Genomic DNA, 107,435 nt, shown 5'->3' on the forward strand with positions numbered 1-107,435 from the left:
CGGGCTCGTCGACACTCTTGGCGGTGTTGTTTGTCCGGTTCCCGCAGACGATGGGCTCCGCGAGCCCAATGCGAGCCTGCGTCATCACCGTCGGTGCCGGGTCGTCTACGGTCTGCGCGTCCCGCCTGAAGTTCTGCTTCAGCAGGATCGGCTCGGCCAGCGCCATGTGGAGACCGTTTGCAGCAACGGTCGGCAGCGGCCGGTCGAGGCTCTGCCCGTCCATGTGGTTGCGGAGAACGACGAGGAACGGCTCCGGCCAGTTGAACTTGACCGCGCCGGCATAGATCCGGGCCAACGTCTTCGGCGCCAAGGGCTTCGAGCGGTTGAAGATCGACCGGCCCTTGAGCGACCAGTCGATGATCTCGCGTGCCGGCTTCCACGGCTTCATGCCCGGGAACAGCAACGTGTCGTCGGCTCGCTTGGCGTGGGTCAGCGGGGCCCAAGCAACGATCTTGCGGTCGTTGCGCGCCTTCAAGATGAAGCGCTGCCGAGTCGTGGCGTCGCCGTAGTTCGCGGCGTTGAGCTTCCGCCATTCCGGTTCGAAGCCGAGCCGGCGGATCGTGTCGATCCAGAGGGCGAAATACTCGCCCTTGCGGCTCTTGATCGGCTTGCCGGTCCGCGGATCGACCGGGCCCCATCCCACGAATTCCCAGACGTTCTCGATGATCAACCGCTTGACGCGCAGTTCGGTCAGCCAGGTGATGATGTGCCAAGGGTCGGAGCGCTGCTGGTCCGAGGTCGGCTTGCCCCCGCGTGCGACGGAGTGATGGGTGCACGTCGGCGACGCCATCAACAGGTCGAGGTAGCCTTCCGGAACGATGATGTGCGGCCGGACGGCGGCGATGTCTTCGCAGTAATGGCGGGCGAGCGGATGGTTCTTCTTGTGCGTCTCGATCGCGATGCCCCAATGATTGACGCAGACCAATTCCATCTCGAGCCCGAGCTCGGCGAGAGCCCGCGCGCAGCCGGTGGACGAGCCACCGGCGCCGCAGAGAAGGTCAGCAACGAGGATCTTGCGACGGCTCAACTCAGCGCCTCCAAGATATCCCGGACCAGCGTCGGCACCGCGACCGCCACCGAATTGGGCGGCGCGCCGGGCACGTAAGGACCGCCCTTGTCTCCGACCTGTCGGACGGAGATCAGTCCGATATGCTGAACACCCTCGATATTGAGCGCCGGCACGCCGTGGCTTTTAAAGATGCGCAAGAGCTCGGCTTCCAGCTTGCGCTCATCGTGCTTGATGACGGTCATCGGCTACACTCTCATCGGCATGAGGACGTAGAGGATCGACTCATCGCTACCGCGCAGCAGCGCTGGCGAGCCCGGGTCGCCGAGATCCAGCCTGACTGTTTCGCCCTGGATCTGCATGAAGATGTCGTGCAGGTACCGGCTGTTGAAACCGATATCCATCGCATCGCCGGCGTACTCGGCTTCCAGTTCGTCCGTCGCGGAGCCGGCGTCCGGGTTCGAGCAGCTCAGCGTGATCTTACCGGCGCCGAGCGTCATCTTCACGGCGCGGCCCTTCTCGCTGGAAATCGTCGCGACGCGATCAGTGGCGGCGAGCATGTCCTTGCAGACAACCGCGATCTTCTTCTCGTTGTTCTGCGGGATGACGCGGCCGTAGTCCGGAAACGTGCCGTCGATCAGCTTCGAGGTCAGCACCATGTCGCCGGCCGAGAAGCGGATCTTGCTGCCGGAGGCCTCGACAAGGATTTCGTTATCGCCGGCGTCGAAGAGACGCGTGATCTCGGCGACCGTTTTCCGGGGCACAATGATCCCCTTCAAGTCGGCGGCGCCCTCCGGCAGCGGGTATTCGACCTGGGCCAGGCGATGCCCGTCCGTGGCGACGGCGCGCAGCGTGGCGACGTTCCCCTGCTTCACGGCATGCAAATAAATGCCGTTGAGGTAATAGCGGGTCTCCTCGGTCGAGATGGCGAAGGCAGCCCGATCGACCAGCCGCCGCAGATCCTTTCCGGTCACGGTGAAGCTGACATTGAGGTCGTCGACCGAGAGGTTCGGGTAGTCGCTGACGGGCAACGTCTGAAGCGTGAACCGCGAACGCCCCGACTTGACGACGGCGGTGGAGTCGCCGGTCTGCTCCAGCGTCACCTGCGAACCGGCGGGCATCTTCCGGACGATCTCGTGGAAGAGCCGGGCCGGCACGGTTGTCGACCCCTTCTCGGCCACCTCGGCCCTGATCGAGTCGACCACCTCGAGGTCGAGGTCGGTGGCCCTGATCGTCAGCTTGTCCTGGCTGATGTCGACCAGGACGTTGCTCAGGATCGGGATCGTGTTGCGCTGCTCCACCGCACGCGAGATGCGGCCGAGCAGTTTCGCCAGCGCGGCCTGTTCCATTACGGCTTTCAAAACGGGGTCTCCTTTCGGGTTGGGGTAAGCGTCGGTTCAAAGAGATCGCCGCGCGGCGCTGCGAAGCGCGGATCCAGATGGCCACGGAGCCACCAGGCCACGCCGAGGCTCTCGGCGGCGTCGAGGGAAGTGATGTTTCGGTCGATCAGTTGGGCGTAACCGAGCGACGTTTCCTTGGTGGCGCGCCCGTTGCCGGTGAACGCCTTTCGCCACGTCCCCTGATTGACGTAGATGAACGGGACGTCATGGGCGGCAAAGACTTCTTCGGCGATCGCGCACAGCCCGTAGATCCGCTGAAACGTCTTCATCGGCGGGCGCGTCGTCGCAGGCTCCGGGTTTTCCTCGGTTGGCTTCCCCTTGAGCTCAATGTCGGTACGAAGCGGCTCTTCGGCGGCGCCGTGCCTGACCTGGTTGTCCTTGACAATCTGGAACAGCGTCTTCCGGAAATGCCGAAAGACTTGTCCCGAGTTCTTGCCCTCCCAATGGAAGGCCCGGGCCCAGACATAGCGATCGCCGTCGAGCAGCGTGATGCCCGTTGTCGTCGCGATATCTAAGCCCAGGATCTTCATCGCGATCAGGCGACCTGGATCGCGGTTTCGTCGAACCAGCTTTCGGTCTGCCTGCCGTCGCCGGCGCGATAGCGGACCAGATAGCTATTGACGTGATCCTGATACTCAGCGCGGCCGATCACCGTGCCTTTCTCGTTGCTCTCGATCATGCTGACGATCGTTTTCAGTTCGTACAGGAACGGCTTGCTCTTCACGGCTTCTCTCCATGGTTTCCGGCGGCGGTTGCTGCCGGTCATCTCGAACGGTCAGGCCTCGTCGCCGTCGTCGCCTTTCGGCTGCTCGCCGCCTTCGGGCGTCGGCTGCGGCATGGCCATGATGGCGTCGCGCTCCGAACGGGCCTGACGGAATGCCGACAGCCATGCCTGCCCCTTGATCGAGCCGACTTCGTACGGGTTGTCGGATTCCTTGGAGCCGGGCTCGGTATCGAGACGGAAGCCGGCGGCGCGACCCTCGCGCTTGGCGCGCTCGTCTTCCGGTGTCGGCCCCTGTCCGCGCATGCCGAAGAGCTCGTACTGGCGCGGGCTCAACGTCTTGCCGAGCAAGCCGAGATAAATGCCGGCTTTCTCAATCTCGGCGCAGTAGGCGTCGATTACTTCGTCGCCGCCCTCCAGCAGCCTGATCGCGAGCTTGGCGGCGTCATTGTTCATGCCCTGCTGCGAGGTGATCGCGAAAACGCCCCGGAGCCGGTTTTTGACGGAATTGTTGGACTCGTTGGCGACCTTCGCTTCGGCTTGAGCGGCCCGGATACGTGAGAGGTTGTAGGCATCGAGCGCGCTCTGTGTCGGCTCATTTGGTCTGTCGGCGGCAGGCGTTGTCATATGTTTCTCCAGGTTGATCAGTGGGTGATGAACGCGATCGGACGTTTCGATTGCCAGCAGAGGCCGCACGTCGCGCATGCCTCGGTGCGCCCGAGTTGTTGGGGGCAGACAATCGCTTCAGCCGGCGCCTGCAGCGGGGTCTCGATCGAGACGGTCGAGCACTCGTCAATCGGGGCGTCGGAGAATCGGATGGCGAAGCGGTCCCAGTTCGCCAGCACCAGGCGCACCAGCGCCGCGGCGATCGGATCTCGCTTCGCGTCCCAGCGAGCCGTGAATCCGTAGACATGCAGCTGCGGCACCTCGGCCAGCAGCCGCTGCCAGAGAGCGACGTAGGGGACCGAATAAAAATCGCCCAGCACGTGCAGGCGCACCACGAAGCCGCGGCGATGCTTGCGGCCGAGCGAGCGGACTTCCTGCTCCAGCCGGGCCTCCAGCGCCGCCCCTCGGTCGAGCCGGTGCGCGTGCTGCATCGAGTTGCCGTAGCAGGAGCGCCAATGCCGGCACCAGGTCGGGCATGTCGCGCGCTCCTCGAGCGTCAGGGTGTAGATCGGGAAGCCTTTCCAGCGTCCCTTGGTGACGGCCTTCCCAATCTTCGAACTGTTGAACCCGCTCTTGAGAACGTCGTGGCCGTAGGAACTCGGATCGACCACGGTCGAGCGGTAGACCGTCCGGCCTTCCACGATCGCAGGGTTATCAAACGCGGGGATCTTGGCCGGCCGGCCGGCCAGCGGGAGCGCCGACTGCCGCGAATGGCTATTCGGCTTGACGCCGACCTTTCCTTTGATGATGAGACGGAGATACGCGGGCGATCCGCCGACGCGCGCCTTGATCTGGGGGACGGTCAGGTTCGCGGCATGAAGCGCCCTCACCTGGTCGTGGTCGATGGTGCGTTCTCTCATGCCCCACCTTCAATGATGAGGACACGAACCGGCGACGTCTCGCGGCGCCATTCCGAGCGGCCGTCGATGGCGATCCAGCGGCGCTCAAGCCGAACGCCGAAAAGTCGCGGCGCCAGCCGATATTCGGCCGTCGGCGCCCATCCGCGATTATCCCAATCCGGCGGTGGCGGCAGATACACCTTCATGCCGGCACCTCGATCGCGTCGAAAAGCGGGGTCGCCGAGGCCTGCTTCTCCGTCTTGCGGCGTGGCGGCACCCTGGCGCCGACTTCGATGGTGCCAACCTCGTCCCCCCAGTGCGTGAAGCCCTCATGGTTCTCGCGGGAGAACAGACACAGCCTCTCCAGGCCGGGCGTCTTTTCCCGGAGATGCTCGTACCATTCGACCGGCTTCTGACTGTGTCCCCGAGCTTTGCCCTTGATCTCGCCGTAGAGCGCGTCGTGGATCTGGTGCTCATCACCGAACACGCCGAGCAAGACCGACTCGTGCATGCCGCGCGACCGATACCCGGTGCCCATGCGCCCCTTCGGCCATACCAGTTCCGTCTTGAAGCGCGCGCCCCACTGCTCCAGGAGCCACATCGACTTATTCAGCGTCGGCGGGCCTGCCCAAAGCGTGATGATGCCGTTGCCGCGGACGAGGTGACCGACAGGCAGATTGGCGAGATCCTCCCAGGACATGATCTTGTATTGGGCGGACGCGGATTTCTTGTTGCCGCTCTCCGACCGCAGCTTGAACTCGGTCGGCGGATCGATGTCGACGACATCGAAACCAAACATCGGCAGCGGCTCGAAGAACCAGCTCACAGCCCGCACATCCCTTCGCAATCGTTGTTGAAGAGATCCGGCTGGCCACGCTCTTCGCTCGTCGAGAAGTCGACCTGGTCGAGCGGCTTCATTGAACGGTGCAGGTACGGCTTCAGCCGTAAGTGCCGTGAATAGCCGGACTCCGGCGAGCGGATTGCGTGGTCGACCTCGACTGCCTGTTGCCATCCGGCTGGATCGCGGTTGCGCAAATCACGCCATTGATGGTCGCTGCGATACGGACAGAACGTACATGCGCTTTTCGGTGGTTCCGGATAACCGTTCCGGCGCAGCCACTGCAGGCAATCCCATCGGGACATGCGCTTTTCGATCAGCGGCCAGCGGTTCACCTGCCACGCATTGCGCGCAGGCTTCATCCGGACCGCCTCATCGGTTGAGATGCCGATCCAGACTTCCATGCTTGCCGCTGGAATGCGCTTGCGCGGGGCGAAGCCAAGCAACTCGCGCTGCTTCTTCAAAAGCGGCTCAATCTTGTATTCCTTGGTGCACTGTCGGCGGCCGAGCCCGTCCTCACCATTTCCTCGATCGAGGAAGGCCGGGATGGCCGCATACCGACGCTTTCCGCCGCCGTTGGTGCCCGCGAACAACGCCGTGTGCAGGGCCTCTGGCTTGCGCGTGGTGTGGACCGGAAAGGGCAGGACGTTAGGCGACATCAGCCAGCGGAGATGTTCATAAACGGGTGCTGGCTCGCTTCCGGTGTCCGCGAATATCGCGGCATCCGGCATCGGTCCGATTTCGCCATGCGCCGCCATCAGCGCCATAGTGGTGCTCTGGACGCCGGCACCGAGGGAGATGACGCGCATCATGGGGCGCCTCCCACGAAGTACGCGCGCAGGGCCTCCTCGGCCGCGGTCCGCTCCGAGATCCGATGTTCGTGGGCATAGGCGCGGATGGCGCGGCGGACCTCCGGCAGCGGGCGCACAACGATCCCATCCCCGACACCCGGCTCCGGGATACTCAGCGTCCGAGCCTTGCCCGGAACGCGCAGCAGCGCGCCGCGATAGACGAGACTGTCGATCAGGTGCGAGATCGTGCCACGCCCCCGGATCCCGAGATGGTCGGCGATCTCCCGATACGATGGCGATGCACCGTGCTGCTCGACGTGATGCCTGACGAATTGAACGCACTGCGCCTGGACGTTGGTGAGGCCCATCATGCTGGACCTCCCGCCGGCAACGTCGGCTTGATCACTTCGTCAGCAAATCGCGAGAAGACATCGTATGTCTTCTCCCGTCCGATCGATCCGACCAGGTAGGACGCGATGGCCTGGAGGTGTGCGTCGATCACAAGCGCCGCAACGTCCTTGCCGCCGGCGTGCTCGACCGTCATCAGGGAGGCGATGCACTCCTTGCGGGCGTAGTCTTTCATGATGGTCGAGGCGCCGGGGTTCATGACCATGACGTGGCCGCCCTCTGTGCCCGGTGATGATCCTGAATTCGGAGCGACCGCTGCTCCTGCGTCTCCCTGCCCCGACGGTTCTGCGTCGGCTGATACGCCAGCCGAGTGTGATGCGCGCAGTACGGCAGACCGGCGAGCGCGCGACCGCTGCAGAAATAGAAATCCGGCGTCGTGGGATCTCCGATCGGCCAGCGGCAGTCGCCGTCACGAAGGTCGAGAATTCCCTTCCGCTGATCTTGAGGGACGCCGGGATCGAAGTCGGTCGCGGACTGGTGCGGCTCAGCACTCTCCTCGAGGATAGGCTCCTGTGCCTGGGCAAACACCTGGCGGATTGCGGACTGCCGGCGAGACGGCGCGGCTGTACGCTTCCGTTTCGGCGCCTCGATTTCCCGGACCTGCTTGGGTCGGCTGTTGGCCATGCCCAGACGGTGAAGCTTCCCGATGACCGCGTTGCGTGTCACCTGGCCGAGTTCGGCGGCGATCTGCGAGCATGACAAACCTGCCGCGAACAGTTCCTTCAAACGCGTGATGCGATCGTCGCTCCAGGTTGACGGCTTCATCGGCGCGCCGCCTTTCGTCGGGCGGCACGGATCTCAGCGAACGGCTTCTCGCAGCGGCTATCCAGCCACTTCGAGACGTCGAACCACCAGCTTCCCAACTTGATCCAGCTTTCGCCGCACGATGTGCAGCAGGTGCTGATAGCGACGGCCTGATCGGCCAGGAATGCAAACACGCAGAAGCTCGCTTTAACAATGCGCCGCGAATTCGCGCGGCTCGTACTCAGACCGACCGCCCGTTCAGCGCCGGGTCAACTCCATGTGGATCTGCCGCTCATCGGCCTCGCGCCGCACGCGCTTCACCTCGGCCTCTGCCTCGGCGAGCCGGCGCTCGAGTATCCGGCGAGTCAGCCAACGCTCGCGTGTCTCTTCGGGGATGTGCGCCCAGAGCGCGTCGATGCACTCGAGGCCTTCCGGCCCCGCGCAGACGTTGAGGAAATGTTCGAGGTCGATGACGCGATTGCTGGCGGTCCAATTATCGACGGTGCTCAGAGAGCACTGCGCACGCGCAGCCATCGTTTTGCGGAAGCTACCGCCGGTCATCGCGTTGCGACAAACCCGAATGATTTCAGCGGTTATCTTCGCGGCTCTTACGTTCGTAGAAATCGGTTTGCACGAACGTAGGACGGGTTCGTTTGCATTGATCGAAGCGGCAAGCGATGCTGTTCCCATGATGAATGCTCCCTTTTTTCACAAACACAATTCGAGCGTCGCCGTGGTGTCGACGCCTGACAAAGATGACGACTGGGCGCGCGCCGCCCTGGCCGGAACACGAATGCTGATTGCGGAAGAGTGCTTCGATGCGATGTTGCAGATGCTGATCGATGCCGGCTTGGTGCCGAGGAGTTGTGCCGCGGTCATGCTCGACCGCCTTTCGGAGAAGCTGCTTCTGCACGCCTCGGGACGAACGGAAACGCACTGGGCGATCCGAGTGCCGGAATTGATCGACCAGGCGACGAGGTTGTCGACGAAAGCCGCGACGCTGAAAACTGTGATCGGCGGCGTGTCATGACGCCCTCACCGGCCAGCGGTGTCAGCGGGCGCCCGCGCAGCGACGTTGGCGGCGTAGAGTTCCTCGGCTGTGACGTCGCACAGCCCGCGGATCACGCCCCAATGTCGGTCGGGAATGCCGATCTTGGACCATTTGTAGACGGCCTCGATCGTGACCACCCCGTCAGAGGCCTTCGCGATCTCCGCAGCGCCGCCGGCGTACTTGATGATTTCGGGAACCGTCTTTGGACGATCGGCGGGCGGAGTGTCTGCGGAGGCATCTGTCATGGCCTCTGGAATTTACTGGAATTTAATTCCGGAAACAAGTCATCCGAATTCTATTCCGAAAATAATTCCAGTTCCTATGCTGGACCCGTGGAGAATCTGGAACCCGACAAAGGACTTACCTTGGAGACACCGCCCCTACTGTGGAACCACCGACTGCGCGCTGCTCGCAGGTCGAAGGGTGTTTCGGTACCCGATCTCGCGCGCGTCATCGTTGGCAGCAACGATGCCGATGCGATCGCCGCGATGGTCCAGAAAATTTATAGCTACGAGAAGATCTCGGCGAAGCAAAAGCCCGTCGAGCAACCGCGTGGCAAAACGATGGAGCAACTGGCAACTGCGCTCGGCGTGAGCGTCGAATGGTTGCGCGACGGTAAAGCAACCTCGGGTAACCATATCTCGGATGAGACGATTGTTGCCCTTGACGAAAATATGGTTACCCCAAACCTTACGGGCGAACAAAGAGAAACAAAATACTCGCGGAAAACTGTGCCTATCTACGGTCGAGCCGCGGGTGGTCGTGAGGGAAGGTTCATCTTGAACGGGGAAAAAGTTGGGGAGATCCTGCGCCCACCGAGCCTCGAAGCAGTCGCCGAAGGTTACGTCGTGGAGCAGAGCGGAGACTCGATGTCTCCAGCAATCAAGGATGGGTACAAGGTCTACGTCAATCCGAAGCGCCCATACCATCGCGGCTCGCTGGTGGTCGTGCAGATCAAGACCGGCGTCGAAAACGAATTCGACGGCTACGCGAAGGAGTTTGTCTCCTTCTCGCGGAAGGAACTGATACTCGAGCAGTACAATCCGCCGAAGCAACTCCGGTTTGCCGCGAACCTGGTCGAAAGCATCCACGCAATTGTGGGCGTGGAGTTTTGACAGCCACCACATCTGGTGGCGTCGACTCTGGCGCGGAAAGATTCAATGATGCCGGCATACATCGTCACGAGCGAGAACGATGCGGCGTCAAAACACTGCAAAAACCGTTATTTCCGCGGTCACTCCGTCGTCTGGACAAGCAATGATCTCCAGCACTTTCGGATCCATCCGGAGACTACGATCGATGAGCTCGGTCAGCACATCCACTGCTCCCGTTGCCGCGGCCAGGGTGGCTGGGGCTGGAACGTCGAGATCTACCCTCGCCGCGTTTATCCTGATCAGTCTTGGCGCCGGCGCGCGGGTTGAAGCCGCTCAGCCGTCTGAGGAGTCGATCCGCGCCGCTCGCGCCGAGATCACCCGCATGAGCGAGCCGGAGCTGCGATCGCTGCTAAATTACTTTGCGGAATGCACCGACCGAACGACGATGAACCAGGCGGTGAGGCAGGCTTGCAAAGCGGCGTTCGTCAAGTACCAGACCGAGTTCGGCGGGAAGCGAACCGTCGACAAGCTGATCGCGGAACAGGAAGAGCTCGGCGATATCCAGCGCACCTTCCGCGCCACTGGCCAGGCGACGGACTCGAGCTATGTCGAGACCGTTGATCGGCAGCTTCGCCAAGCTGTCGGCGACGCGCTAAAGGCCCATCGCTAGCGCGACAACCTCGCGGCGAGCGCGTTTCGGATCGTCGGTAGCCGCTCGACGAATTCGGCGATGCCGGCGAGCTCTTCGCGAGCCGCCCTTACCTCCACCATCATCTCGGCGATCGTCGGCAGGAACTTGGACTTCTGCCGCCAGCGCCGGCACGCCATTTCGACCGCGCCGAACGACGGATCCAGCGACATGACGTCGTCGCGGAGGAACTGGCCGAAGACCCCGGCATCTTGGCTGCCGGCGTTCGGGTACGCCTTCACCAGCAAGCCCAAATAGGCGACGGCGCCAGCGACAGGGATCGGCGCCAGCGCCTGTTCCAGCGCCGCTCGGTTCTCACGGTGAACCGCGATGGCCTTGTCCACCTGCCCCAGGAGTTCGACACTCGGTTCGTCGGCCAGCGCAGCTGCCTCGCGGGCTGCGGCAATTGCGCGTAGCGGCGGCTCGAGTCCTGAGAACGATGGCGGTGCCGGCGGCTTCCCGCGTTGCGGTTCAACGAGATCGCGCATGGAAATCCCCCTCTGTTAGTCCGGCCATCATGCCGTCAATCGCGGTGTCGGCGCGGCTCGGCGCCGGCGCGCCGCCACCTCGAGTTGATCGGCGGTCGTAGTCATTGCCAACCCAGGTCCGCCATGCGGCGTCCCAGTCGGCCATCAGGTTGCCCCTGCTGGTGTGGAAGTTCTTGAACTTCTCCGCCTGAAACCGGATGTGGTCGTCGTTCCAGCCGCGCTCGCGGGCGTACTTCCATCCCGCTTCAGGAAGCTGCCAGTCGTCAGGAATCTTCGTCCTGCGCCCGGTCGTCTGCCGCTTCTTGCGCTTTGGCTGCTGCTCATCGGCCGGAGCATCATCGCCAAAAAGGCCTTGGGCCGGGACCAGTTTGCGCCCGGCAACGGGCGCCATATGATCTTCCCCTTCTTCCTTTCTTAGATTTTTTATTTCTTCTGTATTGTGCTGGCCCTGTGCTGGCGCTGTGCTGGGACCTTGCTGACGCTGTGCTGGGACGTTGTCGTCCACTGTGTCATCAGCTTGATCGTCACCCTGATAATGATCGTAGTTGCAAACGGTTATGACGGTCACCCCCTTGTCGGACCGTGTGTTGATCATGCCCTCTCTCTCGAGACGACCCAGATAGCCCCTCACCGCTCCTACGCTCCATAGCCAGTTTTCCGCGAGAAACCGCAGCGAGCCGGCGAGCTCGCCGCGATCGAGATCGACGAAGAACTGACCGAACCGACGCTGCCGCGGCTTCCACGCCGCTTCCTTGATCATCCAGATGAAGGCCTCGCGCTCGGTCATCGCCGATGGCCTGAAAAACTCGTGCCCGTACAGCGAGCGAAAGAGCTTGATGTAGCCTCGGGAACTCACCCCATAGATCTCCGACCTGGCATTTCGACTGGATGGCGGCGGGCCCGTCGTGGCGGACCTCGGTCCAGTCGTCATAATCCGGTCTGGAATTTATTTCCAGTTTTTTATTGACATGTCCCCGCGTCTGGAATTATCTTCCAGATGCCACGGGAGACTTGCTTTTGACCATCACGACATCAATCGCCGATCCGGCCGCCCTCGAAGAAGGGCAACGCTGCCCGATCAAGGGCTGCGACGGCACTGTCGTGTTGGTCCGCGCAGGCGATTGCTCCTGCCACATCGCTCCGCCCTGCCCGGCCTGCACCGATGCTCACTTGGCCTGCGATGTCTGCGGTGAGGAGCGCCGCCCATGACGGTGATCGCTTACATCGCCACGGCAATCTTCTTCACCGGGGTCGGCTTTCTGGTCGCGGCCGTTTGGAGCCAGCGGGCAATCGACCGGCTCACCGAGCAGCGAAACCGCCTGATCGGCGGCTTGCAACATGCCGGAGCGCAGTTCCGCGCGATCGGACTCGACGCCGCCGCCGACAAGGCCTTCGCCGCAGCCGACGTGACGAAGGAGCCGGTCTAATGCTGATCCGTGTCTCCGGCAAAAGCGACTGGCGGAAGTTCTTTTTCGATGCACCTGCCATCACGGTCGACGGACGGACCGTGATCGACGTGATCGAGGCCGACGACGAGGCCGGATACGTCATCCGCTACATGCGCGGCGAGGACGGCCAGTTGATCGAGGACGGCTACCGCTACGCAACCATCCGCGAGGATGGCGTCGTCACGATCACCGGACGCCGCCGCTGGAGCCCGGACGATGCTCGGGCCGCGGCGCAGACCAAGCGCGATCGCCGCGCCGTCCGCAACCTCGATGTTCAACGTCGAGCCGGAAAGGACGTCACGGCATGACCGACCTTTCCTTCGATCCGACCGCCATCATCGACGACCTTTCGTTCCGCGCCGGGTATCTCGAGGCGGCGCAGATCCAGACCATTGAGCGACTGCGGGCGCTTGCCGCGCGCGGCGGCGCAACGGCGGACGAACTGCGCCTTGCGATCGCCGGGCTCGCCATCGACACGCACAAGGGTTTTGCCGCGCTCCAGGTCGGTGCGGCTGCGCGGATGGCTGCCCGCAATGCCGCCACTACTCCTGAGGTGTGCGCGAAGATCCTGCAATTTCCGCCGCGCGACGGCGAGACAAGGCCGGAGGCCTTCTCGTCATGACGCATGCGGCGAACACGAACGCGCGGTGGAGCAGCCCGGTAGCTCGTCAGGCTCATAAGCTGAAGGTCGGGGGTTCAAATCCCCCCTGCGCAACCATTCCCGTATCCGAGCGAGCGGAGGATGCATTGTCCGTACGCGCGAACTCGGTGCTGCATCTGGGCCAGTGCGCGCCGGCCGGCCAGGCAGATGCAAGTGTCGGGTGCGCCCAACTCCCTGTTCTCAATTCTCGCGGCGACACAAGGGGCCAGGTCAGCGACCCAGCGGACGCGGCTGGTGTGAGAGTCGGCACCGAACTTTTCATCGGGCATGACAAGCAACCGAAACCGGACTCGAAGTCAGGGCCTCGCAAGGCGTCCGGCTGCCCTGTGTTCTCCGGCCCCGCAATGTCGATTACAGCCGGGCAAGCGCCCGGCCCGCGAGATGCATTTTCAATTCCGACCACTGCACTGGGGTCATCGGGGCGGCCACTCGCCTTGATGACGGATCTATCGCCGGCTCACCTGACGTGGACGCGAAGCCGGCGATACCAAACCCTAGAAGGTCGAGGCCCTGCCGAGGACAGGACAGGCGGGTGCCTAGCAGCGAGGGCGGTCAAATACCCGGCACGGCGGGGAGCCTCGCCCCGTGTGCTCATTTCATCTGTGGAGGCGCCCCCGTGATCACGGCATCCCTCCCACCGACTTGGACCCGCCTCATCTTCGCGCCGGCCGCGGAACGCGCAGCGGCGACTCCAGAAGAGCGCGCCGCCTACGACAATTATGTCGAGCGGCTGATGGCTCGGCCGGAGGACTTCGGATTTCGGCACGAAACACCCGAGGACGTCGCGGCGGATGACCGCTTCGACACCGCCCTCGCCGCAGAAAATCAGGATTGGGGATAGCCCAATGGCACATCCAGGAATGACCCGGTGCACGCCGGACACCTTCGACCTCGACCTCACCGGCGCCTATGCCGTGATCCTTCGCGCCTACGGCATGACCTATGAGGGCACCGTCGACGAGATCGAAGCGCGCGCGTTCAAGATCCTGTGGAATCCGGGCGAAGCGCGCCCGTATTCCCAGGTCAAGCCGCGGCTGACGGCGGCGATCGCCTTGGCGCGCCGCGACGGCGCCATCGACCTGTCGGTGGCGGCATGACGCTCGAACGCGCCGTCATCGTGATCCTGCTGGCCTTCATCATTGCCCTGCTCGCCGGCGGCAACACGGTTGAGGGCTTCGGCATCGGGCTGCTGGTCGGCCTCGTGCTGGGTGCGCCTGTCGGCGCGGCCTTTGTCACCGATCGTCAACGTAAGGAGCCGACCCCGAGATGAATGCTGTCCGGACATTGACGCGTGAAGTTGCGGCGTTCCTCGCGATCGCGGCGATGATTTTTGGCTGCATCGTCACGGCGGCGTCAGCGATGGGAGTTGGCCATGGCTGAACAGCGGCGCATCGAACTCGATCCGACCGTGTTGCTACGGCTCGGCGCCAACATGGAAACCATCGGTCAGGCCTGGCAGGCCGACGTCGATGAATTGAACACGGCACGCGACCAGATCGCGATGCTGAGACGCGAGCTCGACCAGGCGGACGACCGCGCGGCCAACTATCAGGCGGACCTCACGGCGACACGGGCAGAAGTCCGGCAGTTGCTCGAGCGGAACGCCTTCCTCGAGGCGCACACCAAGCGCCTTTTCGACACGGCTCACGATGTCGGCGACAGCATGAAGTCGCTCGCCGAGTCTGCCGTTGACGTCGCGCGCCGAGCGCCGGCAGTGGCGCCGGCCGTCGCTCCGGTGCGTGCCGACGGCACCACGGCGCCGCGGCCCTCGGTGGTCGCGGCGCCGCCCGGACCCGCGCCGGTTCAGCGGCCGCGCACCTTGGACGATGTCCGCCGGGAGCAGCTGGCCGCGGCCGACGACGAGGAAGACGGCACCGGCCTGCCGCCGGGCAAACCGCAGTTCCTCAGAACCCCACTTCCAACCGTTGCACCGTAGGTTCGCATGTCCGAGCAAAGGCAAAATTATCGAATTCTCTCATTCCAGATCGAAGGCATCCTCCGTGTAGTTGCGGTTACGATCCGGCCCGATGGCCGCACGCTGGAGCTCACCGGGCCCAACCGCCAAGGTAAGAGTTCGATCATCGACGCCCTCTGGATGGCGCTGGGCGGCGAGAAGTTCATCCCACAGGACCCTATCCATGACGGAATGGACGAAGGCCGCGTGTTGGTCGACCTCGGGGACGACTCCGGCACGAAGCTGAAAGTTACAAGACGCATCAAGCGCAAGGATGATGGCTCGTTCAAGCCGAGCTTGACCGTCGAAGATGCGGACGGATCGAAGTTCTCCAATCCGCAGAAGATGCTGAACGACCTGATCGGATCACTCAGCTACGACCCGCTCGACTTCATCAACAAGAAGCCGAAGGAGCAGTTTGACCTCCTCAAGTCGTTCGTCTCCGGCATTGATTTTGATGCCATCGCGAAGGCCAATGACGCGGACTTCGACGCCCGGACCGTGGTCAACCGCGATGCCAAGGCACTGCGGACCCGAGCCGACGCCATTGTCATCGACCAAACCGCGCCGACCGAAGCGGTGGACGAGGCCGCGCTCGTGCAGGAGCTCGCCCAAGCCGCCGACAAGAACGGCGCCGTTCAGCGCTTCCGGTCCGATCAGGCGGCGCGCCGGCAGCGGGCGCAGGAGCGCGACCAGGCCGCCGAACTTGCGCGCCAGCGGATCGACCAACTGCAAGCCGAGATCGAGAAGCTGACCGCGGAGGCTGATGCCGCCGAGACCGCGGCCGGCGAGATCCGGCTCGAGATCAGCGACGCCGGCGACGAGCCGCCATCGGTCGACACGCAGGAACTGCAAGCCAAGATCACTGCGGCACGCGAGACGAATGCCAAGGTAGCCGCCGCTGCACGCGCACGCGTCGAGAAGGAGCGGCTCACCAGCGAAGCGGCGGAGCTCGAGGCCAAGTCCGAAGCCCTCAGCAAGGCGATCGTCGCCCGCGAGACCGAGAAGCAGGAAGCCATTGCCCGCGCCGACATGCCGATACCCGGCTTGTCCTTCGGGGACGGCGTCATCTTGCTCGACGGTCACCCCCTCGCCCAGGCCAGCCAGGCGCAGAAGCTCGGCCTTGCCGTCGCCATCGCGATGAAGCTGCAGCCGCGGCTCCGCTTCCTGACGACCAAGCACGCCGCACTGCTGGACGACGAGTCCTGGGCGTCCCTTGTCCGCTTGGCTGACGAGCAGGATCTGCTCGTCATCGCGGAGACCGTCAATTCAAACCGGCCAACCGCAGTGGTGATCGAAGACGGCCACGTCCGCGGCGCCAAGCAGCAAGCCGCGGAGTGATCGCCATGTTCGACACCATTCTCCGTTTCTTCCGCCCTCATCGCTCTTCGCCCTGGGACTCTGCTCCGCCTTGGGCGCTGGAACTGAAGCACATGCAGGAGCGAATTCTGAGAAAAGAGGACCAACAGATGTCTGCCCAAGACGATCTCAACAACGCGGTTGTCGCGCTGGCTGCCGGCTACGGCAGCCTGCACACCGCCATCCTGCCGGTTCTGCAGGTCATCGCCGACAATGCAAATGGCAACTCGGTCATCACGCAGGCGGTCGCCAACATCCAGGCGGTGACCGGCAAGATGGCCGACGATGCGGCCGCCCTCACCGCCGCCGTCCCGGCCGCGACGACCGTCTCGCCGCCGCCGGCGTCGCAGCCGGTCGTGCAGGACCCGCCGTCCATCACGCCGCCGTCGATCGATCCGCCGACTGTCACCGATCCCGCTGCGACTCCGCCGACCGGCGACGCTTCCGGCTCCTGACCGGAAGACGGCTCCTCCCCAACTTGCCGCGCGGGTCTCATCTCGCGCGGCACCTTTCCCGGGCAATCCGATTGCGAGATCCCAACGTGTCCCTCACCAAGGTCGAACTTCACGTCGAGACGAGGCCGTCAAATCGCGTCCTCAACCTGCTCTGCCAGATCCTCTTCTGGGTGCTTCTGATTGGAGCGATCGCGGTCTCGCGCCTTTATCTCGGCGGCTCGTTCATAGTTGAGGTGCTGGCCACGATCTTCGCGCTCGTCGTCCTGGTGCATATCGCCAAGAGGCATTCCGGTGCCGAGATCACGATGTCGGTTTCGGAGGTCGACGCATGGATCCGCGACGGCGCGCCGACCGACGTCAAGGAATGGCTCGCCGCCAGGTCGGCCAAGGTTGTGGGTGGTCGGCCATGAATGCCGTTGTCAGCCCCGACGTTGCCGCGAGCGAACCGGTGAAATTCGAGCCCGGCATCTACTTCGGCGTGCCCGAGGACAAATACCACCAGGACACCTCGCTCGGATCCACGAAGCTGAAGGAACTGGTGATCGACCCGATCGAGTACCAGCACGGCCGCCTGCACGGCGCCGAGCAGAAGGAAACGTTCCAGTTGAAGTGGGGCCGCGCGATCCACTGTCGCGCGCTCGAGGGAAAGCAGTTCTTGGCCGAGCGCTTCCCGATCGCGCCGGCGCTGGCCGACTATCCGAACGCGCTCGTGACGATGGATCACCTCCGCGAGCACGCCAAGAAGCTGGGCCTGACCAAGGTCGGTAACACCAAGGCATTGGTGGCCACCGCGATCCGCGAGTTCGACCAGAGCATCCCGATCTGGGACGAGATCATGGCTCGGTTCGAGACCGAGCACGCTGGCAAGACCATCATTCCGCGTGAGGCGATCGAGCACATCGAGCGCGCCGTGGAATGGATGCAGCGGGAGCCGAAGCTTGCACCCGTCATGGAAGACGGCACTTTCACCGCCGGTGCATCGGAGGTCTCGATCTTCTATGTCGAGAACGGCGTCCGGCTGAAAGCCCGCATCGACCACCTGCTGTCACATGCCGTGGTCGACCTGAAATCCTTCCGGCCGTTCCTGCAGGAGCGACTGAGGGAAGGTGCCAAGAAGGCGATCTCGCGCATGCGGTACGACCTGCAGGCCGCGGCATACATCCGCGCGCTGAAGGTCGCCGCCAAGCTGTACGCCGACGGCAAGGTCTTCGATTGCCCCTACTCGCCCGCCTTCCTCGAGTCCGTGTTTGCCGCCTTGTCCATCGCGGAGCGCGATCCGCACTCGGCCGAGGCTCTGAAATGGGTCTGGGTGCTGATCAAGGCCTCGGGCGCGCCGCAGCCAGTCGTCGCCGAATTCGATCTCGGCAGCATGATCTTCCGCCAGGCCGCCGTCGATATCGACGACGCCATCAAGAACTACCGCCTCTACGTCGAGAAGTTTGGCCTTGACCAGGACTGGGTGCCGGAGCTCCCGGCCGAGGTCTGGGGCGACACCGACTTCCCGTCTTGGGCTTTCACCTAAACCACTGAGGACTGACGATGAATATGATTGTCGACGAGCGCGACCAAGAACGTCAAACGTTGCCCGCCGTCGTTGTGGAAAGTGCGATGCCGGCGATGCTGCGCGCCGAGATCGACGGTCAGATCGCTACCGCCAAGATGTATCCGCGGAACGTCTCGCGCGCGATCGGCAACATCAAGAGCCTGGCGACACTCGACGAAGAGACGGCCGCGGAGTCGCTGTACGCGCTCGTCCGCAAGAAGAAGCAGCAGAACCGCGGCGGTGGTGACTCGACCGATACCGCCAACGCGGCGATCGAAGGACCGAGCATTCGCCTGGCCGAGATCGCGGCCCAATGCTGGGGCAACTGCCGGATCGAGGCTCACGTCGTCACGGTCAACAAGAAGGACAAGTACGTCGAGGCCGTCGGCACGTTCCACGATCTTGAGACGAACATGGCTTCGACCGCGACGGTGCGGCGCCGGATCTCGACCTCCAGCGGCAACCTCTTCTCCGAAGACATGATCACAGTCACCGGGAACGCTGCCTGCTCGATCGCGAAGCGTAACGCGATCCTCGCCGGCATTCCGCGCGGCGTCTATCGGCCCGCCTATCATGCGGCTCGCGAAGTCGTCGCCGGCACCACCGCGACGCTTTCTCAGAACCGCGACAAGGCCATCAAGGCATTCGCGACCTATGGCGTCACGCCCGATCAGATCTTCGAGGCTCTCGACGTCAATGGAGAGGCCGAAATCCGACTCGAGCACATCGCAACCCTGCGCGGCATGTTCATGTCGATCAAGAACGGCGAAGCCACGGTCGAGGAGATGTTCGCCAAGGAGAAGCCGTCCCAGGCCGATCCCGACTACAACCCGTTGGTGAAGAAGGACACCGGCGGTGCCGAACAGCAGGCCGGTGGCGCAGCCGATACGGCCGGCAACGAAGAACGCACCTCAGCTGCGCAGGAAGGCAGCCAGACCGGTGAGAAGCCGGCCACGGAATCCGCCGCGGCGGAGGCAGCGCATCCATCTGACCATGCGGCGGGACATCAACCCGCGGTCGGATCGGACAGCGCTGCCACCTCGGCGCAGACGTCGGCGAAGCCAGCCCCCGCCGATGAAGGGACGAGCCAGGAGCGCACCGCCAGCGGCTCGTCCCAACCTGATTTGCTGTCCGGCCCAACCTCCGCCCAGGACAGCAAACCGCAGTCGAGCGTTCCCCAAAGCTCGACTGCTGACGGAGCGGATGCGTCCCGTGGCCGTGGCGCGTCCGCTCCCGATCAGCTTCGCTCCTATCACAGGACCCTCTCCACCATCGAGAACGGCGGCCCGGCCAAGCTCGGGAAGATGTCGCTCGCTTGGTACAAGGCCAACGGAGAGGCGAACGCCTTCGACGACCTGAATCACCCGAAGGCTGAGAAGATCTTCGCCGCCCATACGGAGCGTCTGACCGGTTCGATCGATCTCGCGGCGTGCACCAAGAAGGTCGAGGAGATCATCGCGCGATGACCATCCTCGATCGCCCGCCGTCGGACTGGAAGCGGCCGGCTATGCCCGTCCGCACCAAGCTGGACGTCGTCATCCGACAGGAAGGCAAGTGCAAGCAGACCGGCGAGAAGCTCGGCACGCTCGAAAACACCCGGTTTGATCACCGCCCGGCCCTCTGGGAGCGACAGTTCGACACCGTGGCGGACGACACGATCCCGCCGGCGAACGACGCCGCATTCATTGATGCGTGCACGGTCGCCGGCCACGACGTCCGAACCCATGGGAACGGCGCCACGACCGTCGGCTCCGACTCCCATCGTCGCGCGAAGATCAAGCGGATGACCGATCCCAAGCCGGCAAAGCCGAAGCGGAAGATCCGCGGGCGGTCGACCTTCCCAAAACGAAAGGTCCGGAGGTTTGGATGAATTCGGCAGCATCAGCATCCCTTGAATTCAGCACGTTGGCTGAGTTGTCGGCCCACTATCGTCAGGTCCGAGCTCGGTTGCCGGTTGTGGTCCCGCAGTGGCAGCGCGACACGCTGGCGCTGCCCCCGGGTCTTCTCCGCCTGCCGGCGCCGGCCGCCTTCGCGACCGTCGAGGATATCGTTCCGTCGCAGTTGAGACGGGCGCCGGAGGAAGTTCGGAAGTTGAGCGGCGAAGCCGAGCGCGTGGCGATCCGCAGGTCGATCGCCGCATACCGCGCCCTGCTTTGCCAAATGCCGGCGAACCAGCGCCGGGTCAATTTGATCAAGGCTGCGGTCGGTCGCGCTTTCAAGGTCAGCCAGGACGGCTTCACGCACCATTCACGCCGACACGGCGTGACGCGCATCCGGCAGATCGCGATGTGCCTCTCGAAGCTGCTGACCACGACCAGCCACAACGAGATCGGCCGCAGTTTCGGCGGTCGCGACCACACCACGGTGCTGCACGCCTACCGCAAGTTTCTGCCGATCGTCGCCGAGGTCATGGCCGAGATGAACGACGGTCAACCCTGCCAGATCGGGGGCCAACTATGACGATGACCGACGGATATTTCGCCGATCAGCCGATCGTGCCTGGCGCCGACGTCATCTATCGGCCGAAGGGCAACGCCGGTGAGTACGCGCCGCTGGCGACGAACCCCTATCGAGGCTGCGGACACGGCTGCGCCTATTGCTACGTTCCGCCGGCGACGCATATCCCGCGGCTGACTTTCGACCAGGGCGCAGTACCGCGACCTGGGTTCATGCAGCGGCTCGACCGCGATATCCGACGCTATCAGGCCGCCGGCGTCTCCGACGGTCACCCCGCCGATCAGATCTTCATCACGTTCTCCAGCGACCCGTTCCACCGCGGCGACCTCTCCCTGACTCGGCAAACAATGCATGCTCTCAAGGAAGGCGGCATGTCGTTCTGCACTTTGTCCAAGGGTGGACGTCGTGCGCTATCGTTCCTGCCGGAATACCGCCGCGAGCGGGACGCTTACGCCTGCACGCTGACAACGTTGGACGATGAGTTCTCGCAGACATGGGAGCGCAATGCGGCGTTGCCCGGCGAGCGGATCGCCGTGCTGGAGACCTTCCACCAGGCCGGCATTTTCACTTGGGTGTCGCTCGAACCGACGCTCGATGCCGCAGCTTCGGTTGCGATCGTCCGGGCAACGTACAGGTTCGTGGATCTCTACAAGATCGGGCGCGCCAACTACGTCCCCAAGATCTCCAAGACGATCGATTGGGCGGCATACACCCGCGACGTGACTCAGGCGTGCCGCGAGGTCGGCGCGCGCCATTACGTGAAGCGCGACCTGCAAGCCCATTTGCCACCTGGTTATGACAACCCCCTGCGCGTTCCGCAGCATCATGGAGCCACGGCATGAAGCCCGAGTTCATCACCTTCACCGGTATCGACAACTGGACCGAGCTCCACGACATCCACGTCCTCTCGATCAAGTACCCTGTCGAGTTCGGTGTCTTGTTCAGCCCAAAGCGCCAGGGCACCGATCCGCGCTATCCCGACGGCGACGCGCTGTCCCGCTTCATGTGGAGCGGGCTCCGGCTGTCAGCGCACCTCTGCGGCGACTACAGCCGCCGGATCATGGCAGGCGAGTCCATCGTCGACACCATCCCGGTCGACCTCGGGTACCTGAACCGGGTTCAGGTGAACCACGCCGAGCCGGATCCGGCGAAGATCATCGAATTTCGCAACGGCTGGGGATCGATGCGCGCGATCGCGCAGACCCGCGCCGATGCGTTCCCGGCCGACACCTCCGTGGACTGGCTCTTTGATCGCAGCGGCGGCACCGGCGTCGCGCCGACGGCCTGGCCGATGCATCCCGGCGGCGATCGGCTGGTTGGTTACGCCGGCGGCATCTCGCCCGACAACATCCGCGGCGTCATGTCGGTGCTCGAGCAGATGCCAGGTCGATACTGGATCGACATGGAAAGCGGAGTCCGGACCGACGACCGGTTCGACATCGCAAAGTGCCGTGCCGTTTGCGAGGCGGTGTTCGGCAAATGAGGGACGTTCCGGTAATCTTTAGCGCCCCGATGGTGCAGTCCCTGCTTCGCGAAGTTGAAGCGCCGGGGACCGGCAAGACCATGACGCGGCGCCTCGCTTGGGGCGAGCCGTTCACCGTCTACGACGACGAAGACGGCGAACAGGCGGCGAAGCTCCGAAAGAAGGGCTGCAAGGTCAGCGGTCCGGACGATACTTCCGCGCGTATCGCTTGGCCCCCGTCACCGTGGCAGCGCGTGAAGGCTGGCGACCGCCTCTGGGTGCGCGAGTCCGTCAAGGGCGAACCGAACGCAGAGGGATGGGACGGCGTCCGCTACGCCGCCGACAATGCCTGGATCATGTCGACGGCGGCGAACGCCGAAGAGGCCGACGAATTCGTCGCTCTTTACCGTTACGGCGGCAAGCGCGGCGCGAGCGTTCCTTCGATCCATATGCCGCGTTGGGTCTCCCGTATCACGCTGATCGTCACCGCGACGAAGATCGAGCGGCTGACCACGATCACCGAGGCTGATGCCATCGCCGAAGGTGTCGAGCACCGCGGCGAGCGCGACTACTGGGCCGGGCTCAACCGCGGGACCGATGCCGTTGCTTGCTTCTCCGCGCTCTGGCGGTCGCTACACGGTATGGGCTCGTGGGACAAGAACCCCGAGGTCGTCGCCCTCACCTTCAAAGTCATCAAAGCCAACATCGATAAGCCGGAGGCTCGTGCAGCATGACAGACACCGCTCCCATCTGCTGCGGCATCGCCACCCGCCTGACGACCGGAAAAGAGATCTATCCGCATCGGCGCGACCTGCATTGGAAGCACTTCTACAAGTGCGACCGCTGCGGCAAATATTGCGGCTGCCATCCCGGCACCACGAAGAGCCTCGGCACGCCGGCAGATGCCGCCACCCGCGCAGCGCGATCGAACCTGCACGACAACGTCTTCGATCCGATCTGGAAGAGCGCGGTGACGACAGGCCAATACGATCCCGAGGACCACAAAGCGAAGACCAGGATCCTGAAGGCGGCTCGGTCCCGGCTCTACCGCTACCTGGCGCACCACCTCGGTATCGATCGCGATGCCTGCCACTTCGGCATGTTCACGCTCGAGCAGTGCAAGCGCGCGACCGAGATCCTGAGCGGACTGTCCTATCGGACGGTTCGGGATTGGCACTATGCGCGGGTCAAGCAGGAAGGCAAAGCGGCATGAGCATCGACGGCGCTATCTATCCCTGCCCGCTCTGTCTCGGCACGAACCTGAACTCCTTTAGCCATTGGGTTTCGCTCAACGACGGCATGAAGGAAATCCCCAAGGTCCAGTGCAGGGCCTGCCACTGCGAGGCGAGCGTTCAAGCCTGGTCGGCGCGGAAGCCTGTTCCGCCGGCAGCGTGGCTGCTCGTCGAGGCCCTGCGCGCGGATGAGGCCCACAGCGTCACGCTGTTTTGTGACAACCCCGATTTCAACATGGGGCCGGACAGCGCGGTCGAGGTCTGCGGCGATTACACCGACTGGAGCGAGCGCCGGTTCGAGGGCGACAATCTCACCGCCGCGCTGATGGCGGCGTATCTCGCCAAGACCGGCGGCACCGTGTCGCCCGAGATCGCGGAAGCCCTGAAGCGGGAGGCCGCCCATGGCTGACGTCACCGGTCCTATCTCGACGCTGCCGGGCTCCGGTCACCGTCTGCCGGACGGCACGATGTGTGACCGCCACCCCGATCGGCCGGCGGTAGCGCGCATCCAAGGCGAGACCGACTCCTTCGGCTCCGAGATGAATGATCTCTGCACGGAGTGTCTCGAGGCTCAGCGCGTCTATGCAAGATCTCCGGAGGCGCGAACTGGTCGATGCGACTGGTGCAAGACGAACGCCACGGACCTGAGCAACACCCGCGACATCGACGAGGGCTCGGCAGGACCGGTCTACCGCGTCTGCGGCGGCTGCAAGAAGAAGCAAGACGACGCAATTCGCGAAGAACTCGACCGTTACGATCGCGAGCACGGTCCGCTCGACGATGGCTACGATGACTACGACGATTGACCCAAACATCCCGCAGGAGGTGAACCAATGCGCAAGACCGTTAAAGCAGATCTCATCATCATCGACCCCCAGAACGACTTCATGGACCAGAAGGGGGCAGCGCTGCCGGTTGCCGGCGCCGTCGCCGACATGACGCGCGTCGCCGGTGTCGTGAAGCGGATCGGCCGGCGGCTGAATGACATCCACGTCACGCTGGACTCGCACCGCGTCATCGACGTTGCGCATCCTGGGTTCTGGCGCGGTGCCGACGGCAAGCACCCTGCCCCGTTCACCATGATCACCAACGCCGACATCAAGTCGGGCATGTGGGAGCCGCGCAACCACACGCTCCGCAGGCGCATGCTGGACTACACCGCCGCGCTCGAGGCGGCCGGCAAGTTCGTTCTCATGATCTGGCCGGAACACTGCATCATCGGCAGCTGGGGCCACAACGTCGTCGACGTCCTTCGCGACGAGCTCGCCGCCTGGGAGCGCGACAACTTCGCCACGATCGATTTCGTCACGAAGGGCACCAACACCTTCACGGAGCACTACGGAGCTCTGATGGCTGAGGTGCCGGATCCCGCCGATCCCTCGACCCAGTTGAACGGTGGCTTCCTCAGCGTGCTGCAGGAAGCCGACGTCATCGGCATCGCCGGCGAGGCATCCTCGCACTGCGTCGCCACCACGATCCGGCAGATCGTCGACAACATCGGCGACGACCACCTTCGCAAGATCCACATCTTGACGGACTGCATGTCGCCGGTCCCGCAGACGCCCGGCGGACCCGACTTCCCGGCGATCGCGCAGCAGTTCCTGAAGGACATGGAAGCGCGCGGGCTCGTCCTCACGACGTCCGACGCCTTCCTGGCCTGATTCCACGACACCACCCTCGAATTCCCGAAAGGAGCCACAATGCCCCGTCTCGACGGAACTGACATCGAAACCCACAACCTCGGCGGCAACTTCTCATTCACCGGTGCCCGTATCGCAGGGCTCGGCGCCACCGAGTACACCCTGGTCGATATCGAAGTCGACATGAGCGGATCGGTCTCGCCGTTCCTCAGCGACCTGATCGCCATGATCAAGGCGTCGGTCGAGGCCTGCCGGAAATCGCCACGGTCGGAAAACCTGCTGGTCCGCGTCGCGGCATTCAGCAGTTCGTATCCTGGCGGCATCAACGAGGTGCATGGTTTCATCCCGTTGGCCAGCGTCGACCAGACCGCATATGACCGGCTCAGCGCCGGCGGCGGAACGCCGCTCTTCGACGCCTGCTACGTCGGCGTCGGCGCCGCGAATGCCTATGCGAAGATGCTCTTCGACCAGGAATTCAACGCCAACGGCATCAGCTTCTTCATCACCGACGGCGAGGACACCGGCGGCGCCGCATCACCGGCCATGATCAAGGCCGAGATCGCGCGGGCGACGAAGGAAGAATTCCTCGAGAGCCACGTCAGCATCCTGATCGGGATCAATGCCGCCGCCTGCACCGCGGCGCTCGGCCGGTTCCAGAAGGAAGCCGGCATCACCCAGTACATCGACGCCGGCGACGTCACCAAAGGCAAGCTGGCCAAGTTGGCGGCCTTTGTCTCGCAGTCGGTTTCGAGCACGTCGCAGGCGCTCGGCACCGGCGGTCCCAGCCAAGCCATCGCGGCCACGATCTGATCCCAGCCGCCGCGGAGAACATCATGCGCTTCACAGTTGACCACTCCTTTCATATCGGATCGCAGCATCTCCGCGGCGGCATGCCGTGCCAGGACTACGCGCTGTCGCACACCGACAGCGACTTCTTTGCGGCCGCCATAATCTCTGACGGCTGCTCAAGCGGCGGAAAGACGGACGTTGGATCTCGCGTGGTCGCCCACTCGACGCTCACGGCCATCATAGAGAACCCGCATCTGGATGAGAGGTCGATCGATCGTCACTGCCACGACCGCGATCGTCGCGCGATGATGGCTCTTTGCCTCAAGCCCGAAGACATGCTGGCAACCAGCCTCTACATCGCGATCTGGGGTGACCGCGCCATCTCGCGCGTTGTCGGCGACGGCGTGATTGCTGCAGTCCATCGCGATGGGCGGCTGGTTATGAACAAGATCGACTGGGCAAACAACATGCCCGTCTATCGGGCCTACGAGCGGCGCGACAACTATCGGGATTTCATTTCCGCTCACGGTGGTCCGGACGCCCTTGGGTTCTCCCAGCATGTGGTCTCCTGGGACGGTGAGTTTAGCCTTCCACACCCGGTCGAGGCCGGGCTCGTCGGCACCAGCATTGATCATGATCTGCAGATGTTCAGGCTCATCGCCGTCTTCTCCGACGGCGTGACGCAGGTCGACGGCATGGACTGGCGCGAAGTCGTCACCCAGCTGATGTCCTTCAAGTCGACCGGTGGCGCCTTTGTGAAGCGCCGCATGCTGCGGTTCCTCAAGGACTGCCAGGCGCACGGCAAAGGCCCGATCGACGATATCGCCATGGCCTGCATCCACATCGACCACGAGGCCGAGTGATGGGCGCGACCTATTTCCAAGACTTTACCCGCGACAACGGTTACCCCGTGACGGTCGAGTACGGCTATTCGCCGGGCAGCGAAACGACCTATTCGCCGATGCACGGCGCCTGCGGTGGCGCCCCCTGCGAAATCCAGATCGTCTCGTCCATGCCCAACACGCCGGCATTCGAGCGCTTCAGCGGGATCTACAACCATCTTCGCTGGGGCCGGCGCCAGGCCTGGCAGCGCCCAGCGTTCGAGCTTGCTGCCGCCATTGTCCGCCTTTGCCGATGGATCTGGGAGTTTCGCGCCCGCCTTTCGACCGAGGAGCGAGAGCGCATGGAGGAATGGCTCGCCGAGCACCACGTCTACGAACCCTATGAGCCGGAGGACTGCAACTGATGGCGCGCAGGGGCACGATCAACGTCCACCTCGAGGGCCGCGGCGCGATGACGCTGCGCGAGGCCAATTACGTCACTTCCGGCGGCGAAGGCTCGATCTACCGGACCGGCAAGACCATCGTGAAGCTCTACACCGACGCCGACAAGATGGCGCGCGACGGCATGCCGGAGAAGGTGAAGGCGCTGGCCAGCCTGAAGCATGCCGGCATCGTGGCGCCGCAAGGACTGGTGCTGGATGACTCGAGGAAGCCGGTCGGCTTCTACATGCCGTTCGTCGACGGCGAGCCGATGTCGCGGGTATTCGTGTCGGATTACCGGGTGCGGACCGGTTTCGCGGATGGCGACGCCGTCGCGCTGACGCAGTCCATGTACGAGATCGTCGAATATGCCCACAGCCAGAAGGCAGTGCTGGTCGACGCGAACGAGCTCAATTGGCTGGTCGGCTTCCGGAAGGGTGCCGCGGCGACCGCCTCGGTGATCGACGTCGATTCCTGGGCGATCGGCCGCTGGGGCGCCTCGGTCATCATGCCGTCCATCCGCGACTGGCACGCCTCCTCGTTCGATGCTCAGACGGATTGGTTCGCGTGGGGCATCGTGGCGTTCCAAGTCTTCACCGGCATCCACCCCTACAAGGGTCGGATCGAAGGCTATAAGCCTGCCGATCTCGTCCAGAGGATGAAGGACAACGCGTCGGTCTTCGACAAGCGGGCCAAGATGCCGCTGTCGGTCCGCGACTTTGCCTGCATCCCTGGCCCGCTGCTGGACTGGTTCCAGACCACGTTCCAACTCGGCAAGCGCGGGACGCCGCCGGCGCCGACGGCAAAGGGCAAGCCGGCGAAGGCGGCGCAGATCATGCGGGCCGTCACGACGGCGACCGGCGGCGCGCTGGTGTTCGAGAAGGTGTTCGCGCGTGGCGGCTGGCATGTCACGCGGGTCTGGGCGAACGGCGCCGCCCGGCTGACGTCCGGCGAAGTCGTCGACCTCTCGACTGGCGGCGCGATCGCGCACCAGGTGCCGGCGGACGCCGAGGTCATCAAGGTCCCAGAGGGTTGGGTCATTTCGCTCCCGACCCAGAACGAGATCCTTTTCGCGCACATCCCGTTCGAGATGGTCGGCGGCGCCGGCGGCCGCAGGTTTGCCGATCAGCCGGTACCGCTCCGCCGCGTCTTCCGCGCCGGCGAGACGCTATTCGGCGTCACCGACCGCGAGTTGATTGAGCTCGAGCTCAACGATGTCGGCGGCCGGCCGCGCATGATCATGGATCGGCGCTGGAACATGCTGGTCGGCGCCACGACCTGGTTGGATGACGTCGCCGTTACCGACGCGCTCGGCAACGCCTTCGTGGTGCTCCCGCATGCCGGCGGCATCTCGCAGATCCGGGTGCCGGAGCTCGACGGCGGGACAATAGTCTCAGGCAAGGCCGCAGGTCGCTTCGCCGCCTTCGCTGTCATCAGCGGACAAGGAAACTTCTACCGCATCGAACTGACGTTCGATCGCACCTTCACGACCTATCAGGTGTGGACCGGGCCGGTCGACAGCGCCGAGCTCAACATGGCCATCCTGCCGCGTGGGGTCGCTGCCACCATCACCAATGACTTCGAGATCACGATCTTCGTCCCGACCACGGGCGTCATGAACAAGGTCCGCGACACCGGCGTCAGCACCGCGATGAAACTGGCGGCCTGGGGCGAGCGCATCGTCTACCTGATCGACGGCGCCGTCTGGCAGATGAGGATGGCACCATGACCGCCGGCCGCGCTTGGGTGAAAGACCGGCTCGCCGCGATCCGATCGCTGGACGAGACCACGTTTCAGAAGTTCATGACCAAGTGGAACATGCCGCAGCCGCGACAGTGGTTGCCGCAGGCCCGGCTCGTTCTCATGCACAAGATGCGGTGTGATGCCGGCATCGTCGGGTTGACCGAGGAAGAACGCCAAGCCTCTCGGGACTGGCTGAAGCAGAACGGCTACAGCGAGTCGACCGCTCAACCCGGCGGCTGTCCTGCCTGCGGACACATCGGCCCATCGTTCACCGACTGCCCGACCTGCGGAATGGGAGCGAAGCAATGACGGCACCGCTTTTCGCTGGCATGGGCGCCCATCAGACACCGCGGCGCAATCGCACCGACAACTGGCTGACGCCGCCCTGGCTGCTGCGCATGCTCGGCGGCTGGGAAGCGTACGACTTGGATCCGAGCGCGATGGTCGACCAGCCGTGGCCGACGGCCCGCCGGCACTACACCATCAACGACAACGGCCTGCTGCTGCCGTGGGAAGGCGACGTCTGGCTGAACCCGCCCTATCTCCGCGGGCTGCTCGGTCGCTTCATGGCGAGAATGGCCGCGCACGGTCGCGGCATCGCGCTGATCTTCGCCCGCACGGAGACGTCGACCTTTTTCCGCTACGTCTGGGAGCGCGCCACCGCGGTCTTGTTCCCGCGCGGTCGGATCGACTTCTGCACCCCGGACGGCGGCACCGCCGGCGACTCCGGCGCGCCCTCCGTTCTCTGCGCCTATGGCGATCGGCACGCCGAGGTGCTCGCCGCCGTCGATCCCGACTTCGGTCAATTCCTGCCGCTGCGGCTGCCGCGGAGCGTCGCGGTCCTGGCGCTGGCGACGACCTGGCGCGAGGCGATCGTCGATTGGCTGCGCGCGCAGCGCGGTCCCGTCGCCCTCGCCGAAATCTACCGCGCCTTCGCGTCTCACCCGAAGGCGGCCACCAACCCGAATTACCAGGCCAAGATCCGGCAGGTGCTCCAGCTGGGCGCCGGCGTTCGGGTCGGTCGCGGACAATGGAGCGCAGCTTGAGGCCCTCTCTGACAATCACAAAGGTGAATTCTGGAAATGGAGACGACCGGGTCCGCGTCACGATTAGATCCGGGCAACGGGTCATAGCTCAGACCGAGTGTAGTCTTGAGGATTACGCGAAGGCGCAGTTCGGGCTGTCAGAGGTGGCGGTCAATCTGGTTACTCGCGAAAGCAGTGCGGTGCCGGCAGACACGATCTCGGCGGGCATTACCGAGCAAGTCGCCATCCTCTACTCGGACGGATCGTTCAACGTCCTCGGGACGAAGCGCGATCGCGCGAGGATTCTGGCGGAAGCGCGGGATCAATGCGCCGACGCAAATCTCTACGAGAAACGCCCCTCCCACCTCGCGCGTGTCGTGTTGGTCGAAGTCTTGGTCAAACGCGACATCCCCGAAGACGAGAAGTGATCATGATCATTCGCCCGTGCGATGTTGAGACAACCGGTCTCGAGGCCTCCGACGAGGTAATCGAGATCGGCTTCACTGACCTCCGGAATGTCAGCGATATCTGGGGGCTGTCGACGGTCAGCAAGCAGACATTCATCCGTCCTGCCCGGCCGATCCCGCCCGAGTCGTCGGGCATTCACCACATCACGGATGACGACGTAAAGGACGCGCCGTCCTGGGCGGACGGATGGCGCATGCTAGTCGAGACACCGAACGACGACGGCAAGATCATCTTTGCCGCACATGCCGCGTACTACGAGCGGCAATATCTCGATCACCTGATCCAGGCCGATTGGATCTGCACCTGGAAGTGCAGTCTCCGGCAATGGCCGGAGCTCGCGAGCCACAAGCTGCAGGCGCTGCGCTATGCGCTGAACTTGCCGACCGACCCAGAGCGCGCCTCACCGCCGCACCGTGCCGCGCCGGACTCCTATGTCTGCGGTTTGGTGTTGCTCGAGCTGCTGGAGCATCAGACCGTTGAGACGCTCCTGCTGTGGTCCTCCGAGCCCGCCGTTTTCACGAAGTTCGATTTCGGTCAGTTCGACGGCAAGCCGCTGTCCGCCGCCGACGACGGCTATCTCGATTGGCTCGCCAACAAAGACCATAAGATGGGCGAGGACTGGCGCTGGAACGCGCGCCGCGAGATCGAACGGCGACTGATCGTAAAGCGCAAGCAGGCGCTGGATCTCCTGCTGCCCGCGATCGCCGGCGCAGCCACCGTCACGGACCTCGAGAATTGGTACCACGGGTCGGCGGAGTACCTGGCCAAGCACGGCATCATCATCGGATCGACCGACTATCAATCGCTGATCTCGGCCTGTGCGGCACGGAAGAAGGTGTTGATCGAGGGCGGCCAGCCGCAGTTCGGCGGCACGCAGTGAACGCCGCCCTCCACAATCCCGGCGGCAAGGTCAAGCTGCGGCTCGCCGACGGTGTCGGTGGCGACGCCATGTTCTGGGGCGAGAACGACTGCTACCGCCCGATCCTGACTCGCAAGTGGGTAAACCTGTTCACCGCCGAGACCAGGCTGCCGAACAATTTCGTGCTCTGGATCGGGATGAACCCGTCGACCGCCGACGCATCATTCGATGATCCGACCCTGAACAAGGTGATCGACTTCTCCATGGCGTGGGATTTCGACGGCCTCGCCATGATGAACGTCTGCGATTACCGGGCGACCGATCCGAAGCATTTACTGAAGGACGGCGTCGCGCCGCGGAGCAAAGGCAACCTGCCGCTGATACGCGATACCGCAAAGCAAGCCGCCAAGGTCGTCGCGGCTTGGGGCAACCTCGACCGTCGGCTGGCGCATTTCGCGGTGGATACCGAAGACGCATTGCGCCGGGACGGAATCGAAATGTGGTGCCTTGGCCTCAACAAAGGCGGCACGCCGAAACACCCGCTCTACGTCCGCGGCGACACCCCCCTCGTTCGATTTAAGGAGATTCCTGTATGACGTTCGCATTCCCGCGCGCCGTGTTGGAGCAGCACACCGCTTTCCTGGGTAAGACCGGCTCGGGCAAGACATCGACCGCGAAGCTAGCCGTCGAGCAGATCCTCGCCGCCAACCCGTCGGCTCGAGTCTGCGTCCTGGATCCGATCAAGTCGGACTGGTGGGGCCTCACCTCGAGTGGCGACGGCCGGCAGCCGGGCCTGCCGTTCTACATCCTCGGCGGCCCGCGCGGTCACGTCGCGCTCCACGAATCCGCCGGCAAGGCGATCGGCGAGCTCGTCGCCACCGGCGATCTGCCGCTGTCCATCATCGACATGGCGGACTTCAGCGCCGGCGGCCTCCAGAAATTCTTCAACGACTTCGCCCCTGCCCTCATGAAGCGGATGCGCGGCGTCGTCTATCTCGTCCTTGAGGAGGCGCACGAGTTCGCGCCGAAGGAGCGTGCCGGCATCGGCGCCGAAACCATGGCGATCCACAACGCCAAGAAGCTGGCCACCGCGGGCCGGTCGAAGGGCATCCGCCTGATGGTGGTGACCCAGCGCACCCAGGCGCTGCACAACGCCGTGCTCGGCAGTTGCGACACCATGATCGCGCACCGCCTCACGGCGCCGGCCGATCAGGATCCAGTCAAGAAGTGGCTGAAGGGCAATGTCGACAAGGCGGTCTTCGAGCGCGTGTCGTCATCCCTGGCTTCCCTGAAGACCGGCACCGGCTGGATGTGCTCCGGCGAGGCGCAGGTCGCCGACCTGGTGCAGTTTCCGAAGATCTCGACCTTCGACAATTCCGCGACGCCGACCGACGGCGACGCCGAATTTCAGGTCACCACTGCACCGGTCGATCGCGACCGGTTGCGCGCCATCATCGGCGACGTCGTGAAGCAGGCTGAGGAGAATGACGTCCCGCGGCTGCGGGCCGAGATCACGCGGCTGACCGCCGAGTTGGCGAAAGGCGCACCAGCGCCAGCCGCTGGCGCCGCCCGGGAGGAGATCGACGCCGCATATCAGGAAGGGCTGTGGGACGGTCTGCATCCCTTCCTCGACCTATTCGAGGACTTCAAGGTGATCGGCGCGGGCGTACAGAACCTGCTCGCCCGTGTCGGAGAGGTGCAAGCAAAACACAAAAGCGCTGTGGACCACGCTCCCGCGCATGCGCGCGAATTGCGCAACCACCGCTCTTTGCTGAAGCCGGCCTCGCCTTCCCTGGCGGCCCCTCCCCGCGCGGCGGCGCTGCCGGCGCCGCCTCCTCGGCCAACGACGGCGGCGAGCGGTGATGGGAGCCTCTCGCCTTCGCTGCAGAATGCCCTCAACGCGATCGCTTGGTGGCACAAGATCGGCCACGCCTCCATCGAACGCGCGCGGGCCTGCGTCGTCGCGGGATTGAGTCCAAAGGCTTCCACGTTTGGAGTCTATCTCGCCGAATTGGCAAAGCGCGGACTCGTCACGACCGCGGTGCCAGGGAAAGTGTCGCTGACCGATGCCGGGCGGCAAAAAGCAGTGTTCCCAGCGGCGACATCGGCCGCGGATCTGCGCGCGGCAGCGGACTCACTCCTCAGCGGCCAAGAACGCAGGGCCTTCGACGTCGTCTATCGCGCCTACCCAGGATCAATCGCGCGCAAGTCGGTCGCGGAAGCGATGGGCTTGTCGCCGAGCGCAAGTACCACAGGCGTCTACCTCGCCGCCGTCGCCGGGTACGGCATCATCGTGAACGCCGGACCCGGCGAGGTCCGCGCGGCAGACTGGCTGTTTACGACATAGGAGGCGCACATGAAGCTCGATCGAAATCTCAGCGGTGATGGTCGCGGCAAGTATGGGCTCATCCTGAACCGCGAACTCGCCCAGCGCGCTGCGGAAGCAGTCGTCGGCGCCAAGCCTGGCAATCAAGTGACCGAGAGCCAGTTGGAAGCGATGAAGATCGTCAACGCGGTGAGTTTCCTCGAGGCAATGGGGATCATCGACTGGGGAACAACGCCTGAGACGGAATTCTTCGTCATGCGCCTGAAAGACGAGCACGCCGGCGCGGCGCTCGCAGCCTATGCGACCGACGCGAAGGCGCACGGAGATCCCGAGTACGCAAACCAGATCTATTACGGCTTGGCGACCCGCGCAGGCCGGCTCCACCCGCACAGCAAGAAACCCGACTGATTATGCCGAAGCGCGAACTGATCGACATCGCCGCCGAAGTGATGGTCGAGACACAGAGGGCATTCAAGATCTTCGACGGCAAGACCACCGAGTGGGTGCCGAAGTCGCAGGTCGAGCGCAACGACGACGGGACGTTCACGATGCCCGAGTCGCTGGCGAAGGAGAAAGGCTTCATCTGATGAACGTGCCGTATAGCCAGGAGCAGTTGCTGGCCCGCGCCGAGACCACCGAGCGGATCGCCGAGCGATGGAAGGCGAACCCCGGTTATGCCGAAACCCTGCGGATGGAGGTGTGGGCGCTGCGCACCGCCGCGGCACTGTTCTCGCCCGAGATCCAGGACTGGTTTGAGGGCACGCGGCTCGAGGCCGGCCACCAGGTCATCCGCTTCGCCGCGGAACACGATGCCGGCAAGACTGCCTTCGATTGGTTCTGGCTGGTCGGCTACCTGGCCCAGAAGGCGGCCGCATCGGCGGTGGATGGCGACGTAGAAAAGGCCATGCACCACACAATTTCGACGGCGGCGGCGTTACTGAATTGGCATCGGCATCTCTCGGGCGCGAGCCGCCTGATGCGACCGGGCATCGACCCTGTCGCGCGCGGTGTCGACGTGGAGACGACGACGTGACCGAAGCACGGAACGAAAGCACCGAGGCGCTCCGCGGCGCCGATATCCGCTTCCGGGTCGACCCCGGCGACGTGCCGCCTGAGAAGGCCGCCCGCCGGCTGCACCTGACGCTCGACCGGTTCAACGAATTGCTGCCCAACCTGCTGAAGCGCGGCTTCCCTCCGGCCGATCCGGACACCGGCATGTATAGCCTTGAGGCGATCGACGAGTGGAGAAAGGTGCGGGATGGGCTCAAATCGCCATTGACGGGCGCCAGCCATCCTCCCCAGGCTAACCAGCCGGCGGACAAGCCGATGTCGATGGGAGAGCGCTTTGCGGCCAAGAAGCGGAGCAGGCATGGTTGATCTGCCCAAATACGTCCATGGCGAGAAAAAGGCCAGCGGCCGCAGGTACTTCGCCTACCAGCGGTTCCGCGGGACACCGAAGGCATGGCCGCGGGTACCCCTCCCGGCGGATCCGCTCAGCGTCGAATTTGTGACCCGCGCCAAGCTATGCGAGCGGCTGGTCGCTTCGAAGGATGAGACCGGCTGGACGTGGAAGTTCATGGACGATGCCGGCAGCCCCCACGTTCTTCCGTCTCCCGACGATCCGAACACGTTCTGGGCAGCTGTAGAAAAGGCTGTCGAGGTCGCAAAGCAGATAGCCTCCGGCGAGCGGAGAACGTTCCGGGCACTCATCACCGAGTTCAAAGCGAGCGCGGCCTATAAGCTGAGAGGCAGCGTCGACGATGGCAACGCGGCTGCGCCGGCGGAGGAGCCCATTCCGACGCGGCCCGGTGCGAAGCGCAAGCCCGGCAAGCGCAGCACCGGAGGGCTCTCCAAGTCGACACGGGATCAGTACGCCCGCCATTTCCGAGAGATCGAAGATAACTGGGCCGATGATCCTGTCCGCGATCTGACCACGGTGGACGTGCAGCAGGCGATCGATGCCTTCAGCGATCTCGGCCAGCCGTCGGCCGGGCGTGCCTTCCGCGCCACCCTGTCGCGCCTGATCGACTGGGGAATTCCCCGGGGCTATTCGGAAACGAATGTCGTCGAGAAGACGGAAAAGCCGCGCGAGGACGGAACTTACGAGCCGTGGGCGCCGTGGGCTTTCGAGCACTTCTTCAAGCACGCGAGGCTCGGTCTTCACCTGCCTGTTTATTCAGGGCTTTTTACCGGCCAGCGCATCAGCGATATCGTCCAGATGCGACGACCGCAGGACGGCGTCACCGAGATGCCGATCATCGCCCAGAAGACCAATGCAATCGTGCCGGTCCAGATCCACTCCGAGTACCGCGCCATCATCAAGGCCACAGGCCAGACGCACGAGATGCTGCACCTACGCGAAGATGGCGAGCCATGGACCTATGAGGGTTTCAAGACGGCGTGGCAGCGGGAGATGAACCGAGACGTCTTCAAGCGATTCCGGGAAGAGCGAGTCGTCTTCCACGGCACCCGCAAGAACGCCGTTAACAACCTCCTCGAGGTCGGCTGCTCGGAAGCGCTGGTCGCCGCGATCGTGAAGATGAGCCCGGCGATGGTGCACCACTATTCGAAGCGGGTGAACCAGTTCCGACTGGCTCGGGCCGCGATGAAGCAGTTCGAGGCCGGCTGGGCTGAGCTCCGGCCGCACGTCCTGGGCAACCTGAAGGCGGCCACATGACGTCTACAAACCCCATGTTTTCGCCCACGTTATCGCACGTTGAGGGTCTGCGATTTGTAGACAGGTTTGTTGAAATCGCTGCGGAAAAGTGCCCGGGCACATTTCTTTTAATCATGGGGTCGAGGGTTCGAGTCCCTCCGCGCTCACCAAACAAAATCAATCACTTAAGTCAAAAAATCAGCCTCCAGACCGAACTAGAGATTTCGTCAAGCACACACCCAGCACACGCTAGGTGCGGCAATGACGATAGCCCTTATGGTGCTGGGAGTTGTCGCGCTGGCGGTGGTGTTGCTCGTCGCCGCCGCTGTCGCGCTGATCGCGACGGTCAACAGTTTCGGCGATCCGGGATAGGATGCGGCGATGTGGCTCCTATTCAGTCGCTCGTGATCTTCGCGGTAGTTGCGTCGAGCATCCATTGGCAATGGACGCCAAACGGATATCTCGCAAGTCTAATCGGCGTCGGGCTTGCGTGGCTGCTCACCGCGCTCGTCACTGAACTTCCTCAGACCCTCAAGGGCCTTCGTCGCCGCCGGTCGTGCCCCTGCGGCACAGACGGTGCAGTACGTTTGACGCTGGGGATTTCAGTGTCCCAGTTCAGGAAGAAAACGCCGCCGGGCGTGTATTTGTGAGACCGGCGGCGTCTTTTCCTGGGACGATCAGAACAGCAAGCCGCTGCCGACCGTCGCAAGGTTTTCCGCGCAGGGGGCGGCCTCGACACGTGGGCTGCGTCGAGGCCGCATTTCAATCTCCCGCAGTCGGGTTGCGCAACTGAGATGACGGGAGCCGTCTATTCTACCCCCGTCACCGTGGCCCATTCCGACGGCATTAAGGATTACCCCAATCCGACCGCGTCTGCCGGGCTCGATAGTCGTCAGACCATGGTGCCCGAAGATGAAGAATTGTCAGAACCTCGGCACCGGCACCTGGGCGATCGGGGGCCTCCTGCGCTGCGGCGGCGCGCCAAGCCGGGCCACGAAACCATTTTCGCAAACGGTCGAAACCGTGCTGAAACATTCGGCCGCTACCACTTCCGCAAAACCATACGGGGAAGTGTCATGATGGAAGCGGCTATCATCGCTTTGCTGTGTCTGAGCGCCACGATCTTCGGCGCCCACGTCTACGACGCCATACATACCCATTGACGATCACGCCAGTTGCAACGGGCGGCCAAGAGCAAGCCTCACGAGCCAGCCTCACGGCCCCACCGTCAGCGGCAGCTCGCCCTGACCGCCGGTCCAGTCGATGATCTCAAGCTGCAGCCCTCGCTTCAGCATCTCGGCCTCGAGACTGCCGGCGTGGCGTTTCCATTCGGGCGTTGAGCGGACGCGGAATTTGGGCTCTTCGCCGTGCGCCTCGAATTCATCGTCGGCCTTGAGCGCGCCGCGGATGGCTTCGTACATCATCTTCAGGCTGGCGTCGGTCAAGGCGCCGTAATCCATCGGTCGTCTCCCTCAGCACTCTCGGAACGCAAAAGGCCGCCACGGAGCTTGTCGTGGCGGCCTTCTGCACGGCGGCCCATCCAGACGGCCCGACATGAGCGTCGGTGAGTCGGGTTAATGAAACGTTGTTCGTGCGGCGGCACAGTTGCAGTTCACCGACAAAGAAGGGCCCCGCCGAAGCGAGGCCCCCTTTGATTGTGCGAGATCCGTGCGGCGCCCGTTAGTCGTCGTCCCAGTCGCGACCACGAATCACGACGCCACGGTCGCGGTAGTAGTCGCGATGATGGTACCAGCCGTGGTGCCAGCCACGATCGTGCTCCCGGTAGACGCGCGGACCGTCATATCGATCGCCGTAATAACCCGGGCTGCTGCCGAAATAGACGCCGACCCCCTGCGCGCTGGCAATGGTCGGTACTGCGATCGCGAGGGCCGCAACTGCGGCAAGAGCGTACCTAAGCTTTGTCATGGCATCCTCCTTTTCAGTCCCCCATGACAACGACTGCCGTCCGCGCATGTTGCAGGAACAAGTTCGGAACTTTCCTGAACGCCTGTTCAACATCGTGGCGGGTTCGGCGCGACAGCGGCGGAAGATCGATCTGCGTGACCGGTGCGCCGCCATTCAGCGAGCGTTACTTCTGCCAGATCCTCGAATGTGCCGCTCCGCGCGCCGCGTCAAAACCTCAGGCATCGAAACAGTTGGGCGAGCGCCGTGTTGGCGGATTGGGCGCGGCGTTCGAGGATTTCGGCCGCCGTGGCGTAGTTGCACGCCAGGATCTGGAGCGCGCGTCGAGCATCCGGTAGCGTGGACTGCCTGGCCATCTCCAGACACTGATGCTCGAAGTAGCGAAGCTCCTCAAGTTCGGTCATTGCGATTCGTCCGATTTCATCTGCATCTTCGAACTCAGTGCGCCAACGGCCTAGTGAAAATTTGGCAAGATTGTTGCGGACGCCGGAATATCTGATCGGAGTGTTTCTGGATGCATGATTTGATAATCACTGCTCCGTGACCAGTGCGGATGCGCGCTGCGCAGATCGACCAAGTAGCCCTGCCCGGCCCGCCGCTGGCGACGAACGGGCCCGACCGCCGCGATAGCTGGCGCAATAGCGTTCTTCACCACCGCATCGTCCCGACCTAAAGCGCGATGTGATTAGGTTGAATCGTCATCGCGCATTAGCTCTTTGATTGAGCATGATCTTATCGGAAAACCGCTTCGTACTTTTCCGGATCATGCTTTAGGGCCACGCCAGGCCCGCGACGACAGCGGGCTCATCGTCGTCGGTCTTCGCACCCGTCAGCCGCCTGCGGCGCGCGCCGTCCTTGGCGCGACGATGACGCGTGTCAAACCGGCGCAGCGCCATCGGCACACGCCGCGCGAGGCGTTGAGCGAGCTCGACGGCCTGTCTGACGACGGCCATGACGGTCGCCACGCGCGTGAACAGGCCGATCAGGAAGACCATCGAGAACACGTCGATATAGGCCAACACATCGCCGACCAGCATCAATTCGGGAGGCAGCGGAATCCGGTGCAGATAGGCCGCGATCAAGATGACGACCGGGATCAGCGCAGTCAGCTTCCGCAACGTCAGCCGATCCAGCACGCTGCGAGCTCAACGACCAGGACCTGCCAGAGCCAGCCGCCAAGCACGGCCGGCTTGTCGATCGTCCAAGTTTGCCAGAAGGCTTGCCACAGCCGCCGCCGGTTCCGTTTCCACATCGCCCCGTCCGGCATCCTCTCGAGCACAACACCGGCGGCTACGGCTTCGACGAGGCCTCGCTGCCGTCGCTCCCGACCGTCGCGCCTAGCGCTTCAGCCGGGTCCGCCGACGGAAAAATGCGCTCGTAGTTGGCTCGCGCCTCGCGAATCAGGCGCGCACGCTCGCGTTCCGACTTCGAGATGAACTTGATGATCTCGCCCATGTGCTCTCCAACGCAGGGGGAATTATTCGACCATCGACAATGCAACCATCATGCCTGATGGCCGACCGGTCGACATGCTGGCGGCGCCTACTGGATCCGCCGCGGCGATACGCGCGGTTGGCTGAATGCAACGCGCGGATTGATGCCGCAATAGGCATCGCGGCCTGACGCCGACGCCTGGCACTGCTCGTAGGTCTGGTAGCCGCAATAGCCGGGATATCCCTCATCCCTACCCTGGATGCACCAGGGATAATCGTAGGGATCGGCTGCCGCCGGCTGTGCGGAGCCGACAATCCAGCTCGTTCCGAGCGCCGCGAACGTCAGAAATGCCAAACTCGACCTGCGCATGATCCTGCTTCCTTCCTCGCGCGGCACCCAGTCGTTGATTTAGGTACGCTGGGAAAATCTGCGAGGTTTCCGCTCATCGCCTCAAGAAGGTGTGACCCGAGCGCGGCGCAGGACACCGGAAGCAAGGCGCCATCGATGGGTGCGGCATCCAACAAAAAACACGAGGCCCGGTGTGCCTAGGAGCCCGGGCCTCGTGTCTGATGTCCCCCGCCTCAGTGGCGGATCAGGTGTTTTGGTTACGCGAGCTTGTCGGCGCGATCCATCCCGGATGACTACGGGGTCGGGCGCGCGCAGATTTCACTTGCTGTAGCTGTAGAACCCCTGCCCGGTCTTGCGGCCGAGATGGCCGGCATCGACCATCTCCTTCAGCAGCGGCGCCGGCCGGTACTTGGGGTCGTTGAAGCCGGTGTAGAACACCTCCATCACCGACAGCATGGTGTCGAGCCCGATCAGGTCGGCAAGCGCGAGCGGCCCGATCGGATGGTTGCAGCCGAGCTTCATGCCGGCATCGATCTCCTCCGCGGTCGCAATGCCTTCCTGCAGCGCGAAGATCGCCTCGTTGATCATCGGGCACAGGATGCGGTTCACCGCAAAGCCCGGGCTGTTCTTCGCCGTGATCGCGACCTTGCCGACGCGCTTGGCGAACGCTTCGGCCTTGGCGACCGTGTCGTCCGAGGTCTGCAGGCCACGGATCAATTCGAGCAGCGCCATCACCGGCACCGGATTGAAGAAGTGCATTCCGATGAAGCGGTCAGGACGATCGGTCGAGGCCGCAAGGCGGGTGATCGAGATCGACGAGGTGTTGGTCGCGACCAGCGCGCTTGGCTTCAGCCCGGCGCAGAGATCCTTCAGGATCTTCACCTTCAGCTCCTCGTTCTCGGTCGCCGCTTCGATCACGAGATCGCAGGCGGCAAGCTTGGACTTGTCGGTGGTCGCGTTGATCCGCGCGAGCGTCGCGTCGCGATCGGCCGCCGACATCTTCTCCTTGGAGACCAGGCGATCGAGACTGGACCCGACCGTCTTCAGGCCGCGTTGCACGGCTGCGTCCGAGATATCCACCATGGTCACGGTAAGCCCCGCCGCCGCGCAGATTTGCGCGATGCCGTTGCCCATGGTTCCGGCGCCGATGATGCCAACCGTCTCGATCATAGTGTTCGTCCTTCCCGTCGCTTGCGCCGCCTCGCGGCCGTATCGTCAAACTGGCGGCCCCCCCGGGGTCCGCGGATGGGGCATGCATAGCAGTCCGGCTGAACGGCCGATACAGGAGACGGCGGTATCTTGGTAGGGTCTATTCCGCGCGCGGCGGGATGGGTCGCCGTGGCGGGACGGCGGCGCGCGGCGGCAATTGGGTGCGCGGCGGCTCAGCCGGGCGCGACGGCTCGAGCACGCGGTTGAGCCGCACGATCCACCAGGCGAACCGGCCGTAGCTGCGGCGCAGCGCCGATCCAAATCCTTCGTCGATGTCCTGGTCACGATCCATACCCCTATCGTTAACGTGCATCCTTGAAGGAACGGTGAGCGCCATCACGCGCAGCGCCGGCAATCGTTAGGAATTTGGCAACCATCGGCGCGCAGGCTGCAGGTTCGGCGGCGGTAATCTCCCGGATTGCACCAGGGCAGCCCCCCGCCGCAGCATCGCCATGGCGGCGCGACTCGCTTTTAGTTGATCGAATTTTCCGCCGGGCGCGGCGACATAAGGCCATTGGATGACGAGGGCTACGCCCATGCTTTCTGAAAAATTCTTTTTGGTTCTCGAGACATTGCTTAACGGCCAGACCCACTCCGACGGAAGCCCGCGTGTGGTGAGCACGTCACCCCACGTACCGGTCAAGCTTCCGCAGGAAAGCCAGCCGGAACGCAAGCTCCCTCGCTAGGCGCCTTGCCGCGGGCAAGCCTCACCGATCGCCGCGGCACGCGAAGCCGCTCGGCAGGCTTGCGCCCGTGATCCAGCTCATAGTCGGTGAAGGCGAGCCGCGCTACACCACTCCCGTAACGACGTGGTGCCGCCATGGACTGTGAGACCGACAGCAAAATCGATTTCGGGAGCATCGCCGTGGCGATCAGCGTCGCCGCCTACACTGCGATCATGCTCGCTTATCTCGCCCAAGACGATCTCGGCCTGACCGCCGCGCAGACGCGCCATTTCTCGATGGTGGCTGCGCTGTTCCTGGCGCTGCCGATCGCGCTGGATTTCCTGCGCACCGGCCCCAGCAGCGCGCCCTGAGGCGTCCCCTGCCGTCTACGCGCGTGCGCAACATAGCGCTAGGTGAAGCGAGGCGAATCAGCGTTACTTTGCAGCTGATCACTTCGTGGGATTTGGCTGCATGACCCAGCCCAGCGTCCTGGATCAGAAGAGTGCAGATCAGAACATTCGCGAGCTGCAGGAATGGCTCCGCACCGCCTGGCAACAGCTCGCGGACCCTTCCCTCACTGCCTTCTCCCGGCGCGAGCTGCGCAACCAGATGAAGCAATGCAATGCCGATCTGCGCATGCAGCTGCAAGCCGCTTCCAAGCAGATGCTTAGTCAGCCGGCTGGATCGGGCAAGACATTCGCCAGACCTGCGCTGCGAATACTCGCCTAGGCGCGTTTCGCAGCGAACCGGATACCGGCTTCGCGTGAAGAAACCGCGCCGCCGTTACGAGCGCCAGCGCGCCAAAATGCCGCGATCTCCTGCTGCATGCGCGCCATACCTCTGCTTGTGCAGGAGTGCCCGGCAAGGCACAGCAAAACGGCCCCGGTATGCCTATATTGGGCGTCGCAAAGCGGCCCATGCCGCCAAACCTCAGGGACTCCCGTGTTATATCTGGAACTTGCGATCGTGGCGGTCCTGATCGTCGTCAACGGTCTATTGTCGATGTCGGAGCTCGCGATCGTCTCTTCCCGCCCGGCGCGCCTCGCCGCGCTGGTCGAACGCGGTGTCAGCGGCTCGCGCCGCGCGCTTGCGCTGGCCTCCAATCCCGGAAAATTCCTCTCCACGGTGCAGATCGGCATCACGCTGATCGGCGTACTGTCGGGCGCCTTCTCGGGCGCGACGCTGGGCCAGCGCCTCTCGCAATGGCTGTTCGAGCTTGGCGTGCCGGCCAACGTGGCCGACGCCACCGGTGTCGGCATCGTGGTCGGTGTAATCACTTATGCCTCGCTGATCGTCGGCGAGCTGGTGCCGAAGCAGATCGCGCTGCGCGATCCCGAGGCAATCGCGGTGCGCGCCGCGCCCGCGATGACGGTGATGGCAAAATTGTCGCTGCCGGTGGTGTGGCTGCTCGACCGCTCCGGCAAGTCGTTGCTGTGGCTGTTGGGGCATCGCGAGGATGCGCAGGACCGGGTCAGCGAGGAAGAGATCAAGACGCTGGTGGTGGAAGCCGAAAACGCCGGCGTGCTGGAGCCAGGCGAAAAGGAGATGATCGCCGGCGTGATGCGGCTCGGCGATCTCCCGGTCGGCGCCGTCATGACGCCGCGCCACGAAGTCAGCCTGATCGACCTCGCCGCCCCCGCGCCCGAGATCCTGTCGACGCTGCAGAAGAGCAATCACTCGCGCTGCGTGGTGTTCGACGGCAATCGCGATCATGCGCTCGGCATCGTGCAGGCCAAGGACGTGCTAGACGTCTACCTCGCGGGCCAGACGCCCGACATCCGCGCGCTGACGCGCGATGCGCCGATCATTCCGGAAACCGTCGACGCCCGCGACGTGGTCGCGATCCTGCGCGACTCCGCGGTGCATATCGGCCTCGTGCACGACGAATACGGCACCTTCCAGGGCGTCGTCACCAGCGCCGACATCCTCGAGGCCATCGTCGGCGCCTTCCATACCGAGGAAGGCCCGGCCGAGCCCGCCTATGTCAGGCGCGACGACGGCTCCTATCTGATCTCGGGCTGGATGCCCGCGCTCGAGTTCAGCGAACTGCTCGGCATCGTGCTGCCCTCGCCGCGGCCCTACCAGACCGCCGCCGGCTTCCTGCTGCATGCGTTCGGCGCGATCCCCGACACCGGCGCGAAAACCAGCGCGCAGGGCTGGGAGTTCGAGATCGTCGACCTCGACGGCCGGCGCATCGACAAGGTGCTGGCGAGCAAGCAGGCAGCGGCCTGAGAGGTTGCCAGCCGGCTGGCCTGTTGATAACGGGCAGGACGGCCAAACCGGCGCCCGCAGTGTGCTATCGCCATGGCGGCAGCCCAAGCAAATCCGCGTAACCCCCACGGAATTGATCCCATGCGCATTACCCTTGTCGGTTCCCGCCATTTCGGCGTGACGACCCTGAACATGCTGCGCGAGCATCACGTCACGCTGGTCAGGGTGGTCGTCCATGACGGCGAGGACCGGCTGGCGGCAGCGGCCAGGGCGGCGGGCATCGAGGTCGTGGTCCAGGCCGATCCCAAGCTGGTGACGGCCGCCGAGATCGCCCCTAACACCGACCTGATCGTGACCGCCCATAGCCACGCCCGCGTCAGCAGGGAAGCGCTTGCCGTGGCCAAGCTTGGCGGCATCGGGTACCACCCGTCGCTGCTGCCCCGTCACCGCGGCATCGCGGCAGTGGAATGGACCATCAGGGAAGGCGATCCGATCGCCGGCGGCAGCATCTACCACCTCGCCGACCGCATGGACGCCGGCGCCATCGCCGCCCAGGACTGGGTGTTCGTGAAGAAAGGCGAGACCGCACGCGAGCTCTGGGAGCGTGCGCTGGCACCGCTCGGCCTGCGCCTGCTGGGTGAGGTCATCGACTACGGCAAAGTCAACGGCTCGCTACCGGCCAAGCCCCAAGATGAGCAGTTTGCGACCAAGGCGCCCAACCTCCGCCCAGACAAACATTAATCCGCAATTGCGGTATTAAAGCACCACAAAAATAAGGAACAGGAACAGATTCCTCGTTCCTGATCCGGAACCGAATTCACCATGATGTGTTTGAGTTCACAGGAACATCTGGGGACTCTTGCGATGCAGCAAATTTTGAACACATTGTGACAGGATAAGCCGCGTCATCACACGAAATGACAGGGATTTGATTCATGCGTTCGATCCGCATTCGCGACCTGATTTTGGTCACTTCGGTCGCTTCGGCTGCCGCCCTCACCGCTGCTCCCGCCTCCGCCCAGCAGCCTTATGACGGCCTTTGGAGCGTCACTGTCGTCACCAAGACCGGCAGCTGCGAGCCGTCTTCCAGCTCGACGGTGAATGTCGTCGACGGAAAGATTTCAGCGCAGGGCGCGGCGATCTCCGGCACCGTCGGCAGCGGGGGCCTTGTGCGAGTCTCGATCAATGGTGCATATGCGAACGGACAACTCAGTGGCAACTCCGGATCGGGGAAGTGGAATGGGGCATCAGCTGGCGTACCGTGCAGCGGCCGATGGGAAGCATCCCGTCAGTAAGATCACCAGCGTATCGAATTTGTTCGCCATCGCGCGGCGGCCAGCATTTGCAGCCGCCGCGTTTTTCGTGACGGCATTGGCAAGCACCGCAGGCCATGCCCAGTCCGGCCCGTTCGCCGGCATGGCGGGCACCTGGTCGGGCGTCGGCTCAGTCACCCTCGACGACGGTTCCAGCGAGCGTATCCGCTGCCGTGCGACCTATCACGTCGGCGGGCCGCGGATGACCATGAGCCTCACCTGCGCCAGCGACGCCTACAAGTTCAACCTGGCAGCCGACGTGGCGGCCGAGGGCAACGCGGTGACCGGCAACTGGAGCGAATCCAGCCGCAATGTCAGCGGCGACCTCCGTGGTCGCGGCGGCGGCGGCAACTTCCAGGTCGTTGCCAGCGCGCCCGGCTTCAACGCCGACATCGCGATGCGCACCGCCGGCAACAAGCAGTCCGTCACCATCAGGGCCGACAGCCAGTTCCGCGGCGCCAACATCACGCTGTCGAAGTAACCGGCCTTCAGACAACAACGCCCCCGGGACCCAAATCTCGGGGGCGTTTTTCATTCGCCATGCGCTCGCTACGCAGTGCGTGGCTTGCCAAGATTCTCGGCGGTCTGCTGGATGGTGCGGGCGATCAACAGCGCCTGATCCTTGGTGACCGCAAAGTCGTGCACGCCTTTGTCCGTCGTCATGGAGATCACCATGATATCCGGTTGTTGCTCCGGCCAACCGGTCGCGAACCCCGTGAGAAGCTCAGGCGCCTTTCGCATGTTGCTCTGGTTCATCGCTAAAGGTCCTATGCCGCGGGAATGAATGCCGTGACCTCGATCTCGACCTTGGCGCGCTGATCGACCAGCCCGCCGATATAGAGCAGCGTGGATGGCGGGAAATTGCGTCCAAGCGTCTCCTTCCACGCCGCGCCGATACCGGCGCCAGCGGCCTCGTATTCGCTACGGCTGGTCAGGTACCAGGTCAGGCGGACGATGTGCTCGGGACCGGCGCCGGCTTCGTTCAACAGCTTGATGATCCGCTTCAGTGCGGTGCCGACCTGGGCGGCCATCTCGGGCGCGTAGTCGCCCTTCTCGTCGCCGCCGGTCTGCCCGGCCAGCACGATCCATTTGCCGGGCGCGTCGAACGCGACGCCGTGCGAGAAGCCGCGGGGTTTCGACCATTCGGCCGGTTGCAAGATACGCATGAGCAGATCCTCCTGATGTGATTATTCCCGACCTGCTTAGCAGAGATTGCGTGGTCGGCGCATCACCGCGTCGGCAGAATTGCGCGTTGCAAATTCATGACAGCTCGCCGATACCCGGCATCCCTCCTCACCTCGTTTCCATCATGGATCGCACGCCCTCAAAGACCCGCGCAGCACTATGGATGTCCGGTTGGCTCGCGCTGATGCTGATCGTGGCGGTGGCCGGCCGCGAGGCGACGCGCGAGGTCAACGTCTTCCAGCTGATGGCAGTGCGCGGCGTGCTCGGCTTCGTGATGCTGTATCCGCTGGTTCACATCAGGGGCGGGCTTGCGATCGTGAAGACCGCGCGCGTGCACCTGCACATCGCGCGCAACCTGATCCATTTCTGCGCGCAGCTTGGCTGGTTCTATGCGCTGACGCTGATTCCGATCGGCCAGGTGGTGGCGATCGAGTTCACGATGCCGATCTGGACCGCGGTCCTTGCGGCGGGCTTCCTCGGCGAACGGATGACATCCTGGAAGATCGTCGCGACCGTGCTTGGCCTGGTCGGCGTCATCGTGATTGTGCGGCCGGCGACCGGTGCAATCAATCCGGGCCAGCTGATCGCGCTTGCCGCGGCCATCGGCTTCGGAATCTCGATTGCCGTGGTCAAATCGCTGACGCGAACCGAGCAGGCGCTGACGATCATCTTCTGGATGCTGGTGGTGCAGTCGCTCGCCAGCATCGGGCCTGCGCTCTATGTCTGGACCTGGCCGTCGCTGTCCACCTGGGGCTGGCTTGCGGTGATCGCGTTCTGCGGCACCTTCTCGCATTACTGCATGGCGCGCGCCCTGCTCCATGCCGATGCGACCGTCGTGATCCCGATGGATTTCGTCCGGGTGCCGCTGACGGCGATCGTCGGGTGGCTGATCTATGCCGAGCAGCTCGACGCCTACACGGTGCTCGGCGCGGCCATGATCCTGGCCGGTAACCTCCTGAACCTGAGGCCAGGCGGAAAGGTGCCGGCACGTCCGACGTGAGCTCGCATCGCGCCACGTCCAGCGTAGCTATGCCCATAACAGCAAAGAGCCGGAGTTCAAGGTGCCGGAGCTTGGGGCGCCGTGAGCCGGTCCGCAAGGTGAAGGGCGAGTTCGAGATGCAGCCGATTTTTCTCGAGTTGGCGCCCAAGGAGCGTTTCCACCCGATCGAGACGGTAGCGAATCGTATTGTGATGGAGCCCGAGGCAAGCACCGGCTGCGCGGAGGTTGCTGTTGGCATCAAAGAATCCTTTGAGGGTGGCCCGCAAGCGACGCGCTTCGACAGTCTCGTCTGCCAAAGGGCCAAGCTTGTCGGCTATGAAGGCACGGCAGTATGCGGGATCATTTCCGCACAGAGCGGCGAGTTCCACGTGCTCAAAGTGAGCCACGCTCCCGGCGGGGTAGCTTGCAGAACGTGCTACACGAAGCGCATCGCGTGCTTCCCGGTGGCTGCGGCGGAACCCGACGAGACCGACGGCTGGCCTTCCCTGACCAACAAGCACTGCGGCTTGCGTCGGAGGGGGCGCGCGCGAGACGTTTGCCGAGACCCAGCACCAAACCGTGTCGATGTCGGTGCGGACCAGTAGCGGCTTTGCTCGGCTCAAAGTAGCGGCTATCTCTTGCGCGACCGAATCCAGCGGCGTCTGATCGCCGGTTTGGTGTCGCTGCAAAACGAGTGCAACATGATGCCCGGCAAGATTATAGCCCAAACGCAGGCTTGCATCGCGCATGCTGACATCGTCTTCGATCAGGAGACGCTGGACGTAGGCTGCCCACGCCAACGAGCCCTCTCGCGCAACGCGCTCGGCTTCATCTCTATACTCCGCACCCAGCCGGTGCGTGATCAGATCTAACCAACCGATCAGAAACGTCGTTCCAAAGCTGACAACAGCGACGGCAATGGTCGTATCGCGGCAATGCCGCTCGACCGCATCGGACCAGCGCTTGCACCAGTACATCAGTCCCACCCGGTATGCCCGCATGATTGCGTCGTAGCCGAAGTTGTGCCGAACCATCGCGCGCGTCGACTGCACCACTTCGGCCGGGGGAGTCATCTGTTCGAACGGGACTGCATCGATCAGCGCGTGCAGGACGGCCTTGCTGTTAGCGTGGCAACTCGCCCGAGCAAGGTCGATCATCGCCCCTCGCGGAACTTCCGGCATCGCCGCCAGGATGTGGGAAAGCGTCCCGTCACCAATCGAGGGTAATTCGGGCAGTAACGCCGTCGCGACACGACGAACGGTTGCCAGGATCAGTTTTTCCGATGGACGCGCCATAGACTGACTATACGCCAATTGGTCAATTCCGCCTCAAGAATTTGAACGTTCGGCCGAAGACAATGAATGTCGGCCAGGGCCAGGATCTGCGCCGGTCACCAAGGAAAACCTTGGGCCAAGTCACATGGAGGATACGCCAATGGAGTTGCATTACGACGTCGTTGTGGTGGGCGCAGGCTTTGCTGGTTTGTACGCAGCGCACAAGATTCGCAATCAGCTGGGGCTCGCCGTTCAAGGCTTCGAGGCGGCTGGCGGAGTTGGCGGCACGTGGTGGTGGAACCGATATCCGGGTGCGCGTTGCGACTTCGAATCGGTGCACTACAGCTACTCGTTTTCCGCGGATTTGCAGCGCGAATGGGAGTGGTCGGAGCGATTTGCAGGCCAGCCGGAAATCCTCGCATATCTGGAATGGGTGGCTGACAGGCTGGACGTCCGTCGCGTGTTCCGATTCAACACGCGCGTGACCTCAACGACGTGGGACGACAAGGCCGGGCGCTGGACGGTTTGTACCGACGACGGCGCGTCCTGCACGGCGCGCTTCGTGGTGTCATGCGTTGGAGGCCTTTCCGTCGCCAAGGAACCGGAGTTCGCCGGCTCGGAGACATTCAAAGGCGAGCTCTATCGGACAAGTAATTGGCCCCACGAGCCCGTCGACTTCGCGGGCAAGCGGGTCGCAGTGATCGGCACCGGCTCGACGGGCATTCAGGTCATCCAGGAGATTGCGAAGCAGGCAGCGGAACTGACCGTTTTTCAGCGGACGCCCAATTTCGCCGCTCCCTTAGGCAACGCACCGGTTCCTCCCGCACAAAGACGATGGAATGCAGAGCATCATGCGGAGCTGCGGGCCGGCTCGCGCCAGCACATGATCGGCGTACCCTACGAGCCGCCCAGCGGTCCCGCTCTGGCGACGACACCGGACGAGCGGCGCAGGATATGCGATAAGTATTGGGATCGCGGCGGCTTTCGGCTGCTCGTCTCGACATTCAGCGATGTCATTTTCAATCAGGAAGCCAACGAGGCGATCGCGGGGTATATCCGCGAGCGCATCCGCGAACGTGTACGCGATCCGGCGACGGCGGCGCTGCTCTGTCCGACTGATCATCCCTATGCGTCGAAGCGTCCGCCCTTCGAGAGCGGCTATTACGAGGCCTTCAATCTCCCGCACGTCCACCTGGTCGACGTGCGTTCCGCGCCGATCGAGGCGATTACGCCCACCGGAATCAGAACGTCGGAAAAATCTTACGAGTTCGACGTGATCATCCTTGCAACCGGCTTCGATGTCTTCACCCGGCCGCTGTTGAATCTCGGTGTGACCGGACGTGACGGATTGAAGCTCGAAGACCGTTGGGCGAAGGGACCCACAAGCTATCTGGGAATCCAGATCGCTGGTTTTCCGAACCTCTTCCTCATAAACGGCCCCAAGAGCGCAGTCGCGCTCTACAACGTGCCATTGGCGACCGAGGACAACGTCGACTTTGTCGCTGCGGCCATCGCCCGTCTGGCGGCCGATAAGATCGCGACACTCGAGGCGACAGCGGAAGCCGAAGAAGCCTGGGGGCGCCTGTGCGAAGGCATTCTCAACCTGACCGTCATCCCGCGCGCCAAAGGCTCTTGGTACATGGGCGAAAATATCCCGGGCAAGGCAAGGGCAGCCTATTTCTTTGCGGGTGGAGCCCCCCTGTACCGCGCGATCTGTGCCGAGATCGCCCATGCCGATTATGGCGGGTTCGCTCTCGACCGTGTGTCGGTGCCGATCCCCCCAATGGTCAAACTCGATCCGGCTGCGGCCCTGCTTCTGGGCTCCATGCTGGCGCGTGGCATGAAACCCCTCGATGAACTCAGTCTCGATGAAATGCGAGCGGTGGCGGAGTCGCTGAAGGAGTTGCAACTGCCGGGGCCAGCGATGCGAGTCGAAACCATCGAAGCGCCACGTGCTCGAATCTACGTTCCAGACCGCGAGGGTCCGTTGCCGGTGATCGTATTCTATCACGGCGGCGGCTGGATTGCAGGGTCGCTCGATCTGGCCGACGCACCCTGCCGGCAGATGGCCCAAGAAATTGGCGCGATCGTCGTCTCCGCGCACTATCGGCTCGCACCGGAACATCCCTTCCCGGCTGCGACCGATGACACGTTCACGGCACTCTGCTGGGCGCGAAAGCATGTTGCCGAATACGGCGGCGATCCCGACCGAATCGTCGTCATGGGCGAGAGCGCCGGTGCGAATCTGGCTGCGGTTGCCGCGATCCGCGCACGCGACGCCGGTCTGCCGCTCGCCGGGCAAGTCCTGATCTATCCGCCGATTGACCCGGATGCGTGCACGCCATCCCGGACGGAATTCGCAGACGGGCCCTTCCTGAATCGGGCCGCCGGCGAAAAGATGTGGGCGGCTTACTTGAGCGGCGCCGAGGTTACCGCGCTCGCCGTGCCATCACGGGCTGCCTCCCTTTCGGGCCTGGCACCCGCTCTGGTCTTGACACTTGAGCTCGACGCCATTCGCGATGAAGCCGAGGATTATGCTAAAGCCATGGCTTCGGCCGGGGTACGCGTGCGATTGCGTCGCCTCGACGGCTTGTTTCACGGTGTCTTCAACATGGGCGGCTTCATTCCCCGGGTTCGAGAGATGCACGATTTGATCGCAGAGTTTGTGGCCAATTGCTGCGAACAGGTAACCGAAGCGGCATAGTCGCGCCTGACCTAACGGCGAGGGCCCGGTACCGTGGGCCCTCAGCCTCATCCAAGCGTAGCGACCGTCATCCGCCCCTTGGGCGGCTTTGAATTCCACACTTTGGCTGGGGGCCCGGGGATCGTCCCGGACTGCCTTCTCAGAAGCGTTACTTCCCGGCGGCCTTGCGCAGCGCCGCGTTGATGCGGTCCTGCCAGCCGGGACCGCCCTCCTGGAAATATTCCAGCACGTCCTGATCGATCCGCAGCGTGACCTGCTCACGGACGCCGGGGACGGCCACCGTCTTCGGCACCGCGTCCGCGACCTTGGTGGTGGCGCGCTTGAACGCCGCCTCGGCTTCGCTACGGGCATCGTTCAGGGTTCGCGGGCGCCTCGGCTGATCGGCCATGTCGTGGATTCCTGTGTATCAAATTCCTTCAAACAACGCTGTCGACAGATAGCGCTCCGAGAACGACGGCACAATCGCCAGGATCGTCTTGCCCGCAGCTTCCGGTCGCTTGCCGATCTGCAACGCGGCCGCGATCGCGGCACCCGACGAAATGCCGCCGGGAATGCCTTCGTTGCGCGCCAGCGCGCGCGACGTCTCGATCGCGGTCGCGCTGTTGATCTTGACGATCTCGTCGATCACCGAGCGGTCGAGGATGTCAGGGATGAAGCCGGCGCCGATGCCCTGGATCTTGTGCGGTGTATGCTGGCCGCCCGACAGCACCGGGCTCTCCTCCGGCTCCACCGCGACCACGCGCAGCGACGGCTTGCGTGGCCTCAGCACCTGACCGACGCCGGTGATGGTGCCGCCGGTGCCGACGCCGGCGACGAAATAGTCGATGTTGCCGCCGGTGTCGCTCCAGATTTCCTCCGCCGTGGTGCGGCGATGGATTTCCGGGTTGGCGAGATTCTTGAACTGCTGTGGCATCACCGCGTTGGGCGTCGTGCGCACGAGTTCTTCCGCGGTCGCGATCGAGCCCTTCATGCCCTGCGCGGCCGGGGTCAGCACGATCTCTGCGCCGAGGAACGCGAGCATCCGCCGCCGCTCGATCGACATCGATTCCGGCATCACGAGCTTCAGCCGATAGCCGCGTGACGCCGCAACATAGGCAAGCGCAATCCCGGTGTTGCCCGAGGTCGGCTCGATCAGCACGGTGTCGGCGTTGATGATGCCGGCTTTCTCCATCGCCACGATCATTGCCGCGCCAATGCGGTCCTTCACGCTGGCCGCCGGGTTGAAATATTCCAGCTTGGCGAGGATCGTCGCAGTGACCCCGCTTGCCTGCGGCAGCCTGCGCAGCCGCACGATCGGCGTCGAGCCGATCGCATCGACGATGGATTCAAAGACGCGGCCGCGTCCGGGTTGCACTGCACTCGTTGTCGACGGCGCGTCCATCAAGCGGCTCCTGTTGCGGATATGCTGGAAATATGCGGTCTTCTCTCATTAGAAGCAGCGCATCATAACGCGCAAGTGAGAAACCGCCGAGGCGCCAATTCGTTGCATCGCAAAATAAGAACCTACGCAAATAACGTAAAACCTACGTATTTGTGTTGCGACAAGGTCAAACAAGTGCGTCTATATACTTCCGTCAGGTGCAGCTCAGAACGCAAAGGGAGGCGCACATGCCAGCACTTGCTGAAGTCCGGTCGACCGCAGCGTCCAGGCCCGATCCGCGCGGCAGCGATCTGCCGACCTGTCCGGTGTGTGCTGACTCCATGGTAGCGGCGGAAGCGTCCGCGTATCTGTTCGACAATCTGATCAGCTATCTCTGGACCTGCGACAATTGCGGTTACGGGTTCGTGACCAAGCACACGGTGAAACCGATCGTGTGCAACTGATCACTCAAGCTCACCTCGGAGCGATGTCACCGCGCGCCCAACCGGCGCGCGTTCTCGTTTTGAATTCCTCGAACGTGCCGGTTGCGACCGCGTCGCGGATGCCCTGCATGAGTTCCTGGTAGTAGGCGACGTTGATTTCGGACAGCAGCATTGCCCCAAGTGTTTCGCCAGCACGCACCAGATGGTGCAGATAGGCGCGCGAAGTACTGCGCGCCGCCGGCCATGTGCTCTCCTCATCGAGCGGACGCGGATCGTCGATGTGCCGGGCGTTGCGCAAGTTGATCTGCCCGAACCGGGTGAACGCCATGCCGTGACGTCCGTTCCGTGTCGGCATCACACAGTCGAACATGTCGACGCCGCGCGCCACTGCCTCCAGAATGTCCTCCGGCGTGCCGACGCCCATCAGGTAACGCGGTCGATCGGACGGCAGCGCCGGCGCGGTCTCCTCGATCATCGACAGCATCACCGCCTGAGGCTCGCCGACCGCCAGCCCGCCGATCGCGTAGCCGTGAAAGCCGACCTCGGTCAGCCCGCGGGCGCTGGCGTGGCGAAGATCGGGGATGTCGCCGCCCTGGACGATGCCGAACAGCATGTAGCCGTCCGGCGCGCTCTCGAAGGCACGCTTGGAGCGTTCGGCCCAGCGCAGCGACAGCTGCATCGCGCGCTCGATGTCGGCGCGCTCGGCCGGCAACCGGACGCACTCGTCCATCTGCATCGCGATGTCGGAGCCGAGCAGCCGTTGCACTTCGATCGAGCGCTCCGGCGACAGCTCGACCTTGGCGCCGTCGATATGCGAGCGGAAGGTCACAGCTTTCTCGGTCACCTTGCGCAGTTCGGAGAGCGACATCACCTGGAAGCCTCCGGAATCCGTCAGCATCGGGCCGCCCCAGCCGGTAAAGCGCTGCAGGCCGCCAAGCCCTGCGATCCGCTCCGCGCCCGGCCGCAGCATCAAGTGATAGGTGTTGCCGAGCACGATATCGGCGCCGGCATCGCGCACCTCGCGCCAATGCATGCCTTTCATCGCGCCCGCGGTACCGACCGGCATGAATGCAGGCGTCCGGACGAGGCCATGCGGCGTGGTCAAGCGCCCGGTGCGGGCGGCGCCGTCAGTGGCCAGCAATTCGAAATGATTGGGAAGAGTCATGCGGCTGCTTATTGCGTGTCGCCGAAGCCCGATCAACCCGTCGGGTAACGGTCTTCGCGCGACTTCGTGAACGCCAACGATCGGACGGATGCTTGCCGAGGGACAGTCCTTCCACTAAACAAAACGAAACCGTATCGTTTTATGTCAAGAATAAGGCGACGGGTCTTCCCGCCGCGACTGCGATCTGCGCGAAACCTCACCGGCCGAGATGTTCCCACCCTCCAGCGCCCGGCCTGACGGCGTCCGCCATCGGATGACACCCGTTCATGCGATCCGGCAAGCGGTGCTGCTGTGCGGGCTGGCTTTCGCGCTGGCGGCCTGCAGCTCGCTGCCGCGGATGCCCTACACGGCTGCCGACGCCGCCAATTCGCGGGTGCTCGATCTCGACGGGCTGCGCCGCTACGCCGACGAGCCGGCGTCCAAATTCCGACTCGAGAAGAATACCGTTGCCCCGATCAAGACCTATCTCGCCCTCTCCGGCGGCGGCGCCGATGGGGCCTATGGCGTCGGTGTCCTCAACGGCTGGACCGCGGCCGGCAACCGCCCGAGCTTCTCGGTCGTTTCCGGTGTCAGCACCGGCGGGCTGATCGCGCCCTTTGCATTCCTCGGCCCGCGCTACGACGATACGCTGAGGGAGGTCTACACGTCAGGCATCGCCGAAAGCCTGCTGCAGGACCCGAGCCTGATGCGGGTGTTGTTCGGCTCCGGCCTGTTCGGCAACAAGCGGCTGCGCGAGCTGGTGGCGCGGTACGTCGACCAGGACATCCTGAGCGAGGTGGCGCGCGAAAACGCCAGGGGCCGAAAGCTCCTGATCGTCACCACCGATCTCGACACCCAGCGCACGGTAATCTGGGACATGGGGCGGATCGCCTCCGTCGGAACGCCGGAGGCGCTGCAGCTGTTTCGCGACGTGATGGCGGCCTCCGCCAGTATCCCGCTGGTGTTTCCGCCGATCATGATCGACGCCGAAGGCCAGGGCCGCCGCTTCCAGGAGATGCATGTCGACGGCGGCGTCACGGCGCCGGTCCTGACGCTGCCTGACGCATTGCTGTTCCGCGAGCGTGCCTGGCCCGCCAACGGCCGCATGGACATCTACATCCTGGTCAACAAGAAGCTGGAGGGCAATTTCGAGCTGGTGTCGAACTCGACGATCGACGTTGCTTCGCGCAGCATCTCCGCGATCACCCAGGCGCAGACGCGCTCGGTCATTCTCTCGACCTATGATTTCGCCCGCCGCAACCGGCTGGGCTTCCATCTGTCCTACATCGAGCGCGACTATCCTGCGCCGGAAACCCAGGGCTTCGATACCGCTTATATGCGCGCGCTCTACCAGCACGGCTACGAGAAGGCGGCCGCAGGGCAGGCCTGGACCGCGACGCCGCCCTAAAGCGGGCCCGCTCCCGGTACCGCCGAATGGACGAATCCGCATTGCGCGGGTTATAGACCGGACAGACCCGCCCGGTGCAAACGAGATGAATGGGCAAATGGGATTAACGGCAACCAAGGCCAAGATAGCCAGCAAGGCGGCCAAACGCGGCGTGATCAAGTCACGCGGCGGCCGGCCGACCCGGGACGCTGCGATCGAGCGCGACCAGCGGCTGATCGAGGTCGCCACGCGCCTGTTCCTCGAGCGCGGCTTCGATGCGACCTCGATCGACGCCGTGGCCGAGGCCGCCCGCGTCAGCAAGCCCACCGTCTACGGACAGTATGGCGACAAGCGCGGCCTGTTCACCGCGGTGCTCCGGCGCGAAATCGCCCGCTGGCTCGCCCCGCTCGCCGCCGCGGCGGCCGAAGCGCAGGCCGGCGGCAGCTGCGACGGTTCGGTCGAGGAACGGCTGATCGAGCTCGGGCGCCAGTTGCTGGTGCTGAACTGCAGCGCGGACTCGATCGCCTTCAGCCGGATCCTGACCGCGCAGGCGATCAATTTCCCCGAGGTGGCGAGGCTCGCCGTCGATGAAGGCTGGTCGAAAGCCGTGTCGACGACGGCGGGTTTCTTCGACCATCTGGTCGACAAGGGCGCGCTCGACCTCGAAGACACCACGATCGCGGCCGAGACCTTCCTCAACATGGTGGTCGGCCACACCCACCGGATGGCGACGTTCGGGATTCCGATCGACATGAAGGCCGCCGTGACGCGGATGGAAGTCTCGATCCGGCTGTTCCTCGCCGGTGCCGTGGGACCGCGGGACCGGCTGCGCGACGCCGCCAAGGCCCGTCGCCGGCCGGCGCGCTGACCGTTTGTAGGATCGTTTCGCCGGCTTACACGTTGCCGTGATGAGACTTGAATAAACAGAACGAAACCGTATTGTTTAGTTGCAAAGAGACGCCGAACCTAAATCAGCCCCCCTAGGGTTTTGCGTCGCCTTGTAACTTCGACCGTCATGACGGAGCTGCCGCCATCGCTCCGCCTGAACGTTCGGCGGCCGACCTTTGACTAATATAAGGTCGGCCGCACCTTTCTCGGCCCGCCCCGTCGCTCGGCGAACGCGGGCCATGCGCGTGCAGATGTTCAATGCAGGTTCGACGATGAGGACAGGACGATTGCGCGCACCTAGGCATTGGGCATTGGGAACGTGGCTGCTTGCAGCCGCGCTGCCGGCCCTGCCCTTGGCATCCCCGGCTCATGCGATCACGAGTTCGGCTGCCGCCGCGCTCACCCCGCTAGACAGCGACAGCGCGCTCGACGCGCATGCGGTTCGCCGCGAGCTCGACAGCTTCCAGTCCGCCCAGGTCTCGCTGCGCAAGGCGATGGCGATTGCAGAGGCGCTGCACGCAGGCTCGATCACCGCCGATATCAGCTTCGACGGCGCGTCGGACCCCGCGGTCTATCGGGTCAAGACCATGCAGCAGAACCGCATCTGGCAGCATGCGATCGATGCCTCGACGGGCCAAGTGGTCGGCGGCGAGCCGCCTTCGCCGCTGGCCTCCCTCGGTGCTGAAGACCGCGACAACCTCGTCGTGCTCAGGGCGCTCCGGCATCGGCTCGCCGATGCGGTGCGTGTCGCCGAGCACACGACCTCGGGCAAGGCGATCAGCGGCGGCTTGATGCGCGAACGCGGCAAGCTCAATTTCGTCATCGTGGTGCTGACGGGCAGCGACCTGAAAGAGGTGATCCTCGAGCCGCCCGGCGTCCGCAAGCGCTGAGGGCGTCTCAGGGCTTGCCTGGTTCTCCCTCGCCAAGTTTTCGCCCAAAAGCCGTTGACGGACGCCGATCTCTGCCGCATAAGTTCGCACCATGATCACCGCGACCAAACGCACCACCAAAACCACCAAGCCCTCTGGGGCCTCGGGAGGCGTGCGCGCGTAGTCGGTCGTACAGCATCGTCTCTACCCGAAGCCCCGCCTGATGAAAGGTCCGGGGCTTTTTTGTTGCCTGCGTCATGCTCAAACTCGAATGGAGGACAAAGTGAGTAACGATCCCGTCGTCGCGATTGTCGGCGTCACCGGCGCAGTCGGCGCCGAATTCATCGCCACCATGGACAAGCGCGGCTTTCGTGTCGGCAAGCTGAAGGCGCTGGCGAGCGCCCGCTCGGCCGGCAAGACCGTCAGCTTCCGCGGCAAGCCGGTCGTGATCGAGGAACTGACCGAGCGCGCCTTCGAGGGCGTCGACATCGCGCTGTTCTCGGCCGGCGGCGGCATCTCCAGGAAGTTCGCACCCGTTGCCGTGAAGTCCGGCGCCGTCGTGGTCGACAATTCGTCGGCGTTCCGGATGGATCCGAACGTGCCGCTGGTGATCCCCGAGATCAACGCCAACCGCATCCGCGACCACAAGGGCATCATCGCCAACCCGAACTGCGCCGCCATCACCGCGCTGGTGCCGCTGTGGCCGATCCACCAGAAGAACCGCATCAAGCGCGTGATCATCTCGACCTACCAGGCCGCGAGCGGCGCGGGAGCTGCCGCGATGGAGGAGCTCGTCGAATCCACCCGCGCCAATCTCAACGGACAGGTCTACACCCCGAAGGTGATGCCGCACCCCTACGCCTTCAACCTGTTCAACCACAACACGGCTGTCGATCCGGAGACCGGCTACAACGACGAAGAGACCAAGGTCATCAAGGAGACCCACAAGATATTCGAGGACGAGAAGATCGCGGTCGGCGTCACCTGCGTGCGGGTGCCGGTGCTGCGCGCGCATTGCGAGGCGATCACCTTCGAATGCGAGAAGCCGATCACCGAGGACCAGGTACGCGCGATCATGGCGCAGGCGCCGGGCGTCAAGATCGTCGACGATCGTGCCAAGAACTACTTCCCGATGCCGATCGATGCGTCCGGCCAGGACGATGTGCTGGTGGGCCGCATCCGCAAGGATCTCAGCGACCCCAGCGGGCACTCGATCTCGATGTTCGTCGCGGCCGATCAGTTGCTCAAGGGTGCCGCGCTGAACGCGGTGCAGATCGCCGAGCTGCTGCCCGAACGCGCGATGGCGTGAGAAAGATGGACTGCGCAGTTCGTAGGGTGGGTTAGCGAAGCGTGACCCACCCTACGCCTTTGGCCGGAACAGCAAACACGCATCGCCATACGAATAGAACCGATAGCCGTCGCTGATCGCGTGCGCGTAGGCACGCTGCATCGTCTCGAGGCCGGAGAAGGCCGAGACCAGCATGAACAGCGTCGAACGCGGCAGATGGAAGTTCGTCAGCAGGATATCGACCGCGCGGAAGCGATAGCCCGGCGTGATGAAAATCGAGGTTTCCGCCGCAAACGGCTGAATGGTGCCGTCGGCATCGGCAGCACTCTCCAGCAGCCGCAGCGACGTGGTGCCGATCGCGACGATCCGGCCGCCCTTTGCGCGCGCTGTGTTCAAGGCAGCAGCGGTCTCGGCGGTGATGCAGCCCCATTCGGCATGCATCCTGTGCTCGGAGGTCTCGTCCACCTTGACCGGCAAGAACGTTCCTGCCCCGACATGCAGCGTCAGGCGATGCAACGCGACGCCGCGGCTCTTCAGCGTGGCTTCCAGCGCCGGCGTGAAATGCAGCCCGGCCGTCGGTGCAGCGACCGCGCCCTCATTGGCGGCAAACATGGTCTGGTAGTCGCTGACGTCCTTCTCGTCGGGCGTGCGCTTGGAGGCGATGTAGGGCGGCAGCGGCGTGGCGCCGACATCGGCGATGGCCTGGTCGAGCACCGGACCATGGAACGAGAACGACAGCGTCACCTCGCCCTCCTGCCCCTTCGCCTCGACCTCCGCATCGAGATTGCCGAGCAGGCAGACCTTGCCCTCATTGCCGAAGCGGATGGTGTCGCCGGGCGCAAGCTTCTTCGCCGGCTTCACCAGCGCCTGCCAGCGCGAGCCGTCGAGCCGCTTGATCAGCGTTGCCTCGATCTTCGGCTCGGTCTCGCGCCCGATCCGGCGGCCCTTGAGCTGGGCGGCGATCACCTTGGTGTCGTTGACCACGATCTGATCGCCCGCCTCCAGCCAATGCGGCAGGTCGGCGATGGTGGCGTCGCGCAGCACACCGTCCGGATGCACCACCAGCATCCGCGCGGAATCGCGCGGGCTCGCGGGGCGAAGCGCGATGCTTTCGGGCGGCAGCTCGAAGTCGAAGAGATCGGTGCGCATGGTTCAATGCTGTCATTCCGGGTTCGTCGCTTCACGACGCCCCGGAATGACGATGGTTCAAAAAATCAGGCCGCGTCGGCGGCCATGCGCGCCTTGACGATCTTGTCCGGATCCTTCACCGGCTCGCCGCGCTTGATCTTGTCGACGTTCTCCATGCCCTCGGTGACCTTGCCCCAGACCGTGTACTGGCCGTTGAGGAACGAGGCGTCGTCGAAGCAGATGAAGAACTGGCTGTCGCCGGAATCCGGATTGGCGGCGCGGGCCATCGAGGCGGTGCCGCGGACATGCGGCTCCTTGTTGAACTCGGCCTTCAGCTTCTTGCCGGAGCCGCCCATGCCGGTGCCCTGCGGGCAGCCGGTCTGCGCCATGAAGCCGTCGATCACGCGGTGGAACACGATGCCGTCATAGAAGCCTTCCCGCACCAGCTCCTTGATCCGCGCGACGTGGCCGGGAGCGAGATCCGGGCGCATCTCGATCGTGACCGGGCCCTGGGTGGTTTCAAGGATCAGAGTATTTTCGGTAGCAGCCATGCTCGCTTCTCCTGGCTTCGGGGTGGATATTTCTTGTTCCGGAACGGGATCGCGAATGGACGGCCCGCAACCGCGCCGCCCAGGCTCTCGGTAAATGGCATCGGCGTGCAGCGTTGCAACGCCTCCATCACCGCGACCCGGTACGCGATCCGGTCGTCGTCGGTCGCCTCCTGCGATTCGTAGCTGATCCTGGGATGCCCAAGGATCGCGCCTTCACGGTTGAAGCTGACGATGACGGTAATGTCGATCGGAGCGGCCTTGTCCGCCGGTGGCGGCCGCCAGCAGCGATGGATGGCCAGAACAACGTCCCGGATCGTATTGAGTTGCTCCGGCTCGGCCGCCGCAGGTCCGGTCAGCGCGAGCCACAGCACCAGCGGCGCGGCGAACCAGGCAAATGGCTTGCTGCGCGCTGCCATCGCCGGTCACTTGATGTCGGATGCGACCTGCACCTTCACCATCTTGTCGGGATCGGTGACGGCGCCGCCGGGCGAGCCGGCCGACGCCTTCTTCAGCTTGTCGACCACGTCCATGCCCGACACCACCTCGCCGACCACGGTGTACTGGCCGTTGAGGCTCGATCCGTCGGCGAACATGATGAAGAACTGCGAATTGGCGCTGTCGACAGAGTCGCCACGCCGGGCCATGCCGACGATGCCGCGCTTGAACGGGACCTGCGAGAATTCCTGCTTCAGGTTCGGATATTTCGAGCCGCCGGTGCCGTTGAAGTTCTGGCCGTCGCCGGTCTGCGCCATGAAGCCGTCCATCACGCGATGGAACGGCACGTTGTTGTAAAAGCCCTCGCGCGCCAGCTGCTTGATGCGCTCGGCGTGCTGGGGCGCAATGTCGGTGCGCAGCTTGATGACGATGCGGCCCTTGGTGGTGTCGATCACGATCGCATTGGCCTTGTCGAGATTGGCAGGCAGCGGCTGCGCGACCGCGGGCACGGCAAAGAGCAGCGCGGCAACGAATGCAAGAATGCGGATCATGGAAACTCCGGATCTCTGGACGTTCTGGGTGTAGCAGGCCGCCGGCGTCAGCCGGCGAACTTGGCCTTCAGGCTAGCGGCGACTGATGACGGCACGAATGCAGAGAAGTCACCGCCCATCTGGGCGATTTGGCGCACCAGTGTGGCGGTGATCGGGCGGACCGCGACCGACGCCGGAACGAACACGGTATGCACCTCGGGCGCCATCGCCTCGTTCATGCCGGCCAGCTGCATCTCGTAGTCGAGATCGGTGCCGTCGCGCAGGCCGCGAATCATCAGCGTGGCCTTGGCCGCGCGCGCCGCCGCGACCGTGAGGTTGTCATAGGTCGCGCTCTCGAAGGCGCAGCCCGCGTTCTGGGCGATGGGACCGAACACCTCGTGGACCATGGCCAGCCGCTCCTCGGTGGAGAACAGCGGCTTCTTGCCGGGATGGACGCCGATGGCGACGATCAGGCGGTCACAGAGAAAGACAGCCTGTCTCACCACGTCCAGATGGCCGTTGGTGACGGGATCGAAGGAGCCGGGGTAGATCGCGATACGGGACATCGTCCCTCCTAACCCGCCCCGCTCGCCCCGGCAAGCCGCCCGGGTTCCACCCTTCGAACGAAATAAATCTCTCCTCGTCCAGTGAACGAGTTCTGGGATGCCAGCGTCTATGTGGGTGAATGTTTCGTCGGCCACTGGCGGATGAAACAAGACCGGCCCGCGATGAAACCATTTTCCACGCTGGCGAAGACGCCAGGAAACGGGCGGCCGGTAGACGTTAAACAACGAAACGACGGGCCCCGGGGGCCCGATCATATGGGGACCGTCATGATCAAGGCATTTTCCGCCATCGCCGTTGCCGCGTTCATTGCCGCCGCGCTCACCGTTCTGCCGGGCTTTGCGCCGCAGGTCGAAGCTTCCACCCCGCAGCCGCTGGCCAAGAGCGATCGCCTCGACATCCATCCGGTCGGCAAGGATTGCTCCCAGCAGGCATGGCCGAACTTCCAGGCCTCCTGCCTGCGCAGCGCCGGCAACAAGACCGCGGTTCGCGAAGCCCGCCTCGTCACCGCCGACCGCACCCCGTAGGTGATTTGAGGACATTCGGCTCTGGTCCAAGCCTGGCACGGGTCCAGGCGCAGACGGCCAATCCCGACAAGCTGCATGGGCGTTGCCAAATATCGAAAACAACCCCATGCAAAGTAGCTGCCCATCGCAGCAACGCGAAGCGATCGCCTTGACGCTCCGCCGCGATCGAACCGGAAACCGGCCCGTCAGTTCGGTGTAAGCTCGATCCGTCACACAAAACCCAATGGCAATTTGCGACGTCCCGTCGCAGACTATCGTCTAACGTGCCCGACCGGATGACCCGGCGGGCGCAAGCCACCAGGGGATTGCCGTGACCAGTACGCCCGCGATCGTTTCTTCCGGCCATCCTCCGAGCAGCCCGATTCCGGTGGCCGTCACGCTCGGAGCCCTCGGCGTCGTCTATGGCGACATCGGCACCAGCCCGCTCTACGCCTTGAAGGAAGCCGCCAAGGCCGCCGCCCATGGCGGGCCGCTCAGCCAAACTGCGGTGCTGGGCACGGTCTCGCTTATCCTGTGGGCGCTGATCCTCATCATTTCAGTCAAATACGCGATGCTGATCCTGCGCGCGGACAACCGCGGTGAAGGCGGCATCGTCGCCCTGCTGGCGCTGCTCTCGGCACGCAACGCGGCACCCGGCACCTGGCGTGCCCATCTTCTGGTCGTCGGCCTCATCGGCGCAGCCCTGCTCTATGGCGACGGCGCGATCACGCCGGCCATTTCCGTGCTTTCGGCGATCGAAGGCCTCAAGGTCGACGCGCCTTCGCTAACGCCGGCTGTGGTGCCGCTCACCGTCGTGATCCTGATCGGCCTGTTCTTCATGCAAAAGCAGGGCACGGGCTTCATCGGCAAAATATTCGGCCCGGTGATGCTGTTCTGGTTCGCCGTGCTGGCAGCGCTCGGCATTCACGGCATCGTCAAGGCGCCCGGCGTGCTGGTTGCACTGAGCCCGTTCTATGCGTTCGATTTCCTGATCCATCAGGATTTTCACGTCAGCTTCGCCATCCTCGGCGCTGCGTTCCTCGCCGTCACCGGCGGTGAGGCCATGTATGCCGACATGGGGCATTTCGGCCGCTTTCCGATCCGGCTCGCCTGGTTCGCGATCTGCCTGCCCGCGCTGGTGCTGAACTATTTCGGCCAGGCGGGCGAGCTGATCAACAATCCAAGCTCGATCGACAACCCTTTCTTCCAGCTCGCTCCCGACTGGGCGCATTACCCGCTCGTCCTGCTCGCGACCGTTGCCACCGTGATCGCCTCGCAGGCCATCATCTCGGGCGTGTTCTCGCTGACCCAGCAGTCGATCCAGCTCGGCTTCCTGCCGCGGATGCATATCCAGCACACCACGAGCGATGCGATCGGACAGATCTACGTGCCGCTGGTGAACTGGTTGCTCGCGGCCGCGACGCTCGGGGCTGTGCTGGCGTTCGGCACTTCGGATGCACTCGCCGGCGCTTACGGCATCGCCGTGTCGCTGTTGATGGCGATCACCACGCTGCTCGCGGCGCTGGTCGCGATCCAGTGGGGCTATTCGCCGATCCTCGTGGTCGCGGTGAACGGCTTCTTCTTCATCATCGACGCGATCTTCTTTGCGGCGAACACCGAGAAACTGTTCGAAGGCGGCTGGTTCCCGCTGCTGCTTGCGGCCGCGGTGGCGTTCCTGATGCTGACCTGGCGCGGCGGCGTCAAGCTGGTCGAAAAGGCGCGCGCCAAGCTGCGCCAGCCGGAAGAGGACCTGATCGAGACCGCGGTCAACAAGTGCAGCGCGCGCCTGCCCGGCACCGCGGTGTTCCTCGCCTCGGCCCCCAATGGCGTGCCGCTGGCGCTCACCCAGTTCGTCAAGCACAATCACGTGCTGCATGAGCGCGTGCTGCTCGTCACCGTGCAGATCGAGGAGCGGCCGAGGATTCCCGACGAGGAACGCGCCGACGTTCACGAGATCAGCCCGGGCATCACCCGAATCATCCTGCACTACGGCTTCATGCAGTATCCGACGATCTACGAAGGGCTGCAGCTCGCCTGCCGGCAGGGCAAGCTGCCCGGCATCGATCTTTCAGACGTGACCTATTACATCGGCCGCGAGACCATCATCCCGCGCGAGGACGTTCCGGGCATGTGGGTGTGGCGGGAATCGCTGTTCGCCTTCCTGCAGCGCAACGCCGAGCGGTCGGCCGCGTTCTTCGGCGTGCCGAGCGGCCAAGTCGTGGAGTTCGGCACCGAGATCGAGATTTAGCCGTGCGGCCCGGATGAGCGAAGCGTAATCCGGGACGCTCAGCGACGCGTTGCCGGCCCCGGCTTTCGCTGCGCTGCATCTGGGCTTCCGGGTTACCTGGCTTGAGCCGTTACGGCGGCGCTAGCCGCCGTTGCCGTTCTCGCCGTTTTCCTCTTCCGGGATGTGCTCGACCGAGACCACGTGCTCGTCCTCGGCGGTGTCGAACACGATCACACCCTGGGTCGAGCGGCCGGCGACGCGGATGTCGGCCACCGGGCAGCGGATCAGCTGGCCCTTGTCGGTGACCAGCATGATCTGGTCGGCGTCCTCGACCGGGAACGAGGCCACCAGATTGCCGTTGCGGTTGTTGACGCTCATCGCGACGATGCCTTTGCCGCCGCGGCCGGTGGTGCGGTACTCGTAGGACGAGGTCCGCTTGCCGTAGCCGTTGACCGAGACGGTGAGCACCACCTGCTCGGCCGCCGACAGCTCGGCGTAACGCTCCTGCGACAGCTGGATCGCGTTCGTCGTCTCCTCGCCCTCGGCATCCGCCGGCTCTTCGCTTGCGGCCTCGCCGGCCACCGCACGGCGCATCTTCAGGTAGGCGGAGCGTTCGTCCGAGGTGGTCTCGACATGGCGCAGGATCGCCAGCGAGATCAGCTTGTCGGCTTCGGCGAGCGCAATGCCGCGGACGCCCATCGAGGTGCGGCCGGTGAAGACGCGCACGTCGGTGACCGGGAAGCGGATGCACTGCCCGCCGGCGGCGGTCAGCAGCACGTCGTCGCGCTCGGTGCAGATCTGCACGTCGACGATCGCCTCGCCTTCGCCGAGCTTCATGGCGATGATGCCGGAGCGACGGACGTCGACGAAATCGGACAGCTTGTTGCGGCGAACGGTGCCGCTGGTGGTCGCGAACATCACGTCGAGATTGCTCCAGGAGGATTCATCCTCCGGCAGCGGCATGATCGTGGTGATGCGCTCGCCCGGCTCCAGCGGCAGGATGTTGATCAGCGCCTTGCCGCGCGCGTTGGGAGCGGCCATCGGCAGCCGCCAGACCTTCTCCTTGTAGACCTGTCCGCGCGACGAGAAGAACAGCACCGGGGTGTGGGTCGAGGCCACGAACAGCCGCGAGACGAAATCCTCGTCGCGGGTCTGCATGCCGGCGCGGCCCTTGCCGCCGCGACGCTGCGCCCGGTAGGTCGACAGCGGCACGCGCTTGACGTAGCCCGCATGCGACACGGTGACGACCATGTCCTCGCGCTGGATCAGGTCCTCATCCTCGACCTCGCCCTCCTGCTCGATGATCACGGTCTTGCGCGCCGTCGCGAACTGCTGCTTGACCTCGGCAAGCTCGGTCTTGACGATGCCTTGCACGCGGGCACGCGAGCGCAGGATGTCGAGATAGTCGGCGATCTCGGCCGCGAGCTTGTCGAGTTCGTCGGAGATTTCGTCCCGCCCCAGTGCGGTCAGGCGCTGCAGCCGAAGATCGAGGATGGCCCTGGCCTGCTCCATCGACAGCCGAAGCGTGCCGTCTTCGTTGATGCGATGCCGCGGATCGTCGATCAGCGTGATCATGGCCTCGACGTCGCGTGCCGGCCAGTCGCGCGACATCAGCGCCTCGCGTGCGGTGTTCGGATCGGGCGAGGTTCGGATCACGCGGATGATCTCATCGATGTTGGCGACCGCGATCGCGAGGCCGACCAGGATATGGGCGCGATCACGGGCCTTGCCGAGCAGGAACTTGGTCCGCCGAGTCACCACCTGCTCGCGGAACGCGACGAAGATGGTGAGCAGGTCCTTCAGATTCATCGTCTGCGGACGGCCGGAATCCAGCGCCAGCATGTTGGCCGGGAAGTTCGTCTGCAGCGGCGTGAACCGGTAGAGCTGGTTCAGCACCACGTCGGGAACCGCTTCGCGCTTCAGCTCGATGACGACGCGATAGCCGTCACGGTCGGACTCGTCGCGCAGGTCCCCGATGCCCTCGATCTTCTTCTCTTTGACGAGATCGGCGATGCGCTCGACCATCGTCGCCTTGTTCACCTGATAGGGAATCTCGGTGATGATGATCGCTTCGCGATCCTTCCTGATGGTGTCGATCGTGACCTTGCCACGCATCACGATGGAGCCGCGGCCGAGATGGTAGGCGCTCCGAATGCCCTGGCGGCCCAGGATGACGCCGCCGGTCGGGAAGTCCGGACCCGGAATGATGTCGATCAATTCGTCGATCGTGAGCGCCGGATTGTCGATCAGCGCCACGCAGGCGTCGACGACCTCGCCGAGATTGTGCGGCGGGATATTGGTCGCCATGCCGACGGCGATGCCGCCGGCGCCATTGACGAGGAGGTTCGGGAACCGGGCCGGCAGAACCGACGGCTCCTTCTCGGAGTTGTCATAGTTCGGCTGGAAATCGACGGTCTCCATGTCGATGTCGGCCAGCACGGCGAGCGCCGCCTTGGTCAGCCGCGCCTCGGTATATCGATAGGCAGCCGGCGGATCGCCGTCGACCGAACCGAAATTGCCCTGGCCGTCGATCAGCGGCACGCGCAGCGAGAAATCCTGCGCCATGCGGACCATCGCGTCGTAAATCGACTGGTCGCCATGCGGGTGATATTTACCGATCACGTCGCCGACGACGCGCGCGGACTTGACGTACTTCTTGTCCGGCGTGTGTCCCTGCTCATGCATCGAATAGAGGATGCGCCGGTGCACCGGCTTGAGCCCGTCGCGCGCATCGGGCAGCGCACGCGACACGATCACGCTCATCGCGTAATCGAGGTAGGACTTCTTCATCTCGTCGAGAATGGAAACGGGACGAATATCTGAGGGCCCCGGCGGCTCGCCGGGCTTGTGGTCGTCGTTGTCGGACAAAGGGGAAATCCGGTCAGTTCTGCTGGGGAATCATATAGCCCATCGGAGGCCTGATAACCACCCTTGCGCGGCTCCGGAAAGCCGTTTTTCCCTTCGTTTTTTCATGCACTTACCGGCCGCATCACAGATTTGCGGCGCGCCCGCATTGCCCTGCGGTAGCGAGGTCGCAAAGACCTGGTGGAACCGGCCTTCGCACAGCCCTGATCCTCCGATCACTGGCCGAAAATCACCGCGTGCATGATCCGCCCGGGCACAAAGGTAAAGAGACCGGCAATGACCAGCGCGCCAAAGAAAATGCCGGTCATCGTGAACTTATGGCGGCGAACGTTGTGGCTCCGCGCGGCCGCGACGCCGAGCACCAGCATGATCAGCGAGAAGATCGAGAGCAGATGGATCGGGCTCCACGGGCCCACCAGCCGGATCTGATGGATCCAGAACGAGCTCCCGGCGACCACCAACATCAGGATCACCCAGATCCAGCCCAGCGTCCGGTGCGGCAGCGTGCCCTTCGGTGCGGCGAGCTGGATCGAGCCGAGCACGAAAGCGGCCATCGCGGCAAAGGCGTGGAGCGGGATCGCAGGCGCAGCGTCGAGCAATGGCGCGAGGCTTATGATGGCAGCCCTCGAATGAAGCTCGCGGCCAGACGTCGCTCGCCGCAGGCAAATGTAAATATCATTTACATCAGCTTGTGTCAAAGTCTAGGGAACCTGAGCTGATTGTCCCTAGATGCGCGAGATCCTGCAGTCGTTTATCGGAATACCCTCATAATCCACACAAGGAAGCTGCCACGGCAAATTGCAACGCCGCTCCGCGAAATGATCTTCACGGAACGGCATCCAATTGAACAGTGGGGAGCGCGCCCCGTCGTCAGAACGGGATGTCGTCGTCCATGTCGCTGTTGCGGCTGCCGCCGCCGGCGGCGACCGCACGGCGCGGCGCCGAGCTGACCGGACCGGACGAGCCGAAATCGCTGCCGCCATCATCGGAGAAGCTGCCGCCTCCACCGCCGCGCCCGTCGAGCATGGTGAGGTTGGAGTTGAAGCCCTGCAGCACGACCTCGGTCGAGTACTTCTCGACGCCACTCTGGTCGGTCCATTTGCGGGTCTGCAATTGACCCTCGATGTACACCTTGGCGCCCTTCTTCAGATACTGCTCGGCGACCTTGCAGAGGCCTTCGTTGAAGATCACCACGCGGTGCCACTCGGTCTTTTCCTTGCGCTCGCCGGTGCCCTTGTCGCGCCAGGTTTCCGAGGTCGCGATGGAAAGATTGGCGATCGGACGGCCGTCCTGCGTCCGCCGGATTTCCGGATCCTTGCCGAGGTTTCCAACCAGGATCACCTTGTTCACGCTTCCCGCCATCGCATCATCTCCGCTCAAAACCGGGCGCCGGACATCGGCCGCCACTCTCAACCTTCGCCACTTACCTTGCAGGCGTCGTGGAAGACCCTATACGACGGCGCCGGCTCGCTGCCGTTGCCGTTGCGCGGTTTATCCACGGATATCGAGATATAGCATCGCCGCCGGGATTGTTCCAGTTTTGTTCGCCACAACCAGCCGTAGAAGCGGCCGATACCGATCGAGCGGCAGCCGGTTTATATCCGGGCCGCCTGCTCCGCTCCATTAGAACGAAAAACAAGCCATAAATCAGTGCCTTGCAATGGCCACACTTCTTGCGCGAGTGTGGCTTTTGGGAGACGGCGTTTCCGGTTGAATCAGCGTATAGCTACCGTCCATCAGACGGGCGCTCGCGTCTGAAGTCGCGCTTCGGGACCTGTGGAAGCCGATTGGGAAGCTGGGGGGGGGTGATGATGAAGAAGTTTTTGCTCGGTACGGTTGCCCTGATTGCGTTCGCTGCGCCGGCCGCAGCTGCCGATCTCGCTGCGCGCCCCTACACCAAGGCGCCGCCGATGATTGCCGCCGTCTATGACTGGAGCGGCTTCTACATCGGCGCCAACGGCGGCTGGGGCTCGAGCCACAATTGCTGGGACCAGATCCCGGCCGGCGTCTTCATCGGTTCGGATGGTTGCCATGATGCGACCGGCGGCGTTGCCGGTGGCCAGATCGGCTATCGCTGGCAGGCTGGCACCTGGGTGTTCGGCCTCGAAGCGCAGGGCGACTGGGCTGACCTGAAGGGCAGCAACAACAGCGCGATCTTCCCGGGCCTGTTCACCAACCAGAGCAAGATCGACGCGTTCGGCCTGTTCACCGGCCAGATCGGCTACGCCGTCAACAACGTGCTGCTGTACGCCAAGGGTGGCGCGGCGCTGACCGACAACCGCTTCAGCACCTACTTCACGCCGACCGGCGTGCTTGCCGGCCGCGCCACCGACACCCGCTGGGGCGGCACCATCGGCGCCGGCATCGAAGTCGGCTTCGCGCCGAACTGGACCGCCGGTGTCGAATACGATCACCTGTTCATGCAGGACAAGACCTACAACCTCACCACGCCGACCGGCGCGCTGTTCAGCAGCATCCGCGATCGCCAGGACGTCGACCTCGTCACCGTCCGCGTGAACTACAAGTGGGGCGGCCCGGTGGTTGCGCGCTACTGATCGCGCCGCACGGATTTGATCCAGACGAAGGGCCGGCCTCGTGCCGGCCCTTTTGTTTGCGCGGTCGGCGAGCGGCCAACGAAGGCAACGAAGGCAACGAAGGCAACGAAGGCAACGAAGGCAACGAAGGCAACGAAGGCAACGAAGGCAACGAAGGCAACGAAGGCAACGAAGGCAACGAAGGCAACGAAGGCAACGAAGGCAACGAAGGCAACGAATCAAACGCGGCTAAACCTTAATAAATTGTAAAATATTAAGTGAATTCAATATGTTACATGTGTTGCAGGCGCGCCACGCTCGATTGCAACCTGTGCTGGTAGCCTTGTCCCGTCAATGATCGATTCGAAGTGGGATGGATTCCATGAAGCAGCTTTGGGTTGCCGCAGCCGGCCTCGCCGCGCTGAGTGTTTCGTCCGTATCGGCGGCTGACCTCGCCGCGCATGCCCCAACACCGGTGCCGGTCGTAGCGCCCGTGACCAGCTGGAACGGCTTCTATCTTGGCGCCCAAGGCGGCGGCGGCTGGGGCACCAGCAGCGAGACCTATCTTGGCGCACCGAACGACGCAGCGTTCATCGGCACCCAAACCTACAACACCAGCGGCGGCTTTGTCGGCGGCGTGATCGGCTACAATGTCCAGACCGGCCCCGTCGTGTTCGGTGTCGAGGGGGACTACCACTGGTCCGCCGTCACCGGCCGCTCCGGCGTGATCAATGTCGGACCGCCCAGCGTGCTCGACAGCTATTACACCGAGCTACGCAGTTTCGGCGACATCAAGGGCCGGCTCGGTTACGCCCACGGCGCCACGCTGTGGTTCGTCAACGGCGGCGCCGCGGTCGGCGACATCCTGCACCGCTACAATGCCGGGCTCGCGCCGCCCTCGGCCTCGGCCAGCGACACCCGCTGGGGCTGGACCGCCGGCGCCGGCGTCGAATACATGTTCGCCGCCAACTTGTCGGCCAAGCTCGAGTACAACTACGTCGATCTCGGCAAGGTCGCGCCGATCCAGTACACGCCTGCGATCAACGATCGCTCGGAGTGGAAGGACACCTTCCACACCGTCAAGCTCGGCATCAATTACCACTTCAACGCGCTAAGCCCGGTCGTATCGGCGAAATACTGAGGTACCGGCGGCGCGCGCCGCTTCTGCGCAGCGAACACAAGGGCCGGCCTTGCGCCGGCCTTTTCGTTGCGTGCAAGCGCGCGCATGGCTTGGGCCGTTTTCCGCGCATTGTGGTTTCACAGATACACAACTTCCAAGATTTCTATGTAGAAACACGTCAGGGCCACGCGACACTGCCGTGGCGCTCCCTTCAACGTTTGAAGGGGACAACAAGAAAATGGGACTGGGACTTTGAAAATCAGAAATGTTTTGCTGGCCTCGGCCGGCATGTTTGCCCTCAGCGCAATTGTACCGGCAATGGCCGCCGATATGGCGGCTCGCGCGCCTTACGTGAAGGCTCCGCCGCCGGCTGCGATCTATAACTGGACCGGCTTCTACATCGGCGGCTTCGGTGGCTATGCCAGCGAGGACTCCGGCAACCCGAAGATGGAAGGCGGCTTCGGCGGCGGCACCATCGGCTACAACTGGCAGGCCGGCAACATTGTGTACGGCCTGGAGGCCGACGGCGCCTGGGCTGACGTCAATGCGTCCGCGACCGCGTTCGGCATCACCGCGACGAGCAAGATCGACTCGCTGGGCACCGCGCGCGGCCGCATCGGCTTCGCCGTCGACAAGGTGCTGTTCTACGGCACCGGCGGCTATGCCTGGGCCGACAACAAGCTCACCGTCAGCGCTGGCGGCGTGAGCGTCTCGCAGAGCAACTTCCACTCCGGCTGGACGGTCGGCGCCGGCATCGAGGCGTTCATCGCGCCGCAGTGGTCGATCAAGGGCGAGTACCTGTATCGCAGCCTCGGCGGCGAGACCTACTTCGGCGTTCCGTCTGCCGACATCAACCTGCACACCGTGCAGTTCGGCGTGAACTATCACTTCGGCGGCCCGATCGTCGCCAAGTACTGAGCGAAACGGACCTCAGGGTCTCGGAAAGGCCGGCCTCGCGCCGGCCTTTTTACGTTTGGGAACCGGTTCCTGCTGACGGCTGCTGCCAACAGGCAAACTATCCGTTGATGGACGCGACTCAGCACTGGAAATTGTCGGCTGTTCTTCCTACGTTCCAGTCTTCTCACCCATCGGCGCAAGGTCCCGGCAGCACCGGCGATGCGCGCCCAAAAAAGGCGCCCGATCATGCGCCCGGAACTGTCGCTATGGATGAAGTGCTCAAGGCGAAGCGCCAACAGAACGCCGGCTCCTCATCGCGCGCCATCACGATCCGCGGCGCGCGCGAACACAATCTGAAGAACATCGACGTCGAGATTCCGCGCGACAAGCTGGTGGTGTTCACCGGCCTGTCCGGCTCCGGCAAGTCGTCGCTGGCATTCGACACCATCTATGCCGAGGGCCAGCGCCGCTACGTCGAGTCGTTGTCGGCCTATGCGCGGCAATTTTTGGAGATGATGCAGAAGCCGGATGTCGACCAGATCGACGGCCTGTCGCCGGCGATCTCGATCGAGCAGAAGACCACGTCGAAGAACCCGCGCTCCACCGTCGGCACCGTCACCGAGATCTACGACTACATGCGCCTGTTGTGGGCGCGCGTCGGCGTGCCTTATTCGCCGGCAACGGGGCTGCCGATCGAGAGCCAGATCGTCTCGCAGATGGTCGACCGCGTGCTGGCGCTCCCCGAGGGCACCCGCCTCTATCTGCTGGCGCCGGTCGTGCGCGGCCGCAAGGGCGAGTACAAGAAGGAGCTCGCCGAGTACCTCAAGAAGGGCTTTCAGCGCGTCAAGATCGACGGCACCTTCTACGAGTTGTCGGAGGCGCCCGCGCTCGACAAGAAATTCCCGCACGACATCGACGTCGTGGTCGACCGCATCGTGGTGCGCCCCGACCTCGCCCAGCGCCTCGCGGAAAGTTTCGAGACCGCGCTGAAGCTCGCCGAGGGCCTTGCGGTGATCGAATACGCCGACACCCCCGCGGTAGCCGGGCAGGACGAGAAGAAAGAGGACAAGAAGAAGACCGCGAAGATCCACGACAAGAGCGGACCCGAGCGTATCCTGTTCTCGGAGAAATTCGCCTGTCCGGTCTCCGGCTTCACCATCCCCGAGATCGAGCCGCGGCTGTTCTCGTTCAACAACCCCTATGGCGCGTGTCCAGCCTGCGGCGGCCTCGGCGTCGAGCAGCACATCGACGAGGACCTGGTCATCCCCGACAAGGAGCTGACGCTGCGCAAGGGCGCGATCGCGCCCTGGGCGAAGTCGTCCTCGCCCTATTACATCCAGACCCTGACCGCGCTCGGCAAGCACTACAAGTTCACGCTCGACACCAAATGGAAGGACCTGACCAAGAAGGTCCAGAACGCGCTGCTACACGGCTCCGGCGACGACGAGATCAAGTTCTCCTATGAGGACGGCGTCCGCTCCTACGACACCAAGAAGCCGTTCGAGGGCGTCGTCACCAACATCAACCGCCGCTACCGCGAGACCGAGAGCGAGTGGGCGCGCGAGGAGCTCGGCAAGTATTTCTCCGACGTGCCCTGCGAGGGCTGCCACGGCTACCGCCTGAAGCCGGAGGCGCTGTGCGTCAAGATCGGCGGCAAGCACATCGGCGAGATCTCGGAGCTCTCGGTCAAGCGCGCCGGCGAGTGGTTCGAGACGGTGCCGGAGGCGCTGAACGCACAGCAGAACGAGATCGCGACGCGGATCCTGAAGGAGATCCGCGAGCGCCTGACCTTCCTGCTCGACGTCGGCCTGAATTACCTGACGCTGTCGCGTTCCTCAGGCACGCTGTCCGGCGGCGAGAGCCAGCGCATCCGCCTGGCCTCCCAGATCGGCTCGGGCCTCACCGGCGTGCTCTACGTGCTGGACGAGCCGTCGATCGGCCTGCACCAGCGCGACAATGCCCGCCTGCTCGACACGCTGAAGCGGCTTCGCGACCTCGGCAATACCGTGGTCGTGGTCGAGCATGACGAGGACGCCATCCGGCTCGCCGATTATGTGCTCGACATCGGGCCCGGCGCCGGCATGCATGGCGGCCACATCGTCGCCGAGGGCACGCCCGACCAGATCATGCGCAACCCGAAATCGCTGACCGGCAGGTATCTCACCGGCGAGCTTTCGGTTCCGGTGCCGGACCGGCGGCCGCCGAACCACCGGCGCACCATCAAGGTCATCAACGCCCGCGGCAACAATCTGAAGAACGTCTCGGCCGAGATCCCGCTCGGCCTGTTCACCTGCGTCACCGGCGTCTCCGGCGGCGGCAAGTCGACCTTGCTGATCGACACGCTCTACAAGTCGATCGCGCGCAAGCTGAACAACGCCAGCGAGGGCGCCGCGCCGCACGACCGCATCGAGGGCCTCGAGCACATCGACAAGATCATCGACATCGACCAGTCGCCGATCGGCCGCACCCCGCGTTCGAATCCGGCGACCTATACCGGCGCCTTCACGCCGATCCGCGAATGGTTCGCCGGCCTGCCCGAGGCCAAGGCGCGCGGCTACGAGCCCGGGCGCTTCTCCTTCAACGTCAAGGGAGGCCGCTGCGAGGCGTGCCAGGGCGACGGCGTCATCAAGATCGAGATGCACTTCCTGCCCGACGTCTACGTCACCTGCGACACCTGCAAGGGCAAGCGCTACAACCGCGAGACCTTGGAGGTGCTGTTCAAGGGCAAGAGCATCGCCGACGTGCTCGACATGACGGTCGAGGAAGCCGCCGAGTTCTTCAAGGCGGTGCCGCGCGTGCGCGAGACCTTCCAGACCCTGCACCGCGTCGGCCTCGACTACATCCATGTCGGCCAGCAGGCCACCACGCTGTCCGGCGGCGAAGCCCAGCGCGTCAAGCTCGCCAAGGAGCTGTCGAAGCGCGCCACCGGCCGCACGCTCTACATCCTGGACGAGCCGACCACCGGCCTGCACTTCCACGACGTCGCAAAACTGCTCGAGGTGCTGCACGAGCTAGTCGCCCAGGGCAACACGGTGGTGGTGATCGAACACAATCTCGAAGTCATCAAGACCGCCGACTGGGTGATCGATCTCGGCCCCGAAGGCGGCGACGGCGGCGGCGAAATCGTCGCCTGGGGCCCGCCGGAAGACATCGTCAAGGCGCCGAGGAGCTACACCGGCAAGTTCCTGGCGCCGGTGCTGAAGAAGGCGAACAGCAAGCCAAGGAAGAGCTCGGCGAGCGAGGCGGCGGAGTAGGCGCACCACGCGCAGGCGATTGCGCTGCTTGCGGGCCTTTTGCGGGTGAGCGCGTACGATGGGTAGAGCGAAGCGAAACCCATCGACTTATCTCTCGGCCCGAATGACTGGTATCGCTTCGCTGCACTCATCCTACGGACTGCGAGTCAGCTCCCACGGTAGGTGGCGATCTGCCAGACGTTTGCCGAGGCATCCCGGACCATCGCACGTCGGTCGCCATAAGGCGTATTCGCAGGGGCCTCGATCGTTTCAGCGCCCGCCGCAATCGCCCGCCGGTAGGTCTCGTCTGCATTCTCGACGTAGACATAGAGAAAGGCCGGCATCGCCTCGCGGACGCCTCCGCCGTCGCTGATCAGGATGATCGAGTCCCCGATCCGAATTTCCGTTGGCGCGCCAGGCCGGACTTCGCCTTCCGCGCCGAAAACGTCTCTCAGAAATCCGGCCAGGCCGGTCAGGTCGCGCGTGACAATTCTCGGGATGACGGAAGGCCTGCCGGCCGGCTTGAATTGGGTCATGTATGCCTGTCGTAGACTAAGCGAGTGGCCCGGATGGACGAAGCGATATCCGGAACTTCCAACCAAACAGTTGGCGGCTCCCGCATGTCGCTTCATTCATGCGGGCTCCAGTTCCCCTCACCTGCTCTGCTACACCGCCCAATAATTCGGGTGCGTGTAGGCGTGCGAGCGGTCGCCCCAGTCGAATTCGTCGCCGTCGAACTCGGATGGGCCGGTGCGCAGATCGTCCAGCGTCACTTCGGCCTCGAAGGCCTGGCGCGCGGGATCGAATTTCAAGGCTGTCCACTTCACCGGATAATGGTGGTGGCTGCTGAGCACGCCGCCGGTCTTGATCACGGCGTAGGCCACCGTGCCGCTCACCTTGTCGAGCATCAGCCGCTCGATCGATCCGAGCTTTGAGCCATCGCGCCCGAACACGCAGACATGCTCGACGCGGTCGCTGGGCACCAAGGTATGATGCATGGCATCCTCCCTGTTTTCCCTTGTTTAGCAGACATTATAGCACCAGAGCACGCCGGATGTGCAGGGATCGCATCCACCGCAGCGCGCCAAACCCGCCGCCTCCCCGCGGCTTCAGCCGCCGCGGCCCATCCGTTAGCGGTCGCCCGATGCTTTCGCGGCGATTTCCGCCCCGGAGCCGTCAGGCGAATTCGGCGGCACCTTGATCCAGCGCAAAGTCCGGGACGGTCTTTTCGTCTACTGATTCATTCAGCCTTCTGCGTGGATCACTGCCATGGTCATCGACATTCTGTCCCGGGAACACCGCAATATCGAGCGGCTGCTTACCGTTCTTGAGCACGAGCTGAACATCTTCGATCACGCCGGTCGGCCGGACTACGAGGTGATCGGCAGCATCATTGCCTATTTCGAAGTCTACACAGAACTCTACCATCACCGCCAGGAAGATCTGATTTTCGCCAAGCTCCAGCTCCGCGATCCGGTCGCTGCCGCGAAAGTCGGCGACCTCGCCCGCGAGCATCAGAAGGGCTCCGATCGCCTGCACCGCGTCGCGCATGCCGTCGCCAATGTGCGCGCGGGGGCCGAAATTCCGCGCGAGAATGTCGACGCGATCATCCGCGATTTCCTGGCGCACGAACGGCGGCACATCAGGATGGAAGACCGCGATTTCTTCCCGGCCGCGGTCAAGGCATTGACGGCGCAGGACTGGGCCGAAATCGCGTCTACCCTCTCCCCGCACAAGGATCCGCTGTTCAGCGACGTGACCGAGGCGCGGTTCGACGTGCTGCGCGACCACATTATAGAGCTGGAGAAGGAGGCGGAAGCCGAGCGGCATTAGCCACCATGCCGGGCGGCTGCCGGCACATCGCCCCACGTCTCACCGATTGCAATCCAATCCATTTCAGGGGACTCTCATGATGGGAATGAAATTCGGCGCCGCCTGCACTGTCGGCAGCGTTACGCTCGCCGCCACCTTGCTCGCAACATTGCCCGCGCCGGTCCGCGCGATGGACGGTGACCCGATCGCGGGCCAGGCCATCTTCCAGCGCACTTGCGTGAACTGCCATTCGCTCGATGTCGGCGTGAACAAGGTGGGCCCGAGCCTCTGGCACATCGTTGGCCGCCAGCCGGCGTCGGTCCAGGGCTTCGACTATTCGGACGCCATGCGCGGCAACAAGACCCCCTGGGACACAGCAGCGCTTGATGCCTACCTCGCCGATCCTCGCGGCGACGTTCACGGCGTGAAGATGTTCTTCAAGGGGCTGCCCGACGCTCATGATCGCGCCGACGTCATTGCCTATCTGAAGACCGCGCGCTGAACCTCGCAGCACGCGTGCGATGAAGGAGCCGGCATGCAGCTTTCGCTCATGCGGGCGCCGGCTGCACCTACTTCGTCCTTCTCAGAAGCGCCCGAACGCGCGCGGGCCGTCGCCGAACTTGACCTCGGCACCCCCGCCGCGATCGGCGTCAATCCTCGATCGCCGCCTCGACGAACCCCTTCGGATCGTCGCAGAACTCGCGCATGACCTTGTAGTGATCCGTGTCTCTCAGGTTCACCGGCTCGAGCCCGTACTTCGTCAGCCGCAGCAGCGTCGCGTTCGGATAGGCCATCAGTATCGGCGCGTGCGTTGCCATGATGACCTGACAATTGCCGGAACTCTCCATCCGCCGCAGCAGCTTGAGGAATTCGATCTGGCGCGCGGGCGACAGCGCAGATTCAGGCTCATCGAAGATGAAGATGCCTTGCCGCTGGCAGCGCTCCTCGAAGAAGCGCAAAAAACCCTCGCCATGGGAATACGACAGGAAGTCGGCATAAGGGCTGGCGACGGAATCGAGATATCTGGCGACCGAAAAGAAACTTTCGGCTCGGAAGAACCAGCCGTTGGTGATCTTGGGCAGCCAGCTCGCGCGCAGCGCTGACGCAAGCGAGCCGCCCATCTTCTCCACCGCATTGCTGTGGTCGACCGGCCGATAGCCCTTGCCGCCGCCGGCGTCGTCATAGCCCGCCATCACGGCGATGCCTTCCAGCAGCGTCGACTTGCCCGTGCCGTTCTCGCCGACGATGATGGTGATCGCCTTGTCGAAGCTGAGCTCGAATTCGTCGCGCAGCAGCGGCAGCACGAACGGATATGCGTCGCGGTCGGGAATCCGGTCGGGATCGAGCCAGACCCGCCGGAGATACGGTGCGGGCATGTTGATCGGGCGGTGTCGTCCTCTGGCCATATGCGCGGATCCGGGGAAACAATGGTGGGTGGCCGAGTTTATAACGGCAGCCCGTCACGATCCTAGATGACCCGATATCCCATGCCCAGGAAGGCCTATGCCCACTTCCGCGAGGCAATCCTCACCGAGCAGCAAGTGGTCTGCATCTATGACGGGCGGCCTCGCGAGCTCTGCCCGCATATCATCGGCCACAACAAGAGCGGTGAAGAGGTCGTGCTGGCCTGGCAGTTCGCCGGCGAAAGCTCAGGCAGGCTGCCGCAATGGCGTTGCCTGCGTCTCGCCAATGTCGGCGAGATCAGCCTGCGCCAGGAGCGCTGGCATGAGGGTAGCTCGCACCGCACCGAGCAGACCTGTGTCAGCGCGATCGACCTCGACATCAACGTCCATGTCCGCAAACGGCGGTGAGCGCCGCGGCCCTTACCTGTTGCGAGAACGCGGATGTGTGACCCACAGGCGGCTCAGCACGCTCCCCGTCGTCCCGGCGAAGGCCGGGCCCATTTCCCCAAAATGACTGTTGTTGCGCGACGCTGTGGCCCCAGCTCGCTCCATCCATACGCCCTGCGGTTATGGTTCCCGGCCTTCGCCGGGACGACAGCGGAGAATGCGGGGTATCCGCTCCAGCGAACACCGGGAACGACCGGTGGAGGGGCCGGAGGGCATCCTATGGCCGCTCCGCCTCTTCCAGCACCTCCAGCACCAGCTCCATCGTCATCAGCACTGGATTGTCGCCGCGCACCAGGCGTCCCTCGGCGATGCCGCCGAGATAGTCGACCAGCGCGACATCGAGACTCGCGCGCAGGCGGCGATTGGCGTCAGGCGCAATCTGCCCGGAGGTCACCGCAAGCTCGGTCGCGAACGGCACCACGCTGTGGCCGTCCCTGAAGACCGCGCCGATGGTCGAGCCGACGCCGCCATGCAGGCGCGCCCGCAAGATGCCGTGCTGGCGGCAGAAGCCTTCCAGCGCACAGGCAAAATCCTGGTTCGGCCGCAGCCGCAGCGCGAACGCATGGCTCGTGGTCTTCGCACCCGCCGGGGCGCTTTCGACCGGCCCGAACAGCTTGAAATTGGTCTCGCTGTCGGGCTCGGCCACAAACGTCGCGCCGTCGATGCCGAACGCGCTGACCTCGAACGGCTCGGCGACGATGGTTTCGTCCGGCTGCATGTGTCCGCCGTTGAAGCGGCCATCCGCCTCGGTCCATAGTCCGTGGCAATGGAAGAAAGGTGCGCCGTCGCGCTCGCCGAAGGTCAGCGCCGCGAGCTTGAGCCGGGTCACGCCATCGGGACGGAACGTATCGCTGTAGAACGCGGCGTTGACGCCGTCCTTGGACAGCGCCGGCATCACATAGGCGAACGGCCCGAGCGCGCCACCCTTGGCGCTCAGCACGCCGCCGCAAAAGCCTTCCGCCGCAAAGCCACGCCGCACGGCTTCGAGCAAGGGAATGCCGGCTTCCAGCACGAATGAAAACGCGCGGCCGCGCGCGGCGACCCATTGAATGCGCTCGGGTATGGGAGTGCCGGGCTGGGCGATGCTGCGCATCGCCTCACGCGCCCGTCGATTTTGCGATCACCTCGAGCAGCCCGCGCGCCTCGAGCTCGTCGCGGATCAGCCGCTTCGGCACCTTGCCGTAGCCGGACTTCGGCAACGCCTCCCAGAAGAAGAACCGCTTCGGCATCTTGTAGCGCGGCACCTTCGGCGCGAGATAGGCGGCAAGCTCCGCTTCCGCGACCGCGTCGACGCCCTCGCGCGCGACGCAGACGGCGACCCCGACCTCGCCCCAGAACGGATCGGGCACTCCGAGCACGGCGACCTCGCCGACCGCGGGATGCGTCAACAGCTTCTCCTCGATCTCGCGCGGATAGATGTTGGAGCCGCCGGAGATGTACATGTCTGAGGCGCGGCCGGTGATGTAGACAAAACCCTCCTCGTCCATATGACCGAGATCGCCGGTGCGGAACCAGCCGTCACGAAACGCCTTCGCATTGGCTTCGGGGTTGTCGTAGTAGCCCGCGAACACGCCGGGACCGATCACGCAGATCTCGCCGGTCTCGTGCGCCTTCAGCTCGCGTCCGTCGTCGCCCTGGATCGAGACCTGCATGCCTGTTCGCTCGAAGCCGCAGGTGCCGATCCGGGCATGCGGGCCATCCTCGGGATCGTGCAGACCGGGCGGCAGCACCGTGATGTTGCCGGTGACCTCGCCGAGGCCGAAATACTGCACCAGCACGCCGCCGAGCTTATTCAGCGCGGCCTTCTGATCCTCGCGATACATCGGCGCGCCGGCATAGATGATGTAGCGCAACGAGGAATGGTCGTGCTGGTCGGCGGCGGGATGCTCGACCATCATCTTCAGGATCGTCGGCACCGTGAACATGTTGCTGACGCGGTATCTCGCGATCAGGCGGTACGCTTCCGCGATGTCGAACTTCTCCGACGGCAGCAGGATGGTCGGCACGCCGCGCGCGGTCTGCACCAGCTGGTGCACGCCGGCGCCATGCGACAGCGGCGCCACCACCAGCGAGGCGTCCTGTTCGGTGGTGCCGGGCATCAGATCGGCGAGATGGTTGGTGATGACGAAGGCCATCTGGCCGTGGGTCAAGACTGCGGCCTTGGACCGGCCGGTGGTGCCTGACGTGAAGAAGAACCAGCAGGGATCGTCGTACTCGACCGCCGTGTTCTCGACCGCGGCGCCGGCATGCTTGGCGGTGACGTCGCCAACCGTCGCCTCGCCGAACGTACCCTCCTCACCGATCCGCCAGACGAATTCGAGCGCGGGATTGGCCGCCGCCTTGGCGTGCTCGGGGAAGTCGGCATGGCAGAGAAACGCCTTGGCGCCTGAGGCTGCCGCCAGATAGGCGACCTCGTCCGGCATCAGGCGGAAATTGGTGGGCACCCAGACCGCACCGAGCCGGAAGGCCGCGAACATCGACCAGAACATTTCGTCGCAATTCTTGGAATGCACCAGGATGCGGTCGCCCTTGCCGATGCCGCGCGCGGCGAGCGCCGCCGCCAGCGCTGAGACGTTCTGGTCGATATGACGCCAGGACCAGACCTTCTCGTTCCAGATGAAGCCGGGACGATCGCCGTGGCGGCGGGCGTTCTGGGTCAGGACGTAGGCGAGGTTCATCACCCGGCGCGACACCCGCGCGATCCCGCCGCGCGGCGCGGTCTCAGCCGACCCGCTCATTGCCACCCCGCCGCTACACACAACAGAGAGGGCAAGGTCGGAACAGTCATCGGCTATTTCCTCGGTCAGAACCGGACGTCTTCAAGCGCCGCAAGGGATTGCTGCCAACCGGTTTATCGCCAAGCCGCCGCCCCCGGCAAGGCCTGCCGCGCAGCCGCATGATACCGCGCGCCGATGGCGGCGAGCCCCTTGGTTGCTTGCCCGGACCACTACTGCGGATGCTTGGCCAGTTCCTGCTCGCTCAGGTTCCAGTCCTGCCAAAGCTGCAAGGCGCCGATCATGGCGACCAGCCCGCCGAGCAGGATGTGCCAGAGCTGCAGCGTCTGGTCATCCGAATAGCCGAAGATGTTGGGCGACGCGATCAGCCAGAGGCCGAGCACGATGCTCGCCACCTCCTCCCAGCGATGCAGCGCGACATATTCGAGCTGGGCGAGGCCCAGCACCAGCATGCCGACCACGAAGCTGTTGAGCACCAGGTGGCTGCGCTCGACATCGACGACGTCGCTGACCTGCATCGGAAACCAGGGCGAGACCATGATCAGCACGCCGAGCAACATGCCGAGCCAGTCCTCCCAGGGGCGGTGTGTGCCGAAGAAACGATTGTCCGACATGACGAACCTCCTTGCGACAAGGGGCATACGTCAGCGGCCGGTCCCATCACTCCGTACCTGACGACCATCGGCCGCATCAGGGCGTATGTCTGGAGATCAAGCCTAATCAAATTGCATCGGCCCGCAAGGCCCGATCGGCCAGTGTGCGATGCGGCAGGACCGACGGCTTCGAGGCACGCGTCCCGCCGAGCCGCGAATGCCGCGCTCAGGCACGCCAAAATGCGCATATCAATCCAAAAATGCCAAATATGCGGCTTCGTCGCGGCTTTGCGCTGGCGGGTTCACCCGCTTAGATCAGGGCCGGTGAATCAATCAGGATTTTGCGATGGCTACCGTCCGGGACAACAGGGATCAAAACCGCTTCGAGCTCGACACCGAGGGCGGGCTAGCCTTTGCGAACTACCGGCGGACGCCTTCGGCAGTTATCATCACCCACACCGAGACACCGCGCGCCCTGCGCGGCCGCGGCATCGCGTCGGAGCTGGTCAAGGGGGCGCTGGAGCTGATCCGCGCCGACGGCCACAAGGTGATCGCCGGCTGCGGCTTCGTGGTGGATTACCTCGACAAGCATCCGGAATACGCGGACCTTGCCGAATAGGGCCCTGCTCGGCCTCAGACGATCTTGATCGACATATCGGGCAGGCCCTCTAGCTTGCAGAGCAGCACGTCCCCCTTGACGACCGGGCCGACATTCTCCGGCGTGCCGGAATAGATGATGTCGCCGGCCTTCAGCTCGAACGCCTCTGAGAGCTTTGCGATCTGCTCGGCAACGCTCCAGATCATGTTCTTCAGATCCGAACTCTGCCGCACCGTGCCGTTGACTGCGAGCGAGATCGCGCCGTGCGTGAAATGGCCGGTCTTGTCAGCCGGATGGATCGGCCCCAGCACCGCGGCGTGGTCAAAACTCTTGCCGATCTCCCACGGCTTCTTTTCCGCGGCCATGCCGTTCTGCAAATCGCGCCGCGTCATGTCGAGGCCGAGCGCGTAGCCGTAGACGTGATCGAGCGCCTTGTCGGCGGGGATGTTGGTGCCGCCGGACTTCAGCGCCGCGACCAGCTCGACCTCGTGGTGATAGTTCTTGGTCAGCGACGGATAGGGATGATCGGCGACCGTGCCGATCGCGACATTCTGGATCGCATCGGTTGGCTTCTGGAAGAAGAACGGCGGCTCGCGGGTCGGATCGGAGCCGCGCTCAATCGCGTGCGCGGCGTAGTTGCGGCCGATGCAGTAGATGCGGCGAACCTGGAACACCTCGGCGGCGCCGACGATCGGGATCGTCACGGCGGGGACCGGAAATATCGCCTTCGGTGCGGCCTCAGCGTGGGCCGGCGCGGATTGCGCGGCGGCACCGGCCAGCGCGAGGGCGCCGGTCGCAAGCATCGTGCGGCGGTCGAGATCAGTCACGGAAGCTTTCTTGGGAGTTTTCATGGGAATTTTCATGGGCGTTCTCCTTCTTGTTCGCCGATCTATAGATGTTCGCCGGTCCATAAAAAAGGGCCCACGCTGGCGCGGGCCCTGACCGTCTGCGGGAAGGCGATCCCTTCAGTGCTTGATATCCGGGGGCAGCTTGCCGCCGTTGGCCGCGAGCTTGGTCATCACCTGCTTGTGCAGCCAGATGTTCATGCTGGCGGAATCGTTGGTATCGCCGGTGTAGCCGAGCTCCTTGGCGAGCTCCTTGCGCGCCGACAGGCTGGAGTCGATGTCGAGCGCCTTCATCAGATCGACGATCGAGGTCCGCCACTCGAGCTTCTCGCCCTTCGCGGCAACCGCCTTGTCGAGGATCGGGGCGACATCAACGGACTGGGCGGGCGCCGCGCCGGCGGGCACCGCGGCAGGAGACGCCGATGCGCTGCCGGATCCACCGGCGGGAGCTGCGCTCGTGGCCGTTCCGCTGGCGGGCGCGGCGCTGGCGCTGCTGCCGAAGATCGCGCCCATGATTTTTCCGAAAATGCTCATCGTTCGCTCCCAAGAGAGTTGAGATGTGAAGGCCACACGGCAAAGCGCCGGCTGACCAAGGTCGCAGTTCAAGTGTATCGCTCCCTCAATAGCTTGCCAATGCGACATTCACTTAAGCGTGAGTGCTTTTGCCGCGGTTTGGGAGTACCCTTGCTGCACAGTTCGCGACACGGCCAGTTCCCTGCTTTGTCTTTCGCGTCTGGCTTGCTCGTGATCGCTTCGAGAGGCGGTACGTTTGTGCCCGCGCACCGGGCGCAGAATGCGCCCGCCCAGAGGGAGACAACGACCATGGCCACTCCATACCAAGGCAATGTCACAGGGATGACGCAGAGCGGACAAGATACCGCATCCGCGCCGGTTATCCGCACCATCGGCCTGTCCGATCTGCATCAAGCGCTGCGTCTCGGCTGGGAAGACTTCAAGGCAGTACCAAGCCACGCCATCATTCTGTGTCTGATCTATCCCGTGCTCGGCATCGTGCTTGCGCGCACCGTGCACGGCTATTCCGTGCTGCCGCTGCTGTTTCCGCTGGCCGCGGGCTTCGCCCTGCTCGGCCCGTTCGCCGCGATCGGCCTCTACGAGATGAGCCGCCGCCGCGAGGACGGCGGTGAGGCATCCGCATGGGACGCCATGCAGGTATTCCGCTCGCCGTCGTTCGGCGCGATGCTCGGGGTCGGAACGTTGCTGTTCGCATTGTTCGTGACCTGGATCGCGACCGCGCAGGCGATCTACACCGCGGTGTTCGGCTATCAGGTCGCGGCCGACATTCCCGATTTTGCCGCGCGCGTGCTGACCACCCCGCAGGGCTGGTGGTTGATCGTGGTGGGCTGCAGCGTCGGCTTTCTGTTCGCGCTCGTCGCGCTTTGCATCAGCGTGGTCGCCTTCCCCATGATGCTCGACCGCCATGCGACCGCCGGCGAAGCCATGGTGACGTCGATGCGTGCCGTTGCACAGAATCCGGTGCCGATGGCTGCCTGGGGCCTGATCGTCGCGCTGTTGCTGGTGCTCGGTACGATCCCGTTCTTCCTCGGGCTTGCCGTCGTGATCCCCCTGCTCGGTCACGCCACCTGGCATCTCTATCGCGAGGTCATCGTCAAGGATCCGAATGCACGGCCGGTGATCCCCGAGCCGCGCGAGCGCAAGCCCGCCGCCGACTTCCCGGCCAACCTGTTCCCGTGGCGGCGCAGCGATCGCGGATAAGCGCCCGTTAACCCGAACTCGTAAACTCCAAAGCAACCGCCGGCCGATTATATTCGGCCGGCGGTTTGTCGTTCCGGATCGTCAAATGGGTATGAAGTTGGCGTGGCATTTGCAGCAATGCCTGAGATCAACGGCTCGATCACGAGCCATGTTTTGGCCGCTGTTGCCGCGAACATACCCGCCGGGTTTCGCGACCAATCGATGACATCGCAGATGCCGGAGTGCAATTGCCTATGACCTCGCGCTTATCCTTTCACACGCTCGCCGTCGGAGCGTGGCTCTTGACCTCGACCGCGTTTGCGCTCGCCGCCCAATGCGGCACCGGCACGTTCGAGTCCTGGCTCGACGACTTCAAGAAAGAGGCTGTGACCAAGGGCATTTCGCAGAATGCGATCCAGGCCGGGTTGAATGGCGTCACGCAGGACAAGGCTATCCTGGCGCGCGACCATTCGCAGCAGGTGTTCAGCCAGACTTTCGAGCAGTTCTCGGGTCGCATGGTGCCGCCGCGGCTCAATCGCGGCTCCGATATGATGAAGCGCTACGGCTCGGTGCTGTCGCGGATCGAGGAGGCCTACGGCGTGCCCGGCGAAATCCTGGTCGCGATCTGGGGGCTGGAGACCGATTTCGGCGTCAACACCGGCAAGTTTCCCACCATGCGCTCGCTGGCGACGCTGGCCTATGATTGCCGCCGCTCCGACATGTTCAAGGCCGAGTTGATGGATGCGTTGCGCATCGTCGAGCGTGGCGATCTCACGCCGCAGGAGATGCGCGGCGCCTGGGCCGGCGAGATCGGCCAGACCCAGTTCATGCCGTCCTCCTACATCAAGTTCGCGGTCGATTTCGACGGCAACGGCAAACGCGACCTGTTGCACAACGTGCCTGATGTGCTGGCGTCGACGGCGAACTTCCTGAAGAGCTACGGCTGGAAAAAGGGCAAGGGCTGGGAGCCCGGCAGCGAGAATTTCGCGGTCATCCAGCAGTGGAACAAGAGCGAGGTGTACGCCAAGACGATCGGCTACTTCGCCACCCAACTCGCCAAAGCGCCATAGGGCACGAGGGCCGAGTGCCCCAGGCAGTCGGCCTATCGCCATGATCGACGATTTCCTTGGCGATGCTGGCGCGAGTGGGCCTGCCGAGGGGCCGGCAGGGCCCATCTTGCCGTTCAGCACCGCCGACCAGCCGCAATCCTGACGTCGCGGTTACAGCGTGCGTTCAGAACGATGCGCAAGTGGTCGAGAGCGTGAGGCCAACCGACTGTTGATGAAAGCGCTGCCTGTACGCGGTGCTGATCTGTGTCAGGCGCGCCAAGGTCTCCGGGGTCTCGGCAGCGATGATGCGCACGACAAAGGACGGCTCGCGTGTGATCCGGCCGGTGTCCGGGTCGCGCCATTGGCCGGAAGCCCTGAGCTGGGTCAATCCATCTGGAAAGCGCGGTGTCACCTCCCTCAGAAGGAAGTCCGACCATTGGGCGTCCGATACGCGGCCATGTCCGGCGATCCGGCGTCCAAACAGCAGTTCGGCCTGCATCATCGACTTGCCATTGATCAACTGGCAGGACTTTGCTGCGCCTTCGGCGGTGGATGTGTTGGTTCCGGCAACGAGGACAAGCCACGCCGCAGTCAGGATCAGTGCGCGCATGAAGTTCGAACTGTGAGCTTTACAACGTCTTGGGTATTGCGGAACACGATCCAGGCAAACATCATCATTCCGGGGAACACGGCCAGTACCGCCCGTGACACCCGTGTGGCAAGCCTGACGTCGCCGGGCGCGACTTCAACACGCAAAGGCAGTGTTAGGATCACATCATATCTTTCTGCGAATGAACCTAGCTTGCGTGATGGCTTTTAGCGACGTGCCCGCCCGCCGGCTTGGACAGGCGCGACAACGCATTGGATGAAAACGACCTGGCGGGTCGGGATTTTCAAGTTTGTATACGTTTCGGCTATGGGACGTGCGGTCGAACTCGGAATTGCCGCAGGAGCGACCACGGATGGAACATATCTCGGGCGCTTTGACACAGCCGAGTCATTGGCTAGAAGCCCCTGCGTCGCGTGCGGTTTTTGCCGCCGAACCGGGGCGCCTTGGTGAACCAGACGCGGCAATTCGGCGACATCTGTTGCGACAGCCTGAGTTTCCCGATGACCTCGACGGCCGACGACGTTGCACTTTCCCGGTTTTCCCTGGAAGATTTTGCCGAACAGGATCGCATGGCCGCATGGCGTGATCTGTACGGCCGGCTGGTGCTGAATGCCGACCTCACGCCACTGCCGGATCATTCATTGCATGCGGAGGTGACCGTGCGGATGCTCCCCGGGCTGTCCATCACGTCGGCCAGCATGTCGGCGTTTCGCTACGAGCGGGGTGCCGAACAGTTGACGGATGGCAACGACGGGCTTGTTCTGGTGACGGGTTCGCACGAGGCCATGATGGTGCAGCGTGGATGCGAGGTCAGGTGGAGCGCCGGCGACGGGCTGTTGGTCAGCTCGGCGGATCCGGTCGCGATGGTCTGCCCTGCCCCGGCGAAGATTCTGTGCCTTCACGTTCCACGGCAGGCGCTGGCACCGCTGGTGAGCAGCGTCGATTCCTCCGTGATGCAGCCGATCGCGCGCTCCACCGAAGCACTGAAATTGCTGGTGAACTATGTTGGAGCGCTGCAGGAGGATTATGCGCTTGCCACGCCTCAGCTACGGCACCACGTGGCCTCGCATGTGCACGATCTGATCGCTGTGGCGCTCGGCGCAACGGGAGATGCCGCGGCTCTTGCCCATGGGCGGGGCGTGCGTGCAGCGCGGCTGCGTGCCATCAAAGCCGATATCATCGACCATCTCAATCATAGTAATCTCACGGTTGCGACTGTAGCGCGGCGGCACGCCGTCACCCCGCGCCAGGTGCAACGGATGTTTGAAGCCGACGGGACCACATTTTCACAATTCGTGCTTGGGCGCCGTCTCGCGCGAGCGCATCGATTGCTCGTCAATCCACGCTATGCCGATCGGCCTGTGAGCGCGGTCGCCTTTGAGGTCGGTTTCGGCGACGTGTCCTATTTCAACCGCACCTTTCGCCGGCAATACGGAGCGCCCCCCTCGGATGTGCGTGAATCGGCGCGAAGAGGGCAAATCATCGGTACTCCATCCAGAACGGAAGAAGGGCGTTCGACAATCCGTGAAGCGTAACCGGCCGCTTCGATAAGTTTCGAAGCGTGATTGCGAGCAGTAGTTTCTGACCCAACCGAGCCGATCACGCGGTACGCAAATCAAAGGGCCGATTGCCCCAGGCAATCGGCCCTTATTCCATGATCAGAAGCTTACTTCGCCATGCTCCCTTCGGCGGCTTTGCTGAGGTGCGCGCCGCATGCGCCCCACTTGTTGTTCAGCATTGCGTCCTGCGCGAGCGAGACTTCCTTCTCCGCCGCGAATTTGGCCTCATTGTCGGCCATAGCTTCGACCGCAGCTTCAGTCTTGCCGAAATTGGCACCGCTGCAGCCGACACCCATGTGGTGGCGATGTGCGGCCTGAGCAGGAGCAGCGACAGCGTAAGCAACGGCAGCCATGGTGGCTGCGGCGATGAATGTTTTAATCATGGGAATGATCCATCTCTTGTTCTTGGACAGATCCCTGCGTGATTGCGGAATCTGCAGCGCAATTATTCGCTGTTCCTGGCGCCGTTCGGAATGAACTTCGCGCGACGCGAATGTGATCGGCGCTGCGCGCGGATCGCGCATGCGTTGCATAGTGTTTCGATTACATGTCGGTAAGGAGGCGGCGCCGCATTAGCTTCGTTGCCAGCGTTCAGTTCAATCGAATGCACTTCCGATAATCCTCAGCGCATTCGGCGCGACGCGCCGGACGGGACGGAGATCCGCGCGGCGCGAACGGATCGAATTACCTCTCACGTCAATGCGACTGATTGACGCTACGCCCATTTGGCGTGTGCGAGGCCTCATAAGATGAACAAATAATCATTTCTATGGCATCTTGTCGCATGCGAATCACGCATGGAACACGTGGCGGTGATCCGGCCAGTGAGGCGCGGGAAAGCTTGATTGGGCGGTCTTTAGCTACCATGTATCAAGTGTGATCCGGCACACCGAAATTCCACCAATTAGTTGATTTTAGACATATTTTTGCGGGACGTGCCGCGACGGCGGAACTTTCGTTTATGGGCCTTCCCGGCAAGCCCCAAACGGTTAATCGAAACTTACCGCCGCCATGCGTTTTGGGCTTAGCTGCATCGCACCATTGGAACTACCGCGTCGCACCATATCATTTATATTCACTTCAACGATGAGGCTTTGAAAAGCTGAATCTGAATTACTAGGAGACTACCATGTTGCTCTCGCTCATCCGCATGATCCAGGCTTTCCGGGATTATCAGCGCAATGTCAGCGAACTGTCCCAGCTCAGCGATCGTGAACTGGCCGATATCGGCCTCGACCGCTCGGACATTCCGCGCGTTGCCGCCGGTACCTACAACGGTTAATCGGCCCGCAAGCCATCTGATGAACGGATAACGCCCGCTTCCACAGCGGGCGTTCTCGTTTTTGGTGCGGTTTCAGATGCATATGGACTCGAAACGCGCTAACGCTGCGCGATGACACCGCTTCAATCCTCTTCCCAACCCGTGCACATCGTGGGCGCGGGGCTCGCCGGCTCGGAAGCCGCCTGGCAGGTTGCCAATTCCGGCGCCCGTGCCGTTCTGCATGAGATGCGTCCACACCGGATGACCGAGGCGCACCGGACCGAAGGCTGCGCCGAACTGGTCTGCTCGAATTCTTTCCGCTCCGACGACGCCGCCAACAATGCGGTCGGGCTGCTGCACGCCGAGATGCGGCGGCTGGGCTCCCTCATCATGCGCTCGGCCGATGCCAACCAGGTGCCGGCCGGCGGCGCGCTGGCGGTCGACCGCGATGGCTTCTCTGCTGCCGTCACCAAAGCACTGAACGAACATCCGCTGATCGAGATCAGTCGCGAGGAGGTCGCAGGGCTCCCGCCGGCCGACTGGAGCAATGTGATCGTCGCCACCGGTCCCCTCACCTCGGCGCCGCTCGCCGACGCCATCAGGCAGCTCACCGACGAGAGCGCGCTGGCGTTCTTCGATGCGATCGCGCCGATCGTGCACAAGGATTCCATCGACATGTCGGTGGCCTGGTTTCAGTCGCGCTACGACAAGGTCGGTCCCGGCGGCACCGGCGCCGACTACATCAATTGCCCGATGACCAAGGAGCAATATGACGCCTTCGTCGCGGCGCTGATCGACGGCGAGAAGGTCGACTTCAAGGACTGGGAGACCAACACGCCCTATTTCGACGGCTGCCTGCCGGTCGAGGTGATGGCCGAGCGCGGTCCGGAGACGCTGCGCCACGGTCCGATGAAGCCGGTCGGATTGACCAATCCGCACGATCCGACGGTCAAGCCATATGCGATCGTCCAACTGCGGCAGGACAACAAGCTCGGCACGCTCTACAACATCGTCGGCTTCCAGACCAAGCTGAAGCACGGCGCGCAACAGCGCGTGTTCCGTACCATTCCGGGTCTCGAGAACGCGGAATTCGCCCGCCTCGGCGGCCTGCATCGCAACACCTTCCTGAACTCGCCGAAGCTGCTCGACGGCCAGTTGCGCCTGCGCGCGCAGCCGCGGCTGCGTTTCGCCGGCCAGATGACCGGCTGCGAGGGTTATGTCGAGTCGGCCAGCGTCGGCTTAATCGCGGGCCTTTGCGCCGCCGCCGACATGCGCGGCACGCCGTTGACGCCACCGCCCGCCACCACCGCGCTCGGTGCGCTGCTCGGTCACATCACCGGTGGCCATATCGAGACGATCGACGCCGGTTCGCGTTCATTTCAGCCGATGAACATTAATTTCGGTCTGTTCCCGCCGCTGGCCAGCCCTCCGACCAAGAAGCCGGACGGCTCGCGTCTGCGCGGCAACGAGAAGACCATCGCCAAGAAGCAGGCGATCAGTACGCGGGCACTCACCGACCTCGACCACTGGATCGCAGAGCACCTGCGCGTTGCGGCAGCGGCTTGACCGTCATGAGCTTGCCGAAAGACGACCGCGCCATCCTGTCGGCGCGATGGAGCCAGGGCGTGCTGCTCAAGCGCGACGTGTTCTCGACGGTCGAGCGCGGCCGTTTCCGGACCGATGACGGCGAGGTCGACGGCGTGCTGCGCCGGCTCGATCAGGTGCCGTTCTGGTCGTTCGCCGTGGCGCTGCATCTGTTCTCGCGCGAACGTCGCGCGCTGACCTTGGCGCGCGATCTCGATGTCGGCCCCAAGCTGTTATGGGCAGGCAGGCGCGCACTGGTACGCGGCTTCATCGACGGCGCGGCGCTGCATCTGGCGAAGCCGCATGGCGACGTCGCCTATTTCCGCTCCGCCAAGGCTGCGTTGCGCAAGCTGCATCGCGCCGGCATCTGCCACAACGACCTCGCCAAGGAGCAGAACTGGCTGGTCGGCCGCGACGGTCGCGCCTACCTCACCGACTTTCAGCTCGCCGCCTGCTTCAAGACCCGAAGCCGGCTGTTCCGCATCGCGGCCTATGAAGATCTGCGGCATCTGTTGAAGCACAAGCGCAGCTACGCGCCGGAGGCGTTGACGCCGAAGGAGCGCAAGGTGCTCGCGAAGAAGTCTGCGGTCGCCAGCCTCTGGCTCAAGACCGGCAAGAAGGTCTATCAGGCGATTACCCGCGGCATCTTCAATTTCACCGACCGCGAGGGCGGCGGCCGGCGGCTGGTCAACGACGCGCCGGTGCTGGTCGATCTGATCCGCAGGAATCCCGACGTGCGCGACACCGCGATCGTCGCCTTTGCCGACCGGCGCGTCGGCGTCGGCCTCTACGCCTTCGTCGAGGCCGACCAGTCTGCGCTGGAGAAGACGCTGCGGAGCGAGCTTGCCACAGCTAAGGGCGTCAAGCCGCCCGAACACATCCAGGTCGTGCACGCGTTGCCCCGCGATGCGGCCGGCAAGCCGCGTACCGAGATCCTGCAACTCGTCGCCATGAACCAGATCGACCTGATCGAGCCGATGATGCGCAGTGACGCTGATCGCGAGTTCCTCAAGGACATCCTCGAGCAACGCAAGAATCTGCGCGACCGCTTCAATTTCGAAGTTGCCGAGATGGATCGGCCAGCGCGCTGAAGCGCGCGCACTCTCGACAAACGCAGCTCGACGCGCCAATCTCGTGAGGGCTAGCGCGCTCAAGGGACAAGTCCAATGCCACTCACCCGTGGCCGTATCGGGGGATATGATTCCGAACGCCTTGCGTTCGGATTCACCATGATGAACGGCGATCAGGAAATCGAATGCCAGATCAGCGACGCCGCAATGGACGAGCTGGCCGGCACACGTGGAACGGCGAGCATGGCGCGGCAGGCGCAATTTGTTGCGCTCCGCGACGCCGTCGAGCAAATCGCATCCGACGTCTATGACAGCAGCCCGGTGGTCAGAGGTGCGACGATCCGGATCTTCACCAAGCATATCCTAGCGAAACAATAGAGCTAGCGACCGAACTCCTCGGTGCGCGCCGCTCGCCACAACGTCCAGAGCGTGCGCAGCCGAGAGACCGGCTTCGGCAGGAACGGATCGTAGTCGGCGCCCCTCGCCCGGCTCAATTCGCGCCTGACGTAAGCGAGCGGCAGGAAGATCGGCCGCACGCCGGACGGCGCATCCGCAAGCAGCCCGAATGCGGTCTTGAGATGAGCTTGAGCCTCCTCCGCCAGCTGATCGATCGCCGCGCGGATGTTCGGCGTCGGCTTGCCGGCAAACACCTCTTCCTTGCTGCTGCCGTGCTGTTGCAACAGCTCGACCGGCAGAAAAAGTTGCTGCCGCGAGGCATCGCGGCCGAGCCCGGCGATGACCTGCGCGATGCCCTGGGCGAGGCCGGCATGACGGGCCAAATGATCGATCGCCTCCGACGGCCGCGCCACCACGCGCGTCGCCTGCGCGAACAGCGCTGCCACCGTGGCGTCGAGGTAGCCCTCGAGCGCGGCCAGCGACGGCATCGGGTCGTTGTAGAGATCGAACTGATGCTCCTCGACCAGGAGCGAGAATGGCGAGACCGGCAGGCGGTGATTGCGGATCGCATACAGCAGCTCGGCCGCGACCGGATTGCCCTCGACGCCGCCGTGTCCGGCGCCCGCCAGCATGTCGGTCCACCATTGCAGCCGCATCTCGCCGGGCAGCGGCTGACTGACCTGCTCGTGCACGCGCGAGACCTCGATATTGAAGGCGTAGATGGCGAGCAGCGCGCGGCGCTCCGGACCCGGCATGAACAAGGTCGACGCGTAACGCACGAAGTCATGGCTTCGCACCAGATCGGCGCAGAACGCCGCGCCGTCGGTCGGCGCCTCCGTCGCGCTCATGGCACCGCGATCAGGGCCGCCGCGACGCGACGCCGCTCGCCCAGCATGATGTTGTAGGTGCGGATCGCAGGGCCCGTCTGCATCGGGTCGAGCACCACCCGCACCGCGCGCAGGGCCTCGCGCAGGCCCTTAGGCGGCACCCAGACCTCGGTGCCGCTGCCGACGATCAGCGTATCGATCGCATTGGCGGCCGCGAATACCTTTTGCAGCGAATATTCGTCGATCTCCTGCGCCCTGGTCACCGGCCAGGCCCACATCGAGTCGGGCAAGCACAGCAGCGAGCCGCGGTGCGACATATCGGCGAACGCGAAGCCGCCCTTGCCGTAGGCCTCGATCGGCGCCGACCTCGGAAGATGGGGAGCGTCCGAGGAGTTGCTCATGAGCCGCTACTTCTTGGCTGCCGCGTTCGGCTTCTTCTCCGATTCATCATCGGCGGCGTCGCGCCGCGTGGTGCCGACGCCGAGGTAGATCAGGATCGGTGCCGCGATGAAGATCGAGGTGTAGGTGCCGACCAGCACCACGCCAAACATCATGACCGCGGTGAAGCTGTGGATCGCGTGGCCGCCGAACAACAGCAGCGCGAGCAGCGCCAGGGTCACGGTGACGTGGGTGATGATCGAGCGCGACAGCGTCGAGTTGATCGATTCGTTGAGCAGCTGCGGCATCGGCATCTTCTTGTAGCGCCGCAGCATCTCGCGGATGCGGTCGTAGATGACGACGGTATCGTTGAGCGAATAACCGAGAATCGTCAGCAACGCCGCGATGCTGGTGAGGTCGAAATCGACCTGGGTGACCGACATGAAGCCGATCGTCAGCACGATGTCGTGGACGTTGGCGATCATGGCGCCGAGCGCGAACTGCCACTCGAACCGGAACCAGAGATAGATCAGGATGCCGACGATCGCGAGCATCAGGCCGAGCATGCCGTAGGCGAGCAGTTCACCCGAGACCCGCGGTCCCACCACCTCGACGCGGCGGTAATCGACGGACTCACCGAGTGCGCCGCGGATCTTGCCCACCGCATCCTGCTGGGCCTTGTCGCCGCCCGGCTGCTCAGCGACGCGGATCTGCACGTCAGACTCGCCCGTACCGCCGAGTTGCTGCAACTGCACCTCGCCGAGACCGAGGCCGTTCAAGGTCGTGCGCATCGCGGCGATGTCGGCGGTGCCGGACTTGGCCCGTACTTCCAGCAGCGTGCCGCCCTTGAAGTCGATGCCGAAATTCAGGCCGTGGGTGAAGAACAGCGTGATCGCGACGATCGAGAGCAGCGCCGAGATCGGGAAGCTGATGCGGCGGAAGCGCGTGAAGTCAAAATGCGTGTCGTCGGGCACGATGCGCAGCGACGGCAGGAGGCCGAGCGCCGCGACCACGGTCAGCACGGCGATCAGGATGCCAAGGCCAATGAGAACGGTATGAGTCACAATAGGCCTCTCAGATCGGCACGGTTTGCGGCCGCTTCCACCGCACCCATGCCGCGACGATCAGGCGCGTCAGGGTAAAGGCGGTGAACACCGTGGTGATGATGCCGATGCCGAGCGTCACGGCAAAGCCGCGGACCGGCCCGGTGCCGATGTAGAACAGCACGGCGGCAGCGATGAAGGTGGTGATGTTGGAATCGAGGATGGTCGCGAGCGCCCGCTTGAACCCGGCGTCGATCGCCGAGATCGCGTTGCGGCCGCCGCGCAATTCCTCGCGGATGCGCTCGTAGATCAGCACGTTGGAGTCGACCGCGATGCCGACCGTCAGCACGATGCCGGCGATGCCGGGCAAGGTCAGCGTGGCGTTGAGCAGCGACAGCAGCCCGAAGATCATGGCGACGTTGATGGCCACGGCGATGTTGGCGAACACGCCGAACAGCCGGTAGGTGAGCAACATGAACACGATCACCAAGATCGAGCCGACATAGGCCGCGAGCTCGCCCTTCTCGATCGAGTCCTGGCCGAGGCCGGGACCGACGGTGCGCTCCTCGGCCACGCTCAGCGGCGCCGGTAGCGCGCCGGCGCGCATCAGGATCGCCAGATCGTTGGCCGACTGCACGGTGAAGCTGCCGGAGATCTGGCCCTGTCCGCCGGTGATCGGCTCGCGGATCACCGGTGCCGAGATCACCTTGTTGTCGAGCACGATCGCAAACGGCTGGCCGACATTGTCGGCAGTCGCCTGCGCGAATTTGCGCGCGCCCGACGTATTGAACTTGAAGCTGACGATCGCCTCGCCGGTACGCTGGTCAAAGCCGGGCTGGGCATCGGAGAGCTCGCCGCCGGAGACCAGGACCTGCTTCTTCACGACGTACGGAACGGGTGGCGGCGAAGCGCTCATCAGGAGCTCGGAGTCCGGCGGCACCCGGCCCTGCTGGGCCTGGTCGGGCGACACCGAGGTGTCGACCATCCGGAATTCCATCTTCGCGGTCTTGCCGAGCAGCTCCTTCAGATGAGTCGGGTCCTGCAGGCCCGGGACCTGCACCAGGATGCGATCGGAGCCCTGACGCTGGATCACTGGCTCGACGGTGCCGAGCTCGTTGACGCGGCGCTCGACGATCTGGATCGACTGCTCGATCGTCTTGCGCATCCGCTCGATCATCGCCGGCTGCGACACGGTCAGACGGATCAAGCCGCCCCCTGCATCGGTCACGTCGACATCGCGCTGGCCGCTGGAGCCGAGCATCCCGCCGATCGGCTGCGCGATCTCGCGAAGTTTCGCCAGCGCCGCCGGAACATCGCTTTCCTTCGCGATACGAGCCTCGACGGCGTCGTTGCGGATCGTGATGCCGCCGGTGAAGCCAATCCGGGCATCGCGAAGCGCCTTCCGGGCGTCGTCACGAACCTGTTCGAGCTTTTCCTTCTTCACGTAGTTGGCGTCGACCTCGAGCAAGAGGTACGACCCGCCCTGCAAATCGAGACCGAGCACGAGGCGCCGCTGCGCCCAGGCCGGCCAGGTCTTGACCTGCGCTTCGGGGAAGAAATTGGGCACGGCGCACAGGCAGACCACCAGCGCTGTCAGGATAATCCCCAGCGCTCGCCACCGCGTGAAATACAACATCGAATTGACCTGTCAGATTCGGCAAGGGGCTCCGCGGCGATCAGCTCGCGGATGCCTCGTCCTTGGCGTCGCCCTTCGCCGGCTCACCCTTGGTCCGCACGCCCGAAATCATCTGGCGCATCTGCCGCACGCGGACGCCGTCCGAAATCTCGAACTCGATCTGGTCGTCGTCGACCACCTTGGTCACCTTGCCGACCAGGCCGCCCGAGGTCACCACGGTGTCGCCGCGGCGGATGTTCTTCACGAGGTCCGCATGATCGCGCACCTTGCGCTGCTGCGGGCGCAGAATCAGGAAGTACATGATGACGAAGATCAGCGCGAATGGCAGCAGCGACATCAACATGCTGTTGGTATCAGTGCCAGCTCCAGCCTGAGCAAACGCAGGAGTAATCAGCATTCAGACGATCCTCGGATAAGACGGGAAAGGACCGGCAGCGCCCTCGACCTTCGGGGCGGTATGGCGGTCCGGACAAATTCGCGCGGACTATAGCGGCCGCGGTCCCAATTGCAACGTTAACGGACCTTCATTTAGGGCGCTTGCGGGACCGCCGCCAGCCCGATAAGGCTGCGCCGTCAGGAACTGGACAAATGCCGAAAAAAGCCAAAAAAACCACCAGTAAAATAACCAGCAAAACCGCCCCCAAAGCTGCCGCCAAGCGCGCCGCAAACGCCGCGACAAAACGCCCGGTCATGCAGCTCGACGGCGCGGCCGCCGAGCGGATCGCGAGCGCCCTGGAGGCCATCGCGAGCCGCCTTGCGGACGCCTCCCCGGCCTCCGATCCGGCCCGCTCATTCGGCGCCGCGGACGCCTTTGTCTGGCATCCGGACGGACGCCTTGCCCCGGTGCCGCGCGTCAGCCGTGTCGAGATCGGCCTGCTCAAGGGCGTCGACCGGATGCGCGATATCTTGATGGAAAATACCGAGCGCTTCGCCAACGGACTGCCCGCCAACAATGCGCTGCTCTGGGGCGCCCGCGGCATGGGCAAGTCGTCGCTGGTCAAGGCCACCCATGCCAGCATCAATGTCGATCGCAAGCCGGCCGACCGGCTCAAGCTGATCGAGATCCATCGCGAGGACATCGAGAGCCTGCCCGGCCTGATGGACCTTCTGCGCAGCTCCTCCTTCCGCTTCATCGTGTTCTGCGACGACCTCTCGTTCGACGGCAACGACGCCTCCTACAAATCGCTCAAGGCGGTGTTGGAAGGCGGCATCGAGGGACGCCCCGAGAACGTCATCCTCTATGCGACCTCGAACCGGCGACATTTGCTGTCGCGCGAGATGATCGAGAACGAACGCTCGACCGCGATCAATCCGGGCGAAGCGGTCGAAGAGAAAGTATCACTGTCGGATCGGTTCGGTCTCTGGCTTGGCTTCCACCGCTGCAGCCAGGACGAGTACCTTGCGATGGTCAAGGGCTATTGCGACCATTACGGCATCAAGATCGCCGAGGACGAACTGGAGCGCGAGGCGCTCGAATGGTCGACCACCCGCGGCTCGCGCTCCGGCCGCGTCGCCTGGCAGTACACGCAGGAACTCGCCGGCCGGCTCGGCGTGCGGCTGAGCGGGAACTGATCGCAGCAGCATTTGCGCAACACAAAACGGGGGAGGCCTTGCGCCTCCCCCGTTGTCTTTGTTGTGAGACTTGGAAGTCCCTTGGAAGTCCCGGCGCGTAACTTACGCGCCGTTGAGGAACTGGAGCGGATCGACCGGAGACGATCCCTTGCGGATTTCGAAATGGAGCTGCGGCGAGCCGGCCTCGCCCGACTGGCCCGACTTGGCGATCACCTGGCCGCGCTTGATCGTATCGCCGCGCTTCACCAGAAGCTCGCTCGCATGAGCGTAGGCGGTGACATAGCCGTTGGAATGGCGAACCAGCACGAGGTTGCCGTAGCCCTTCAGCTCATTGCCCGAATAGGCGACGACGCCGTCTTCGGCCGCCTTGACCGGCGTGCCTTCGGGCACCGCGACGTTGATGCCGTCATTGACCTTGCCGTTGGTCTTCGAGCCGTAGGCGGTGATGACCTTGCCGCGCACCGGCCAGCGGAACGTCGGCAATGCCCCGGTGGCTTCGCTGGACTTGGTGGCAACCGGCGCTTCTGCGGCGGCGACCGGCTGTTCGACGGTAGCGGTCGGCTGCACCAGCCGCGCGCTCTGCTGCGACAGCGCCGTCGCGACGACCTTCGGAGCCGCCACGGCCGGCGCCGGGGCAACGGCGACGGGCGCAGCGGCAAGAGGCTGTGCAACGGGCGCAGGAGCCGCCATCGCGGTCTTGGCACCGGGCACCACCAGCTTCATGCCGAGACTCAGCCGGGCTGATTGATCGAGATTGTTGGCGCGGGCAAGCTCCGCCACGGGAATGTGGTGCTGGCGCGCGATGTTGCGCAGCGTGTCGCCGCGATTGACATAGTGGACGCCGGAAGGCGCGGCGGCCACGGCAACGGGTCGCGTGGCCGGTGCGGCCATCGCCGGCACTGCTGCAGCGGCCGTCGGGCGCGGAATGACGAGCTGCTGGCCGGGCGACAGCGCGCGCGGTCCCTTGTAGCCATTGGCGCGCAGGATCTCGGCGGTCGAGACGTTGTAGCGGCGCGCCAGCACTTCGAGCGTATCGCTGGTGCCGACGATGATGGTGGTGCCGCTGTGTCCGGCATGCGCTGCGGCGACCGAATGCGGAACGGTGCCGGTGGCTTCGATCTGCGGCTGCGCAGGCGGCGTGTAGGACGAAACCCCGCGCCCGCCTCCGGATACGCCAGCATTGGCAACCGGATAGGACTGCGGCGCAGCAACCGGCGGCGGCAACGGCTGTGACTGATACTGTGAATATTGCGGTTGCGTTCGTGGCCGCGCGTATTGCGGCAGCTCGCGCGGCGGCTGTGCCTGCACGGTGCCGGTCGGCTGCGGATCAAACGCAAACGGATTTTGCGAGTAAGAGTTTTGCGAGAAGCGCGACGACATGTCGGCGCTGCAACCGGCAAAAGCCATGGACATCAGCGTCAGCACCGCAACCTGCGGTACGCGACGCGAGCGAAGCAACTCAACAACCCCAGACATGGTTACTCACTCGTACGCAACAAAAGACTGTTTTGAGTAAACACGTCGCGAGTAAATAACCGCTTAACCCTGCGAATAAGGCGTTGGTGCCAAGCGGCAAATCGCCGAATTTACAATTCGCGCGCGATTCCCGGCAGCGCCGGCACAAAGCGGACGTCGACCAATTCCTTGCGGTCGAATCCGCTCTCCGTGCGCACCACGCGGACCAGGGTCTGGGTCCCCTGATGCGGCCCGACCGGGGCGATCAGGATGCCGCCCGGATCGAGTCGCTCCAGCAGCTTCTCCGGAATCTGCTCCATTGCCGCGGTAACGATGATGCGGTCGAAATCGCCGGCCCCCGCCGGGACGTCGAAGCCGTCGCCGAGCAGCACCTCGATGTTGTAATAGCCCAGCTTTTCGAGGCGCTTGCGGGCGGCGTCAGCCAGCGTCCGGTAGCGCTCGATGGTCAGAACCTGCTTGCACAGCCGGGACAGGACCGCGGCCTGGTAGCCCGAACCGGTGCCGATCTCGAGCACGCGGTGATCCTTCTGCAGCTGCAGTTGCTCGGTCATGTAGGCGACGACGAAAGGCTGGCTGATAGTCTGCCCGCAGGCGATCCCCAGCGCGCTGTCGCGGTAGGCCTCGTTGCGATCGCGCGGATCGACAAACAGCTCGCGCGGAACCTCCTCCATGGTGCGCAGCACCGCCTGATCACTGACCCCTCGCCGCCGCAGGGTGAGCTGAAACATCATCTTCTCGGTCGGATCGGGCTTCACGGCCATGTTCATCAGCGTCTCTGGGCAGTAGCGCGGAATCTTCCTTAAGCTTCATGCCATTGAAATCCGAAATGCCGCGTTAAGGAAAAATTTCCCGTTACCTTTTGTTCCCGGCCAGGAACCGGCAGCCCGATTTCGTATTGGCGCTAACACAGCAGCTTCCCATATAATACCGGCGATGCGCGGCTAACGCCCAGGGACAGGAGCTCAGTCTGCACTAATCCTGCGCAACAGAGTCAGTCAAAACGATCCGGCGACGCAGCGTCGCGCGCTGGAAACCGACAAATTCCAAACGTTTGCATTGCGCCTTTTGGCGTTATTTGCGAGCCTGTTTCGGGGACGGGCAAGGATTCCATCATGACAGCGACACGGCCGGCGGGCTGTTCAGTTTTCCTCGTTGAGGACGAGGTCATGATCCGGATGATGGTCGCCGATATGCTGGAGGAACTCGGCCACAGTGTCGCGGCCGAGGCCGGCGAAATCGGCGAAGCCGTCAAGCTCGCGCAATCGACCGAATTCGACCTCGCGATCCTCGACGTCAACGTCAACGGCAAGGTGATCACTCCGGTCGCCGAGCTGATCAATGCCCGCAACCGCCCCTTCATATTCGCAACCGGGTATGGCTCGTCCGGCCTGCCACCGGAGTATCGCGATCGTCCGGCGTTGCAAAAGCCCTTCCAGCTGGAAACGCTGGCGCAGGTGATCTCCAGCGCAATGCGGAGCGCACCGGTTTAAATCTCACCCGCATTCGTATTCGTAGCCCGGAGCAGCGCAGCGAAATCCAGGACTGCGCTCTATGCGTTTAAGATTTCCCCGGATTTCGCTGCGCTCCATCCGGGCTACAGATTCCCTGCATCACTTCAACGTCGCGGTCAGCTTTTCCGAAAACGCCTCATCGGTGCGGTCGAGCCGCAGCGGCGTCACCGAGACGTAGCGCGCGGCAAGCGCGGCGAGATCGGTGCCTTCGGCCGGCGTATCCATCATCGCCGCGCGCTCGAAGCCGATCCAGAAATACGGATTGCCGCGTCCGTCGTGACGACGATCGATTTTCAGGAAACCCTGATTGCGCTTGCCCTGCCGCGTGATCCGGATGCCCTTGACGTCATCGGGCATGCAGGACGGGAAGTTGACATTGATGACGGTGTTGCGGGGAACGCCTGCGCCGATCACCTTGCGGATGATGTCGGGCCCGAATTTCAGCGCGGTCTCCCACAGCGGCGCGTTGCGCGTCTCGATCGAAAACTCCTGCGACAACGCAAACGACGGAAAGCCCAGGATGGTGCCTTCCAGCGCGCCGGCAATGGTGCCGGAATAGACCACGTCCTCGGCGACGTTGCGGCCCTTGTTGACGCCGCTCAGCACGAGATCGGGCAGCTTGTCTCCGAGAATGTGGCGCGCGCCCATGATGACGCAATCGGTCGGCGTGCCGCGCACCGCGAAGTGACGAGGGCTGACCTCGCGCAGACGCAGCGGATCGTTGAGCGAGAGCGAATGCGACACGCCGGACTGATCGAGTTCGGGGGCGACGATCCAGACGTCGTCGGACAATGCGCGTGCGATCTGCTCGACGACCTGCAGGCCGGGGGCGTGGATGCCGTCATCATTGGTGCAGAGAATTCGCATCCGTCAAAGTGCCTCTTGTTTCGATTCGACGCGGGTTTCTTGAGTTGCGGTTTCTTGAGTTGATTTGCCGTCTTAACCGGCTAGGGCCGCGGAGGCAAACCGGGCCCGTGCCATCGCGCCGAGGGGACGCGCCATGGGTGCACGAATCTGCCGCTACCGGCGATCTTGCGGTCGAACACCGGCCACGCCGGTCGGGCTGACTGCCGAACGGTCGTGAGAACCGGCGGCGTGGGCGCCTCCGGCTTAACCGGTGCAACCTGGCAAGCGTCGGGCTTTGGAGCTTCGGATCTGGGAGCTTCGGACCTGATGGGCTCGGTGTTTGGAGGCTCAGGCTTGGGAGCCCCGCGTTCGGCAGGTTCAGCCCGGGGCGATTCAACCTTGGGCGGTTCAGGCTTGGGCGTTTCAAGCTTGGGCGGTTCAGGCTTCAGCGGCGGCCGCGCGGGCGCCTCCTCGGCCGGCTTTGCGACCGGCGCGGCCGCAACCGATTTCGATTTCAACCTCGCCAGCAGCTCCTCGATGGAGGGCACCGATTCCGCGCCAAGCGGAGCCCGGAGCACGGCCCGGACCGGAGGCGCCGGCGGCGGCGCGACGGCTGCTGGCGGGGGCAGATCGGCCGGCGCCAAATAGGCGAACTTGCCGCGCGCGATCTCCAGTGCCTTGTCGAAGTCCGGCCTGTCGATCCAGACCTTCGACTGTATCTCGGTCACGCGGGCCTCCCACAAGCGCGCGGCCTCAATGTCGTAGTAGCCCATCTGCTTCTGATTGATCAGTTGCAGACCGTGGCCCGTGACGGCCCATTGTCGACCAAGCCAGTGGATGTCCCGGTGGAGCGGCATCACACTGGCCCTCGCCTCACATGCCGTGCTCGATGACTTTGAGCCCGCCCATATAGGGCTGCAGCACATCGGGCACCGCGATCGAGCCGTCCTGCTGCTGGTAGGTCTCCATCACGGCGATCAAGGCGCGCCCCACCGCCGTGCCGGAGCCGTTCAGCGTATGCACGAAGCGCGGCTTACCGTCGGGGCCGCGATAGCGCGCGTCCATGCGGCGGGCCTGGAAATCACCGCACACCGAGCAGCTCGAAATCTCGCGATAGGCGCCGCCGTCGCCCTGCCCAGGCATCCACACCTCGATGTCGTAGGTCTTCTGCGCGGAGAAGCCCATGTCGCCAGCGCACAGCGTCATCACGCGATAATGCAGGTCGAGCTTCTGCAGCACCTGCTCGGCGCAGGACAGCATGCGTTCGAGCTCGTCCTTGCTGGCTTCGGGCGTCGTGATCGACACCAACTCGACCTTCGTGAACTGGTGCTGCCGGATCATGCCGCGCGTATCGCGACCCGCAGCTCCAGCTTCGGCGCGGAAGCACGGCGTCAGCGCGGTGAGCCGCATCGGCAGCTCCTTCTCGTCGAGGATGGATTCGCGCGCGAGGTTGGTCAGCGAGACTTCCGCGGTCGGGATCAGGCCGAGGCGCTCGCTGCGCAGATCGGCATTCGGTGTCGAGAGCAATTCGCCCTTGATCGCCCAGAACTGGTCGTCCTCGAATTTCGGCAGCTGGCCGGTACCGAACATCACGGCGTCGCGCACCAACAGCGGCGGATTGATCTCGGTGTAGCCATGCTCACCGGTGTGCAGATCGAGCATGAACTGCCCGATCGCGCGCTCGAGCCGCGCCAACCCCCTCTTCAGCACGACAAAGCGCGCGCCGGACAATTTCGCCGCGGCTTCGAAATCCATATAGCCGAGCGCGGTGCCGAGATCGTCATGCAGCTTCGGCGCGAAGCCGTAGTCGCGCGCCTTGCCGAACACATGGTGCTGCACATTGCCGTGCTCGTCGGTGCCGTCGGGCACCTCGTCGAGCGGCAAGTTCGGAATTGACGACAGCTCCCTAGTCAGCTCGTCGTCGAATGATTTCGCGGCGGCCTCGAGCTCTGGCATCGTGGTCTTCAGCTCGGCGACTTCGGCCATCAGCTTCGCCGCGCGCACCTCGTCCTTGGCCTTCTTGGCCTCGCCGATTTCCTTTGAGGCAGCGTTGCGCCGCGCCTGGGCCTGCTCCGACGCCAGGATCGCCGCACGCCGCTTCTCGTCGATCGAAAGCAGCGACGGCGACAGCGCCTCGAGTCCGCGGCGTTTCAGGCCGGCGTCGAAGGCAGTCGGGTTGTCGCGGATCGCTTTGATGTCGTGCATGGCAGTCGGGGTCCTAACGTCGCTCAGGCAGATAACGTTGTGTGTCAACGTGTTGCGGCGTGCTTGAACTAGCACAACTGTCATCGCCCGCGAAGGCGGGCGATCCAGTATTCCAGCGACGTCGGCGTGCCGCTGAGAGGTCGCGACGTACTGGATACCCCGCTTTCGCGGGGTATGACACCGCGTGCGTGGAAAAATGCCCTATTCGGCCGGATTGGTCGCCGACGGCGCTCCGGACGAGGCGTTCGAAGGGGCGGCCTTCTTCTCCACGATCCGGACCGCGATGATGGCCCCCTCATAGAGCAGGAGCAGCGGGATCGCGAGCGAGGCCTGGCTCAGCACATCGGGCGGCGTCAGCACGGCGGCGATGATGAAGGCGATCACGATGAAGTAGCGCCGCTTCTCCTTCAGCATCTTCGAGGTGACGATGCCGATCCGGCCGAGCAGCGTCAGGATCACCGGCAGCTGGAATGCGATTCCGAAGGCGAAGATCAGCGACATCATCAGCGAGAGATACTCGCCGACCTTGGGCAGCAGCTGGATCTGCGCCGTCTCCGTGCCCGCCGCCTGCTGCATGCCGAGCGAAAAGCGGGTCAGCATCGGGAAGACCACGAAATAGACCATCATCGCGCCGAGCACGAAGAACACCGGCGTCGCGATCAGATAAGGCAGGAACGCGTTGCGCTCATGCTTGTAGAGCCCGGGCGCCACGAATTTGTAGATCTGCGTCGCGACGATCGGAAACGAGATGAAGCCGGCGCCGAACAACGCGAGCTTGAGCTGTGTCAGGAAATATTCGAGCAGCGCGGTATAGATGAATTTGGAATTTTCCGGCCCCGCCACCCAGATGAAGGGCCAGACCAGGACGTTGAAGATCTGCTTGGCGAAGAAGAAGCAGATGATGAAGGCCACGCCGAAGCCGAGCAGCGCCTTGATCAGCCGCGAACGCAGCTCGATCAGATGATCCATCAAGGGGGCCTTGCTGGCCTCGATATCTTCGGCGCTCATGACGCCCTCGCGTCCTTGAGCACGTCGGGCTGCGCCGGCGTCGCGCCCTGCGCAGGCGCCGACTCGGGCTTCACTTCGCTGGTGATCGCGAGCGGCTCGCTCGTGGTGGCCGCGTGCGCCTCGGCCTCGACGAAGGTTTCCGGCGTCGGAGCTGCGGGTGTCGTGGGTGTGACCGGTGCGTCGATCGCGGAGGCAACCTGCGCATCGACCGGCTTGTCGATCTGCAGAGCGTCGCTGACGTCCTTCTCCAGCGAGGTCATGATGCCGCCGCTGGTGATGCCGGTCGCGGCCTCCCTGACTTCGTCAAAACTCTTCTTGAGGTCGGCCATCTCGGCCTCGCGCATGGCCTCCTGGAACTGGCCCTGGAATTCGGCGGCCATCCTGCGGGCCTTGCCCATCCATTGCCCGACCATGCGCAGCACGCCCGGAAGTTCTTTCGGGCCGATGGCGATCAGCGCGACGACCGCGATGACGACCAGTTCACTCCACCCGATGTCGAACATGAATGCTTCCGCCTAAGCGCGCCGCTATCGGCCCCATCGATCCCTAGCAGGATCTGGGGCTGCCGGCGCCTTTTCTCAATCGGCGTCCATAGCGCGTCTGTGCGACGGCGTCACCGTTTCGCGCCAGGAAAAACGTCGAAATATGCGTCAGTACAAGCGCGTTAGACGGCCTTGCTGCCGACGTCCTGGCGCGCGGCCGACGGCGCCGCATTGTGGTCGATCGCCTTGGTGGACTCCGGCTTGTCCGCAACCTTGTCGTCGTCCTGCATGCCCTTCTTGAAGGCCTTGATGCCTTGGGCGACGTCACCCATCAGGTCCGAAATCTTGCCGCGTCCGAACAGCAGCAGGACCACTGCGATCACGACGATCCAGTGCCAAATGCTAAGCGAACCCATCCTGCAACCCTCCAGAAATGGCCGGGGGACCGGCCTGAACATGGCCGGAAGTTAGGCCCGCGGGGTGTCAAAAACAAGGACCTCAGCCGCGGCAAATCGCTGTCGCGGCTACGTAATATTGCTAGGCTTAACCGGGAATATTCCGGGCTATTCGCCCTTCTCCTCGGTGCCGTCGTCATCGTCCGCGTGGTCGATGCGCTCTTCTGGCTCGCCAGCGTCAGGTTCGGCCGCGTCAGGTTCGACTGCATCCTCCTCGGCGGCAGCGTCCGCCTCGGATTCGGCTCCCGCTTCGACGGTCATTTCGACCTCGGCAGTCTCAACCTCGGTCGCTTCGCTCTCGGGCTTCGGTTCCTCGGTTTCCGGCTCGACCGCCGGCGCGAGCAGCAGTTCCAGCGTGTCGCCAGGCTCGAGCGGCTCCTCGTCCTCGCGCAGCGTCGCATCATCCGATGGCGAGGGAACGGAAAAGCCGGTCGGCAGGCGGGAGTCGAGCAGGCCGGTGCCCTTCAGTTCCTCCAGCCCCGGCAGGTCGCCGAGCGCTTCCAGGCTGAACTGCGACAGGAAGGCGTCAGTGGTTCCGAAGGTGAGCGGACGGCCCGGCGTCTTGCGGCGGCCGCGCGGGCGGATCCAGCCGGTCTCCAGCAGCACGTCGATCGTTCCCTTCGAGGTAACCACGCCGCGGATTTCTTCGATCTCGGCACGGGTCACCGGCTGGTGATAGGCGACGATCGCCAGCACCTCGATCGCCGCACGCGACAGCTTCCGCGTCTCGGTGCTCTCGCGCGTCATCAGCCACGACAGATCGCCAGCGGTACGGAACGTCCACTTGTTGGCGACCCGAACCAGGTTGACGCCGCGCGGCGCATATTCCGCCTGCAATTGTGCGAGTGCCGCCTTGATATCGACGCCATCGGGCATCCGCTTCGCGAGCGTTGCCTGATCGATCGGCTCGGCCGATGCGAACAACAGGGCTTCCAGGAGCCGCAATTCCTCAGGACGCGCTACCGGATGGTCCATAGGAGAAACCTCCTCCTCGGGCTCGTCTCTGCGCACTTCCGCCAAGCTTGCCATGGGCT

The 107,435-nt window shown here is 64.1% G+C and carries 138 protein-coding genes, 1 tRNA gene and 1 pseudogene (1 of these 140 cut by a window edge); 75 read left to right on the forward strand and 65 right to left on the reverse strand.

Annotated features, from left to right (window positions below):
• The 15 genes from AKN83_RS00740 to AKN83_RS00805 form a co-directional block, all read right to left on the reverse strand.
• On the reverse strand, positions 1–1,027 hold the 5' portion of the coding sequence (locus AKN83_RS00740) for a DNA cytosine methyltransferase (RefSeq protein WP_063695131.1). Its footprint begins 1,157 nt before the window's first position; only the first 1,027 of its 2,184 coding nucleotides appear in the window; it begins with the start codon at positions 1,025–1,027; its stop codon lies beyond the left edge, outside the window.
• Entirely contained in the window at positions 1,024–1,251 is a 228-nt protein-coding gene (locus AKN83_RS00745) for a hypothetical protein (RefSeq protein WP_050400417.1), read from the reverse strand. The genes AKN83_RS00740 and AKN83_RS00745 overlap by 4 nt, the downstream gene beginning before the upstream one ends.
• 3 nt (positions 1,252–1,254) lie before the next feature.
• Positions 1,255–2,367 (reverse strand): DNA polymerase III subunit beta, encoded by a 1,113-nt coding sequence (gene dnaN, locus AKN83_RS00750; RefSeq protein ID WP_050400418.1) that lies wholly within the window; start codon positions 2,365–2,367, stop codon positions 1,255–1,257.
• Positions 2,364–2,936 (reverse strand): hypothetical protein, encoded by a 573-nt coding sequence (locus tag AKN83_RS00755; protein WP_050400419.1) that lies wholly within the window; start codon positions 2,934–2,936, stop codon positions 2,364–2,366. The genes dnaN and AKN83_RS00755 overlap by 4 nt, the downstream gene beginning before the upstream one ends.
• Positions 2,937–2,941: 5 nt before the next feature.
• The gene (locus tag AKN83_RS00760) at positions 2,942–3,130 is read right to left on the reverse strand and encodes a hypothetical protein (protein WP_050400420.1); all 189 of its coding nucleotides are present in this window, start codon (positions 3,128–3,130) and stop codon (positions 2,942–2,944) included.
• A gap of 51 nt (positions 3,131–3,181) precedes the next feature.
• A complete protein-coding gene (locus AKN83_RS00765) occupies positions 3,182–3,832 on the reverse strand; it encodes a hypothetical protein (RefSeq protein ID WP_157113144.1) in 651 nt (216 codons plus the stop codon).
• Positions 3,772–4,653, reverse strand: a complete 882-nt coding sequence (locus AKN83_RS00770) for a GP88 family protein (RefSeq protein WP_050400422.1) — start codon at positions 4,651–4,653, stop codon at positions 3,772–3,774. Before AKN83_RS00770 ends, AKN83_RS00765 begins: the two co-directional genes overlap by 61 nt.
• Entirely contained in the window at positions 4,650–4,838 is a 189-nt protein-coding gene (locus AKN83_RS00775; protein ID WP_050400423.1) for a hypothetical protein, read from the reverse strand. The genes AKN83_RS00770 and AKN83_RS00775 overlap by 4 nt, the downstream gene beginning before the upstream one ends.
• Entirely contained in the window at positions 4,835–5,458 is a 624-nt protein-coding gene (locus AKN83_RS00780) for an MT-A70 family methyltransferase (RefSeq protein WP_050400424.1), read from the reverse strand. The genes AKN83_RS00775 and AKN83_RS00780 overlap by 4 nt, the downstream gene beginning before the upstream one ends.
• Positions 5,455–6,282, reverse strand: a complete 828-nt coding sequence (locus tag AKN83_RS00785) for a hypothetical protein (protein ID WP_050400425.1) — start codon at positions 6,280–6,282, stop codon at positions 5,455–5,457. Before AKN83_RS00785 ends, AKN83_RS00780 begins: the two co-directional genes overlap by 4 nt.
• Complete coding sequence (locus tag AKN83_RS00790; RefSeq protein ID WP_083991864.1) at positions 6,279–6,632, reverse strand: LexA family protein; 354 nt, start codon at positions 6,630–6,632, stop codon at positions 6,279–6,281. Before AKN83_RS00790 ends, AKN83_RS00785 begins: the two co-directional genes overlap by 4 nt.
• Positions 6,629–6,874, reverse strand: coding sequence for a hypothetical protein (locus tag AKN83_RS00795; RefSeq protein ID WP_050400427.1), 246 nt, complete (start codon positions 6,872–6,874; stop codon positions 6,629–6,631). The genes AKN83_RS00790 and AKN83_RS00795 overlap by 4 nt, the downstream gene beginning before the upstream one ends.
• The gene (locus AKN83_RS00800) at positions 6,865–7,434 is read right to left on the reverse strand and encodes a GcrA family cell cycle regulator (protein ID WP_063695133.1); all 570 of its coding nucleotides are present in this window, start codon (positions 7,432–7,434) and stop codon (positions 6,865–6,867) included. The genes AKN83_RS00795 and AKN83_RS00800 overlap by 10 nt, the downstream gene beginning before the upstream one ends.
• Positions 7,431–7,607 carry a hypothetical protein gene (locus AKN83_RS39335; protein WP_157113145.1) on the reverse strand — a complete coding sequence of 59 codons (177 nt, stop codon included), beginning with the start codon at positions 7,605–7,607 and terminating at the stop codon, positions 7,431–7,433. Before AKN83_RS39335 ends, AKN83_RS00800 begins: the two co-directional genes overlap by 4 nt.
• Positions 7,608–7,671: 64 nt before the next feature.
• On the reverse strand, positions 7,672–8,103 hold the full coding sequence (locus AKN83_RS00805) for a hypothetical protein (RefSeq protein ID WP_157113146.1): 432 nt from the start codon (positions 8,101–8,103) through the stop codon (positions 7,672–7,674).
• Here AKN83_RS00805 and AKN83_RS00810 point away from each other — a divergent pair.
• A complete protein-coding gene (locus AKN83_RS00810; protein ID WP_063695134.1) occupies positions 8,102–8,443 on the forward strand; it encodes a hypothetical protein in 342 nt (113 codons plus the stop codon). The genes AKN83_RS00805 and AKN83_RS00810 overlap by 2 nt on opposite strands.
• Positions 8,444–8,448: 5 nt before the next feature.
• Here the strand turns inward: AKN83_RS00810 and AKN83_RS00815 are convergent, their stop codons facing one another.
• The gene (locus tag AKN83_RS00815; RefSeq protein WP_050400430.1) at positions 8,449–8,709 is read right to left on the reverse strand and encodes a hypothetical protein; all 261 of its coding nucleotides are present in this window, start codon (positions 8,707–8,709) and stop codon (positions 8,449–8,451) included.
• 120 nt (positions 8,710–8,829) lie between these two features.
• Between AKN83_RS00815 and AKN83_RS00820 the strand changes: the two genes are divergently transcribed.
• Both AKN83_RS00820 and AKN83_RS00825 read left to right on the forward strand, forming a co-directional pair.
• Positions 8,830–9,579 carry an XRE family transcriptional regulator gene (locus AKN83_RS00820; RefSeq protein ID WP_157113147.1) on the forward strand — a complete coding sequence of 250 codons (750 nt, stop codon included), beginning with the start codon at positions 8,830–8,832 and terminating at the stop codon, positions 9,577–9,579.
• 184 nt (positions 9,580–9,763) lie between these two features.
• Entirely contained in the window at positions 9,764–10,228 is a 465-nt protein-coding gene (locus tag AKN83_RS00825) for a hypothetical protein (RefSeq protein WP_157113148.1), read from the forward strand.
• On the opposite strand, the gene AKN83_RS00830 is transcribed toward AKN83_RS00825, so the two are convergent.
• Positions 10,225–10,734: a hypothetical protein gene (locus AKN83_RS00830; RefSeq protein WP_050400433.1), complete on the reverse strand. Its 510-nt coding sequence runs from the start codon at positions 10,732–10,734 to the stop codon at positions 10,225–10,227. The genes AKN83_RS00825 and AKN83_RS00830 overlap by 4 nt on opposite strands.
• Positions 10,718–11,590, reverse strand: coding sequence for a hypothetical protein (locus AKN83_RS00835; protein ID WP_050400434.1), 873 nt, complete (start codon positions 11,588–11,590; stop codon positions 10,718–10,720). Before AKN83_RS00835 ends, AKN83_RS00830 begins: the two co-directional genes overlap by 17 nt.
• A gap of 161 nt (positions 11,591–11,751) precedes the next feature.
• Between AKN83_RS00835 and AKN83_RS39340 the strand changes: the two genes are divergently transcribed.
• The 39 genes from AKN83_RS39340 (at position 11,752) to AKN83_RS01015 (ending at position 37,236) form a co-directional block, all read left to right on the forward strand.
• Positions 11,752–11,943, forward strand: coding sequence for a hypothetical protein (locus AKN83_RS39340; protein WP_157113149.1), 192 nt, complete (start codon positions 11,752–11,754; stop codon positions 11,941–11,943).
• Positions 11,940–12,161 (forward strand): hypothetical protein, encoded by a 222-nt coding sequence (locus tag AKN83_RS00840; RefSeq protein WP_050400435.1) that lies wholly within the window; start codon positions 11,940–11,942, stop codon positions 12,159–12,161. The genes AKN83_RS39340 and AKN83_RS00840 overlap by 4 nt, the downstream gene beginning before the upstream one ends.
• Complete coding sequence (locus tag AKN83_RS00845; protein WP_050400436.1) at positions 12,161–12,490, forward strand: hypothetical protein; 330 nt, start codon at positions 12,161–12,163, stop codon at positions 12,488–12,490. Before AKN83_RS00840 ends, AKN83_RS00845 begins: the two co-directional genes overlap by 1 nt.
• Positions 12,487–12,804, forward strand: coding sequence for a hypothetical protein (locus AKN83_RS00850; protein WP_050400437.1), 318 nt, complete (start codon positions 12,487–12,489; stop codon positions 12,802–12,804). The genes AKN83_RS00845 and AKN83_RS00850 overlap by 4 nt, the downstream gene beginning before the upstream one ends.
• A 19-nt stretch (positions 12,805–12,823) precedes the next feature.
• Positions 12,824–12,900, forward strand: a tRNA-Met gene (locus tag AKN83_RS00855).
• Positions 12,901–13,459: 559 nt separating this feature from the next.
• Positions 13,460–13,684: a hypothetical protein gene (locus AKN83_RS00860; RefSeq protein ID WP_050400438.1), complete on the forward strand. Its 225-nt coding sequence runs from the start codon at positions 13,460–13,462 to the stop codon at positions 13,682–13,684.
• A gap of 4 nt (positions 13,685–13,688) precedes the next feature.
• The gene (locus AKN83_RS00865) at positions 13,689–13,940 is read left to right on the forward strand and encodes a hypothetical protein (RefSeq protein WP_157113150.1); all 252 of its coding nucleotides are present in this window, start codon (positions 13,689–13,691) and stop codon (positions 13,938–13,940) included.
• Positions 13,937–14,113: a hypothetical protein gene (locus tag AKN83_RS39345; RefSeq protein ID WP_157113151.1), complete on the forward strand. Its 177-nt coding sequence runs from the start codon at positions 13,937–13,939 to the stop codon at positions 14,111–14,113. The genes AKN83_RS00865 and AKN83_RS39345 overlap by 4 nt, the downstream gene beginning before the upstream one ends.
• Positions 14,114–14,215: 102 nt before the next feature.
• Positions 14,216–14,779 carry a hypothetical protein gene (locus AKN83_RS00870; protein ID WP_050400440.1) on the forward strand — a complete coding sequence of 188 codons (564 nt, stop codon included), beginning with the start codon at positions 14,216–14,218 and terminating at the stop codon, positions 14,777–14,779.
• 6 nt (positions 14,780–14,785) lie between these two features.
• Positions 14,786–16,138, forward strand: coding sequence for an AAA family ATPase (locus AKN83_RS00875; RefSeq protein ID WP_050400441.1), 1,353 nt, complete (start codon positions 14,786–14,788; stop codon positions 16,136–16,138).
• A gap of 5 nt (positions 16,139–16,143) precedes the next feature.
• Positions 16,144–16,611 (forward strand): hypothetical protein, encoded by a 468-nt coding sequence (locus tag AKN83_RS00880; protein ID WP_157113152.1) that lies wholly within the window; start codon positions 16,144–16,146, stop codon positions 16,609–16,611.
• Positions 16,612–16,697: 86 nt separating this feature from the next.
• A complete protein-coding gene (locus AKN83_RS00885) occupies positions 16,698–17,021 on the forward strand; it encodes a hypothetical protein (protein WP_050400443.1) in 324 nt (107 codons plus the stop codon).
• Entirely contained in the window at positions 17,018–18,133 is a 1,116-nt protein-coding gene (locus tag AKN83_RS00890) for a PD-(D/E)XK nuclease-like domain-containing protein (protein ID WP_050400444.1), read from the forward strand. Before AKN83_RS00885 ends, AKN83_RS00890 begins: the two co-directional genes overlap by 4 nt.
• Positions 18,134–18,150: 17 nt before the next feature.
• Positions 18,151–19,620, forward strand: a complete 1,470-nt coding sequence (locus tag AKN83_RS40840) for a hypothetical protein (protein WP_063695136.1) — start codon at positions 18,151–18,153, stop codon at positions 19,618–19,620.
• A complete protein-coding gene (locus tag AKN83_RS00900; protein WP_050400446.1) occupies positions 19,617–20,024 on the forward strand; it encodes a hypothetical protein in 408 nt (135 codons plus the stop codon). Before AKN83_RS40840 ends, AKN83_RS00900 begins: the two co-directional genes overlap by 4 nt.
• The gene (locus AKN83_RS00905; protein WP_083991867.1) at positions 20,021–20,614 is read left to right on the forward strand and encodes a helix-turn-helix domain-containing protein; all 594 of its coding nucleotides are present in this window, start codon (positions 20,021–20,023) and stop codon (positions 20,612–20,614) included. Before AKN83_RS00900 ends, AKN83_RS00905 begins: the two co-directional genes overlap by 4 nt.
• The gene (locus tag AKN83_RS00910; protein ID WP_050400448.1) at positions 20,611–21,453 is read left to right on the forward strand and encodes a radical SAM protein; all 843 of its coding nucleotides are present in this window, start codon (positions 20,611–20,613) and stop codon (positions 21,451–21,453) included. The genes AKN83_RS00905 and AKN83_RS00910 overlap by 4 nt, the downstream gene beginning before the upstream one ends.
• Positions 21,450–22,094 carry a phosphoribosylanthranilate isomerase gene (trpF, locus tag AKN83_RS00915; RefSeq protein WP_050400449.1) on the forward strand — a complete coding sequence of 215 codons (645 nt, stop codon included), beginning with the start codon at positions 21,450–21,452 and terminating at the stop codon, positions 22,092–22,094. Before AKN83_RS00910 ends, trpF begins: the two co-directional genes overlap by 4 nt.
• Positions 22,095–22,123: 29 nt before the next feature.
• On the forward strand, positions 22,124–22,807 hold the full coding sequence (locus tag AKN83_RS00920; protein ID WP_050400450.1) for a hypothetical protein: 684 nt from the start codon (positions 22,124–22,126) through the stop codon (positions 22,805–22,807).
• The gene (locus AKN83_RS00925) at positions 22,804–23,286 is read left to right on the forward strand and encodes a zinc-finger-containing protein (RefSeq protein WP_050400451.1); all 483 of its coding nucleotides are present in this window, start codon (positions 22,804–22,806) and stop codon (positions 23,284–23,286) included. Before AKN83_RS00920 ends, AKN83_RS00925 begins: the two co-directional genes overlap by 4 nt.
• Positions 23,283–23,714, forward strand: a complete 432-nt coding sequence (locus AKN83_RS00930; RefSeq protein WP_050400452.1) for a hypothetical protein — start codon at positions 23,283–23,285, stop codon at positions 23,712–23,714. The genes AKN83_RS00925 and AKN83_RS00930 overlap by 4 nt, the downstream gene beginning before the upstream one ends.
• On the forward strand, positions 23,707–24,111 hold the full coding sequence (locus AKN83_RS00935; RefSeq protein WP_050400453.1) for a hypothetical protein: 405 nt from the start codon (positions 23,707–23,709) through the stop codon (positions 24,109–24,111). The genes AKN83_RS00930 and AKN83_RS00935 overlap by 8 nt, the downstream gene beginning before the upstream one ends.
• Before the next feature lie 27 nt (positions 24,112–24,138).
• The gene (locus tag AKN83_RS00940; RefSeq protein ID WP_050400454.1) at positions 24,139–24,966 is read left to right on the forward strand and encodes a cysteine hydrolase family protein; all 828 of its coding nucleotides are present in this window, start codon (positions 24,139–24,141) and stop codon (positions 24,964–24,966) included.
• Between the two features lie 39 nt (positions 24,967–25,005).
• Positions 25,006–25,755, forward strand: a complete 750-nt coding sequence (locus AKN83_RS00945; protein WP_050400455.1) for a hypothetical protein — start codon at positions 25,006–25,008, stop codon at positions 25,753–25,755.
• Between the two features lie 23 nt (positions 25,756–25,778).
• Positions 25,779–26,597: a protein phosphatase 2C domain-containing protein gene (locus tag AKN83_RS00950; RefSeq protein ID WP_050400456.1), complete on the forward strand. Its 819-nt coding sequence runs from the start codon at positions 25,779–25,781 to the stop codon at positions 26,595–26,597.
• Positions 26,597–26,980, forward strand: coding sequence for a hypothetical protein (locus tag AKN83_RS00955; protein ID WP_050400457.1), 384 nt, complete (start codon positions 26,597–26,599; stop codon positions 26,978–26,980). Before AKN83_RS00950 ends, AKN83_RS00955 begins: the two co-directional genes overlap by 1 nt.
• Positions 26,980–28,725 (forward strand): hypothetical protein, encoded by a 1,746-nt coding sequence (locus tag AKN83_RS00960; RefSeq protein ID WP_050400458.1) that lies wholly within the window; start codon positions 26,980–26,982, stop codon positions 28,723–28,725. Before AKN83_RS00955 ends, AKN83_RS00960 begins: the two co-directional genes overlap by 1 nt.
• On the forward strand, positions 28,722–29,048 hold the full coding sequence (locus AKN83_RS00965) for a hypothetical protein (RefSeq protein WP_050400459.1): 327 nt from the start codon (positions 28,722–28,724) through the stop codon (positions 29,046–29,048). The genes AKN83_RS00960 and AKN83_RS00965 overlap by 4 nt, the downstream gene beginning before the upstream one ends.
• Positions 29,045–29,785, forward strand: a complete 741-nt coding sequence (locus tag AKN83_RS00970) for a DNA N-6-adenine-methyltransferase (RefSeq protein ID WP_063695138.1) — start codon at positions 29,045–29,047, stop codon at positions 29,783–29,785. The genes AKN83_RS00965 and AKN83_RS00970 overlap by 4 nt, the downstream gene beginning before the upstream one ends.
• 143 nt (positions 29,786–29,928) lie before the next feature.
• The gene (locus AKN83_RS39355) at positions 29,929–30,192 is read left to right on the forward strand and encodes a hypothetical protein (protein WP_157113153.1); all 264 of its coding nucleotides are present in this window, start codon (positions 29,929–29,931) and stop codon (positions 30,190–30,192) included.
• 2 nt (positions 30,193–30,194) lie between these two features.
• Positions 30,195–31,112, forward strand: coding sequence for a 3'-5' exonuclease (locus tag AKN83_RS00980; protein WP_050400462.1), 918 nt, complete (start codon positions 30,195–30,197; stop codon positions 31,110–31,112).
• A gap of 68 nt (positions 31,113–31,180) precedes the next feature.
• Positions 31,181–31,687: a DUF1643 domain-containing protein gene (locus AKN83_RS00985; RefSeq protein ID WP_063695224.1), complete on the forward strand. Its 507-nt coding sequence runs from the start codon at positions 31,181–31,183 to the stop codon at positions 31,685–31,687.
• Positions 31,684–33,438: an ATP-binding protein gene (locus tag AKN83_RS00990; protein WP_050400464.1), complete on the forward strand. Its 1,755-nt coding sequence runs from the start codon at positions 31,684–31,686 to the stop codon at positions 33,436–33,438. Before AKN83_RS00985 ends, AKN83_RS00990 begins: the two co-directional genes overlap by 4 nt.
• Before the next feature lie 9 nt (positions 33,439–33,447).
• Positions 33,448–33,825, forward strand: coding sequence for a hypothetical protein (locus AKN83_RS00995; RefSeq protein WP_050400465.1), 378 nt, complete (start codon positions 33,448–33,450; stop codon positions 33,823–33,825).
• A 2-nt stretch (positions 33,826–33,827) separates the two neighbouring features.
• Positions 33,828–34,004, forward strand: coding sequence for a hypothetical protein (locus AKN83_RS39360; RefSeq protein WP_157113154.1), 177 nt, complete (start codon positions 33,828–33,830; stop codon positions 34,002–34,004).
• Entirely contained in the window at positions 34,004–34,450 is a 447-nt protein-coding gene (locus AKN83_RS01000; protein WP_050400466.1) for a hypothetical protein, read from the forward strand. The genes AKN83_RS39360 and AKN83_RS01000 overlap by 1 nt, the downstream gene beginning before the upstream one ends.
• On the forward strand, positions 34,447–34,794 hold the full coding sequence (locus AKN83_RS01005; protein WP_244521855.1) for a hypothetical protein: 348 nt from the start codon (positions 34,447–34,449) through the stop codon (positions 34,792–34,794). Before AKN83_RS01000 ends, AKN83_RS01005 begins: the two co-directional genes overlap by 4 nt.
• Positions 34,787–36,094 (forward strand): site-specific integrase, encoded by a 1,308-nt coding sequence (locus tag AKN83_RS01010; RefSeq protein ID WP_050400467.1) that lies wholly within the window; start codon positions 34,787–34,789, stop codon positions 36,092–36,094. The genes AKN83_RS01005 and AKN83_RS01010 overlap by 8 nt, the downstream gene beginning before the upstream one ends.
• A gap of 773 nt (positions 36,095–36,867) precedes the next feature.
• Positions 36,868–37,236 (forward strand): hypothetical protein, encoded by a 369-nt coding sequence (locus tag AKN83_RS01015; RefSeq protein ID WP_050400468.1) that lies wholly within the window; start codon positions 36,868–36,870, stop codon positions 37,234–37,236.
• A 51-nt stretch (positions 37,237–37,287) separates the two neighbouring features.
• On the opposite strand, the gene AKN83_RS01020 is transcribed toward AKN83_RS01015, so the two are convergent.
• From AKN83_RS01020 to AKN83_RS01050, 8 genes are all read right to left on the reverse strand, one after another.
• On the reverse strand, positions 37,288–37,518 hold the full coding sequence (locus AKN83_RS01020) for a hypothetical protein (protein ID WP_244521856.1): 231 nt from the start codon (positions 37,516–37,518) through the stop codon (positions 37,288–37,290).
• A 235-nt stretch (positions 37,519–37,753) separates the two neighbouring features.
• Complete coding sequence (locus tag AKN83_RS01025; protein ID WP_063695225.1) at positions 37,754–37,999, reverse strand: hypothetical protein; 246 nt, start codon at positions 37,997–37,999, stop codon at positions 37,754–37,756.
• 206 nt (positions 38,000–38,205) lie between these two features.
• Positions 38,206–38,400 (reverse strand): hypothetical protein, encoded by a 195-nt coding sequence (locus AKN83_RS01030; protein WP_050400470.1) that lies wholly within the window; start codon positions 38,398–38,400, stop codon positions 38,206–38,208.
• Positions 38,401–38,766: 366 nt separating this feature from the next.
• A complete protein-coding gene (locus AKN83_RS01035) occupies positions 38,767–39,114 on the reverse strand; it encodes a hypothetical protein (RefSeq protein WP_244521857.1) in 348 nt (115 codons plus the stop codon).
• A gap of 172 nt (positions 39,115–39,286) precedes the next feature.
• The gene (locus AKN83_RS40380) at positions 39,287–39,451 is read right to left on the reverse strand and encodes a hypothetical protein (RefSeq protein ID WP_172803461.1); all 165 of its coding nucleotides are present in this window, start codon (positions 39,449–39,451) and stop codon (positions 39,287–39,289) included.
• 87 nt (positions 39,452–39,538) lie between these two features.
• Positions 39,539–39,799 carry a DUF3551 domain-containing protein gene (locus tag AKN83_RS01040; RefSeq protein ID WP_050400624.1) on the reverse strand — a complete coding sequence of 87 codons (261 nt, stop codon included), beginning with the start codon at positions 39,797–39,799 and terminating at the stop codon, positions 39,539–39,541.
• 297 nt (positions 39,800–40,096) lie between these two features.
• Positions 40,097–40,948, reverse strand: a complete 852-nt coding sequence (locus tag AKN83_RS01045) for a 3-hydroxybutyryl-CoA dehydrogenase (protein ID WP_050400471.1) — start codon at positions 40,946–40,948, stop codon at positions 40,097–40,099.
• Positions 40,949–41,087: 139 nt separating this feature from the next.
• Positions 41,088–41,279 (reverse strand): hypothetical protein, encoded by a 192-nt coding sequence (locus AKN83_RS01050; protein WP_050400472.1) that lies wholly within the window; start codon positions 41,277–41,279, stop codon positions 41,088–41,090.
• Positions 41,280–41,852: 573 nt separating this feature from the next.
• On the opposite strand from AKN83_RS01050, the gene AKN83_RS01055 reads away from it, so the two are divergent.
• The 6 genes from AKN83_RS01055 (at position 41,853) to AKN83_RS01075 (ending at position 45,657) form a co-directional block, all read left to right on the forward strand.
• Entirely contained in the window at positions 41,853–42,023 is a 171-nt protein-coding gene (locus AKN83_RS01055; protein WP_157113155.1) for a hypothetical protein, read from the forward strand.
• 100 nt (positions 42,024–42,123) lie between these two features.
• The gene (locus AKN83_RS01060) at positions 42,124–42,381 is read left to right on the forward strand and encodes a hypothetical protein (RefSeq protein ID WP_050400474.1); all 258 of its coding nucleotides are present in this window, start codon (positions 42,124–42,126) and stop codon (positions 42,379–42,381) included.
• A 213-nt stretch (positions 42,382–42,594) separates the two neighbouring features.
• Positions 42,595–43,884 carry a hemolysin family protein gene (locus AKN83_RS01065; RefSeq protein ID WP_050400475.1) on the forward strand — a complete coding sequence of 430 codons (1,290 nt, stop codon included), beginning with the start codon at positions 42,595–42,597 and terminating at the stop codon, positions 43,882–43,884.
• A 120-nt stretch (positions 43,885–44,004) separates the two neighbouring features.
• Entirely contained in the window at positions 44,005–44,604 is a 600-nt protein-coding gene (locus tag AKN83_RS01070) for a formyltransferase family protein (RefSeq protein ID WP_050400476.1), read from the forward strand.
• Positions 44,605–44,798: 194 nt separating this feature from the next.
• Positions 44,799–45,158, forward strand: coding sequence for a hypothetical protein (locus tag AKN83_RS38050; protein WP_083991869.1), 360 nt, complete (start codon positions 44,799–44,801; stop codon positions 45,156–45,158).
• Positions 45,103–45,657 carry a hypothetical protein gene (locus AKN83_RS01075; RefSeq protein WP_050400477.1) on the forward strand — a complete coding sequence of 185 codons (555 nt, stop codon included), beginning with the start codon at positions 45,103–45,105 and terminating at the stop codon, positions 45,655–45,657. Before AKN83_RS38050 ends, AKN83_RS01075 begins: the two co-directional genes overlap by 56 nt.
• 68 nt (positions 45,658–45,725) lie before the next feature.
• Here the strand turns inward: AKN83_RS01075 and AKN83_RS01080 are convergent, their stop codons facing one another.
• Together AKN83_RS01080 and AKN83_RS01085 are read right to left on the reverse strand one after the other, a co-directional pair.
• Complete coding sequence (locus tag AKN83_RS01080) at positions 45,726–45,932, reverse strand: hypothetical protein (RefSeq protein ID WP_050400478.1); 207 nt, start codon at positions 45,930–45,932, stop codon at positions 45,726–45,728.
• 11 nt (positions 45,933–45,943) lie between these two features.
• Positions 45,944–46,342, reverse strand: a complete 399-nt coding sequence (locus AKN83_RS01085) for a RidA family protein (protein WP_050400479.1) — start codon at positions 46,340–46,342, stop codon at positions 45,944–45,946.
• 143 nt (positions 46,343–46,485) lie between these two features.
• Between AKN83_RS01085 and AKN83_RS01090 the strand changes: the two genes are divergently transcribed.
• On the forward strand, positions 46,486–47,361 hold the full coding sequence (locus tag AKN83_RS01090; protein WP_050400480.1) for a DMT family transporter: 876 nt from the start codon (positions 46,486–46,488) through the stop codon (positions 47,359–47,361).
• Between the two features lie 56 nt (positions 47,362–47,417).
• Here the strand turns inward: AKN83_RS01090 and AKN83_RS01095 are convergent, their stop codons facing one another.
• Positions 47,418–48,653: a PucR family transcriptional regulator gene (locus tag AKN83_RS01095; protein WP_157113156.1), complete on the reverse strand. Its 1,236-nt coding sequence runs from the start codon at positions 48,651–48,653 to the stop codon at positions 47,418–47,420.
• A 121-nt stretch (positions 48,654–48,774) separates the two neighbouring features.
• On the opposite strand from AKN83_RS01095, the gene AKN83_RS01100 reads away from it, so the two are divergent.
• Entirely contained in the window at positions 48,775–51,318 is a 2,544-nt protein-coding gene (locus AKN83_RS01100) for a flavin-containing monooxygenase (protein ID WP_050400482.1), read from the forward strand.
• 148 nt (positions 51,319–51,466) lie between these two features.
• On the opposite strand, the gene AKN83_RS01105 is transcribed toward AKN83_RS01100, so the two are convergent.
• Positions 51,467–51,706 (reverse strand): BrnA antitoxin family protein, encoded by a 240-nt coding sequence (locus AKN83_RS01105; RefSeq protein WP_050400483.1) that lies wholly within the window; start codon positions 51,704–51,706, stop codon positions 51,467–51,469.
• An 18-nt stretch (positions 51,707–51,724) separates the two neighbouring features.
• The gene (gene cysK / locus AKN83_RS01110) at positions 51,725–52,699 is read right to left on the reverse strand and encodes a cysteine synthase A (RefSeq protein ID WP_050400484.1); all 975 of its coding nucleotides are present in this window, start codon (positions 52,697–52,699) and stop codon (positions 51,725–51,727) included.
• A 227-nt stretch (positions 52,700–52,926) separates the two neighbouring features.
• On the opposite strand from cysK, the gene AKN83_RS01115 reads away from it, so the two are divergent.
• Positions 52,927–53,142, forward strand: a complete 216-nt coding sequence (locus AKN83_RS01115; protein WP_050400485.1) for a hypothetical protein — start codon at positions 52,927–52,929, stop codon at positions 53,140–53,142.
• A 10-nt stretch (positions 53,143–53,152) separates the two neighbouring features.
• Here the strand turns inward: AKN83_RS01115 and tgt are convergent, their stop codons facing one another.
• Positions 53,153–54,286: a tRNA guanosine(34) transglycosylase Tgt gene (gene tgt, locus AKN83_RS01120; RefSeq protein WP_050400486.1), complete on the reverse strand. Its 1,134-nt coding sequence runs from the start codon at positions 54,284–54,286 to the stop codon at positions 53,153–53,155.
• A gap of 253 nt (positions 54,287–54,539) precedes the next feature.
• On the opposite strand from tgt, the gene AKN83_RS01125 reads away from it, so the two are divergent.
• The 4 genes from AKN83_RS01125 to AKN83_RS01140 all read left to right on the forward strand — a co-directional run bounded on the left by AKN83_RS01125 (position 54,540) and on the right by AKN83_RS01140 (position 58,718).
• On the forward strand, positions 54,540–55,673 hold the full coding sequence (locus AKN83_RS01125) for a patatin-like phospholipase family protein (protein ID WP_050400487.1): 1,134 nt from the start codon (positions 54,540–54,542) through the stop codon (positions 55,671–55,673).
• 97 nt (positions 55,674–55,770) lie between these two features.
• Entirely contained in the window at positions 55,771–56,520 is a 750-nt protein-coding gene (locus AKN83_RS01130; protein ID WP_050400488.1) for a TetR/AcrR family transcriptional regulator, read from the forward strand.
• Between the two features lie 307 nt (positions 56,521–56,827).
• Positions 56,828–57,430, forward strand: coding sequence for a PepSY domain-containing protein (locus AKN83_RS01135; protein WP_244521858.1), 603 nt, complete (start codon positions 56,828–56,830; stop codon positions 57,428–57,430).
• A gap of 250 nt (positions 57,431–57,680) precedes the next feature.
• Complete coding sequence (locus AKN83_RS01140; RefSeq protein WP_050400489.1) at positions 57,681–58,718, forward strand: aspartate-semialdehyde dehydrogenase; 1,038 nt, start codon at positions 57,681–57,683, stop codon at positions 58,716–58,718.
• 51 nt (positions 58,719–58,769) lie between these two features.
• Here AKN83_RS01140 and queA read toward each other — a convergent pair whose 3' ends face one another.
• From queA to coaD, 5 genes are all read right to left on the reverse strand, one after another.
• Positions 58,770–59,846, reverse strand: coding sequence for a tRNA preQ1(34) S-adenosylmethionine ribosyltransferase-isomerase QueA (gene queA, locus AKN83_RS01145; RefSeq protein WP_050400490.1), 1,077 nt, complete (start codon positions 59,844–59,846; stop codon positions 58,770–58,772).
• 65 nt (positions 59,847–59,911) lie between these two features.
• On the reverse strand, positions 59,912–60,376 hold the full coding sequence (locus tag AKN83_RS01150; RefSeq protein WP_016846097.1) for a peptidylprolyl isomerase: 465 nt from the start codon (positions 60,374–60,376) through the stop codon (positions 59,912–59,914).
• Positions 60,352–60,792, reverse strand: a complete 441-nt coding sequence (locus AKN83_RS01155) for a hypothetical protein (protein ID WP_050400491.1) — start codon at positions 60,790–60,792, stop codon at positions 60,352–60,354. Before AKN83_RS01155 ends, AKN83_RS01150 begins: the two co-directional genes overlap by 25 nt.
• 6 nt (positions 60,793–60,798) lie before the next feature.
• Positions 60,799–61,362: a peptidylprolyl isomerase gene (locus tag AKN83_RS01160; RefSeq protein WP_050400492.1), complete on the reverse strand. Its 564-nt coding sequence runs from the start codon at positions 61,360–61,362 to the stop codon at positions 60,799–60,801.
• 47 nt (positions 61,363–61,409) lie between these two features.
• Positions 61,410–61,907, reverse strand: a complete 498-nt coding sequence (coaD, locus tag AKN83_RS01165) for a pantetheine-phosphate adenylyltransferase (RefSeq protein WP_050400493.1) — start codon at positions 61,905–61,907, stop codon at positions 61,410–61,412.
• Between the two features lie 267 nt (positions 61,908–62,174).
• Between coaD and AKN83_RS01170 the strand changes: the two genes are divergently transcribed.
• Together AKN83_RS01170 and AKN83_RS01175 are read left to right on the forward strand one after the other, a co-directional pair.
• The gene (locus AKN83_RS01170; protein WP_050400626.1) at positions 62,175–62,432 is read left to right on the forward strand and encodes a hypothetical protein; all 258 of its coding nucleotides are present in this window, start codon (positions 62,175–62,177) and stop codon (positions 62,430–62,432) included.
• 328 nt (positions 62,433–62,760) lie between these two features.
• Complete coding sequence (locus AKN83_RS01175; RefSeq protein ID WP_050400627.1) at positions 62,761–64,659, forward strand: potassium transporter Kup; 1,899 nt, start codon at positions 62,761–62,763, stop codon at positions 64,657–64,659.
• A 120-nt stretch (positions 64,660–64,779) separates the two neighbouring features.
• On the opposite strand, the gene gyrA is transcribed toward AKN83_RS01175, so the two are convergent.
• From gyrA to AKN83_RS01190, 3 genes are all read right to left on the reverse strand, one after another.
• Positions 64,780–67,506, reverse strand: coding sequence for a DNA gyrase subunit A (gene gyrA / locus AKN83_RS01180; RefSeq protein ID WP_050400494.1), 2,727 nt, complete (start codon positions 67,504–67,506; stop codon positions 64,780–64,782).
• A gap of 212 nt (positions 67,507–67,718) precedes the next feature.
• The gene (locus tag AKN83_RS01185) at positions 67,719–68,117 is read right to left on the reverse strand and encodes a DUF2306 domain-containing protein (protein ID WP_050400628.1); all 399 of its coding nucleotides are present in this window, start codon (positions 68,115–68,117) and stop codon (positions 67,719–67,721) included.
• Between the two features lie 256 nt (positions 68,118–68,373).
• Positions 68,374–68,865, reverse strand: a complete 492-nt coding sequence (locus AKN83_RS01190; RefSeq protein WP_021081257.1) for a single-stranded DNA-binding protein — start codon at positions 68,863–68,865, stop codon at positions 68,374–68,376.
• 449 nt (positions 68,866–69,314) lie between these two features.
• Between AKN83_RS01190 and AKN83_RS01195 the strand changes: the two genes are divergently transcribed.
• The 5 genes from AKN83_RS01195 to uvrA all read left to right on the forward strand — a co-directional run bounded on the left by AKN83_RS01195 (position 69,315) and on the right by uvrA (position 75,308).
• Positions 69,315–70,058, forward strand: a complete 744-nt coding sequence (locus tag AKN83_RS01195) for an outer membrane protein (RefSeq protein WP_063695226.1) — start codon at positions 69,315–69,317, stop codon at positions 70,056–70,058.
• Entirely contained in the window at positions 70,028–70,297 is a 270-nt protein-coding gene (locus AKN83_RS01200; protein WP_157113157.1) for a hypothetical protein, read from the forward strand. Before AKN83_RS01195 ends, AKN83_RS01200 begins: the two co-directional genes overlap by 31 nt.
• 122 nt (positions 70,298–70,419) lie before the next feature.
• Positions 70,420–71,178 (forward strand): outer membrane protein, encoded by a 759-nt coding sequence (locus tag AKN83_RS01205; RefSeq protein ID WP_050400629.1) that lies wholly within the window; start codon positions 70,420–70,422, stop codon positions 71,176–71,178.
• A gap of 297 nt (positions 71,179–71,475) precedes the next feature.
• Complete coding sequence (locus AKN83_RS01210) at positions 71,476–72,075, forward strand: outer membrane protein (RefSeq protein ID WP_430641482.1); 600 nt, start codon at positions 71,476–71,478, stop codon at positions 72,073–72,075.
• Between the two features lie 245 nt (positions 72,076–72,320).
• Positions 72,321–75,308, forward strand: coding sequence for an excinuclease ABC subunit UvrA (gene uvrA / locus AKN83_RS01215; protein WP_050400495.1), 2,988 nt, complete (start codon positions 72,321–72,323; stop codon positions 75,306–75,308).
• A 146-nt stretch (positions 75,309–75,454) separates the two neighbouring features.
• Here the strand turns inward: uvrA and AKN83_RS01220 are convergent, their stop codons facing one another.
• Both AKN83_RS01220 and AKN83_RS01225 read right to left on the reverse strand, forming a co-directional pair.
• Positions 75,455–75,823, reverse strand: coding sequence for a VOC family protein (locus AKN83_RS01220; RefSeq protein WP_050400496.1), 369 nt, complete (start codon positions 75,821–75,823; stop codon positions 75,455–75,457).
• 129 nt (positions 75,824–75,952) lie between these two features.
• Positions 75,953–76,285, reverse strand: coding sequence for a PRC-barrel domain-containing protein (locus AKN83_RS01225; protein WP_050400497.1), 333 nt, complete (start codon positions 76,283–76,285; stop codon positions 75,953–75,955).
• A gap of 271 nt (positions 76,286–76,556) precedes the next feature.
• Here AKN83_RS01225 and AKN83_RS01230 point away from each other — a divergent pair, with 271 nt between their 5' ends.
• Positions 76,557–77,120: a hemerythrin domain-containing protein gene (locus tag AKN83_RS01230; protein WP_050400498.1), complete on the forward strand. Its 564-nt coding sequence runs from the start codon at positions 76,557–76,559 to the stop codon at positions 77,118–77,120.
• Between the two features lie 85 nt (positions 77,121–77,205).
• A complete protein-coding gene (locus AKN83_RS01235) occupies positions 77,206–77,601 on the forward strand; it encodes a c-type cytochrome (protein ID WP_050400499.1) in 396 nt (131 codons plus the stop codon).
• Positions 77,602–77,749: 148 nt separating this feature from the next.
• Here the strand turns inward: AKN83_RS01235 and AKN83_RS01240 are convergent, their stop codons facing one another.
• Complete coding sequence (locus tag AKN83_RS01240) at positions 77,750–78,505, reverse strand: AAA family ATPase (RefSeq protein ID WP_050400500.1); 756 nt, start codon at positions 78,503–78,505, stop codon at positions 77,750–77,752.
• A gap of 66 nt (positions 78,506–78,571) precedes the next feature.
• Here AKN83_RS01240 and AKN83_RS01245 point away from each other — a divergent pair, with 66 nt between their 5' ends.
• A complete protein-coding gene (locus tag AKN83_RS01245) occupies positions 78,572–78,910 on the forward strand; it encodes a hypothetical protein (RefSeq protein WP_050400501.1) in 339 nt (112 codons plus the stop codon).
• A gap of 256 nt (positions 78,911–79,166) precedes the next feature.
• Here the strand turns inward: AKN83_RS01245 and AKN83_RS01250 are convergent, their stop codons facing one another.
• The 3 genes from AKN83_RS01250 to AKN83_RS01260 all read right to left on the reverse strand — a co-directional run bounded on the left by AKN83_RS01250 (position 79,167) and on the right by AKN83_RS01260 (position 82,298).
• Complete coding sequence (locus AKN83_RS01250) at positions 79,167–80,042, reverse strand: PCC domain-containing protein (RefSeq protein ID WP_050400502.1); 876 nt, start codon at positions 80,040–80,042, stop codon at positions 79,167–79,169.
• 4 nt (positions 80,043–80,046) lie between these two features.
• The gene (locus tag AKN83_RS01255; RefSeq protein ID WP_050400503.1) at positions 80,047–81,687 is read right to left on the reverse strand and encodes an acyl-CoA synthetase; all 1,641 of its coding nucleotides are present in this window, start codon (positions 81,685–81,687) and stop codon (positions 80,047–80,049) included.
• A gap of 209 nt (positions 81,688–81,896) precedes the next feature.
• Entirely contained in the window at positions 81,897–82,298 is a 402-nt protein-coding gene (locus AKN83_RS01260) for an SPW repeat protein (RefSeq protein WP_050400504.1), read from the reverse strand.
• 325 nt (positions 82,299–82,623) lie between these two features.
• On the opposite strand from AKN83_RS01260, the gene AKN83_RS01265 reads away from it, so the two are divergent.
• On the forward strand, positions 82,624–82,896 hold the full coding sequence (locus AKN83_RS01265; RefSeq protein WP_050400505.1) for a GNAT family N-acetyltransferase: 273 nt from the start codon (positions 82,624–82,626) through the stop codon (positions 82,894–82,896).
• A 14-nt stretch (positions 82,897–82,910) separates the two neighbouring features.
• Here AKN83_RS01265 and AKN83_RS01270 read toward each other — a convergent pair whose 3' ends face one another.
• Both AKN83_RS01270 and AKN83_RS01275 read right to left on the reverse strand, forming a co-directional pair.
• The gene (locus AKN83_RS01270; protein WP_050400631.1) at positions 82,911–83,702 is read right to left on the reverse strand and encodes a fumarylacetoacetate hydrolase family protein; all 792 of its coding nucleotides are present in this window, start codon (positions 83,700–83,702) and stop codon (positions 82,911–82,913) included.
• 138 nt (positions 83,703–83,840) lie between these two features.
• Positions 83,841–84,254, reverse strand: coding sequence for a DUF3597 domain-containing protein (locus AKN83_RS01275; protein ID WP_050400506.1), 414 nt, complete (start codon positions 84,252–84,254; stop codon positions 83,841–83,843).
• Positions 84,255–84,542: 288 nt separating this feature from the next.
• Here AKN83_RS01275 and AKN83_RS01280 point away from each other — a divergent pair, with 288 nt between their 5' ends.
• Both AKN83_RS01280 and AKN83_RS01285 read left to right on the forward strand, forming a co-directional pair.
• Positions 84,543–85,454 carry a DUF2189 domain-containing protein gene (locus AKN83_RS01280; protein ID WP_050400507.1) on the forward strand — a complete coding sequence of 304 codons (912 nt, stop codon included), beginning with the start codon at positions 84,543–84,545 and terminating at the stop codon, positions 85,452–85,454.
• 233 nt (positions 85,455–85,687) lie between these two features.
• Positions 85,688–86,503 carry a lytic murein transglycosylase gene (locus AKN83_RS01285; protein ID WP_050400508.1) on the forward strand — a complete coding sequence of 272 codons (816 nt, stop codon included), beginning with the start codon at positions 85,688–85,690 and terminating at the stop codon, positions 86,501–86,503.
• A 163-nt stretch (positions 86,504–86,666) separates the two neighbouring features.
• Here the strand turns inward: AKN83_RS01285 and AKN83_RS01290 are convergent, their stop codons facing one another.
• Positions 86,667–87,092 (reverse strand): DUF3574 domain-containing protein, encoded by a 426-nt coding sequence (locus AKN83_RS01290; RefSeq protein ID WP_050400509.1) that lies wholly within the window; start codon positions 87,090–87,092, stop codon positions 86,667–86,669.
• Between the two features lie 446 nt (positions 87,093–87,538).
• Here AKN83_RS01290 and AKN83_RS01295 point away from each other — a divergent pair, with 446 nt between their 5' ends.
• Complete coding sequence (locus AKN83_RS01295; protein WP_157113159.1) at positions 87,539–88,627, forward strand: AraC family transcriptional regulator; 1,089 nt, start codon at positions 87,539–87,541, stop codon at positions 88,625–88,627.
• Positions 88,628–88,758: 131 nt separating this feature from the next.
• Here the strand turns inward: AKN83_RS01295 and AKN83_RS42000 are convergent, their stop codons facing one another.
• Positions 88,759–89,184 carry a hypothetical protein gene (locus AKN83_RS42000; RefSeq protein ID WP_430641483.1) on the reverse strand — a complete coding sequence of 142 codons (426 nt, stop codon included), beginning with the start codon at positions 89,182–89,184 and terminating at the stop codon, positions 88,759–88,761.
• A gap of 596 nt (positions 89,185–89,780) precedes the next feature.
• Between AKN83_RS42000 and AKN83_RS38055 the strand changes: the two genes are divergently transcribed.
• The 4 genes from AKN83_RS38055 (at position 89,781) to AKN83_RS01315 (ending at position 92,944) form a co-directional block, all read left to right on the forward strand.
• Positions 89,781–89,933, forward strand: coding sequence for a DUF1127 domain-containing protein (locus tag AKN83_RS38055; RefSeq protein WP_016846063.1), 153 nt, complete (start codon positions 89,781–89,783; stop codon positions 89,931–89,933).
• Positions 89,934–90,044: 111 nt separating this feature from the next.
• A complete protein-coding gene (trmFO, locus tag AKN83_RS01305; protein WP_050400511.1) occupies positions 90,045–91,478 on the forward strand; it encodes a methylenetetrahydrofolate--tRNA-(uracil(54)-C(5))-methyltransferase (FADH(2)-oxidizing) TrmFO in 1,434 nt (477 codons plus the stop codon).
• A gap of 5 nt (positions 91,479–91,483) precedes the next feature.
• Positions 91,484–92,587 (forward strand): serine/threonine protein kinase, encoded by a 1,104-nt coding sequence (locus AKN83_RS01310; RefSeq protein WP_050400512.1) that lies wholly within the window; start codon positions 91,484–91,486, stop codon positions 92,585–92,587.
• Positions 92,588–92,662: 75 nt separating this feature from the next.
• On the forward strand, positions 92,663–92,944 hold the full coding sequence (locus AKN83_RS01315; protein ID WP_050400513.1) for a DUF1488 family protein: 282 nt from the start codon (positions 92,663–92,665) through the stop codon (positions 92,942–92,944).
• A 2-nt stretch (positions 92,945–92,946) separates the two neighbouring features.
• Here the strand turns inward: AKN83_RS01315 and AKN83_RS01320 are convergent, their stop codons facing one another.
• From AKN83_RS01320 to AKN83_RS41015, 6 genes are all read right to left on the reverse strand, one after another.
• Positions 92,947–93,810: a phytoene/squalene synthase family protein gene (locus AKN83_RS01320; protein WP_050400514.1), complete on the reverse strand. Its 864-nt coding sequence runs from the start codon at positions 93,808–93,810 to the stop codon at positions 92,947–92,949.
• A complete protein-coding gene (locus tag AKN83_RS01325) occupies positions 93,807–94,190 on the reverse strand; it encodes an Mth938-like domain-containing protein (RefSeq protein ID WP_050400515.1) in 384 nt (127 codons plus the stop codon). The genes AKN83_RS01320 and AKN83_RS01325 overlap by 4 nt, the downstream gene beginning before the upstream one ends.
• A gap of 6 nt (positions 94,191–94,196) precedes the next feature.
• Complete coding sequence (gene secF, locus AKN83_RS01330; protein ID WP_050400516.1) at positions 94,197–95,231, reverse strand: protein translocase subunit SecF; 1,035 nt, start codon at positions 95,229–95,231, stop codon at positions 94,197–94,199.
• Between the two features lie 10 nt (positions 95,232–95,241).
• Positions 95,242–96,846 carry a protein translocase subunit SecD gene (gene secD / locus AKN83_RS01335; RefSeq protein WP_050400517.1) on the reverse strand — a complete coding sequence of 535 codons (1,605 nt, stop codon included), beginning with the start codon at positions 96,844–96,846 and terminating at the stop codon, positions 95,242–95,244.
• A gap of 40 nt (positions 96,847–96,886) precedes the next feature.
• Positions 96,887–97,243, reverse strand: coding sequence for a preprotein translocase subunit YajC (gene yajC, locus AKN83_RS01340; RefSeq protein ID WP_050400518.1), 357 nt, complete (start codon positions 97,241–97,243; stop codon positions 96,887–96,889).
• Positions 97,244–97,370: 127 nt separating this feature from the next.
• Positions 97,371–97,538, reverse strand: a complete 168-nt coding sequence (locus AKN83_RS41015) for a hypothetical protein (protein ID WP_244521859.1) — start codon at positions 97,536–97,538, stop codon at positions 97,371–97,373.
• Between AKN83_RS41015 and AKN83_RS01345 the strand changes: the two genes are divergently transcribed.
• Positions 97,537–98,418 (forward strand): ATP-binding protein, encoded by an 882-nt coding sequence (locus AKN83_RS01345; protein WP_244521860.1) that lies wholly within the window; start codon positions 97,537–97,539, stop codon positions 98,416–98,418. The genes AKN83_RS41015 and AKN83_RS01345 overlap by 2 nt on opposite strands.
• Positions 98,419–98,520: 102 nt before the next feature.
• Here the strand turns inward: AKN83_RS01345 and AKN83_RS01350 are convergent, their stop codons facing one another.
• Both AKN83_RS01350 and AKN83_RS01355 read right to left on the reverse strand, forming a co-directional pair.
• Positions 98,521–99,894 carry a LysM peptidoglycan-binding domain-containing M23 family metallopeptidase gene (locus AKN83_RS01350; RefSeq protein WP_050400520.1) on the reverse strand — a complete coding sequence of 458 codons (1,374 nt, stop codon included), beginning with the start codon at positions 99,892–99,894 and terminating at the stop codon, positions 98,521–98,523.
• A 110-nt stretch (positions 99,895–100,004) separates the two neighbouring features.
• Positions 100,005–100,661, reverse strand: coding sequence for a protein-L-isoaspartate(D-aspartate) O-methyltransferase (locus tag AKN83_RS01355; RefSeq protein ID WP_050400521.1), 657 nt, complete (start codon positions 100,659–100,661; stop codon positions 100,005–100,007).
• A 345-nt stretch (positions 100,662–101,006) separates the two neighbouring features.
• Between AKN83_RS01355 and AKN83_RS01360 the strand changes: the two genes are divergently transcribed.
• Positions 101,007–101,384: a response regulator gene (locus AKN83_RS01360; RefSeq protein ID WP_083991871.1), complete on the forward strand. Its 378-nt coding sequence runs from the start codon at positions 101,007–101,009 to the stop codon at positions 101,382–101,384.
• Positions 101,385–101,504: 120 nt separating this feature from the next.
• On the opposite strand, the gene surE is transcribed toward AKN83_RS01360, so the two are convergent.
• The 7 genes and pseudogenes from surE to scpB form a co-directional block, all read right to left on the reverse strand.
• Positions 101,505–102,272 carry a 5'/3'-nucleotidase SurE gene (surE, locus tag AKN83_RS01365; RefSeq protein ID WP_050400523.1) on the reverse strand — a complete coding sequence of 256 codons (768 nt, stop codon included), beginning with the start codon at positions 102,270–102,272 and terminating at the stop codon, positions 101,505–101,507.
• 80 nt (positions 102,273–102,352) lie between these two features.
• Positions 102,353–103,108, reverse strand: coding sequence for a hypothetical protein (locus tag AKN83_RS01370; RefSeq protein WP_050400524.1), 756 nt, complete (start codon positions 103,106–103,108; stop codon positions 102,353–102,355).
• Between the two features lie 16 nt (positions 103,109–103,124).
• Positions 103,125–104,456, reverse strand: a complete 1,332-nt coding sequence (gene serS, locus AKN83_RS01375; RefSeq protein WP_050400525.1) for a serine--tRNA ligase — start codon at positions 104,454–104,456, stop codon at positions 103,125–103,127.
• 201 nt (positions 104,457–104,657) lie between these two features.
• Complete coding sequence (gene tatC / locus AKN83_RS01380; protein ID WP_050400526.1) at positions 104,658–105,464, reverse strand: twin-arginine translocase subunit TatC; 807 nt, start codon at positions 105,462–105,464, stop codon at positions 104,658–104,660.
• Positions 105,461–105,967, reverse strand: coding sequence for a Sec-independent protein translocase protein TatB (gene tatB, locus AKN83_RS01385; protein WP_050400527.1), 507 nt, complete (start codon positions 105,965–105,967; stop codon positions 105,461–105,463). Before tatB ends, tatC begins: the two co-directional genes overlap by 4 nt.
• Positions 105,968–106,128: 161 nt before the next feature.
• Positions 106,129–106,362, reverse strand: a complete 234-nt coding sequence (locus AKN83_RS01390) for a twin-arginine translocase TatA/TatE family subunit (RefSeq protein WP_050400528.1) — start codon at positions 106,360–106,362, stop codon at positions 106,129–106,131.
• A 171-nt stretch (positions 106,363–106,533) separates the two neighbouring features.
• Positions 106,534–107,430 (reverse strand): annotated as a pseudogene (scpB, locus tag AKN83_RS01395) (SMC-Scp complex subunit ScpB); the annotation flags it as partial.
• Between the last annotated feature and the right edge of the window lie 5 nt (positions 107,431–107,435).

Source organism: Bradyrhizobium embrapense (assembly GCF_001189235.2).
Lineage (GTDB): Bacteria > Pseudomonadota > Alphaproteobacteria > Rhizobiales > Xanthobacteraceae > Bradyrhizobium > Bradyrhizobium embrapense.

Coding starts and splice junctions, on each gene's coding strand:
- AKN83_RS00940 (WP_050400454.1), top strand. CDS start 24,139: ATGCGCAAGACCGTTAAAGCAGATCTCATCATCATCGACCCCCAGAAC.
- AKN83_RS00880 (WP_157113152.1), top strand. CDS start 16,144: ATGTTCGACACCATTCTCCGTTTCTTCCGCCCTCATCGCTCTTCGCCC.
- AKN83_RS01170 (WP_050400626.1), top strand. CDS start 62,175: ATGATCAAGGCATTTTCCGCCATCGCCGTTGCCGCGTTCATTGCCGCC.
- AKN83_RS42000 (WP_430641483.1), bottom strand. CDS start 89,184: ATGCAACGCATGCGCGATCCGCGCGCAGCGCCGATCACATTCGCGTCG.
- serS (WP_050400525.1), bottom strand. CDS start 104,456: ATGCACGACATCAAAGCGATCCGCGACAACCCGACTGCCTTCGACGCC.
- AKN83_RS00755 (WP_050400419.1), bottom strand. CDS start 2,936: ATGAAGATCCTGGGCTTAGATATCGCGACGACAACGGGCATCACGCTG.
- AKN83_RS00845 (WP_050400436.1), top strand. CDS start 12,161: ATGCTGATCCGTGTCTCCGGCAAAAGCGACTGGCGGAAGTTCTTTTTC.
- AKN83_RS01205 (WP_050400629.1), top strand. CDS start 70,420: ATGAAGCAGCTTTGGGTTGCCGCAGCCGGCCTCGCCGCGCTGAGTGTT.
- AKN83_RS01195 (WP_063695226.1), top strand. CDS start 69,315: ATGAAGAAGTTTTTGCTCGGTACGGTTGCCCTGATTGCGTTCGCTGCG.
- AKN83_RS01025 (WP_063695225.1), bottom strand. CDS start 37,999: ATGACAAAGCTTAGGTACGCTCTTGCCGCAGTTGCGGCCCTCGCGATC.
- AKN83_RS01250 (WP_050400502.1), bottom strand. CDS start 80,042: ATGCGCAGCATCGCCCAGCCCGGCACTCCCATACCCGAGCGCATTCAA.
- AKN83_RS01275 (WP_050400506.1), bottom strand. CDS start 84,254: ATGAGCATTTTCGGAAAAATCATGGGCGCGATCTTCGGCAGCAGCGCC.
- surE (WP_050400523.1), bottom strand. CDS start 102,272: ATGCGAATTCTCTGCACCAATGATGACGGCATCCACGCCCCCGGCCTG.
- AKN83_RS01150 (WP_016846097.1), bottom strand. CDS start 60,376: ATGGCTGCTACCGAAAATACTCTGATCCTTGAAACCACCCAGGGCCCG.
- AKN83_RS38050 (WP_083991869.1), top strand. CDS start 44,799: ATGCGTTCGATCCGCATTCGCGACCTGATTTTGGTCACTTCGGTCGCT.
- tgt (WP_050400486.1), bottom strand. CDS start 54,286: ATGACTCTTCCCAATCATTTCGAATTGCTGGCCACTGACGGCGCCGCC.
- AKN83_RS01075 (WP_050400477.1), top strand. CDS start 45,103: ATGGGGCATCAGCTGGCGTACCGTGCAGCGGCCGATGGGAAGCATCCC.
- AKN83_RS00890 (WP_050400444.1), top strand. CDS start 17,018: ATGAATGCCGTTGTCAGCCCCGACGTTGCCGCGAGCGAACCGGTGAAA.
- AKN83_RS01390 (WP_050400528.1), bottom strand. CDS start 106,362: ATGGGTTCGCTTAGCATTTGGCACTGGATCGTCGTGATCGCAGTGGTC.
- AKN83_RS00930 (WP_050400452.1), top strand. CDS start 23,283: ATGAGCATCGACGGCGCTATCTATCCCTGCCCGCTCTGTCTCGGCACG.
- AKN83_RS00810 (WP_063695134.1), top strand. CDS start 8,102: ATGATGAATGCTCCCTTTTTTCACAAACACAATTCGAGCGTCGCCGTG.
- AKN83_RS01105 (WP_050400483.1), bottom strand. CDS start 51,706: ATGGCCGATCAGCCGAGGCGCCCGCGAACCCTGAACGATGCCCGTAGC.
- AKN83_RS01060 (WP_050400474.1), top strand. CDS start 42,124: ATGACCCAGCCCAGCGTCCTGGATCAGAAGAGTGCAGATCAGAACATT.
- AKN83_RS01125 (WP_050400487.1), top strand. CDS start 54,540: ATGACACCCGTTCATGCGATCCGGCAAGCGGTGCTGCTGTGCGGGCTG.
- AKN83_RS00980 (WP_050400462.1), top strand. CDS start 30,195: ATGATCATTCGCCCGTGCGATGTTGAGACAACCGGTCTCGAGGCCTCC.
- AKN83_RS01115 (WP_050400485.1), top strand. CDS start 52,927: ATGCCAGCACTTGCTGAAGTCCGGTCGACCGCAGCGTCCAGGCCCGAT.
- AKN83_RS00950 (WP_050400456.1), top strand. CDS start 25,779: ATGCGCTTCACAGTTGACCACTCCTTTCATATCGGATCGCAGCATCTC.
- AKN83_RS01040 (WP_050400624.1), bottom strand. CDS start 39,799: ATGCGCAGGTCGAGTTTGGCATTTCTGACGTTCGCGGCGCTCGGAACG.
- tatB (WP_050400527.1), bottom strand. CDS start 105,967: ATGTTCGACATCGGGTGGAGTGAACTGGTCGTCATCGCGGTCGTCGCG.
- AKN83_RS00830 (WP_050400433.1), bottom strand. CDS start 10,734: ATGCGCGATCTCGTTGAACCGCAACGCGGGAAGCCGCCGGCACCGCCA.
- queA (WP_050400490.1), bottom strand. CDS start 59,846: ATGCGCACCGATCTCTTCGACTTCGAGCTGCCGCCCGAAAGCATCGCG.
- AKN83_RS00920 (WP_050400450.1), top strand. CDS start 22,124: ATGGTGCAGTCCCTGCTTCGCGAAGTTGAAGCGCCGGGGACCGGCAAG.
- AKN83_RS40380 (WP_172803461.1), bottom strand. CDS start 39,451: ATGGGCGAGATCATCAAGTTCATCTCGAAGTCGGAACGCGAGCGTGCG.
- AKN83_RS00960 (WP_050400458.1), top strand. CDS start 26,980: ATGGCGCGCAGGGGCACGATCAACGTCCACCTCGAGGGCCGCGGCGCG.
- AKN83_RS01225 (WP_050400497.1), bottom strand. CDS start 76,285: ATGCATCATACCTTGGTGCCCAGCGACCGCGTCGAGCATGTCTGCGTG.
- AKN83_RS00770 (WP_050400422.1), bottom strand. CDS start 4,653: ATGAGAGAACGCACCATCGACCACGACCAGGTGAGGGCGCTTCATGCC.
- AKN83_RS01070 (WP_050400476.1), top strand. CDS start 44,005: ATGCGCATTACCCTTGTCGGTTCCCGCCATTTCGGCGTGACGACCCTG.
- AKN83_RS01350 (WP_050400520.1), bottom strand. CDS start 99,894: ATGTCTGGGGTTGTTGAGTTGCTTCGCTCGCGTCGCGTACCGCAGGTT.
- AKN83_RS00905 (WP_083991867.1), top strand. CDS start 20,021: ATGAATTCGGCAGCATCAGCATCCCTTGAATTCAGCACGTTGGCTGAG.
- AKN83_RS00765 (WP_157113144.1), bottom strand. CDS start 3,832: ATGCGCGACGTGCGGCCTCTGCTGGCAATCGAAACGTCCGATCGCGTT.
- AKN83_RS00785 (WP_050400425.1), bottom strand. CDS start 6,282: ATGATGCGCGTCATCTCCCTCGGTGCCGGCGTCCAGAGCACCACTATG.
- trmFO (WP_050400511.1), top strand. CDS start 90,045: ATGACACCGCTTCAATCCTCTTCCCAACCCGTGCACATCGTGGGCGCG.
- AKN83_RS00745 (WP_050400417.1), bottom strand. CDS start 1,251: ATGACCGTCATCAAGCACGATGAGCGCAAGCTGGAAGCCGAGCTCTTG.
- AKN83_RS00865 (WP_157113150.1), top strand. CDS start 13,689: ATGGCACATCCAGGAATGACCCGGTGCACGCCGGACACCTTCGACCTC.
- AKN83_RS38055 (WP_016846063.1), top strand. CDS start 89,781: ATGTTGCTCTCGCTCATCCGCATGATCCAGGCTTTCCGGGATTATCAG.
- tatC (WP_050400526.1), bottom strand. CDS start 105,464: ATGAGCGCCGAAGATATCGAGGCCAGCAAGGCCCCCTTGATGGATCAT.
- AKN83_RS01315 (WP_050400513.1), top strand. CDS start 92,663: ATGCCACTCACCCGTGGCCGTATCGGGGGATATGATTCCGAACGCCTT.
- AKN83_RS01220 (WP_050400496.1), bottom strand. CDS start 75,823: ATGACCCAATTCAAGCCGGCCGGCAGGCCTTCCGTCATCCCGAGAATT.
- secD (WP_050400517.1), bottom strand. CDS start 96,846: ATGTTGTATTTCACGCGGTGGCGAGCGCTGGGGATTATCCTGACAGCG.
- AKN83_RS41015 (WP_244521859.1), bottom strand. CDS start 97,538: ATGACCGGGCGTTTTGTCGCGGCGTTTGCGGCGCGCTTGGCGGCAGCT.
- AKN83_RS01010 (WP_050400467.1), top strand. CDS start 34,787: ATGGTTGATCTGCCCAAATACGTCCATGGCGAGAAAAAGGCCAGCGGC.
- AKN83_RS01325 (WP_050400515.1), bottom strand. CDS start 94,190: ATGAGCAACTCCTCGGACGCTCCCCATCTTCCGAGGTCGGCGCCGATC.
- trpF (WP_050400449.1), top strand. CDS start 21,450: ATGAAGCCCGAGTTCATCACCTTCACCGGTATCGACAACTGGACCGAG.
- AKN83_RS01235 (WP_050400499.1), top strand. CDS start 77,206: ATGAAATTCGGCGCCGCCTGCACTGTCGGCAGCGTTACGCTCGCCGCC.
- AKN83_RS01085 (WP_050400479.1), bottom strand. CDS start 46,342: ATGCGTATCTTGCAACCGGCCGAATGGTCGAAACCCCGCGGCTTCTCG.
- AKN83_RS01360 (WP_083991871.1), top strand. CDS start 101,007: ATGACAGCGACACGGCCGGCGGGCTGTTCAGTTTTCCTCGTTGAGGAC.
- AKN83_RS00925 (WP_050400451.1), top strand. CDS start 22,804: ATGACAGACACCGCTCCCATCTGCTGCGGCATCGCCACCCGCCTGACG.
- AKN83_RS00965 (WP_050400459.1), top strand. CDS start 28,722: ATGACCGCCGGCCGCGCTTGGGTGAAAGACCGGCTCGCCGCGATCCGA.
- AKN83_RS00985 (WP_063695224.1), top strand. CDS start 31,181: ATGTTCTGGGGCGAGAACGACTGCTACCGCCCGATCCTGACTCGCAAG.
- AKN83_RS01260 (WP_050400504.1), bottom strand. CDS start 82,298: ATGTCGGACAATCGTTTCTTCGGCACACACCGCCCCTGGGAGGACTGG.
- cysK (WP_050400484.1), bottom strand. CDS start 52,699: ATGGACGCGCCGTCGACAACGAGTGCAGTGCAACCCGGACGCGGCCGC.
- AKN83_RS00775 (WP_050400423.1), bottom strand. CDS start 4,838: ATGAAGGTGTATCTGCCGCCACCGCCGGATTGGGATAATCGCGGATGG.
- AKN83_RS01030 (WP_050400470.1), bottom strand. CDS start 38,400: ATGACCGAACTTGAGGAGCTTCGCTACTTCGAGCATCAGTGTCTGGAG.
- coaD (WP_050400493.1), bottom strand. CDS start 61,907: ATGTCCCGTATCGCGATCTACCCCGGCTCCTTCGATCCCGTCACCAAC.
- AKN83_RS00850 (WP_050400437.1), top strand. CDS start 12,487: ATGACCGACCTTTCCTTCGATCCGACCGCCATCATCGACGACCTTTCG.
- AKN83_RS00800 (WP_063695133.1), bottom strand. CDS start 7,434: ATGAAGCCGTCAACCTGGAGCGACGATCGCATCACGCGTTTGAAGGAA.
- AKN83_RS00945 (WP_050400455.1), top strand. CDS start 25,006: ATGCCCCGTCTCGACGGAACTGACATCGAAACCCACAACCTCGGCGGC.
- AKN83_RS00955 (WP_050400457.1), top strand. CDS start 26,597: ATGGGCGCGACCTATTTCCAAGACTTTACCCGCGACAACGGTTACCCC.
- AKN83_RS00875 (WP_050400441.1), top strand. CDS start 14,786: ATGTCCGAGCAAAGGCAAAATTATCGAATTCTCTCATTCCAGATCGAA.
- AKN83_RS01050 (WP_050400472.1), bottom strand. CDS start 41,279: ATGGATCGTGACCAGGACATCGACGAAGGATTTGGATCGGCGCTGCGC.
- AKN83_RS01265 (WP_050400505.1), top strand. CDS start 82,624: ATGGCTACCGTCCGGGACAACAGGGATCAAAACCGCTTCGAGCTCGAC.
- AKN83_RS01370 (WP_050400524.1), bottom strand. CDS start 103,108: ATGCCGCTCCACCGGGACATCCACTGGCTTGGTCGACAATGGGCCGTC.
- AKN83_RS00825 (WP_157113148.1), top strand. CDS start 9,764: ATGAGCTCGGTCAGCACATCCACTGCTCCCGTTGCCGCGGCCAGGGTG.
- AKN83_RS00995 (WP_050400465.1), top strand. CDS start 33,448: ATGAAGCTCGATCGAAATCTCAGCGGTGATGGTCGCGGCAAGTATGGG.
- AKN83_RS01355 (WP_050400521.1), bottom strand. CDS start 100,661: ATGAACATGGCCGTGAAGCCCGATCCGACCGAGAAGATGATGTTTCAG.
- AKN83_RS01190 (WP_021081257.1), bottom strand. CDS start 68,865: ATGGCGGGAAGCGTGAACAAGGTGATCCTGGTTGGAAACCTCGGCAAG.
- AKN83_RS01230 (WP_050400498.1), top strand. CDS start 76,557: ATGGTCATCGACATTCTGTCCCGGGAACACCGCAATATCGAGCGGCTG.
- AKN83_RS01255 (WP_050400503.1), bottom strand. CDS start 81,687: ATGAGCGGGTCGGCTGAGACCGCGCCGCGCGGCGGGATCGCGCGGGTG.
- AKN83_RS01045 (WP_050400471.1), bottom strand. CDS start 40,948: ATGATCGAGACGGTTGGCATCATCGGCGCCGGAACCATGGGCAACGGC.
- AKN83_RS01015 (WP_050400468.1), top strand. CDS start 36,868: ATGACGGGAGCCGTCTATTCTACCCCCGTCACCGTGGCCCATTCCGAC.
- AKN83_RS00805 (WP_157113146.1), bottom strand. CDS start 8,103: ATGGGAACAGCATCGCTTGCCGCTTCGATCAATGCAAACGAACCCGTC.
- AKN83_RS00795 (WP_050400427.1), bottom strand. CDS start 6,874: ATGGTCATGAACCCCGGCGCCTCGACCATCATGAAAGACTACGCCCGC.
- AKN83_RS01140 (WP_050400489.1), top strand. CDS start 57,681: ATGGAGGACAAAGTGAGTAACGATCCCGTCGTCGCGATTGTCGGCGTC.
- uvrA (WP_050400495.1), top strand. CDS start 72,321: ATGGATGAAGTGCTCAAGGCGAAGCGCCAACAGAACGCCGGCTCCTCA.
- AKN83_RS01290 (WP_050400509.1), bottom strand. CDS start 87,092: ATGCGCGCACTGATCCTGACTGCGGCGTGGCTTGTCCTCGTTGCCGGA.
- AKN83_RS00935 (WP_050400453.1), top strand. CDS start 23,707: ATGGCTGACGTCACCGGTCCTATCTCGACGCTGCCGGGCTCCGGTCAC.
- AKN83_RS00840 (WP_050400435.1), top strand. CDS start 11,940: ATGACGGTGATCGCTTACATCGCCACGGCAATCTTCTTCACCGGGGTC.
- AKN83_RS39360 (WP_157113154.1), top strand. CDS start 33,828: ATGCCGAAGCGCGAACTGATCGACATCGCCGCCGAAGTGATGGTCGAG.
- AKN83_RS01280 (WP_050400507.1), top strand. CDS start 84,543: ATGGCCACTCCATACCAAGGCAATGTCACAGGGATGACGCAGAGCGGA.
- AKN83_RS01245 (WP_050400501.1), top strand. CDS start 78,572: ATGACCCGATATCCCATGCCCAGGAAGGCCTATGCCCACTTCCGCGAG.
- AKN83_RS01285 (WP_050400508.1), top strand. CDS start 85,688: ATGACCTCGCGCTTATCCTTTCACACGCTCGCCGTCGGAGCGTGGCTC.
- AKN83_RS01090 (WP_050400480.1), top strand. CDS start 46,486: ATGGATCGCACGCCCTCAAAGACCCGCGCAGCACTATGGATGTCCGGT.
- AKN83_RS01000 (WP_050400466.1), top strand. CDS start 34,004: ATGAACGTGCCGTATAGCCAGGAGCAGTTGCTGGCCCGCGCCGAGACC.
- AKN83_RS01080 (WP_050400478.1), bottom strand. CDS start 45,932: ATGAACCAGAGCAACATGCGAAAGGCGCCTGAGCTTCTCACGGGGTTC.
- AKN83_RS01210 (WP_430641482.1), top strand. CDS start 71,476: ATGGCCGCCGATATGGCGGCTCGCGCGCCTTACGTGAAGGCTCCGCCG.
- AKN83_RS01155 (WP_050400491.1), bottom strand. CDS start 60,792: ATGGCAGCGCGCAGCAAGCCATTTGCCTGGTTCGCCGCGCCGCTGGTG.
- AKN83_RS00870 (WP_050400440.1), top strand. CDS start 14,216: ATGGCTGAACAGCGGCGCATCGAACTCGATCCGACCGTGTTGCTACGG.
- AKN83_RS00790 (WP_083991864.1), bottom strand. CDS start 6,632: ATGATGGGCCTCACCAACGTCCAGGCGCAGTGCGTTCAATTCGTCAGG.
- AKN83_RS39345 (WP_157113151.1), top strand. CDS start 13,937: ATGACGCTCGAACGCGCCGTCATCGTGATCCTGCTGGCCTTCATCATT.
- AKN83_RS01345 (WP_244521860.1), top strand. CDS start 97,537: ATGCAGCTCGACGGCGCGGCCGCCGAGCGGATCGCGAGCGCCCTGGAG.
- AKN83_RS00910 (WP_050400448.1), top strand. CDS start 20,611: ATGACGATGACCGACGGATATTTCGCCGATCAGCCGATCGTGCCTGGC.
- AKN83_RS40840 (WP_063695136.1), top strand. CDS start 18,151: ATGAATATGATTGTCGACGAGCGCGACCAAGAACGTCAAACGTTGCCC.
- AKN83_RS01160 (WP_050400492.1), bottom strand. CDS start 61,362: ATGATCCGCATTCTTGCATTCGTTGCCGCGCTGCTCTTTGCCGTGCCC.
- AKN83_RS00900 (WP_050400446.1), top strand. CDS start 19,617: ATGACCATCCTCGATCGCCCGCCGTCGGACTGGAAGCGGCCGGCTATG.
- yajC (WP_050400518.1), bottom strand. CDS start 97,243: ATGCTGATTACTCCTGCGTTTGCTCAGGCTGGAGCTGGCACTGATACC.
- AKN83_RS00990 (WP_050400464.1), top strand. CDS start 31,684: ATGACGTTCGCATTCCCGCGCGCCGTGTTGGAGCAGCACACCGCTTTC.
- AKN83_RS01310 (WP_050400512.1), top strand. CDS start 91,484: ATGAGCTTGCCGAAAGACGACCGCGCCATCCTGTCGGCGCGATGGAGC.
- AKN83_RS01130 (WP_050400488.1), top strand. CDS start 55,771: ATGGGATTAACGGCAACCAAGGCCAAGATAGCCAGCAAGGCGGCCAAA.
- AKN83_RS01240 (WP_050400500.1), bottom strand. CDS start 78,505: ATGGCCAGAGGACGACACCGCCCGATCAACATGCCCGCACCGTATCTC.
- AKN83_RS00815 (WP_050400430.1), bottom strand. CDS start 8,709: ATGACAGATGCCTCCGCAGACACTCCGCCCGCCGATCGTCCAAAGACG.
- AKN83_RS01100 (WP_050400482.1), top strand. CDS start 48,775: ATGGAGTTGCATTACGACGTCGTTGTGGTGGGCGCAGGCTTTGCTGGT.
- AKN83_RS00970 (WP_063695138.1), top strand. CDS start 29,045: ATGACGGCACCGCTTTTCGCTGGCATGGGCGCCCATCAGACACCGCGG.
- AKN83_RS01320 (WP_050400514.1), bottom strand. CDS start 93,810: ATGAGCGCGACGGAGGCGCCGACCGACGGCGCGGCGTTCTGCGCCGAT.